The 111,794-nt window shown below is 68.1% G+C and carries 109 protein-coding genes, 4 tRNA genes and 1 pseudogene (2 of these 114 running past the window's edge); 51 read left to right on the top strand and 63 right to left on the bottom strand.

Annotated features, from left to right (window positions below; all coding sequences use genetic code 11):
• The 3 genes from eda to AC4GY7_RS01010 form a co-directional block, all read left to right on the top strand.
• A protein-coding gene (gene eda / locus AC4GY7_RS01020; RefSeq protein ID WP_491111547.1) for a bifunctional 4-hydroxy-2-oxoglutarate aldolase/2-dehydro-3-deoxy-phosphogluconate aldolase crosses the window boundary here: on the top strand, positions 1–89 show its 3' portion. Its footprint begins 541 nt before the window's first position; the window shows 89 of its 630 coding nt (coding positions 542–630); the start codon falls outside the window, past its left edge; the stop codon is at positions 87–89.
• A 343-nt stretch (positions 90–432) separates the two neighbouring features.
• Positions 433–816 (top strand): hypothetical protein, encoded by a 384-nt coding sequence (locus AC4GY7_RS01015; protein WP_491111546.1) that lies wholly within the window; start codon positions 433–435, stop codon positions 814–816.
• 55 nt (positions 817–871) lie between these two features.
• A complete protein-coding gene (locus AC4GY7_RS01010; RefSeq protein WP_491111545.1) occupies positions 872–1,267 on the top strand; it encodes a hypothetical protein in 396 nt (131 codons plus the stop codon).
• 4 nt (positions 1,268–1,271) lie between these two features.
• Here AC4GY7_RS01010 and mltG read toward each other — a convergent pair whose 3' ends face one another.
• The 7 genes from mltG to fabD form a co-directional block, all read right to left on the bottom strand.
• Complete coding sequence (gene mltG / locus AC4GY7_RS01005; RefSeq protein WP_491111544.1) at positions 1,272–2,240, bottom strand: endolytic transglycosylase MltG; 969 nt, start codon at positions 2,238–2,240, stop codon at positions 1,272–1,274.
• A gap of 7 nt (positions 2,241–2,247) precedes the next feature.
• Positions 2,248–3,507, bottom strand: a complete 1,260-nt coding sequence (fabF, locus tag AC4GY7_RS01000) for a beta-ketoacyl-ACP synthase II (RefSeq protein WP_491111543.1) — start codon at positions 3,505–3,507, stop codon at positions 2,248–2,250.
• A 153-nt stretch (positions 3,508–3,660) separates the two neighbouring features.
• Positions 3,661–3,897: an acyl carrier protein gene (locus AC4GY7_RS00995; RefSeq protein ID WP_017979028.1), complete on the bottom strand. Its 237-nt coding sequence runs from the start codon at positions 3,895–3,897 to the stop codon at positions 3,661–3,663.
• Positions 3,898–4,057: 160 nt separating this feature from the next.
• Entirely contained in the window at positions 4,058–4,453 is a 396-nt protein-coding gene (locus AC4GY7_RS00990) for a hypothetical protein (protein ID WP_491111542.1), read from the bottom strand.
• A gap of 100 nt (positions 4,454–4,553) precedes the next feature.
• Positions 4,554–5,294, bottom strand: a complete 741-nt coding sequence (fabG, locus tag AC4GY7_RS00985) for a 3-oxoacyl-[acyl-carrier-protein] reductase (protein WP_491111541.1) — start codon at positions 5,292–5,294, stop codon at positions 4,554–4,556.
• On the bottom strand, positions 5,295–5,726 hold the full coding sequence (locus tag AC4GY7_RS00980; protein WP_491111540.1) for a GxxExxY protein: 432 nt from the start codon (positions 5,724–5,726) through the stop codon (positions 5,295–5,297).
• A gap of 34 nt (positions 5,727–5,760) precedes the next feature.
• Positions 5,761–6,720 (bottom strand): ACP S-malonyltransferase, encoded by a 960-nt coding sequence (gene fabD / locus AC4GY7_RS00975; RefSeq protein ID WP_491111539.1) that lies wholly within the window; start codon positions 6,718–6,720, stop codon positions 5,761–5,763.
• A gap of 194 nt (positions 6,721–6,914) precedes the next feature.
• On the opposite strand from fabD, the gene AC4GY7_RS00970 reads away from it, so the two are divergent.
• The 4 genes from AC4GY7_RS00970 (at position 6,915) to rplI (ending at position 8,704) form a co-directional block, all read left to right on the top strand.
• Positions 6,915–7,274, top strand: a complete 360-nt coding sequence (locus tag AC4GY7_RS00970; protein ID WP_491111538.1) for an RcnB family protein — start codon at positions 6,915–6,917, stop codon at positions 7,272–7,274.
• A 159-nt stretch (positions 7,275–7,433) separates the two neighbouring features.
• A complete protein-coding gene (rpsF, locus tag AC4GY7_RS00965) occupies positions 7,434–7,874 on the top strand; it encodes a 30S ribosomal protein S6 (RefSeq protein ID WP_491111536.1) in 441 nt (146 codons plus the stop codon).
• On the top strand, positions 7,874–8,098 hold the full coding sequence (gene rpsR / locus AC4GY7_RS00960) for a 30S ribosomal protein S18 (RefSeq protein WP_007403456.1): 225 nt from the start codon (positions 7,874–7,876) through the stop codon (positions 8,096–8,098). Before rpsF ends, rpsR begins: the two co-directional genes overlap by 1 nt.
• 12 nt (positions 8,099–8,110) lie before the next feature.
• Positions 8,111–8,704 carry a 50S ribosomal protein L9 gene (gene rplI, locus AC4GY7_RS00955; protein WP_491111532.1) on the top strand — a complete coding sequence of 198 codons (594 nt, stop codon included), beginning with the start codon at positions 8,111–8,113 and terminating at the stop codon, positions 8,702–8,704.
• Positions 8,705–9,072: 368 nt separating this feature from the next.
• Here the strand turns inward: rplI and AC4GY7_RS00950 are convergent, their stop codons facing one another.
• Positions 9,073–9,480 carry a hypothetical protein gene (locus AC4GY7_RS00950; RefSeq protein ID WP_491111530.1) on the bottom strand — a complete coding sequence of 136 codons (408 nt, stop codon included), beginning with the start codon at positions 9,478–9,480 and terminating at the stop codon, positions 9,073–9,075.
• Positions 9,446–11,218, bottom strand: a complete 1,773-nt coding sequence (gene mutL, locus AC4GY7_RS00945) for a DNA mismatch repair endonuclease MutL (RefSeq protein ID WP_491111528.1) — start codon at positions 11,216–11,218, stop codon at positions 9,446–9,448. The genes AC4GY7_RS00950 and mutL overlap by 35 nt, the downstream gene beginning before the upstream one ends.
• Before the next feature lie 130 nt (positions 11,219–11,348).
• Here mutL and AC4GY7_RS00940 point away from each other — a divergent pair, with 130 nt between their 5' ends.
• The 6 genes from AC4GY7_RS00940 to AC4GY7_RS00915 all read left to right on the top strand — a co-directional run bounded on the left by AC4GY7_RS00940 (position 11,349) and on the right by AC4GY7_RS00915 (position 17,278).
• Entirely contained in the window at positions 11,349–12,389 is a 1,041-nt protein-coding gene (locus AC4GY7_RS00940) for a rod shape-determining protein (protein ID WP_491111526.1), read from the top strand.
• Positions 12,390–12,450: 61 nt separating this feature from the next.
• Positions 12,451–13,338, top strand: a complete 888-nt coding sequence (locus tag AC4GY7_RS00935; protein WP_491111524.1) for a rod shape-determining protein MreC — start codon at positions 12,451–12,453, stop codon at positions 13,336–13,338.
• 18 nt (positions 13,339–13,356) lie between these two features.
• Positions 13,357–13,881: a rod shape-determining protein MreD gene (mreD, locus tag AC4GY7_RS00930; RefSeq protein ID WP_491111522.1), complete on the top strand. Its 525-nt coding sequence runs from the start codon at positions 13,357–13,359 to the stop codon at positions 13,879–13,881.
• A 7-nt stretch (positions 13,882–13,888) separates the two neighbouring features.
• A complete protein-coding gene (gene mrdA, locus AC4GY7_RS00925; protein ID WP_491111520.1) occupies positions 13,889–15,979 on the top strand; it encodes a penicillin-binding protein 2 in 2,091 nt (696 codons plus the stop codon).
• Positions 15,976–17,085, top strand: coding sequence for a rod shape-determining protein RodA (rodA, locus tag AC4GY7_RS00920; RefSeq protein WP_491111518.1), 1,110 nt, complete (start codon positions 15,976–15,978; stop codon positions 17,083–17,085). Before mrdA ends, rodA begins: the two co-directional genes overlap by 4 nt.
• Positions 17,086–17,202: 117 nt before the next feature.
• Positions 17,203–17,278: transfer RNA gene (locus tag AC4GY7_RS00915), tRNA-Lys, on the top strand.
• Between the two features lie 245 nt (positions 17,279–17,523).
• Here AC4GY7_RS00915 and AC4GY7_RS00910 read toward each other — a convergent pair.
• The 5 genes from AC4GY7_RS00910 to AC4GY7_RS00890 all read right to left on the bottom strand — a co-directional run bounded on the left by AC4GY7_RS00910 (position 17,524) and on the right by AC4GY7_RS00890 (position 23,671).
• Complete coding sequence (locus tag AC4GY7_RS00910; protein ID WP_491111516.1) at positions 17,524–17,709, bottom strand: hypothetical protein; 186 nt, start codon at positions 17,707–17,709, stop codon at positions 17,524–17,526.
• A 344-nt stretch (positions 17,710–18,053) separates the two neighbouring features.
• A complete protein-coding gene (locus tag AC4GY7_RS00905; protein WP_491111514.1) occupies positions 18,054–20,072 on the bottom strand; it encodes a TonB-dependent receptor in 2,019 nt (672 codons plus the stop codon).
• Positions 20,073–20,136: 64 nt separating this feature from the next.
• On the bottom strand, positions 20,137–20,493 hold the full coding sequence (locus AC4GY7_RS00900; protein ID WP_491111512.1) for a DUF2946 family protein: 357 nt from the start codon (positions 20,491–20,493) through the stop codon (positions 20,137–20,139).
• A gap of 43 nt (positions 20,494–20,536) precedes the next feature.
• Positions 20,537–22,255 carry an aspartyl protease family protein gene (locus AC4GY7_RS00895; protein WP_491111510.1) on the bottom strand — a complete coding sequence of 573 codons (1,719 nt, stop codon included), beginning with the start codon at positions 22,253–22,255 and terminating at the stop codon, positions 20,537–20,539.
• Positions 22,256–22,774: 519 nt separating this feature from the next.
• Positions 22,775–23,671 (bottom strand): aldo/keto reductase, encoded by an 897-nt coding sequence (locus AC4GY7_RS00890; protein WP_491111508.1) that lies wholly within the window; start codon positions 23,669–23,671, stop codon positions 22,775–22,777.
• Positions 23,672–23,732: 61 nt separating this feature from the next.
• Between AC4GY7_RS00890 and AC4GY7_RS00885 the strand changes: the two genes are divergently transcribed.
• On the top strand, positions 23,733–25,091 hold the full coding sequence (locus AC4GY7_RS00885; protein ID WP_491111506.1) for an FAD/NAD(P)-binding protein: 1,359 nt from the start codon (positions 23,733–23,735) through the stop codon (positions 25,089–25,091).
• A 6-nt stretch (positions 25,092–25,097) separates the two neighbouring features.
• On the opposite strand, the gene cyoD is transcribed toward AC4GY7_RS00885, so the two are convergent.
• The 14 genes from cyoD to AC4GY7_RS00815 all read right to left on the bottom strand — a co-directional run bounded on the left by cyoD (position 25,098) and on the right by AC4GY7_RS00815 (position 40,540).
• Positions 25,098–25,478 (bottom strand): cytochrome o ubiquinol oxidase subunit IV, encoded by a 381-nt coding sequence (cyoD, locus tag AC4GY7_RS00880; protein WP_491111504.1) that lies wholly within the window; start codon positions 25,476–25,478, stop codon positions 25,098–25,100.
• Positions 25,475–26,098 carry a cytochrome o ubiquinol oxidase subunit III gene (gene cyoC, locus AC4GY7_RS00875; RefSeq protein WP_491111502.1) on the bottom strand — a complete coding sequence of 208 codons (624 nt, stop codon included), beginning with the start codon at positions 26,096–26,098 and terminating at the stop codon, positions 25,475–25,477. The genes cyoD and cyoC overlap by 4 nt, the downstream gene beginning before the upstream one ends.
• On the bottom strand, positions 26,095–28,101 hold the full coding sequence (gene cyoB, locus AC4GY7_RS00870; RefSeq protein ID WP_491111500.1) for a cytochrome o ubiquinol oxidase subunit I: 2,007 nt from the start codon (positions 28,099–28,101) through the stop codon (positions 26,095–26,097). Before cyoB ends, cyoC begins: the two co-directional genes overlap by 4 nt.
• A 5-nt stretch (positions 28,102–28,106) precedes the next feature.
• Complete coding sequence (gene cyoA / locus AC4GY7_RS00865; protein ID WP_491111498.1) at positions 28,107–28,964, bottom strand: ubiquinol oxidase subunit II; 858 nt, start codon at positions 28,962–28,964, stop codon at positions 28,107–28,109.
• A gap of 130 nt (positions 28,965–29,094) precedes the next feature.
• Positions 29,095–29,415, bottom strand: coding sequence for a GCN5-related N-acetyltransferase (locus AC4GY7_RS00860; protein WP_491111497.1), 321 nt, complete (start codon positions 29,413–29,415; stop codon positions 29,095–29,097).
• A complete protein-coding gene (gene lpdA / locus AC4GY7_RS00855) occupies positions 29,415–30,809 on the bottom strand; it encodes a dihydrolipoyl dehydrogenase (RefSeq protein WP_491111495.1) in 1,395 nt (464 codons plus the stop codon). Before lpdA ends, AC4GY7_RS00860 begins: the two co-directional genes overlap by 1 nt.
• Before the next feature lie 118 nt (positions 30,810–30,927).
• Complete coding sequence (gene odhB / locus AC4GY7_RS00850) at positions 30,928–32,166, bottom strand: 2-oxoglutarate dehydrogenase complex dihydrolipoyllysine-residue succinyltransferase (RefSeq protein WP_491111493.1); 1,239 nt, start codon at positions 32,164–32,166, stop codon at positions 30,928–30,930.
• A gap of 51 nt (positions 32,167–32,217) precedes the next feature.
• A complete protein-coding gene (locus tag AC4GY7_RS00845; protein ID WP_491111491.1) occupies positions 32,218–35,193 on the bottom strand; it encodes a 2-oxoglutarate dehydrogenase E1 component in 2,976 nt (991 codons plus the stop codon).
• Between the two features lie 155 nt (positions 35,194–35,348).
• On the bottom strand, positions 35,349–36,233 hold the full coding sequence (sucD, locus tag AC4GY7_RS00840; RefSeq protein ID WP_491111489.1) for a succinate--CoA ligase subunit alpha: 885 nt from the start codon (positions 36,231–36,233) through the stop codon (positions 35,349–35,351).
• Between the two features lie 87 nt (positions 36,234–36,320).
• Entirely contained in the window at positions 36,321–37,283 is a 963-nt protein-coding gene (gene mdh / locus AC4GY7_RS00835) for a malate dehydrogenase (protein ID WP_491111487.1), read from the bottom strand.
• A gap of 127 nt (positions 37,284–37,410) precedes the next feature.
• A complete protein-coding gene (gene zapE, locus AC4GY7_RS00830; RefSeq protein ID WP_491111485.1) occupies positions 37,411–38,511 on the bottom strand; it encodes a cell division protein ZapE in 1,101 nt (366 codons plus the stop codon).
• 90 nt (positions 38,512–38,601) lie between these two features.
• On the bottom strand, positions 38,602–39,081 hold the full coding sequence (locus tag AC4GY7_RS00825) for a PaaI family thioesterase (RefSeq protein ID WP_491111484.1): 480 nt from the start codon (positions 39,079–39,081) through the stop codon (positions 38,602–38,604).
• Between the two features lie 2 nt (positions 39,082–39,083).
• A complete protein-coding gene (locus AC4GY7_RS00820) occupies positions 39,084–39,869 on the bottom strand; it encodes a succinate dehydrogenase iron-sulfur subunit (RefSeq protein ID WP_491111482.1) in 786 nt (261 codons plus the stop codon).
• Between the two features lie 86 nt (positions 39,870–39,955).
• Entirely contained in the window at positions 39,956–40,540 is a 585-nt protein-coding gene (locus AC4GY7_RS00815) for an ATP-dependent Clp protease proteolytic subunit (RefSeq protein WP_491111480.1), read from the bottom strand.
• 111 nt (positions 40,541–40,651) lie between these two features.
• On the opposite strand from AC4GY7_RS00815, the gene AC4GY7_RS00810 reads away from it, so the two are divergent.
• Together AC4GY7_RS00810 and AC4GY7_RS00805 are read left to right on the top strand one after the other, a co-directional pair.
• The gene (locus AC4GY7_RS00810; RefSeq protein ID WP_491111479.1) at positions 40,652–41,662 is read left to right on the top strand and encodes an SDR family oxidoreductase; all 1,011 of its coding nucleotides are present in this window, start codon (positions 40,652–40,654) and stop codon (positions 41,660–41,662) included.
• Between the two features lie 24 nt (positions 41,663–41,686).
• Positions 41,687–41,956 carry a DUF1488 family protein gene (locus AC4GY7_RS00805; RefSeq protein ID WP_491111478.1) on the top strand — a complete coding sequence of 90 codons (270 nt, stop codon included), beginning with the start codon at positions 41,687–41,689 and terminating at the stop codon, positions 41,954–41,956.
• A gap of 14 nt (positions 41,957–41,970) precedes the next feature.
• On the opposite strand, the gene thiE is transcribed toward AC4GY7_RS00805, so the two are convergent.
• From thiE to AC4GY7_RS00785, 4 genes are all read right to left on the bottom strand, one after another.
• On the bottom strand, positions 41,971–42,654 hold the full coding sequence (gene thiE / locus AC4GY7_RS00800) for a thiamine phosphate synthase (RefSeq protein WP_491111476.1): 684 nt from the start codon (positions 42,652–42,654) through the stop codon (positions 41,971–41,973).
• A 140-nt stretch (positions 42,655–42,794) separates the two neighbouring features.
• Positions 42,795–43,718, bottom strand: coding sequence for a class I fructose-bisphosphate aldolase (locus tag AC4GY7_RS00795; RefSeq protein ID WP_491111474.1), 924 nt, complete (start codon positions 43,716–43,718; stop codon positions 42,795–42,797).
• Positions 43,719–43,745: 27 nt separating this feature from the next.
• Entirely contained in the window at positions 43,746–44,072 is a 327-nt protein-coding gene (locus AC4GY7_RS00790) for a type II toxin-antitoxin system PemK/MazF family toxin (protein WP_491111472.1), read from the bottom strand.
• Complete coding sequence (locus AC4GY7_RS00785) at positions 44,063–44,287, bottom strand: ribbon-helix-helix protein, CopG family (protein WP_491111471.1); 225 nt, start codon at positions 44,285–44,287, stop codon at positions 44,063–44,065. Before AC4GY7_RS00785 ends, AC4GY7_RS00790 begins: the two co-directional genes overlap by 10 nt.
• Before the next feature lie 123 nt (positions 44,288–44,410).
• Between AC4GY7_RS00785 and AC4GY7_RS00780 the strand changes: the two genes are divergently transcribed.
• Positions 44,411–44,935, top strand: coding sequence for a TlpA family protein disulfide reductase (locus AC4GY7_RS00780; protein ID WP_491111469.1), 525 nt, complete (start codon positions 44,411–44,413; stop codon positions 44,933–44,935).
• A 3-nt stretch (positions 44,936–44,938) separates the two neighbouring features.
• Here the strand turns inward: AC4GY7_RS00780 and AC4GY7_RS00775 are convergent, their stop codons facing one another.
• From AC4GY7_RS00775 to gap, 3 genes are read right to left on the bottom strand one after another with little or no spacing between them, the layout of a single operon-like run.
• Positions 44,939–46,129, bottom strand: a complete 1,191-nt coding sequence (locus AC4GY7_RS00775; RefSeq protein WP_491111468.1) for a phosphoglycerate kinase — start codon at positions 46,127–46,129, stop codon at positions 44,939–44,941.
• Positions 46,130–46,140: 11 nt separating this feature from the next.
• Complete coding sequence (locus tag AC4GY7_RS00770) at positions 46,141–46,599, bottom strand: MOSC domain-containing protein (RefSeq protein WP_491111466.1); 459 nt, start codon at positions 46,597–46,599, stop codon at positions 46,141–46,143.
• A 3-nt stretch (positions 46,600–46,602) separates the two neighbouring features.
• The gene (gap, locus tag AC4GY7_RS00765; RefSeq protein ID WP_491111464.1) at positions 46,603–47,613 is read right to left on the bottom strand and encodes a type I glyceraldehyde-3-phosphate dehydrogenase; all 1,011 of its coding nucleotides are present in this window, start codon (positions 47,611–47,613) and stop codon (positions 46,603–46,605) included.
• Positions 47,614–47,799: 186 nt separating this feature from the next.
• Here gap and AC4GY7_RS00760 point away from each other — a divergent pair, with 186 nt between their 5' ends.
• The 4 genes from AC4GY7_RS00760 (at position 47,800) to AC4GY7_RS00745 (ending at position 49,286) form a co-directional block, all read left to right on the top strand.
• Positions 47,800–47,982, top strand: a complete 183-nt coding sequence (locus tag AC4GY7_RS00760; RefSeq protein WP_491111462.1) for a hypothetical protein — start codon at positions 47,800–47,802, stop codon at positions 47,980–47,982.
• Positions 47,982–48,290 carry a cell division protein ZapA gene (locus tag AC4GY7_RS00755; protein ID WP_491111461.1) on the top strand — a complete coding sequence of 103 codons (309 nt, stop codon included), beginning with the start codon at positions 47,982–47,984 and terminating at the stop codon, positions 48,288–48,290. The genes AC4GY7_RS00760 and AC4GY7_RS00755 overlap by 1 nt, the downstream gene beginning before the upstream one ends.
• A 262-nt stretch (positions 48,291–48,552) precedes the next feature.
• The gene (locus AC4GY7_RS00750; RefSeq protein WP_491111459.1) at positions 48,553–49,083 is read left to right on the top strand and encodes a 5-formyltetrahydrofolate cyclo-ligase; all 531 of its coding nucleotides are present in this window, start codon (positions 48,553–48,555) and stop codon (positions 49,081–49,083) included.
• Positions 49,080–49,286 carry a DUF2842 domain-containing protein gene (locus tag AC4GY7_RS00745; RefSeq protein WP_491111457.1) on the top strand — a complete coding sequence of 69 codons (207 nt, stop codon included), beginning with the start codon at positions 49,080–49,082 and terminating at the stop codon, positions 49,284–49,286. The genes AC4GY7_RS00750 and AC4GY7_RS00745 overlap by 4 nt, the downstream gene beginning before the upstream one ends.
• Before the next feature lie 151 nt (positions 49,287–49,437).
• On the opposite strand, the gene AC4GY7_RS00740 is transcribed toward AC4GY7_RS00745, so the two are convergent.
• The 4 genes from AC4GY7_RS00740 to AC4GY7_RS00725 form a co-directional block, all read right to left on the bottom strand.
• Positions 49,438–49,514 (bottom strand) — tRNA-Asp (locus tag AC4GY7_RS00740).
• Positions 49,515–49,595: 81 nt separating this feature from the next.
• Positions 49,596–49,672 (bottom strand) — tRNA-Asp (locus AC4GY7_RS00735).
• A gap of 52 nt (positions 49,673–49,724) precedes the next feature.
• Positions 49,725–50,954, bottom strand: coding sequence for an AI-2E family transporter (locus tag AC4GY7_RS00730; RefSeq protein ID WP_491111456.1), 1,230 nt, complete (start codon positions 50,952–50,954; stop codon positions 49,725–49,727).
• 77 nt (positions 50,955–51,031) lie between these two features.
• Positions 51,032–52,783 carry a class I adenylate-forming enzyme family protein gene (locus tag AC4GY7_RS00725; protein ID WP_491111454.1) on the bottom strand — a complete coding sequence of 584 codons (1,752 nt, stop codon included), beginning with the start codon at positions 52,781–52,783 and terminating at the stop codon, positions 51,032–51,034.
• A 129-nt stretch (positions 52,784–52,912) separates the two neighbouring features.
• Between AC4GY7_RS00725 and AC4GY7_RS00720 the strand changes: the two genes are divergently transcribed.
• The 5 genes from AC4GY7_RS00720 to AC4GY7_RS00700 all read left to right on the top strand — a co-directional run bounded on the left by AC4GY7_RS00720 (position 52,913) and on the right by AC4GY7_RS00700 (position 59,624).
• Positions 52,913–54,133: a serine hydrolase domain-containing protein gene (locus AC4GY7_RS00720; RefSeq protein ID WP_491111452.1), complete on the top strand. Its 1,221-nt coding sequence runs from the start codon at positions 52,913–52,915 to the stop codon at positions 54,131–54,133.
• A gap of 89 nt (positions 54,134–54,222) precedes the next feature.
• Positions 54,223–56,235 (top strand): 3-hydroxyacyl-CoA dehydrogenase NAD-binding domain-containing protein, encoded by a 2,013-nt coding sequence (locus AC4GY7_RS00715; protein ID WP_491111451.1) that lies wholly within the window; start codon positions 54,223–54,225, stop codon positions 56,233–56,235.
• Positions 56,236–56,318: 83 nt separating this feature from the next.
• Entirely contained in the window at positions 56,319–57,506 is a 1,188-nt protein-coding gene (locus AC4GY7_RS00710) for an acyl-CoA dehydrogenase family protein (protein WP_491111449.1), read from the top strand.
• A gap of 97 nt (positions 57,507–57,603) precedes the next feature.
• Positions 57,604–58,731 carry an acyl-CoA dehydrogenase family protein gene (locus AC4GY7_RS00705; RefSeq protein WP_491111448.1) on the top strand — a complete coding sequence of 376 codons (1,128 nt, stop codon included), beginning with the start codon at positions 57,604–57,606 and terminating at the stop codon, positions 58,729–58,731.
• On the top strand, positions 58,731–59,624 hold the full coding sequence (locus AC4GY7_RS00700; RefSeq protein ID WP_491111446.1) for an acyl-CoA thioesterase: 894 nt from the start codon (positions 58,731–58,733) through the stop codon (positions 59,622–59,624). The genes AC4GY7_RS00705 and AC4GY7_RS00700 overlap by 1 nt, the downstream gene beginning before the upstream one ends.
• 118 nt (positions 59,625–59,742) lie before the next feature.
• On the opposite strand, the gene AC4GY7_RS00695 is transcribed toward AC4GY7_RS00700, so the two are convergent.
• From AC4GY7_RS00695 to AC4GY7_RS00675, 5 genes are all read right to left on the bottom strand, one after another.
• The gene (locus AC4GY7_RS00695; protein WP_491111444.1) at positions 59,743–60,543 is read right to left on the bottom strand and encodes an SDR family NAD(P)-dependent oxidoreductase; all 801 of its coding nucleotides are present in this window, start codon (positions 60,541–60,543) and stop codon (positions 59,743–59,745) included.
• Positions 60,543–61,307 (bottom strand): SDR family NAD(P)-dependent oxidoreductase, encoded by a 765-nt coding sequence (locus tag AC4GY7_RS00690; RefSeq protein ID WP_491111443.1) that lies wholly within the window; start codon positions 61,305–61,307, stop codon positions 60,543–60,545. Before AC4GY7_RS00690 ends, AC4GY7_RS00695 begins: the two co-directional genes overlap by 1 nt.
• A 100-nt stretch (positions 61,308–61,407) precedes the next feature.
• Entirely contained in the window at positions 61,408–62,460 is a 1,053-nt protein-coding gene (locus AC4GY7_RS00685; RefSeq protein WP_491111441.1) for a phosphotransferase family protein, read from the bottom strand.
• 181 nt (positions 62,461–62,641) lie between these two features.
• Complete coding sequence (locus AC4GY7_RS00680; protein WP_491111440.1) at positions 62,642–63,724, bottom strand: Zn-dependent alcohol dehydrogenase; 1,083 nt, start codon at positions 63,722–63,724, stop codon at positions 62,642–62,644.
• 150 nt (positions 63,725–63,874) lie between these two features.
• Positions 63,875–65,137, bottom strand: coding sequence for an acyl-CoA dehydrogenase family protein (locus AC4GY7_RS00675; protein WP_491111438.1), 1,263 nt, complete (start codon positions 65,135–65,137; stop codon positions 63,875–63,877).
• Between the two features lie 154 nt (positions 65,138–65,291).
• Between AC4GY7_RS00675 and AC4GY7_RS00670 the strand changes: the two genes are divergently transcribed.
• Entirely contained in the window at positions 65,292–66,545 is a 1,254-nt protein-coding gene (locus tag AC4GY7_RS00670; protein ID WP_491111437.1) for a TetR/AcrR family transcriptional regulator, read from the top strand.
• A gap of 265 nt (positions 66,546–66,810) precedes the next feature.
• Here the strand turns inward: AC4GY7_RS00670 and AC4GY7_RS00665 are convergent, their stop codons facing one another.
• Together AC4GY7_RS00665 and AC4GY7_RS00660 are read right to left on the bottom strand one after the other, a co-directional pair.
• Complete coding sequence (locus AC4GY7_RS00665; protein WP_491111435.1) at positions 66,811–67,875, bottom strand: acyl-CoA dehydrogenase family protein; 1,065 nt, start codon at positions 67,873–67,875, stop codon at positions 66,811–66,813.
• A 15-nt stretch (positions 67,876–67,890) separates the two neighbouring features.
• On the bottom strand, positions 67,891–69,078 hold the full coding sequence (locus tag AC4GY7_RS00660; RefSeq protein ID WP_491111433.1) for an acyl-CoA dehydrogenase family protein: 1,188 nt from the start codon (positions 69,076–69,078) through the stop codon (positions 67,891–67,893).
• A 140-nt stretch (positions 69,079–69,218) separates the two neighbouring features.
• Between AC4GY7_RS00660 and AC4GY7_RS00655 the strand changes: the two genes are divergently transcribed.
• From AC4GY7_RS00655 to AC4GY7_RS00630, 6 genes are all read left to right on the top strand, one after another.
• Complete coding sequence (locus AC4GY7_RS00655; protein WP_491111431.1) at positions 69,219–70,436, top strand: MFS transporter; 1,218 nt, start codon at positions 69,219–69,221, stop codon at positions 70,434–70,436.
• Between the two features lie 51 nt (positions 70,437–70,487).
• The gene (locus AC4GY7_RS00650) at positions 70,488–72,020 is read left to right on the top strand and encodes a class I adenylate-forming enzyme family protein (protein ID WP_491111430.1); all 1,533 of its coding nucleotides are present in this window, start codon (positions 70,488–70,490) and stop codon (positions 72,018–72,020) included.
• Positions 72,017–72,787 carry an acyl-CoA thioesterase gene (locus AC4GY7_RS00645; protein WP_491111428.1) on the top strand — a complete coding sequence of 257 codons (771 nt, stop codon included), beginning with the start codon at positions 72,017–72,019 and terminating at the stop codon, positions 72,785–72,787. The genes AC4GY7_RS00650 and AC4GY7_RS00645 overlap by 4 nt, the downstream gene beginning before the upstream one ends.
• Before the next feature lie 116 nt (positions 72,788–72,903).
• Positions 72,904–73,407: an EF-hand domain-containing protein gene (locus AC4GY7_RS00640; RefSeq protein ID WP_491111426.1), complete on the top strand. Its 504-nt coding sequence runs from the start codon at positions 72,904–72,906 to the stop codon at positions 73,405–73,407.
• Between the two features lie 83 nt (positions 73,408–73,490).
• Positions 73,491–74,210, top strand: a complete 720-nt coding sequence (locus tag AC4GY7_RS00635; protein ID WP_491112067.1) for a response regulator — start codon at positions 73,491–73,493, stop codon at positions 74,208–74,210.
• Between the two features lie 10 nt (positions 74,211–74,220).
• On the top strand, positions 74,221–75,573 hold the full coding sequence (locus tag AC4GY7_RS00630) for a sensor histidine kinase (protein WP_491111424.1): 1,353 nt from the start codon (positions 74,221–74,223) through the stop codon (positions 75,571–75,573).
• Here AC4GY7_RS00630 and AC4GY7_RS00625 read toward each other — a convergent pair.
• The 10 genes and pseudogenes from AC4GY7_RS00625 to AC4GY7_RS00580 all read right to left on the bottom strand — a co-directional run bounded on the left by AC4GY7_RS00625 (position 75,570) and on the right by AC4GY7_RS00580 (position 85,584).
• Entirely contained in the window at positions 75,570–76,847 is a 1,278-nt protein-coding gene (locus AC4GY7_RS00625) for an MFS transporter (RefSeq protein WP_491111423.1), read from the bottom strand. The two genes, AC4GY7_RS00630 and AC4GY7_RS00625, sit on opposite strands and share 4 nt — an antisense overlap.
• 52 nt (positions 76,848–76,899) lie before the next feature.
• Complete coding sequence (locus tag AC4GY7_RS00620) at positions 76,900–77,058, bottom strand: hypothetical protein (RefSeq protein WP_491111421.1); 159 nt, start codon at positions 77,056–77,058, stop codon at positions 76,900–76,902.
• 29 nt (positions 77,059–77,087) lie between these two features.
• Positions 77,088–77,867 carry a Crp/Fnr family transcriptional regulator gene (locus tag AC4GY7_RS00615; protein ID WP_491111419.1) on the bottom strand — a complete coding sequence of 260 codons (780 nt, stop codon included), beginning with the start codon at positions 77,865–77,867 and terminating at the stop codon, positions 77,088–77,090.
• A gap of 44 nt (positions 77,868–77,911) precedes the next feature.
• Positions 77,912–78,913, bottom strand: coding sequence for a UDP-glucuronic acid decarboxylase family protein (locus tag AC4GY7_RS00610; protein ID WP_491112066.1), 1,002 nt, complete (start codon positions 78,911–78,913; stop codon positions 77,912–77,914).
• Positions 78,914–78,949: 36 nt separating this feature from the next.
• A pseudogene (locus tag AC4GY7_RS00605) lies at positions 78,950–79,960 on the bottom strand (CgeB family protein); the annotation flags it as partial.
• Positions 79,957–81,039 (bottom strand): CgeB family protein, encoded by a 1,083-nt coding sequence (locus AC4GY7_RS00600; RefSeq protein ID WP_491111418.1) that lies wholly within the window; start codon positions 81,037–81,039, stop codon positions 79,957–79,959. The gene AC4GY7_RS00600 and the pseudogene AC4GY7_RS00605, both read right to left, overlap by 4 nt.
• On the bottom strand, positions 81,036–82,157 hold the full coding sequence (locus AC4GY7_RS00595; protein WP_491111416.1) for a CgeB family protein: 1,122 nt from the start codon (positions 82,155–82,157) through the stop codon (positions 81,036–81,038). The genes AC4GY7_RS00600 and AC4GY7_RS00595 overlap by 4 nt, the downstream gene beginning before the upstream one ends.
• Positions 82,154–83,248, bottom strand: coding sequence for a glycosyltransferase family 4 protein (locus AC4GY7_RS00590; RefSeq protein WP_491111414.1), 1,095 nt, complete (start codon positions 83,246–83,248; stop codon positions 82,154–82,156). Before AC4GY7_RS00590 ends, AC4GY7_RS00595 begins: the two co-directional genes overlap by 4 nt.
• Entirely contained in the window at positions 83,245–84,312 is a 1,068-nt protein-coding gene (locus AC4GY7_RS00585; RefSeq protein WP_491111412.1) for an SDR family NAD(P)-dependent oxidoreductase, read from the bottom strand. The genes AC4GY7_RS00590 and AC4GY7_RS00585 overlap by 4 nt, the downstream gene beginning before the upstream one ends.
• Before the next feature lie 141 nt (positions 84,313–84,453).
• On the bottom strand, positions 84,454–85,584 hold the full coding sequence (locus AC4GY7_RS00580) for an NAD-dependent epimerase/dehydratase family protein (RefSeq protein WP_491111410.1): 1,131 nt from the start codon (positions 85,582–85,584) through the stop codon (positions 84,454–84,456).
• A gap of 207 nt (positions 85,585–85,791) precedes the next feature.
• Here AC4GY7_RS00580 and AC4GY7_RS00575 point away from each other — a divergent pair, with 207 nt between their 5' ends.
• The 3 genes from AC4GY7_RS00575 to AC4GY7_RS00565 are packed head-to-tail and all read left to right on the top strand — an operon-like array spanning position 85,792 to position 88,090.
• Positions 85,792–86,391 carry a histidine phosphatase family protein gene (locus AC4GY7_RS00575; RefSeq protein WP_491111409.1) on the top strand — a complete coding sequence of 200 codons (600 nt, stop codon included), beginning with the start codon at positions 85,792–85,794 and terminating at the stop codon, positions 86,389–86,391.
• Entirely contained in the window at positions 86,388–87,173 is a 786-nt protein-coding gene (locus AC4GY7_RS00570; RefSeq protein WP_491111407.1) for a TIGR04290 family methyltransferase, read from the top strand. Before AC4GY7_RS00575 ends, AC4GY7_RS00570 begins: the two co-directional genes overlap by 4 nt.
• Entirely contained in the window at positions 87,170–88,090 is a 921-nt protein-coding gene (locus tag AC4GY7_RS00565) for a beta-xylosidase (RefSeq protein WP_491111406.1), read from the top strand. The genes AC4GY7_RS00570 and AC4GY7_RS00565 overlap by 4 nt, the downstream gene beginning before the upstream one ends.
• Before the next feature lie 2 nt (positions 88,091–88,092).
• Here the strand turns inward: AC4GY7_RS00565 and AC4GY7_RS00560 are convergent, their stop codons facing one another.
• Complete coding sequence (locus AC4GY7_RS00560) at positions 88,093–88,590, bottom strand: DUF1003 domain-containing protein (protein WP_491111404.1); 498 nt, start codon at positions 88,588–88,590, stop codon at positions 88,093–88,095.
• A 27-nt stretch (positions 88,591–88,617) separates the two neighbouring features.
• Here AC4GY7_RS00560 and AC4GY7_RS00555 point away from each other — a divergent pair, with 27 nt between their 5' ends.
• The 4 genes from AC4GY7_RS00555 (at position 88,618) to AC4GY7_RS00540 (ending at position 94,673) form a co-directional block, all read left to right on the top strand.
• Positions 88,618–89,610, top strand: a complete 993-nt coding sequence (locus AC4GY7_RS00555) for an MDR/zinc-dependent alcohol dehydrogenase-like family protein (RefSeq protein ID WP_491111402.1) — start codon at positions 88,618–88,620, stop codon at positions 89,608–89,610.
• Positions 89,597–90,601 (top strand): Gfo/Idh/MocA family protein, encoded by a 1,005-nt coding sequence (locus AC4GY7_RS00550; protein WP_491111401.1) that lies wholly within the window; start codon positions 89,597–89,599, stop codon positions 90,599–90,601. Before AC4GY7_RS00555 ends, AC4GY7_RS00550 begins: the two co-directional genes overlap by 14 nt.
• Positions 90,602–90,621: 20 nt before the next feature.
• Positions 90,622–92,064 carry a phospholipase D-like domain-containing protein gene (locus tag AC4GY7_RS00545; protein ID WP_491111399.1) on the top strand — a complete coding sequence of 481 codons (1,443 nt, stop codon included), beginning with the start codon at positions 90,622–90,624 and terminating at the stop codon, positions 92,062–92,064.
• A 131-nt stretch (positions 92,065–92,195) separates the two neighbouring features.
• Positions 92,196–94,673 carry a TonB-dependent receptor gene (locus tag AC4GY7_RS00540; RefSeq protein ID WP_491111397.1) on the top strand — a complete coding sequence of 826 codons (2,478 nt, stop codon included), beginning with the start codon at positions 92,196–92,198 and terminating at the stop codon, positions 94,671–94,673.
• On the opposite strand, the gene AC4GY7_RS00535 is transcribed toward AC4GY7_RS00540, so the two are convergent.
• Genes AC4GY7_RS00535 through AC4GY7_RS00520 form a run of 4 tightly spaced genes read right to left on the bottom strand, consistent with a single transcriptional unit; the run spans position 94,670 to position 98,716 of the window.
• Positions 94,670–95,992 (bottom strand): HAMP domain-containing sensor histidine kinase, encoded by a 1,323-nt coding sequence (locus tag AC4GY7_RS00535; RefSeq protein WP_491111396.1) that lies wholly within the window; start codon positions 95,990–95,992, stop codon positions 94,670–94,672. The two genes, AC4GY7_RS00540 and AC4GY7_RS00535, sit on opposite strands and share 4 nt — an antisense overlap.
• Complete coding sequence (locus tag AC4GY7_RS00530; protein ID WP_491111395.1) at positions 95,989–96,669, bottom strand: response regulator transcription factor; 681 nt, start codon at positions 96,667–96,669, stop codon at positions 95,989–95,991. Before AC4GY7_RS00530 ends, AC4GY7_RS00535 begins: the two co-directional genes overlap by 4 nt.
• A 56-nt stretch (positions 96,670–96,725) precedes the next feature.
• Positions 96,726–98,045 carry a sensor histidine kinase gene (locus AC4GY7_RS00525; RefSeq protein WP_491111394.1) on the bottom strand — a complete coding sequence of 440 codons (1,320 nt, stop codon included), beginning with the start codon at positions 98,043–98,045 and terminating at the stop codon, positions 96,726–96,728.
• Positions 98,042–98,716 carry a response regulator gene (locus AC4GY7_RS00520; protein WP_491111392.1) on the bottom strand — a complete coding sequence of 225 codons (675 nt, stop codon included), beginning with the start codon at positions 98,714–98,716 and terminating at the stop codon, positions 98,042–98,044. The genes AC4GY7_RS00525 and AC4GY7_RS00520 overlap by 4 nt, the downstream gene beginning before the upstream one ends.
• Before the next feature lie 86 nt (positions 98,717–98,802).
• Between AC4GY7_RS00520 and AC4GY7_RS00515 the strand changes: the two genes are divergently transcribed.
• The 3 genes from AC4GY7_RS00515 to AC4GY7_RS00505 are packed head-to-tail and all read left to right on the top strand — an operon-like array spanning position 98,803 to position 104,674.
• Positions 98,803–100,065: an efflux RND transporter periplasmic adaptor subunit gene (locus tag AC4GY7_RS00515; RefSeq protein WP_491111391.1), complete on the top strand. Its 1,263-nt coding sequence runs from the start codon at positions 98,803–98,805 to the stop codon at positions 100,063–100,065.
• Entirely contained in the window at positions 100,062–103,253 is a 3,192-nt protein-coding gene (locus AC4GY7_RS00510) for an efflux RND transporter permease subunit (RefSeq protein WP_491111389.1), read from the top strand. The genes AC4GY7_RS00515 and AC4GY7_RS00510 overlap by 4 nt, the downstream gene beginning before the upstream one ends.
• Positions 103,250–104,674, top strand: a complete 1,425-nt coding sequence (locus AC4GY7_RS00505; protein ID WP_491111388.1) for an efflux transporter outer membrane subunit — start codon at positions 103,250–103,252, stop codon at positions 104,672–104,674. Before AC4GY7_RS00510 ends, AC4GY7_RS00505 begins: the two co-directional genes overlap by 4 nt.
• A 17-nt stretch (positions 104,675–104,691) precedes the next feature.
• Here the strand turns inward: AC4GY7_RS00505 and AC4GY7_RS00500 are convergent.
• Positions 104,692–104,776 (bottom strand) — tRNA-Leu (locus AC4GY7_RS00500).
• Between the two features lie 149 nt (positions 104,777–104,925).
• On the opposite strand from AC4GY7_RS00500, the gene AC4GY7_RS00495 reads away from it, so the two are divergent.
• On the top strand, positions 104,926–105,087 hold the full coding sequence (locus AC4GY7_RS00495) for a hypothetical protein (RefSeq protein ID WP_491111386.1): 162 nt from the start codon (positions 104,926–104,928) through the stop codon (positions 105,085–105,087).
• A gap of 61 nt (positions 105,088–105,148) precedes the next feature.
• On the opposite strand, the gene AC4GY7_RS00490 is transcribed toward AC4GY7_RS00495, so the two are convergent.
• The gene (locus AC4GY7_RS00490; RefSeq protein WP_491111385.1) at positions 105,149–106,657 is read right to left on the bottom strand and encodes a YifB family Mg chelatase-like AAA ATPase; all 1,509 of its coding nucleotides are present in this window, start codon (positions 106,655–106,657) and stop codon (positions 105,149–105,151) included.
• A 220-nt stretch (positions 106,658–106,877) separates the two neighbouring features.
• Here AC4GY7_RS00490 and rpmH point away from each other — a divergent pair, with 220 nt between their 5' ends.
• The 7 genes from rpmH to dapE form a co-directional block, all read left to right on the top strand.
• Complete coding sequence (rpmH, locus tag AC4GY7_RS00485) at positions 106,878–107,012, top strand: 50S ribosomal protein L34 (protein WP_017978410.1); 135 nt, start codon at positions 106,878–106,880, stop codon at positions 107,010–107,012.
• A 5-nt stretch (positions 107,013–107,017) separates the two neighbouring features.
• Entirely contained in the window at positions 107,018–107,479 is a 462-nt protein-coding gene (gene rnpA, locus AC4GY7_RS00480) for a ribonuclease P protein component (protein ID WP_491111383.1), read from the top strand.
• Entirely contained in the window at positions 107,476–107,688 is a 213-nt protein-coding gene (gene yidD, locus AC4GY7_RS00475; protein ID WP_491111381.1) for a membrane protein insertion efficiency factor YidD, read from the top strand. Before rnpA ends, yidD begins: the two co-directional genes overlap by 4 nt.
• Before the next feature lie 16 nt (positions 107,689–107,704).
• The gene (yidC, locus tag AC4GY7_RS00470) at positions 107,705–109,411 is read left to right on the top strand and encodes a membrane protein insertase YidC (RefSeq protein WP_491111380.1); all 1,707 of its coding nucleotides are present in this window, start codon (positions 107,705–107,707) and stop codon (positions 109,409–109,411) included.
• A 62-nt stretch (positions 109,412–109,473) separates the two neighbouring features.
• Entirely contained in the window at positions 109,474–110,070 is a 597-nt protein-coding gene (gene yihA, locus AC4GY7_RS00465; protein ID WP_491112065.1) for a ribosome biogenesis GTP-binding protein YihA/YsxC, read from the top strand.
• A gap of 71 nt (positions 110,071–110,141) precedes the next feature.
• Positions 110,142–110,804 (top strand): glutathione S-transferase family protein, encoded by a 663-nt coding sequence (locus AC4GY7_RS00460; RefSeq protein WP_491111379.1) that lies wholly within the window; start codon positions 110,142–110,144, stop codon positions 110,802–110,804.
• Positions 110,801–111,794: the 5' portion of a succinyl-diaminopimelate desuccinylase gene (gene dapE, locus AC4GY7_RS00455; protein WP_491111378.1), read on the top strand. 119 nt of this gene lie beyond the right edge of the window; the window shows 994 of its 1,113 coding nt (coding positions 1–994); the start codon lies at positions 110,801–110,803; its stop codon lies off the right edge, out of view. The genes AC4GY7_RS00460 and dapE overlap by 4 nt, the downstream gene beginning before the upstream one ends.

The following is a 111,794-nucleotide window of genomic DNA, read 5'->3' as shown; positions in this document are numbered from 1 at the left end:
TGTGCGTCGGCGGCAGTTGGGTGACCGGCGGCACGATGGCCGAGGTGGAGGCGAAGGCCCGCGCCGCCAGCGGGCTGCGCACCCGCTAAGGCGGGGCGGCATCAAGCCGTCGGGCCTGTCACTTTCGTCACCCCGGACTCGTTCCGGGGTCCACGGCCCGGCAAGCATCGAAGGCTTGGTGATGGTAGCACGGTGGACCCCGGAACAAGTCCGGGGTGGCGGAGACATTTGGAAACGTGTGCTAGACCCATACGGTCATCAAGGCTCGGCACGGTTGCGACAGTATCGCTGCACTGCTTCGGTGGATCGAAATCGATCCATTATCGCGCCCACGCCCGGCTAAGCGCCTGATTCTCTTCGCTGCCTTCCACCACCTCCTCCTAAGTTCGTTTTTGACTTTCCCCAGCGCTGCGGGGGCGATACGCTGACGGTATGAACATCGAGCGGGCGGTCACGGCGGGGGGCAGCGGCTATACGGCGCGTCTTCGCCCCGATGGCATCCTCGATCTCGCGATCAGCGGCGTCTGGACCGTCAGCGACGTCGACACCTTCTTCGCCGAACTCGCTCCGCTGCATGACGCGGCGCGGCGCCGGCATGGATCCGTGCGCATGTTGATCGTCGTGGAGGCGGTGCAGCCGCTCGCCGTAGCGATGCGGGTTCGCCACCATGCGATCGTAATCAAGCAGGTCGGTGACCGTCGCGCCTTCATCTGGCTCACCGCTCTCGCCAAGTTGCAGATCAAGCGTCTGCGCACCAGCGAGACGATCGGCGTCTTCACCGATCGCGGTGCGGCAGAGGGGTGGCTGCTGTCATGACGGGGCAGCCACCGCCCCGTCGTCGCGCGATCAGGAAACGCCACGGGAGGGCGCCATGACGGAATACCGTTTCGACCTCGGGTTCGACGAGGAACGCTATTGGCAGATGATCCGGATCTACGGCCTATGGGACATGCCGCAGATCGAACGTTTCCAGGTCGCTGTCGCAACCCAGGTGATGGCACTGGCGCAACGCGGCCGGGCTTGGGACCTGCTGATCGACGCGCGGGACTTCGCGGTCCAGCCACCGGCGGTGGCCGACCGCTTCGAGGCGCTGCTGGTCGCCGGTCGCCAGTTCAACACCGGCTACACCGCGATCCTCGTCGCCTCCATGTTGAGCAAGATGCAGGTCGAACGGGTGCTACGCCACGAGCGCCTTCGTGCCTTTCTGGACGAGGCGAGCGCCGCGGCGTGGCTGGTCGAGCGACGCGCCTCGCACGACGCGCGCTGAGGCGCTACATCTCGCCGCGCTGGCGGCGGATGGCATACCATTTGCGCACGTTCGCATTGTGCTGGTCGAGCGTGTCGGCGAACACGTGCCCGCCCGTCCCGTCGGCGACGAAATACAGTGCGTTCGACTGTGCGGGATCGAGCACCGCGTCGATCGACGCACGCCCCGGATTGGCGATCGGGCCGGCCGGCAGGCCGGTTTCGGCATAGGTGTTGTAGCCGTTCTTCGCCTGGAGCTCCGAGCGCAGGATACGGCGGCCGAGCGGCCGGCCCTTGGTGATCGGATAAATGACGGTCGGGTCGGCCTGCAACGGCATGCCGCGCTTCAACCGATTGCTGTACACCGCAGCCACCGTCCGGCGTTCCGCGGGCTTGCCGGTTTCCTTTTCGACGATCGAGGCGAGGATCACCGCCTGTTCGGGCGTGGTCACCGCGATGCCGGGTTTGCGCTTCGACCAGGCAGCAGCGAGGTAATCGCGCATCGTCTTCTGCATCCGCGCGACGACGCTCGCCCGCGTATCGCCACGCTGGAAGGCGTAGCTGTCGGGCAGGACCGATCCTTCCGCCGGCACGGGCACGCTGCCGGTCAGGCCGTCGGCCTTGACGAGCGCGTCGTGGACAAGCACGGATGGATAACCCTCCGGCACCACGACCATGCGCTGCAACACCTTGCCGCCCTGGAGCATCTTCAGGATATCGGCCTGGCTGGTATGCGCCGGGATACGATATTCACCCGCCTTGATCGGCTCGCCCGACCCGAACACGCGGGCCAGCATGCGGAAGCGCCCGGCGGAGCGGATCGCCCCCGCTGTCTCCAGCGCGCGCGCGGCGGAGGCGAGGCTGCTCCCCTCCGCGACCTGTACGGTCAGCGTGCGCGGCGCCGGCCCGCTGCCGCCCCAGCCCTGCACCACGAAGAACGCCGCGACGATCGCGACGAGGGCGAGCAACAGGCCGAGGCAGCCGATCTTGCGCATGGCGGGATCAGATCGCCTTCATCACCAGCGACGCGTTGGTACCGCCGAAGCCGAACGAATTGTTCAGCACCGCCTTCACCTGCCGCTTCTTGGCGACATGGGGGACGAGATCGACGCCGACGCAATTGTCGCTCGGATTGTCGAGGTTGAGCGTCGGCGGCACGATGCCGTCTCGCATCGCAAGGATGCAGAAGATCGATTCGACCGCACCCGCGCCGCCGAGCAGATGGCCGATCGCCGACTTGGTCGACGACATCGACACGCCGTCCAGCGCGCTGCCGAACAGCCGCCGCACCGCGCCCAGCTCCAGTTCGTCGCCCAGCGGCGTCGAGGTGCCGTGCGCGTTGATATAGTCGATGTCTTCGAGCCGCAGGCCCGACTTGCGCATCGCCATCTCCATCGACCGGAACGCGCCCGACCCTTCCGGATGCGGGGCGGTGACGTGATAGGCATCGCCCGACAGGCCATAGCCGATGACCTCGGCATAGATCTTGGCACCGCGAGCCTTGGCGTGCTCATATTCCTCGAGGCAGACGACGCCCGCGCCTTCGCCCATCACGAAGCCGTCGCGATCCTTGTCATAGGGGCGGCTCGCCCGCCACGGCTCGTCGCGGAAGCCGGTCGACAGTGCGCGCGCCTGGCCGAAGCCGGCGATGCCGATCGGGCAGATCGCGCTTTCCGCGCCACCCGCCAGCATCACGTCGGCATCATCCATCGCGATCATCCGTGCGGCATCGCCGATCGAATGCGCGCCGGTCGAGCAGGCGGTGACCACCGCATGGTTCGGCCCCATCAACCCGTATTTGATGCTGACCTGACCCGAGATCAGGTTGATGAGCCGGCCATGGACGAAGTGCGGCGAAACACGCTTCGGCCCCTTGGCGGCCAGCACCAGCGATTCGCTCTCGATGCCCGGCAGGCCGCCGATGCCCGATCCGATCGAGCAGCCGGCGCGGAATCGTTCCGCCTCGCTCATCTCGGTCAGGCCGGCATCCTCCAGCGCCTGGCCGGCGGCATCGATGCCGTAGACGATGAACGGATCGACCTGCCGCTGGATCTTGTGGTCGACGCGCCTGCCGGCGTCGAAGCCATATTCGTGATCGGCCGGTTTGACTTCGCAGGCATAATTCGACTGGAAGTCGGTCGCATCGAAGCGCTGGATCGTGCCTGCGCCCGACTTGCTTGCGATGATATTGGCCCAGGCGGTCTCCACGTCCGCGCCGAGCGGCGTCACGAGACCCAAACCGGTTACGACGACGCGCCGCATACCCTTCACTCCATCCAGTCCATACATGTCGCCCCCCGAGCGATCGGGCGGCTCCTACGAAAAACGGCCCCCCGCCCTCTCAGCGGGGACGGGAAGCCGTTCGAATCCGGCCCTTAGCGGGCGCGGGCGAGCTTGAGGCTCAGCCCCAGGCGATTACGCCTTGTGCTCGTCGATATAGGTGATCGCATCCTTGACGGTCGTGATCTTCTCGGCGGCATCGTCGGGGATCTCGACCCCGAACTCTTCCTCGAACGCCATGACGAGCTCGACGATGTCGAGGCTGTCGGCACCGAGATCGTCGATGAAGCTCGCGTCCTCGGTCACCTTGTCGGCTTCGACGCCGAGATGCTCGACGACGATCTTCTTCACGCGGTCGGCGGTCTCGCTCATAACTTTCCCTCTTTCAAATTGGGGGTGTAGGTTTCGATTTCCTGAACGCAGGTAGAGCCCGTCGACGCGCCTGACAAGTCCGCGCGTGCGGCAATGATGACCGGCCAACCGCATAGGCCCCACGCCCGGACGGCCATCGGGGCGGCCGGTGATACGGGCACTATACCGCCGGGGCGCCCCCACGGCCCCATGGACAGCAGGACCTACGCGACAGCAACATCACGGTCAGCGGCGGCAGCACCAGTGGCGCCCCGAGGAACAAGATGGCCGGATCTAGCGAACCGACGTAGAAGATGAAGGCAGCCAGCGGCGCCAATAGTGTACTGATGACGTACAACGCCCGTGATATGCGTGATCCATCGACCGGGCGCACCAGCAACGATGCGACCACCAGCAGCAAGGCTGCGGATGCCGTGACGCTCGTCGCCACGTCGAGCCAATCCGGTGATGCGATGTGATGCACCACGTCGTTGGTCAGCATCAGCAGCCCCATGACGGCCGCGGGTACGGCTACCAATAGTCCGATCCCACGAACAACGGCGACCCAGCGCGGCATCGGCCATCTCCCTATCGACCAAAAAGACCGATACGGACGTACCACGAGGACCTCTGCAGCGCCACGAGGGAATGCTACCCACCGCGCGGTGATCGACGCCTCAGATCATCGCCATGCCGCCGTTGACGTGCAAGGTCTGTCCGGTGACGTAGCCTGCCTCCCGGCTGGCAAGATAGACCACCGCCGCACCGATATCCTCGCCGGTGCCGAGGTTGCCGGCCGGGATGCGGCCGAGCAGGGCACTCTTCTGCGCCTCGGGCAGCACGTCGGTCATCGCCGAGCGGATGAAGCCCGGTGCGACGCAGTTGACCGTGATGTTGCGGCTGGCGAGCTCCTGCGCGAGCGCCTTGGACATGCCGACGAGACCCGCCTTGGACGCGGCATAGTTCGCCTGCCCCGGATTGCCGGTTTGCCCGACCACCGAGGTGATCGAGACGACGCGGCCGAAGCGCTGCTTCATCATCGGCTTGGCGGCGGCGCGGATCAGGCGGAATGCGGCTTCCAGGTTGACGCGGATCACCTGATCCCATTCGTCGTCCTTCATCCGCATGGCCAGATTGTCCCGCGTCACACCCGCGTTGTTGACCAGGATGTCGATGCGCCCGCCCAACGCCTCCACCGCCTGCGGCACCAACGCATCCACCGCGCCCGCATCCGACAGGTTGCACGGCACGGCGACATGGTCTCCGCCGAGGCCGGCACGAAACGTCTCCAGCTTCTCCGCATTGGAGCCCGATACCGCCAGCCGGGCCCCCTGCCCCGCCAGCGCCTTGGCAATCGCGGACCCGATCCCGCCCGAAGCGCCGGTCACCAGCGCGGTCATGCCTGTAAGGTCGAACATCTATCCTCCAGAAGTTGTATTCACGCGGAGGCGCGGAGGCGCGGAGGAAGAAGAATAGTCGTTGACCACCCGCTTCACACCCTCCTTCAGCGTTTCGCCTCCGAAGTTGATGAGCAGCCCTACGGGCTGATGTAGCAATCTGAGGTACGTCAGCAGTTGCTTGGCATGAGCGGCGGTCAGCCGCTCGATCGATTTAACTTCGACGACGAGCCGTTGATCGACCAGCAGGTCGACCCGGAACGCCCCGATGAAGCGTTGCCCATCGAACACAATGTCGACCGGACGCTGTCGTACTACGGCGTAACCCATCGCAGCGAGCCTACCGGCCGATACCGTCTCGTACACGCTTTCGAGCATCCCGGGACCAAGCTCCCGGTGAATGCGCAGAGATAGATCGAGGACATCGCCACTGATGGCATCAATCTCTCTCACTTCTTCTCCGCGCCTCGGCGCCTCCGCGTGAACATCACACCTTTTTAAGCAAATCCTCCACGTCGTCCATGGTCACCACGCTGATCGCATCGGCTTCGGGTGCGATGCGCTTGACCATGGGAGCGAGAACCTTGCCGCCGAATTCGACGAACTGGGTGACGCCCGCATCGACCATCGCCAGCACCGATTCGCGCCAGCGGACTATGCCGGTCACCTGCTGCACCAGCGCCACCCGGATCGCGCCGGGATCGGCGATCGCCGCTGCGTCGACATTGGCGAACACCGGCACCAGCGGCGCGGCGATGCGGGCATCGGCGAGGGCGGCATCCATCGCATCGGCGGCCGGCTGCATCAGCGGGCAGTGGAACGGTGCCGACACCGGCAGCAGCAGCGCGCGCTTGGCGCCCAGTTCCTTCGCCAGCGCAACGGCGCGCTCGATCGCCGGACGGTGGCCGGAGATCACGACCTGCGACGGATCATTGTCGTTGGCGACGGTGCAGACCAGCTCCGGCCCGCCTTCCGCCAGGATCGCGTCGACCGCGGCGCCGGCGATCGTCTGCGCCTTGTCGAGGTCGGCCCCGAGCAAGGCCGCCATCGCGCCCTCCCCCACGGGGACCGCCGCCTGCATCGCCTGGCCGCGCAGCCGGAGCAGCCGCGCCGTCGTCGCCAGGTCGAATGCCTCGGCCGCGCACAAGGCGCTATATTCGCCGAGCGAATGGCCGGCGACGTAGTCCGCCTTGTCCGCCAGCCGAACGCCGCCCTCGCGCTCCAGCACGCGCAGGGTGGCGATGGCATTGGCCATGATCGCCGGCTGGGCATTTTCCGTCAGCGTCAGGGCATCGGCTGGACCCTCGGCCATCAGCCGGAACAGGTTCTGGCCCAGCGCCTCGTCCACCTCGCCGAACACCTCGCGGGCATGCGGGCTGGCTTCGGTCAGCGCCTTGCCCATGCCGACCGCCTGGCTGCCCTGCCCGGGAAAGATGAATGCCCGCATCGTCGCGTCTCCTTGATTGCAGGAGCGCGCCAGTAGGGCCGCAGCGGTCCCCACGCAACCTGAACGAACCTCTTGGAGTTGCGACACCTTGCGACCGTTTACCGGCTTCGGTGTGAGAGGTGTGCGACATGTCGCCCCCATCTTTCTATTCGACGCCGGACACGGCGCCGGTACCAAGAATGGGAGTAGTCACGATGAAGAAGCTGATCCTGAGCGCGATCGCAGCGACGCTGGTTGCAAGCCCGATGGCGATCGCCGCCGCCGATGCCGCACCGGTCCAGCGCGAGCGCACGGTCACCACCGTCAAGCACCGCCCGAACGGCCGCACCGTCGTCACGCAGCGTACCACCGTCCGCAACACGCCGTACGGCTGGCGCGCCGGCCAGCGCTTCGATCGCCGTCGCGCGACCAACTACCGGGTCGTTCGCGACTATCGCAGCTATCGCCTCGCGGCGCCGGGCCGCGGCCAGTATTGGGCACGTTCGGGCAACGATGCCGTCCTGGTGCGTGACAACGGCACCGTCGTCCGCGTGATCCAGCGCTCGTTCCGCTGATCCGGCGGTGAGACCTTGCCTTTTGCGGCAAGGTCGGTAAGGGAACCCACATCCGGGGCGGAGGGCCAGTCTCTCCGCCTCGGTTCGTATTGCACGAGAAGACAGCCGGAGGGGCGTCGCATGGGGCGGCGTCAGCGATCGGCCAACGAAGGACAAGGCATGGCTCTGTACGAGCACACGTTCCTTGCGCGCCAGGATCTGGCACAGGCGCAGGTGGACGCGCTGGCGGAAACCGCCACCAAGATCATCCAGGACAATGGCGGCCGCGTGGTCAAGACGGAAACGTGGGGCCTGCGCAGCCTCGCCTATCGCATCGCCAAGAACCGCAAGGCGCACTACGTCATGCTCGAGATCGACGCACCGGGTGCGGTCGTCGCCGAGCTGGAGCGCCAGACGCAGATCAACGAGGACGTGATCCGCTACATGACCGTCAAGGTCGATGCGCTGGAAGACGGCCCGACCGTGATGATGCGCAAGCAGGAGCGCGACCGTGAGCGCCGCAGCGACCGCGAGGGTGGCCGTGACGGCGCACCGCGTGGCGACCGTGGTGACCGCCCGGATCGTGGCCCCCGTCGTGACCGTGAAGAGGAGGCCGCATAATGGCTCGTCCGTTTTTCCGCCGCCGCAAGTCGTGCCCGTTCAGCGCCAAGGATGCGCCGCGGATCGATTATAAGGACGTCCGCCTGCTGCAGGGCTTCGTGTCCGAGCGTGGCAAGATCGTGCCGTCGCGCATCACCTCGGTGAGCGCCAAGAAGCAGCGCGAACTCGCCCAGGCGATCAAGCGCGCCCGTCACCTGGGCCTGCTGCCCTACGTCGTGAAGTAAGGAGTCCTCCACATGGACGTTATTCTGCTTGAGCGCGTCGAGAAGCTCGGCGTCATCGGCGACGTGGTGAAGGTGAAGGACGGTTTCGCCCGTAACTTCCTGCTGCCGAACAAGAAGGCGCTGCGCGCCAACGAAGCCAACCGCAAGGTGTTCGAGGCGAACCGCGCCCGCATCGAGTCCGAGAACGCGAACCGTCGCGGCGAGGCCGAGAAGGAAGCGCAGACCTTCAACGACGTGTCGGTGACGCTGATCCGTCAGGCATCGAACACCGGCCAGCTCTATGGTTCGGTCGCCGTGCGTGACCTGATCGAGGCGCTGGTGGCCGATGGCCACAAGGTGACCAAGAGCCAGGTGGTGCTGGACAAGCCGATCAAGTCGATCGGCCTGTACGACGTTCGCGTCGCGCTGCACCCGGAAGTGTCGGTGACCGTCAAGGTCAACGTCGCCCGCTCGCCGGAAGAGGCCGAAATGCAGGCAACCGGCGTCGACGTCATGGCGTCGATGTTCGAGCGCGACGAGGCCGGCTTCACCGAGGATTACGATCCCAACGCCGAGCCCGGTGCGACCGCCGAGGCGCAGCCGGAAACGGAGCAGGCGCAGGACTGACGCTCCGCGCCGCTACCGCGGTAATATAAAAAGGGCCGTTCGGAGGATGCTCCGAACGGCCCTTTTTCTTGCGTGGCGATGCCCGTCCTATCGCGCGGGCCGGCGCAGCGCCGTCAGGGGCAGCTGACGCAGGCGCCGACAACCGCCGCCAGCGGGATCAGGGCAAGGACGATCGGAAAAATCTGCTTCATGGCAGCAAGGCCTTCATCGGTTGTTTCCGCTTCAATGCGCCGACGAGCCGAAGGTTTCCAAAGGATGAATGGAACGGCGACGGCTTGCCATGATTCGATGTGCCCGCGTCTATCCAAACACGGTCTGTCACACATTAACTCCCACGCAAGGACTTGGCCGTAATGGACTGATCCATGTTACCCATCTTCAGCATCGACGCCGATCCGGGTCGCCAGTTGCTCATGGTGACCGTCGGTGGCTTCTTCACCATGGAAGCCCTGCACCGCTTCGACACGGCCTATCGTGACGCTCGCGCGCGGCTCTCCTGCCCTGTGAACCAGCATCTGACCTTGGTCGACACCTCGGCGATGCAGATCCAGAGCCAGGATGTCGTTGCCGCCTTCACCGCCATCGTGCGCGATCCTGCCATACAAGCGCGGCGCCTCGCCTTCGTCGTCGGGGCATCGCTCGCCCGCCAGCAGACGCGGCGGCTGATCGCGCCGGACCGCCAGGGTGTCGGCTTTTTCCGCGATCGCGCTGCCGCTGAGGAATGGCTGTTCGCGGAGGCGCTCAGCGACGACCGAACAGCTTCTCGATATCGCCATGCGCCAGCTTCACCCAGGTCGGGCGGCCATGATTGCACTGACCGGAGTGCGGCGTAGCCTCCATCTCGCGGAGCAGCGCGTTCATCTCGGCGACGCCCAGCACCCGCCCGGCCCGTACCGAGCCATGGCACGCCATTGTGCCCGCCACCGCATCCAGCCGCTCGCGTAGCGACAACGCCTGGTCGAATGCGGCGAGTTCGTCTGCCAGGTCGGCGACGAGCCCCTTCGGGTCCGCCTGCCCGAGCAATGCCGGCGTTGCGCGCACCAGCATCGCGGTCGGGCCGAACCGCTCCAGATCGAGACCGAGTTCGGCCAGTTCCGCCGCCCGTGCCTCCAACCGGTCACACGCCGGCTCTTCCAGTTCCACCACTTCCGGGATCAGCAGCGCCTGCGCCGCGATCCGCCCACCCGCCAGTGCCGCACGCATCCGCTCCAGCACCAGCCGCTCGTGGGCGGCATGCTGATCGACCAGCACCAATCCATCCTCCGCCTCGGCGACGATATAGGTCTTGGCGACCTGGCCACGCGCTACCCCGAGCGGATGCGCCGTGGTGACCGGTGGGGGCGCCCAGGCAGGTTCGGCGCGCGCGGCAGGCGGCGCGGTGAAGAAGGTCGGCCGACGATCGAACACACGCGAAAGCGCCTCCCCGCCCGGATTGGAATAGGGGGCCGGCGCCGCCTGGTAGGAGAGATTCGCGACCGGTTCCGGCCGCCACATCGCCAGCGCATCCTCGCTCACCCGCTGGACGCTGCGATGCCCCGCCGCATCCAATGCCCGCCGGAGGCCGGAGACGATCATGCCGCGTACCAGCGCGGGATCGCGGAAGCGCACCTCCGTCTTGGCGGGATGGACGTTCACGTCCACCTCGCTCGCCGGCACGTCGAGGAACAGCGCCACCACCGCATGACGATCGCGCGGCAGCATCTCGGCATAAGCGCCGCGGATCGCGCCCATCAGCAGCCGGTCACGGACCGGCCGCCCGTTGACGAACAGATATTGATGGTCCGCCACCCCGCGATTGTAGGTCGGGATGCTCGCCACGCCGCCGAGCACCAGCCCGTCCCGCTCCAGATCGACCGGCACCGCATTGTCGGCGAGCGCACGGTCGGTCAGCCCGGCGACACGCGCCGGCCGATCCTCCGCCTGGGTCGCGGCCAGCGCGCGGCGGCCGTCATGCTCCAGCGTGAAGGCGATGTCCGGTCGCGCCATCGCCAGGCGCCGTACCGAATCAAGGCAGGCGGCATATTCCGCCCGTGCCGATCGCAGGAACTTGCGCCGCGCCGGCACCCGCCCGAACAGATCCTCGACGATCACCCGCGTGCCCGGCGGCAGCGCGGCCGGCGCCTCTCTCACGACGGCGCCATTGTCGACCACCCGCGCCCACCCCTCAGCGCCGCTCACGCGGCTTTCGATCGTCAGCCGCGCGACGCTGGCGATGGACGGCAGGGCCTCGCCCCGAAACCCCAGGGTCGCCACCTGATCGATCGCCTCGTCGGGCAGCTTGGAGGTTGCATGCCGCTCCAGCGCCAGCGCCATGTCGGCCGGCGTCATCCCGCAGCCGTCGTCCGTCACCTCGATCCGGGCGAGGCCGCCCTCGGACAGGCTGACCGCGATCCGCGTCGCGCCGGCATCGACGGCATTCTCGACCAGCTCCTTCAACGCGCTGGCGGGCCTTTCCACCACTTCACCGGCGGCGATACGGTTGACGAGATGTTCGGGCAGACGGCGTATTGACACCGCGCAAGCTCTATACCAAGCGAAGCCATCCCGCGAGCCCTCCGCAAGCCCCCACGTGACGACCGATCGCGACGGTCTGCGGCGGACAGCGTGGAACCCTGTGCGTCCCTGACACGGAACCTTGCCCCCGATGGCCCTGCCCCGCTTCTTCAAATTCATGAGCCATGACATGGCGATCGACCTCGGCACCGCGAACACGCTCGTCTACGTGCGCGGCCGCGGCATCGTGCTCAACGAACCCTCGGTGGTCGCCGTCGAGACGCTGAACGGCGTCAAGCGGGTGAAGGCGGTCGGCGACGACGCCAAGCTGATGATGGGCAAGACCCCCGGCTCGATCGAGGCGATCCGCCCGTTGCGCGACGGCGTCATCGCCGACATCGACGTGGCCGAAGAGATGATCAAGCATTTCATCCGCAAGGTGCACGGCCCCCGCAAATTCGCGCGCTGGCCCGAGATCGTGATCTGCGTGCCGTCGGGATCGACCAAGGTCGAACGCCGCGCGATCCGCGATGCCGCCTCGAACGCCGGCGCGAGCCAGGTCTTCCTGATCGAGGAGCCGATGGCCGCCGCGATCGGCGCCGACATGCCCGTGACCGAGCCGATCGGCAGCATGGTCGTCGATATCGGCGGCGGCACCACCGAAGTCGCGGTGCTCTCCTTGCGCGGCCTCGCCTACACCACTTCGGTCCGCGTCGGTGGTGACAAGATGGACGAGGCGATTGTCAGCTACGTCCGTCGCAACCACAACCTGCTGATCGGCGAAGCCACGGCCGAGCGGATCAAGCAGGAAGTCGGCATCGCTCGCCCGCCGGTCGACGGCATCGGCAAGATCATCCACATCAAGGGTCGCGATCTCGTCAACGGCGTGCCCAAGGAGATCCAGATCAACCAGGGCCAAATCGCCGAGGCCCTGTCCGAGCCGGTGGCGACGATCGTCGAGGGCGTGCGCGTCGCGCTGGAGAATACCGCGCCCGAACTCGCCGCCGATATCGTCGATCAGGGTATCGTGCTGACCGGCGGCGGCGCGCTGCTCGAGGGGCTGGACGAGGTGTTGCGCGACGAGACCGGCCTGCCGGTCACCGTCGCCGAGGACCCGCTGACTTGCGTCGCGCTCGGCACCGGCCGCGCGCTGGAGGATCCCATGTTCCGCGGCGTGCTCCAGAACGGCTGAACCGGGACCCTAGCTTTACGACCAGACGGGCTTTCACACGGGACAAGGGGGATTTCGGCGCATGGCGCCTGCCCGCGACCGTCGCACCGGTTTTTCGCGGCGGCGGCAATATTCGGCATTCCTCGGCTACGTGCTCGCGGTGGCGGGCGCGATAGTGGGGGCCGTGCTGCTCGTCGTCTCCACCTTCAACCCGCCGGCCTTTGCGGCACTGCGGATGAGCGTCGCCAGCCTCACCGCGCCGATCGCCTCGGGGCTGGGCACGGCGGCGGATGTGGTCGCATCGGTACCGCGCGCGATCGGCACGTGGATCGACGTGCATGGCCAGAATGCCGAACTGCGCGCCGAGGTGAAGCGCAGCCGCGCCCTGCTCACCCGTGCGCGCACCATCGCCTATGACAATCGGCGGCTGCGCGCGCTGCTGGCGGTGCGCGATCGCACGCCGGATGCGGTGATCACGGCGCGACTGGTCGGCTCCACCGCATCGAGCGGCCGCCGCTTCGCCCTGCTCAACGCCGGACGGATCCAGGGGGTGCTGCCCGGCATGCCGGTGCGTGGGCCGAACGGCCTCGTCGGGCGCGTGCTGGAGTCGGGGCCGATCGCCGCCCGCGTGTTGCTCATCACAGATCCCGACAGCCTCGTACCCGTACGTCGCACCCGCGACGGCCTGCCCGCCATCGCCGCGGGCCGCGGTGACGGCCGGGTCGACATCCGTTCGGTCAACGCCACCAACGTCCGCTTCGCGCCGGGCGACATGTTCATCACCTCGGGCACCGGCGGCCTCTATCCGCCCGGCGTTCCGGTGGCGCGGGTGGACACGCGCGGCTCCGACAGCGTCGTCGCCATCCCTTATTCCGCGCCCGATGCGCTCGATTTCGCTCTGGTGGAGCGGCCGTTCATGCCTATGCCGCCCCCCGTGCGCCCGACCGCACCGCCGCCGGCCGTGCCCTGAACCGGCGGAGCGCGAGCGGTGGCCCCCAACACGATCGATTTCCGCCCCTTCGAGCCGCCGTTGCCTCCCGGTCGCGCGCGGGCGCTGCCGTGGATCACGGTGCTCGCCGCCTCGGCATTGACGGCGGTGCTGCCGGTCGTCGCCAGCCTGCCGCTGATGCCGCCGCTCGGGCTCATCATGCTGTTGACTTGGCGCCTGCTCGCCCGCTTCGCGCTGCGCCCTTGGGCGGCGGCCCCGCTCGGCCTGTTCGACGATCTCGTCAGCGGCCAGCCGCTGGGATCGGCGGTGCTGCTATGGTCGCTCTGCTTCATCGCCATCGACCTGATCGAACAGCGTTTGGTCTTCCGCGACTTCTGGCAGGATTGGCTGATCGCCAGCGGGGCCATCGCCTTTTGCCTGGCGATGGGTCGCTGGATCGCATTGCCGTTCGGCGCGCACGTCGATGCCATGCTATTAGCACAGATCATGATTGCCGTGATGCTCTTCCCGTTATCGGCGCGACTCGTCGCCTGGATCGACCGCAAGCGCGGCCCGGCGGCGTGAGGCAGCCATGCTGAGGCGTTCTCCCCGCATCGTCACCGAGGCGATGCAGACCTACAGCTTCTCGCGCCGCGCCTGGCTGCTCGGCACCGCGCAGGCCGGCGTCGGCGTGCTGCTTGCCGGCCGGATGGGCTGGCTGGCGATCGCGCAGAACGAGAAGTACAATCTTCTCGCCGAGAGCAATCGCGTCAACCTCACCATGATCCCGCCGCGGCGGGGCTGGATCGTCGATCGCCACGGCGCGCCGATCGCCAACAATCGCACCGACTTCCGCGTCGACATCATCCCAGATCGATTGCAGGATGCCGAGCGGGTGCTGGCGCTGCTCGCCCAATTGCTCGCGCTGCCACCGGACGAGGTCGAGCGCATCCGCATCGACCTCAAGGGCGCAGCAGGCTTCCAGCCGGTGCAGGTCGCAGAGAACATCAGCTGGGATCGCTATGCCGCGGTCAGCCTGCGCCAGCCCGAACTGCCCGGCGTCGCGCCGACGCGCGGCTTTGCCCGTGCCTATCCTGCGGGTGCCGCCGTCGCTCATCTTACCGGCTATGTCGGTGCAGCGACCGCCGAACAATTCAAGGCGACACGCGACCAGTTGCTGGTCACCCCCGGCTTCAAGCTCGGCAAGGACGGCCTCGAAAAGCAGCTGGAACAGCAGTTGCGCGGTACCGCAGGCGCCAAGCGGGTGGAGGTCACCGCCCGCGGCAAGGTCGTCGCCGAGCTGCCGACCCGTGCCGACGTGCCGGGCAAGACGCAGCGCCTGACCATCGATGCCGGCTTGCAGGAATATGCCGCGCGGCGGATCGGCACCAATTCGGGTTCGGCGGTGGTGATCGATTGCCGGACGGGTGAGATGCTGGCCATGGTGTCGATGCCGGCCTACGATCCCAACAGCTTCTCCGACGGCATCAGCCATCTGGAATGGAAGATGCTGTCCGACGACGACCACGTGCCGCTGATGAACAAGGTGACGCAGGGTCTGTATCCGCCGGGCTCCACGGTGAAGCCGATGAACGGTCTGGCGCTGCTCCAGGCCGGCGTCGGCGCGCATGATCGCATCGTCTGTTCCGGCGCGATGCGGGTCGGTACCGGCATCTTCCACTGCCACAAGCGCGGCGGCCACGGTCCGCTCGATCTCAAGGGCGCCATCGAGCAGAGCTGCGACATCTACTTCTACGAAATGATCCGGCGCATGGGCTACGACACGATCGCGCCGGTCGCCAAGCTGATGGGCCTGGGGCAGAAATTCGAGCTGCCACTCGCCACGCAGCGCTACGGCACCGTGCCTGATTCGGCGTGGAAGCTGCACAAGTACAAGACCAGATGGACGGTGGCCGACGGACTCAATGCCTCGATCGGCCAGGGCTATGTGCTCGCCAACCCGCTCCAGTTGGCCGTGATGGCGGCGCGGATCGCGTCCGGCCGGGCGCTCCAGCCGAGCCTGCTCGCCAGCCACGTCCACCTCGACGCACCCGCCCTGCCGCTCGCCTCCGAACATCTCGCGATCGTCCGCGACGCCATGTACGGGGTCGTCAACCAGGGCGGCACCGGTGGCGCGGCGCGCCTGCTCGTGCCGGGCGTCTCGCTGGCGGCCAAGACCGGCACCGCGCAGGTCCGCCGCATCACCATGGCCGAACGGCGCAGCACCGGCGTGCTGAAGAACGGACAACTGCCCTTCAAGCTGCGCGACCACGCCCTGTTCGTCGGCTTCGCGCCTGCGGACAATCCGCGTTACGCCATTGCCGTGGTGCTGGAACATAATGGCCATACCGTCCGCAATCTCGATACGCCGATGATCGGCCGCGACATCATGACCTGGCTGTTCGACCGCGACCGCGCAATGAAGAGCCTTGCCGACGTCGAGCCGACCTGGGGCGGCGACATCAGGACCCGCATGGATGCGCAAGCGGCCGCCTATCGCGCCGAACACGCCCCGCCGCCCGCCGCCAATGCCACCAAGACCGACGCCATCGTGCCGAGCGATTCGGATGCGGTGGAGGCGGCGACCGATCTCGCCAACCAGACCCAGGCCGCGCTCGGCCCGGCGGCCGCCGACGGCGACGATACGGCGGAAGGCGGCAGCCCCGACCGGACCGAACAATGAGCCGCAACCACCTGATCCCCGAACCGATCGCCCGCCTGCCCTGGCGGGTCATCCTGCTGATCGTCGCGATCGGTACCTTCGGCCAGGTCGTGCTCTACTCGGCCGCCGGTGGCGCGCTGCAGCCATGGGCACTGTCGCAGGGCATCCGGTTCTTCGTGCTGCTGGGGGCGGCGCTGGCGATCTCCTATGTGCCCGAACGGGTGTGGAAATCGGCGGCGCTGCCCGCCTATGGCGCGATCGTCGTCGCATTGGTGCTGGTCGAGCTCGTCGGTGCGGTGCGCGGCGGCAGCCAGCGCTGGCTGGACGTCGGCATCCGCCTGCAACCGTCCGAGTTCATGAAACCCGCGATCGTACTCGCCTGCGCGCGCTTCTACGACATGCTGCCCCCGGGGGAGACGCGGCGCTTCGGCGCAATCTGGCCGGCCTGCCTGCTGATCGGCGTGCCGGCTGCACTCATCATGAAACAGCCCGATCTCGGCACCGCGCTGATGGTCTGCGGGGGCGGTGTCGTCGTGATGTTCCTGGCGGGCGTGCCGATGCGGCTGTTCGTCGGTGGAGCCCTCAGCCTCGCCATCGCCGCACCGCTCGCAGTCAATTTCCTGCTGCACGACTATCAGCGCAATCGCGTGCTGATCTTTCTCGACCCCGAAAGCGATCCCCTCGGCACCGGCTACCACATCAGCCAGTCCAAGATCGCGATCGGCTCGGGGGGATTGTGGGGGAAGGGCTTCCTCAACGGCACACAGAGCCATCTCGACTATTTGCCCGAGGGGCATACCGACTTCGTCTTCGCCACCATGGCAGAGGAATGGGGCCTGATCGGCGGCTGCCTGCTGATCCTCGCCTTCCTGCTCGTTATTCGCTGGGGCATCAACGTCGGCCAGCAGGCGACCAGCCGCTTCGCCCGCCTCACCGCCGCGGGGCTTGCGACAACGATCTTCTTCTACGTCGCGATCAACCTTTCCATGGTCATGGGCCTTGCGCCCGTCGTTGGCATCCCCCTTCCCCTCGTGAGCTTCGGCAGTTCCGCGCAGATGACCGTCCTGTTCTGCCTCGGCATCCTGATGTCGATCGACCGACAAAATCGTCGCGCAGTGCGCTGGTAAGACGAAAATTCTGCCGCGATGCAAAAAAGGGTTTGCATCATCGGAATCCACTGCTAATTGGCCGCCTCCCGACGGGGCCGGCGCCTCTCCAAAGCGCTATCAAACAGGCCAGGTCATGGACGCATAGCTCAGTTGGTAGAGCAGCTGACTCTTAATCAGCGGGTCCTTGGTTCGAGCCCAAGTGCGTCCACCACCCTCCACCGCAGAAAACAGTCAGGCCGATTACGGTGGAGCTGCGCCTTCCGACGTGTTCCGGCGCCTCTTCCGGCATCGCTGAGGCAGACGTAGCGTCGCACACCCGACCATCGAACGTCCGCTAGTCGCCCGATCAGAACAGCCCGATAGCGGATCCGATCGCCCAGATCATGCCGCCGAACCCTGCGACGAACACGACCAGCGTCAGCCAGGCGGCGCGGCCATCGGACACCCTCTCACGTCTCATAGTTTGGGCACCGTCTGGCCGGCGGCATGCACCTCCTCCAGCGTCTCCAGGATGACGTGAAGATCGCCCGCGGTCAGCGCGCTGGCCTCGTCGACGTAATCGGTTGCCGCGAACCGCGCTGCGAACGCGTGCAGATGGTTGAGCGCGGCGCCCAGCCGGTGAGCCTGATCATGGTCTTCCATCCGGCGAACCTATGCCGCGGCATAGATCGGGTCGAGCGATAAGCGAGCATCATCAAGGCGCTAACGCCCGGTTCACTTTCATGCCTATACACTCGTGGCATGGACCCGCTTATCATCGTCCTCGTGGTGTTGGTCGTTCTGTTGGGCGTATCGATCAGAATGGCCGGGGCGGAAAAGCGTCGACGGCGACGTGCCTGGGCTGCCTATTTCCAGAAATCCGATGACGATCGGCGGAAGCGATGATCGTTCCGGGCACGAACGGTGCAACGCCCTTGCGCCCGTAAAGCACGACTTCGGCCGGAGCGGGCGCTGGGCGCACCACGCCCCGGCCGCCATTCTACCGCCTAGTGGGTCGCGAGCTTCAGCGTCACCATCAAGCGACGTCCGGGCATCACCACCTGATCCTTGTTGAGCGCGGTGGATAGGCGCTGCACGTCGTCGGTCAGGTTCTGTCCGACCAGCGCCAATTCCATATTCGGATAACGTGTGAACGGCCGCACGGCGACCTGGCCATCGAGCGACACATAGCTGGGTGTAGGCGTATCGAACACGCCCGGCTTGTCCTGCCGGCCGGCGTAAAGAAGATTGAAGCCGGCATCCAAGCGGTCGCCGGACCAGTTCAGGCCGCCGCCGACGCGATACGGCGGGATACGCGGCACGTTGTTGCCGTCGTCCAGCGTCGCGCGGGTGTAATCCGCAAGCAGGTTGAAGCGGTAGACGCCGTGCGAGTTGCGGACGAGATCGTAGCTCGCCTCCCCTTCCGCGCCGCGGAAATGCGCACCCTGCTGGCGATAGTCGAGCTGGCGCAGATCGTGGTCGTCGTCCCGAACCGCCTGGCACCCCCCGTCGTCGCTGCAATATGCTCCGGTGAGATCGCCGTAGATGTAGTTCCTGAACCAGCTGCTGTAGATGCTGCCGTCGAAGCGGAAACCGCCCGAACGGACGCGCAGCGTGCCCTCCAACGAATTGGACCGTTCGATCCGGAGATCGGGATCACCCGTTTCGAACGTATTGGGCCCGTCATGGCCACCACGCGCGAACAGTTCGGTGAGCGCCGGCGCGCGGCCGGTGCTGGAGAAGGTGGCGCCGATCCTGATCGCCGGGCTGACCGTATAGAGCGCCCCGATCGCACCGCTGAGCGGGGTATAGTCCGGCCTGACCAGCATATTCGACGCCGGCGTGCCTTGCAGGCGGACGTTCTCCACCCGGCCGCTCGCCTCGATATGAAAGCGGTCGGCAAGCCGGGTATCGGTGAACAGGTAGCCGGCGACGCTCTCCATCGTCGCGGGGAAGAGGTAGGAGCTGTCCTCGCCCACGGCCGAGAAATCGCGATGCTGGTATTCGACCCCCAGCGCCGAATTGTCGATGAAGCCGATGCGGTTGAGCAGCAGCTCGGCACGGCCATTATATTCCTTGTTGCGGAAGGTGGTGTCGATCGTGCCGTCAGGCTCCTTCTCGTCATGCGCATAGTCAGCGTAGCTGCCGTCGAGGCTGAGCGATTTCAGCAGGCCTGACTCGAGCGAGAACAGCGAGCGCGTCATCACCTTGGTCTGGCGCATGTCGATGTAGGTGGTGTCGCTGGGTATGCCGTATTGCGCGTCATATTGCGTCACCGCGACGCCGACATGGCTGTCGTGGTTGCCCCCGAAGAAATAGGACCCGCCGAGCGACCCGCCGTAGCCCTCGAAGAACGAGTTCTGTTGCACGCCCAGCGGCGTGTCATAGTCCCCCGCGTGGCGGCCGAAACCATCGGCGTGGAGCGCGAAATCCCCGACCGTCGCGTCGACCAGCGCCGCCCCCTGGTACAGGTCCGCGACCGTCCCGTAGGTGCCGTCCAGTTCGCCGCTGACGGGGGTGTCCGACAGGTGCGTGGGGACGCGGTTGTTGAGCACGTTGACCACGCCGCCGATCGCCTGGCTGCCATAGCGCAGGGTGCCGGCGCCCCGCACCACCTCGATGCTGCGCGCGGCGAGCGGGTCGATCGGGATGCCGTGATCCGGGCCGATATCGGACACGTCGGAGGAGCTGGTGCCATCCTCCAGGATGCGCACCCGGGTCGCGTCCATGCCGCGGATGATCGGACGGCTGGCCCCGGTGGCGAAGCCGGTCGCGGCGATGCCGGGCACGCGCGCCAGCGAATCGGCGATGCTGGCGCCGCCCTGGTGCAGGATGTCCTCCGCATCGACCTTGGCGGAGATCGCGGGGGTGTCGTCGCGATCGTGCTGGATCGGCGAGGCGGTGACGATGATGTCGCGGCCATTGTCGTTGCGCGCGGGAACGGGGGCGGGAGCGGTTTGCTGCGCAAACGCGCAGGCGGGCAGGAGCGCGGCGATGGCCGCGCCGACGAGGAAGGTCGAACGCATGGGGAAACTCCTGGAGCAGCACTGATGGCGACGGCCGGCACAGGACGGCAGCCGCCGGAAGGGATCAGATCGGCGCCAGGAGCGGCGGCGCGCGGCTACGCCAGCCATGGGTGTGGGCGCGCCGATCGGCGCCGGTGCGCAGGAGAACGGCTGCCGGGGTCCGCCCTCCGATCGGCGGGACCAAAGCCGGCGCGGGCGGCGGCATCAACGGCTCGGCAAGCGCCTGCGCATCGCACAGCGCACAATGCGTGTCGGCCGCAAGGTCCCCCGCCACCTCCGCGCCGACCGAATAGGCGAGGCGTTGCAGCGGATGGCGATGGGTCTGGACGATCAGCCCGTTGCCGGCGAGCGCCAGCAGCCCGAGTATGGCAAGAAGCCATGCGCGGAGCCCGGCACCGTCGATCGGACGATGATGCGTCACCGGCAGGCTTTCCCGCCGAGCGTGTGGGACCAGTCGGCGGCGTTCACATCAGCCCATAGCGCTTGGCGCGATCGGGCAGTCGCTTGTCGATCGACAGCGTTGCGGCGAGATCGCGCGCGCTTTCCGCCCCCTGCCCCAGCCGCTTTTCGGCAAGGCTGCGGCCATATAGCGACCAGGCGAGACGTGGATTGATCGCGAGCGCCGCGGTGAAGTCGGCGATCGCGCCGGCATTGTCGCCCTGCCGCAGCGCGACGAGGCCGCGGCTGTCGAGGAACGCCGGGTTGCTGCGCACCGCACGAACCGCCGCGTCGCAATCGCTGCGGGCCTTGTCGAGATCCTTGCCGGCGAGCGCCCGCGCCCAGCAGCGGCCGTTCTGCGCGCTGCTGCGATGGGCATCGTCGTGGTGGGCCGCCAGCCACAGATCGTATTGCCCGATCGCCTGGTCGAACGCATCCGCTCCCGAATACAGCTGGGCGACCTGCATGCGCTTGGCATCCTCGCGCGGCAGACGACCGGCCACGTCGTCGAGGTCGGCGATCGTGCCCGGCGCGTTGCCTGCACGCAGGCGCAGCTCCGCACGGATCAGCCGCGCCTCCACGTCCGCCGGATCCGCCGCCAAGGTCGCATCGAGGTCGTCCATCGCCAGCACGGGGCGATGCTGGGCCAGATAGGCCAACGCGCGCTGGCGGGTATAGCGCGGATCCCTGGGCGCGAGCGCGACCGCATGGCTGAAGGCGTCGATCGCCTGCGGCAGATCGCCCTGCGTCTGGAACATCGCGCCGCGGCGGCTGTAGCCGTCGGCATCGGTCGGCTGGGCAGGATCGGCCGCCCCCTGTGCGACGATCTGCGCCGCGGCATCGATATGGGTCTTCGTGTCGAACAGCTTGCCGCCGGTGTAGGTAAAGTAGATGCGGTTCTGCGTATTCGAGACGTACAGGCGATGCGAAATGAAATAGTCGGCGCCGAGCAGCATGTCGACATCCGCCCCGCCGAGGTCGGCGATGCGGAGGCGAACGTTCTGCAATTCCTCGTTGCCGATCTTCAGTGATCTGAAATGCGCGATCCAGCCGCGGGTCACATGGCTGCCGATGCCGGTGGCCCAGCCATCGGGGTCGACGCCCGGATCGCCCGGCTTCACGCCGGCCCGCGCCGCGGCACGCAAGGATATGACGGTGCTTCCCGCCCCAGTGTCGAACGCCGCGCGAAGCGGCGTGCCGTTGAGCTGGAGCGTGGCGACGGTATGTTTGACCACGGTAGCCTTGGGCTCGATCGGTACTTCGAAGAAGGGCTTGCCGTTCGTCCAATAGGCCATCGCCATCTTGCCGCAGCCTTGCGCACGGAACAATCGCACGGCGCCACCGGGCAGATCATATTCGACATCGCCGAGGCCGAGGACGTTCTGCCCCAACAATCCCGTCTGGCCGAAATCCGTACCGCCCACGATGAACTCGACGTTGGACAGATCCTGTCCGGCGAGCGTCAGGTGGCGCACCGTCGTAGCCCAGGGATTGGCGTCGCCGCCGATGCCGCTGACCCGATACCAGACCGGCAGCGACTGTTCGGGAAGCTTCATCGCCTTGGCGACGGGCGGCGCGATCATGCTGTAGAAGGCGCCGCTGTCGACGATGAATGGCGCGGGCTGACCGTTGATCTTGGTATCCACGATCGGCCGCAGGCCGTGCATGGTCACGGCGAGTTCGGCGATCTGGCCGACCTTGCAGGCCGCCGCCGCCGGTTGGGCGGCCCCGGCCGCGACGATCAAAGCTGCGATCGAACACCCGCTCCTGCGCATATGCCTGCTCCGTCCGAACGGCGCCGCCAGCGAGCCTGCCGCCGGACACCCGATCCAGTCGGTAATGGATCATCCTGACGGTAAGCTTACACGAAACGTCGGTCATGAAACAATGTCACATGACGAAATGGTTGTCGCGGACGCTTGGGACCAATCGACATTCAATCCTCCACTGCCGGGGCAGGGCTATCGCATATGGGCTGTCTAATCCGGGGTGGTGTTCCTTAATCCTCGGTCATGCCGGACTTGGTCCCGCATCCACCGTACCGCATACCCATACGCTCTTGATTTTGCGGCACGGTGGACCCCGGAACGAGTCCGGGGTGACGAAGGGTATTGGGGTAGCATGCCCCTTCACCCGAGCCCAGCAGCCGTCCTGGCGATATGCGATAGCCCTGCCTGCCAGGGGGAGGATGAAGAGGGTCCTTCATTCTGAATGTCGATCAGCCGTAAGGCGGCAGTCGCTCGGGCGGGCGGGTCGCCGGCCGATCAGGGCAGCCGGCTGCCCATGCCCGCCTCCAGCACCGCATACCATTGCGTGCGCGTCCATGTGACGCGCAATGCCCCGGCTGCGGCGGCGATCCGTTCCGCCGTTTGCGATCCGACGATCGGCACGATCCCGGCAGGATGAGCCATCGCCCAGGCCAGCGCGGCCGTGGCGGCATCGATCCCGAATGCGGCGCCATGCTCGGCGAGCAGCCGTGCGGCAGGATGCTGGCCGCTCGCCAGCCGCCCGCCACCCAGCGGCGACCAGGCGAGCACCGCGACAGCGTGGCGCATGGCATGGTCCAGCACGCCGTCGAACAGCGGCGCGGTATGGAGCGGGGAAAACTCCGGCTGGGTGCTGACGATCGGCACGTCCAGAAACGCCTGCAGCGTCTCGAACTCCGCCACGCTGTAGTTGGACACCCCGATCGCGCGCACCTTGCCGCTGTCGACCATGGCCGCGAGCGCCCCCGCCACCTCGTGCGGATGGGTGAGGACATCGCGCCGGTGAACCTGGTACAGATCGACATGGTCGATCCCCATGCGGGCAAGCGAATTGTCGAGCGCGCTCGCGAGATAGTCGGCGCCCGAATTGTAGGGGATGCCGGGGCGGATGCCGCCCTTGGTCGCGATCACCATCCGGTCGCGCAGACCGCGATCCTCGGCCAGCGCGCGGCCGAACAGCGTTTCGGCCGAGCCGAAGCCGCCCGGCGAATCGAAGCCGTAGATGTCGGCGGTATCGAACGTCGTGATCCCCGCACCGAGTGCCGCGTCGATCAGCGCGCGGGTGTGGGGCACGTCGTCGCCGGCGAGGCGCCACATGCCCCAGGCGATCGGTGAAATGGTGAGGCCGCTCTTGCCGAGGGCACGCGGTTGGTCGGATAGGCGGATCGTCGTCATTCCGGCGGCATGGCACAGGGGCGCAGCGGATGACAGGCGGCATCGGCATGGAGACGGACGCATGACGGGTGACGAGCATGTCGCGATCGTCGGCGGCGGCTTTTCGGGCACCCTGCTGGCGATCAACCTGATGCGCCACCAGGGGCCGCGCGCGACGCTGATCGAGCGCCGCGAGGGCCAGATCGCGCGCGGCGTCGCCTATGGTACCGCGCACGCCGAACATCTGCTGAACGTGCGGGCCGGCAACATGAGCGCGATTCCCGACGACCCCGGCCATTTCGTCCGCTGGCTGGAGCGGCACGATCTGGGCGGCCCCCGTACCTTCGTGCCGCGGCGGGTCTATGGCGCCTATCTTGGCGAGATGCTGGAGGAGGCGCGGGCGGCGCACGGCCCCCGGCTGACGTTGGTGGAGGGCGAGGCGGTGGCGCTGGAACGGGACGCGGGCGGATATGCGCTGCGGCTGGCGGACGGGCAGCGGATCGCCGCGACGACGGCGGTCCTGGCGCTCGGCAACCTGCCGCCGCATACGCCGGGCGGGCTCGACCCCGATGCATTGCCGGCCGACATCTATGCCGCCGACCCATGGGCGGGGGACGTTGCGGCGGGGCTGGGCGCGGACGACACGGTCGTGCTGGTCGGCAGCGGCCTCACCGCGATCGACGTCGCGCTGACGCTGGATAGCGCGGGCTTTCGCGGGCGGATGCTGGCGATCTCCCGCCGGGGGCTGTCGCCGCGCCGGCACGCGGACGGCGCGGCGCCGGCGGGGTTGCGCGAGAAGCCGGCGGGCAGCCTGTCGGCGCTCGTCGCGCATACCCGTACGCGCGCCGACGCGATCGGCTGGCGCGGCGCGGTGGACGAGCTGCGACCGGTGACGCAGATGCTGTGGGGCGGCGCGGATCAGGCGACGCGGGCCCGCTTCCTCCGGCATCTTCGCCCGTATTGGGACGTGCATCGTCACCGGCTGGCGACCGCGGTCGCCGACCGGATCGCGGCGCTAGTCGATGCAGGGCGGTTGCATTTCGCGGCAGGCAAGCTGGTGGAGGCGCAGGTGGCGCAAGGCGGCGTCGACCTGTGCTGGCGACCGCGTGGCGGCGCGGCGCAGGTCGTCACGCATGCGGCGCGGATCGTCAATTGCACGGGGCCGCAGGGCGACCTGCTGCGCTCGTCGGAGCCGCTGATCCGCCAGCTGCTCGCCGACGGCACGATCCGGCCGGACGGTTTGCGTATCGGGCTCGATGTCGACCAGCAATCGCGGGTGATCGGCGCCGACGGGACGAGCGACGACCATCTCTATTGCATCGGGCCGATGACCCGCGGCGACCTGTGGGAGGTGGTGGCGGTGCCCGATATCCGCCAGCAGAACTGGACGCTCGCCCGCCGCCTCAGCCACGCGCAATGGGTGGCGGGCGAAGGGCTGTAGCGCGCCTCACATCGGCGGCATGCCGGCGGGCATCAGGTTATGGTCGAGGTGCGCCATGATCCAGATCGAGCCGACCAGCACGAGCCCGACGATCAGCACGCCGAACGCGAGCGCCAGCACGTTGTTGGTATTGTCCGGCCCGCTGGTGACGTGGAGGAAGAAGACGAGGTGGACGCCCATCTGCGCGATCGCCAGCGCCACCAGCGCGACGGGGATCGCCGGGCCGTAGATTGCGCCGCTGCCGACCACCACGAACGAGGCGACCGTCAGGATCGCGGCGAGGACGAACCCCGCGACATAGGTGAGCACCTGGCTGCGGATGTCCTGCGCCTTGCCACCGCCTTCGCCGGGGGCGCGATCGTCGTCGAGTTCGGTATCGTCGCTCATCCTGCGACCCCCAGCAGATAGACGGTGGTGAACAGCGCCACCCAGATGATGTCGAGCGCGTGCCAGAACAGGCTGAAGCAGGCGATGCGGCGGACGATCTCCTCGCGGAAGCCTTTGGCCTGGACCTGCGCCATCATCGTCGTCAGCCACAACAGGCCGAGCGTGACGTGGACGCCGTGGCAGCCGACCAGCGCGAAGAACGCCGAGAGGAAGGCGCTGCGCTGCGGCCCATGCCCCTCGCCGATCAGCGTCAGGAACTCGTAGGCCTCCAGCGCGAGGAAGCCGGCACCGAGCAAGGCGGTGACCGCCATCGCGACCTGGAACCATCGGCGGTTCTTGGCCGCGGTGGCGATGCCGGCCATGCCGCAGGCGAAGCTGGAGGCGAGCAGCAGCGCCGTCTCGGCTCCGACCAGCGGCAATTCGACGATGTCGCGCGCCGCCGGGCCGCCTGCGGTCGCCTTCGCAAGCACGGCGTACGCGGCGAAGAAGCCCGAGAACATGATGAAATCGGTGAGCAGGAAGATCCAGAAGCCATAGGCGACGACGATCCGCTTGGGCGCAGGGCCGCGCTCGCTGGGGGCGACCTCGCCGCGGCCGAGCCGGTGGGGATCGCCGCTCATGCCGGCTGGTCCGCCGGGATGCCGAGCAGCGCCGCCTTGGCGTCGCGGCGCGCGCGGTCGAGCCTTTCCGCTTCGGCGGCGGTCACCTCGATCTCGTTCTCGTCACGCCACGCAAACACGACGAAGGTCGCCCAGGCGCCCAAGAAGCCGAGCACGAACAGCCACCAGATATGCCACACGGCGGCAAAGCCCAGTGCGGTGGTGAAGAAGGCGGTGACGAAACCCGTGGGCGAGTTGCGCGGCATGTGGAACGCCTCGTACTTCGGCTTTTCCGACAGCTCGTTGTTCTCCCGCGCTTGCCCCTTGATGCCCCAATAGGCTTCCTCGCCGGTGACGTTGGGCAGTGCCGCGAAGTTGAACGGCGGCGGCGGCGAGGTGGTGATCCATTCGAGACTGCGCCCGTCCCACGGATCGCCGCTGGTATCGGCAAGGTCCTTGCGCCGCCGGATCGAGACGTAGAGCTGCATCGCCTGTGCCGCGATCCCGCCGGCGATCAGCACCGCACCGACGGCGGCGAGGATCAGCCAGGGGTGCCAGCCGGGCACGTCGTAGTGCTGCATCCGCCGCGTCATGCCCATCAGCCCGAGAACGTAGAGCGGCATGAATGCGACGTAGAAGCCGACCACCCACAGCCAGAACGCCACCCTTCCCCACCATTCGTCGAGGCAGAAGCCGAACGCCTTGGGGAACCAGTAATTGTACGCCGCGAACGATCCGAACAGCACGCCACCGATGATGACATTGTGAAAATGCGCGACGAGGAACAGCGAATTGTGCAGCACGAAATCGGCAGGCGGCACCGCGAGCAGCACGCCGGTCATGCCGCCGATGACGAAGGTCATCATGAACGCCACCGCCCACATCATCGGCACGTGGAAGCGGATGCGGCCGCCGTACATGGTGAACAGCCAGTTGAAGACCTTCACGCCGGTCGGCACCGCGATAATCATCGTCGTGACGCCGAAGAAGCCGTTGACGTCGGCGCCAGCCCCCATGGTGAAGAAATGATGCAGCCAGACCATGAAGGAAAGGATGCAGATGACCATCGTCGCGACGATCATCGACCGGTAGCCGAACAGCGGCTTGCCCGAGAAGGTCGACACCACTTCGCTGAAGATGCCGAACGCCGGGAGGATCAGGATGTAGACCTCCGGATGCCCCCACGCCCAGATGAGGTTGACGAACATCATCTGGTTGCCGCCCGCATCGTTGGTGAAGAAGTGGAAGCCGAGATAGCGATCGAGCAGCAGCATCGCGAAGGTCGCGGTGAGAATCGGAAACGCCGCGACGATCAGCAGGTTGGAGGCGAGCGCCGTCCAGCAGAACATCGGCATCCGCGTATATCCCATCCCCGGTGCCCGCATCTTGAGGATGGTGGTGACGAGATTGACGCCGGCGAGCAGCGTGCCGACGCCGGATATCTGCAGCGCCCAGAGATAGTAATCGACGCCGACGCCCGGTGAGAAGCGCAGCTCCGACAGCGGCGGATAGGCCAGCCAGCCGGTCTTCGCGAATTCGCCGACGACCAGGCTGACGTTGACGAGCAGCGCCCCGCTCGCGGTCAGCCAGAAACTGACGTTGTTGAGCGTCGGGAAGGCGACATCGCGCACGCCCAGTTGCAGCGGCACGACGAAGTTCATGATGCCGATGACGAACGGCATCGCCACGAAGAAGATCATGATCGTGCCGTGCGCGGAAAAGATCTGATCGTAATGTTCAGGCGGCAGATAGCCGCCATTGCCGTAGGCGATCGCCTGCTGGCTGCGCATCATCGCGGCATCGACGAAGCCGCGGACCAGCATCACGAGCGCGAAGATGCAATACATCACGCCGATGCGCTTGTGATCGACCGAGGTGATCCATTCCCGCCACAGATAGGGGATGTGCCCCGCACGCCACGTCCAGATCAGCACCGCCAGCAGGGCGGTGCCGACGATGCCGGCGGCGATCAGCGGTATCGGTTGATCCCAGGGGATGGAATGGAGGGTGAGCTTGCCGAACATCCGTATCAGCCCTCCCGCCCGCCGTTGTCGACCTCATGCACCGGTGCGCCCGCCTGCCGGACGGCGGCGGCGAAGAAGCCGGGCGGCACGCTGCCATAGGTGAAGGGGGCGAGATTGCCCTTCTGCCTGGCCAGCGCGAGATAGGTCTGCCCGTTCAGCGCGGGCCCCTGCCCACGAGTGTCGGCCACCCAGGTCTGGAAGCGCTGCGGCGGCACGGCATCGACCACGAAGTCCATGTCGGAAAATCCCTCGCCACTGTAATGGGCGGACAGGCCGTGGAAGCGGCCTGGCCGGTCGGCCATCAGGTGAAGCTTCGCCTCCATCCCCGCCATGGCGTAGATCTGGCTGCCCAGTTGCGGCACGAAGAAGCTGTTCATGACGGTGGCCGACGTGATGTGGAATTCGACCGGCGTACCCGCCGGGATGACGAGGCGATTGACGCTGGCGATCCCCTGCTCCGGGTAGACGAAGAGCCATTTCCAATCGAGCGCGATGACCTGGATGGTGATCGGGCGCTGCCTGGAGGCGATCGGGCGTTGCGGATCGAGCTGATGACTGGCGATCCACCCCATGCCGCCGAGGAAGATGATGACCAGCAACGGCACTGACCAGACGAGCAGTTCGAGCTTTCCCGAATAGGACCATTCGGGCAGGTGCCTGGCCCTGCGGTTCGATGCGCGGAACCACCAGGCGAATACGGCGGTCGCGACGATCACCGGCACCACGATACCGAGCATCACCGCCAGCGAGTTGATAAGCAGCGTCTTTTCCCCGGCCGCGACGGGGCCGGCGGGGTCGAGCAGCGCCGGCGCACATCCTGCGCAGGCAAGCACCGCTGCAACGCAGGCGGCGGGTTTCAACATGGCAACGGCTTCAGGCAGGTCATCGATCCCTTTCGGGAGCCGCGGTGACGGTTCTCCCTTACCCCCCGCAACGTGTGGATGGGGCAGAGGCTCCAGCTATGTTACGGAATATTGCGGCGTTCCCGACCGTTCACGCCCGCTTCCGCGCCCATCGCCATGCAAGCGACCGACGGTTCAGCGCGACCAGATCGGCGTCGCCCGCGGCCACTGCCCGGCCCAGCGTCACTGCCCGTTCCAGCACATCGAGCGCGATGAAGCGATAGGCCGGGCGCTCCGCCACGGCATCATACCAGACGCCTCCTGCCGCGGCGTCGAAAAGAATCCGCTGGAAGCAATGATCCGCATGCACCGGCCACGAACGAAGACCCGCAAGACCGGGCAAGGTCTCGCGGGTCAGCATCAGCCATTCGGCCTCCAGCGCGGCGCGATCGGGGATCGCGCGCGCCGTCATCAGATGTGGATCGGCTTGCCCGTCACCGCCATCGCGGCTTCCTTGATCGCCTCCGAATGGGTCGGATGGGCGTGGCAGGTGTAGGCGATATCCTCGCTGGTCGCGCCGAACTCCATCGCCTGCGCCGCCTGCGCGATCATCGTGCCGGCGACGCTGGCGATCGCCCACACGCCGAGCACGCGGTCGGTCTTGGCATCCGCGATGATCTTCACGAAGCCGTCGGGCTCGTGGTTGGTCTTGGCGCGGCTGTTCGCCATCATCGGGAACTTGCCGACCTTCACCTCACCCCTGGCCTTCGCGGCCTCTTCGGTCAGGCCGACACCGGCGAATTCGGGCATGGTGTAGACGACGCTTGGAATGATGTCGTGGTTCACGATGCCGGTGAGGCCGGCGATGTTCTCGGCGACCGCGATGCCTTCGTCCTCGGCCTTGTGCGCGAGCATCAGGCCGGGCGCGACGTCGCCGATCGCCCAGATACCGGGCACGCCGGTGGCGAAGTCGTGATCGATATCCACCTGCCCGCGGGCATTGACCGACAGGCCGGCCGCTTCGAGATTGAGGCCGTCGGTATTGGGCTTGCGGCCGATGGCGAGCAGCACGACATCCGCCTCGATCGTCTCGGCCGCGCCACCGGCGGCGGGCTCGACCGTCAGCGTCGCCGCATCGCCCTTGACGGCGACGCCGGTGACCTTGGTCGACAGCTTGAAGTCGATACCCTGCTTCTTGAAGATCTTCTGCGCTTCCTTGCGCACGTCACCATCGAAGCCGGGCAGGATCTGATCGAGATATTCGACCACCGTCACCTTGGCGCCCAGGCGCCGCCAGACGCTGCCGAGTTCCAGCCCGATGACGCCGCCGCCGATGACCACCAGATGCTGCGGCACCTTCGCCAGTTCGAGCGCACCGGTGCTGTCGACGACGACCTTCTGGTCGACCTCGACACCCGGCAACGGCGTGACCGACGAACCCGTGGCGATGACGATGTTCTTGGCGCGAACCGTCTGGCCGGCAACCTCGACACTGTCCTTGCCGGTGAAGCTGGCGCGGCCCTTCAGCCAGGTGACCTTGTTCTTCTTGAACAGATATTCGATGCCGCCGGTCAGCTGCTTCACCGCGTCGCGGCGCTGGCCGTGCATCGCCTCGAGATCGAGCTCGACGCCGGTCGCCTTGATGCCCAGCTTCGCGAAGGCACCGCCCGCGACGCCTTCGAAATATTCCGACGCGTGCAGCATCGCCTTGGATGGAATGCAGCCGACGTTGAGGCAGGTGCCGCCCAGCGTCTCGCGGCTTTCCGCACAGGCGGTCTTGAGGCCAAGCTGCGCTGCGCGGATGGCCGCGACATAGCCGCCGGGGCCGGCCCCGATCACGAGGACATCATAGTCGTAGTCTGCCATCACCAACTCCGTTCGCCCTGAGCCTGTCGAAGGGCCGTTCTTCTTTCAACAACCGTTCAAGAAGACAGGGCTTCGACAGGCTCGGCCCGAACGGAAGATAGGTGCAGCGTGCGCGCGGTTACAGGTCGATCAGGATGCGCGTCGGGTCCTCGATTGCATTCTTGAGCGCGACGAGGAAGGTCACCGCCTCGCGGCCGTCGATCAGGCGGTGATCGTAGGAGAGCGCGAGGTACATCATCGGACGCACCACGACCTGGCCGTTCACCACCACCGGGCGATCCTCGATGCGGTGAAGACCGAGCACCGCGGACTGCGGCGGGTTGATGATCGGGGTCGACATCAGGCTGCCGAACACGCCGCCGTTGGAGATGGTGAAGGTGCCGCCCTTCATCTCGTCCATCTTCAGCGTGCCGTCCTTGGCGCGACGACCGAAATCGCCGATCGTCTTTTCGATGCCGGCGACCGACAGGTCCTGCGCGTCGCGGATAACGGGGACGACCAGCCCGTTGGGCGCGCTGACCGCGACCGAGATGTCGGCGTAATCGTGGTAGACGATCTCGTCGCCCTCGATCGAGGCATTGACCGACGGGATGTCCTTCAGCGCCATGGTCGCGGCCTTCACGAAGAAGCCCATGAAGCCGAGGCGGACGCCGTGCTTCTTCTCGAACAGGTCCTTGTACTTGGCGCGCGCCTCGATCACCGCGGTCATGTCGACGTCGTTGAACGTCGTCAGCATCGCGGCGGTGTTCTGCGCTTCCTTGAGGCGCTTGGCGATCGTCTGGCGCAGGCGCGTCATCTTGACGCGCTCTTCCTTGCGGCCGGCGGCAGGCGCCGTCGCTGCCGCAGGGGCAGCCGTCGGTGCCTGCGCGCTCGCGGCCGGCTTGGCGGCGGCAGCGGCGGCGACGTCTTCCTTGGTGATGCGGCCGTCCTTGCCGGTGCCGGTGATCGACGCCGGATCGAGGCCGTATTCCAGCACCGCGCGGCGCACCGACGGAGAGAGCGCGGCGGGCGAATCGCTGTTCGCGTCCGGCTGCGGCGCCGGAGCGGGGGCTGGGGCAGGCGCAGGAGTGGCCGCGGGAGCCGGCGTCGGCGTCGGCGTGGGGGCGGCGGCCGATCCGTCACCCGCCTCGATCGTCGCGAGCATCGCGCCGACCTGCACCGTATCGCCGACCTGCACGGCATATTGGCCCATCACGCCGGCCACCGGCGACGGCACCTCGACCGACACCTTGTCGGTTTCGAGGCTGGCGATCGGCTCATCCGCCTTCACCGCGTCGCCCGGCTTCTTCAGCCATTCGCCGACGGTGGCTTCGGTGATCGATTCGCCCAGAACGGGAACGGTGACTTCGGTTGCCATCTCTTGCATCCTTCTCCCCGGGGAGGCGGGGTCTTCGACGGGGAAAGTGGGTTAGCTGCTCGGGGCCTGGGTCGGCCGCGCGGTGGTGGTGGAGCCTTCGCTGCGGGTGCGGCGGATCTCCTCGCGGACATTGTGACCGAGCGCGTCGGCGACCAGCGCACCCTGTTCGGCGGTGTGCCGCTTCATCAGGCCGGTGGCAGGCGAAGCGGCGGCGGCACGGCCGGCATAGCGCGCCCGTTTGACCGCGCAGTTCGCCGCATCGAGCGATTCCTCGATCAGCGGCTCGACGAAGAACCAATAGCCGTTGTTCTTCGGCTCTTCCTGCGCCCACACCACGTCGGTGAGGTTGGGCATGCGTGCGATCCGGCGGGCGAGTGCATCGCCGGGGAACGGATAGAGCTGCTCGATCCGCACGATCTGCGTATCGGTGTCGCCTGCCGCGTTGCGCGCCTCGATCAGGTCGTAGGCGACCTTGCCGGTGCACAGCACCAGCCGCCTAGTGTCCGCATCCGCCGCGCCGTTGGTGTCGGAGAGGATGCGCTTGAAGTGGCTATCGCCCTGGAAATCCGCCGCGGCCGACACCGCCAGCTTATGGCGGAGCAGCGACTTGGGCGTCATCACGATCAGGGGTTTACGGAAGTTGCGGTGCATCTGCCGGCGCAGCAGGTGGAAATAGTTCGCCGGCGTCGTGCAGTTCGCGACCTGGATATTGTCCTGCGCGCACAGTTGCAGGAAGCGCTCGGGGCGCGCCGAGCTATGCTCGGGCCCCTGCCCTTCGTAGCCGTGCGGCAGCAGCATCACCAGGCCATTGGCGCGCAGCCACTTGGCCTCGCCGCTGGCGATGAACTGGTCGATCATGATCTGCGCGCCGTTGACGAAATCGCCGAACTGCGCCTCCCACATCACCAGCGTCTTGGGGTCGGCGAGCGCATAGCCATATTCGAAGCCGAGCACGCCATATTCCGACAGCGGGCTGTCGAGCACCTCGAACCGGCCATGTTCGACCGTGGTCAGCGGCACGTACTTGTGCTCGTCGGTCTGGTCGACCCACACGGCATGGCGCTGGCTGAACGTGCCGCGCCCGGAATCCTGCCCCGACAGGCGGACGCCATAGCCCTCCGACAGCAGCGAACCGAAGGCCAGCGCCTCGCCGGTCGCCCAGTCGAAATTTGCACCCGACTTGAACATCTGGCGCTTGGCATCGAGCACGCGGGCGAGCGTCTTGTGGATCTGGATGCCCTCCGGCACCGTCGTCAGCGTCCGGCCGAGTGCGTCGAACAGCTTGAGTTCGATGCCGGTCTCGACATTGCGGCGCTCGCTGCCGCCATCGGTCGGCGCGGACAGGCCGGTCCAGCGGCCGGCGAACCAATCCGCCTTGTTGGGCTTGTAGCCCGCCCCCGCCTCGAACTCGCCTTCGAGCAGCGTCGTGAACTGATGCACCTTTTCATCGATCCACGCCTGGTCGACGACGCCTTCCTGGATCAGGCGCTTGCCGTAGATTTCGCTGACACCGGGGTGCTGGCGGATCTTGTTGTACATCAGCGGCTGGGTGAAGCCCGGCTCGTCGCCCTCATTGTGGCCGAAGCGGCGATAGCACCACATGTCGATCACGATGTCGCGATGGAACTTCTGGCGGAACTCGATCGCCATCTTGGTGGCGAAGGTCACCGCCTCGGGATCGTCACCGTTGACGTGGAAGACGGGCGCCTGCACCCCCTTCGCCACATCCGAGGGATAGGGCGAGGAACGGGCGAACTGCGGGCTGGTGGTGAAGCCCACCTGGTTGTTGATAATAAAGTGGACGCAGCCGCCGGTATTGTAGCCGCGGATGCCGGAGAAACCGAGGCATTCCCACACGATCCCCTGCCCCGCGAACGCCGCGTCGCCGTGGATCAGCACGGGCAGCGCGCCGGTGTGTTCCTTGAGGTCGTTGGCGATGGTCTGGATCGCGCGCGTCTTGCCGAGCACCACCGGGTCGGCGGCCTCGAGGTGTGACGGATTGGCGACCAGGCTCATGTGCACCTTGTGCCCGTCGAACTCGCGGTCGGTGGAGGTGCCGAGGTGATACTTCACGTCGCCCGAGCCGCCGATCTCGTCGGGCTGCGCCGAGCCGCCGGCGAATTCGTGGAAGATAACGCGCAGCGGCTTCGCCATGACGTTGGCGAGCACGTTCAGCCGGCCGCGGTGTGCCATGCCGTACACGATCTCGCGCACGCCGGCCTGACCGCCGTACTTGATGACGCTTTCGAGCGCCGGGATCATGCTCTCGCCGCCGTCGAGGCCGAAGCGCTTCGTCCCGACGTATTTCTTGCCGAGGAACTTCTCCCACTGCTCGGCCTCGATGACCTTGCTGAGGATCGCGCGCTTGCCGTCGGTGCTGAACTCGATCGCCTTGTCCTTGCCCTCCATGCGGTCCTGCAGGAAGCGGCGCTCCTCGACATCGACGATGTGCATGTATTCGAGGCCGACATTGCCGCAATAGTTGCGACGCAGCGTGTCGACGAGCTCGCGCACGGTCGCCCATTCGAAGCCCAGCGTACCGCCGAGGTAGACCGGACGATCGATATCGGCGTCGGTGAAGCCATGATATTCGGTGCGCAGATCCTCGGGCATGTCGCGGTGCGACAGGCCGAGCGGATCGAGATTGGCGGCGAGGTGGCCGCGGACGCGATAGGTGCGGACCAGCAGCTGCGCGCGGATCGCGTCGCCCGCCGCCTTGATGATATCCTCCTTGGACGGTGCGGCGCCGGCTGCGGGCGCGGGCTTGCCGCCACCCTTGGCAGGCTTGGGCGCGGGCTCCATCTGGGTCGGATCAAGCCCGGCAGTCAGGTCGTCGGTCGTCGTTAGCGGCCAGCGCTTGTTGGTCCAGCTCGGGCCACCCGTGCCGGCCTCAAGGCCTTCGAAGAAGCTGCGCCAGCCGAGGTCGACCGACGACTGGTCAGCCTGGTATCTGGCGTAGAGCGCTTCGATGAACGCCGGGCTGACGCCTGCGGCGATGTCGCTGAAATCCTGACCTTCGTAGCCCATGGTCTTTGTCCTATACCCTTCTCCCATCGGGAGACGGAGGGGCCCGCCCGCGTCAGCGGGTGGGAGGATGAGGGTGAGCGTGGCGCGACACCCTCACCCTTCCGCCGTCCTGCGGACGGCTTCCTCCCTCTCCCGGTGGGAGAGGGAGATATGCGTTAGCCGTTCAGCACCTGGAGCAGGGTCGAACCCAGCTCCGAAGGGCTGGCTGCAACCTTGATGCCGGCGGCTTCCATCGCCGCGATCTTGCTCTCGGCATCGCCCTTGCCGCCCGACACGATCGCGCCGGCGTGGCCCATGCGGCGTCCGGGAGGCGCGGTACGGCCGGCGATGAAGCCCGCCATCGGCTTCTTGCGACCGCGCTTCGCCTCGTCGATCAGGAATTGCGCCGCCTGCTCTTCCGCATCGCCGCCGATTTCGCCGATCATGATGATCGACTGGGTTTCGTCGTCGGCGAGGAACAGTTCCAGCACGTCGATGAAGTTGGTGCCGTTGACCGGATCGCCGCCGATGCCGACCGCGGTGGTCTGGCCGAGCCCTGCGCTCGAAGTCTGGAACACCGCCTCATAGGTCAGCGTACCCGAGCGCGACACGACGCCGACGGAGCCCTTCTTGAAGATCGAGCCCGGCATGATGCCGATCTTGCACTCGCCCGGCGTCAGCACGCCCGGGCAGTTCGGCCCGATCAGACGCGACTTCGAACCCGAGAGGGCGCGCTTCACCCTGACCATGTCGAGCACCGGAATGCCTTCGGTGATCGCGACGATCAGCGGGATCTCGGCGTCGATCGCTTCCAGGATCGAATCCGCGGCGAAGGGGGGCGGCACGTAGATCACCGAGGCATCGGCGCCGGTCTTCGACTTGGCTTCGGCAACCGTGTTGAACACCGGCAGGCCGAGGTGCTCGCTGCCGCCCTTGCCCGGCGTCACGCCGCCGACCATCTGCGTGCCGTAATCCAGCGCCGCCTTGGTGTGGAAGCTGCCGGTTTCACCGGTCATGCCCTGGGTGATGACCTTGGTGTTCTTGTTGACGAGGATGCTCATGCGGGCTCCTGAAATGGAAACACCCTCGCCGCAGGCGAGGGGCAAAACGAGGCACGGACGGTCCGATGCCGCCCGTGCCGAAAGTCCTTAGTTCAGCGTGCTGTCGATGCCCTTGCAGGCGACCAGCAGTTCCTTGACCGCGTCGACCGACACCTGCAGGTTCGCCTTCGCCTCGTCGGACAGCTTGACCTCGACGATCTTCTCGACGCCGTTGGCGCCGATCACGACCGGCACGCCGACGTACAGGTTGTCGATGCCATACTCACCCGACAGGTGCGCGGCGGCCGGCAGGATGCGCTTCTGGTCGTACAGATAGGCTTCGGCCATCGCGATGCCGCTGGTGGCGGGCGCGTAATAGGCCGAGCCGGTCTTGAGCAGCGCGACGATCTCGCCGCCGCCACCACGGGTGCGCTTGATGATCTCGTCGACCTTCTCCTGCGTGGAGAAGCCCATCTCGATCAGGTCGCTGACCGGGATGCCGCTGACCGTCGAATATTCCAGCACCGGCACCATCGTGTCGCCGTGGCCGCCGAGCACGAAGGTGTTCACGTCCTTCACCGACACGCCGAACTCCTCGGCCAGGAAGTGGCTGAAGCGCGCGCTGTCGAGCACGCCCGCCATGCCGACGACCTTGTTGTGCGGCAGGCCGGAGAATTCACGCAGCGCCCAGACCATGGCATCGAGCGGGTTGGTGATGCAGATGACGAATGCGTCGGGGGCGTTGGCGGCGATCCCCTCGCCGACCGCCTTCATCACCTTGAGGTTGATGCCGAGCAGGTCGTCGCGGCTCATGCCGGGCTTGCGCGCGACACCGGCGGTGACGATGATGACGTCCGCACCCGCGATATCGGCATAGTCGTTGGAGCCCTTGATGTTCGCATCGAAGCCCTCGACCGGTCCGCACTGCGACAGATCCAGCGCCTTGCCCTGCGGCACGCCCTCGACCACGTCGAACAGCACGATGTCGCCGAGGCCCTTCAACGCCGCGAGGTGCGCGAGCGTGCCGCCGATGTTGCCGGCGCCGATCAGCGCGATCTTCTTGCGAGCCATCCAATCCTTCTCCGTAAGGCCCCATCGGGGGCGGAATTGGTCACGCCGACTACGCCCCTTTTCCGCGTCCGGCAACCGCTAAACGCTCCCTCGACCGGCTTTCTTTGATAATGGTTCGCAGGTGCAATTAGCCCGTGCCATGCCCTTCGCCGAGGTACCTGTCGGAGCGCATCTCCTCAAGCCGGCTGACGGTGCGCTGGAACTCGAAGCGGCCGTCGCCGTCGGGATAGAGCGCGTCCGGCTCGGCATCGGCGGCGGCGAGCAGCTTCACCTTGTGTTCGTACAAGGCATCGATCAGCGCGACGAACCGGGCGGCCTCGTTGCGGTTTTCCGGCCCGAGCTGCGGGATGCCGACGAGGATCACGGTGTGGAAGCGCCGGGCGACGGCGAGATAGTCGGCCGCCCCCCGCGCCTCGCCGCACAGCTTCTTGAACGAGAAGACAGCGACGCCCTTCAGCGCCTTGGGGACGTGCAGCGTGCGGCCCTGCACGATGAGGTCTTCCGACGGGATCGGCTCGGTCACCTCATGGTCGGTGAGGCGGAAGAAGGCGGCCGACAGGTTCGCGGTCGCCTCCGGCCCATTGGGCACCAGCCAAGTGTTCTGCTGGCCGAGCCGGTCACGACGATAGTCGATCGGGCCGTTCAGCGTGACCACATCCAGCCGCGCCTCGATCAGCGCGATGAAGGGCAGAAAATGCTCGCGGTTGAGGCCGTTGCGATACAGATCGGCAGGCGCGCGGTTGGAGGTGGTGACGACGGTGACGCCGGCCTCCAGCAGCGCGGTGAACAGCCGGCTGAGGATCATCGCATCGGGGGAGTTGGTGACCATCATTTCGTCGAAGGCCAGCAGGCGCGTTTCCTCGGCGAGCGCGGCGGCGACGGGGGCGATCGGGTCGCCTGCCTCCTTGCGGCGTTCGATGGCGATGCGGCCGTGGACCTCCAGCATGAACTCCGAGAAATGGACACGCCGCTTCCTCCCGACCGCGACGTTGGCGAAGAAGAGGTCCATCAGCATCGACTTGCCTCGGCCGACGTCGCCGAACATGTAGACGCCGCGCGCAACCGGTGCGCCGCGGCCGGTCAGGCGAGCGATGAGGCCTTTCCTCACCGGGGCCTCCAGCGTGACGGCGAGCGCATCGAGGCGGATCGCGGCGGCGCGTTGCTCCGCATCGGGGCGCAGTTCGCCCGCGGCGATCAACGCGTCATAGGCTGCGAGGACTTGGGACATCACGATGCTCCTGCGAACGCCAGAGCCCGGGATCACGGGCAGCGGCGTTCGTGGGTCTGGGTTCCTGCATGCGCAGGACCACGGGATAGATCAGTGCGGCGCCGGCGGCGTCGATTTCCGCAGCGTAGCGGTGAAGCTGGCGATCGTCGGCGCACCGTCCTGTACCACCAAGCCGCGCAGGAAGAGCAGGCGCCCGGTTTCGCGGAGCAGCTCGATCCGCGCCTCCAGCGGCTCGCCGATCGTGCCGCCGCCGATGAATTGCGCCGACAGGTCGAGCGTCACCGCGCCCCCTGCCCCCAACACGTCGAGCCCCCGCGCTGCGGCGAACAGCGCCACGTCCATGAAGCCGAGCAAGGCACCGCCATGGACATGGTCGCGCATATTGGAATGCCGGCGCTGCGGCAGCATACGGACGCGGGCGATATCGCCCTCGACCCGGACATGCAGCGGTTCAAGGAAGGCGTTATACCGCGTCGCGTCGCGGAACTGCCACCGGCTCCAGCCGGGCAGGTCGGGATCGTCCGCGTAGACGAAGGCGGGCGCGGTGGCCGGGGCGTCCTGCTCGCTCACGCTTACAGGATGCGCTCGGCTTCCATCTTCTTGATCTCGGCGATCGCTTTGGCCGGGTTCAGACCCTTGGGGCAGGTGTTCGCGCAGTTCATGATCGTGTGGCAACGATACAGGCGGAACGGATCCTCCAGCTGGTCAAGCCGCTCGCCGGTCATCTCGTCGCGGCTGTCGGCCAGCCACCGATAGGCCTGGAGCAGGATCGCCGGCCCCAGGAACTTGTCGGCATTCCACCAATAGCTGGGGCAGGAGGTCGAGCAGCAGGCGCACAGGATGCACTCGTACAGGCCGTCGAGCTTGGCGCGATCCTCGGGCGACTGGAGCCGCTCCTTGCCCGAGGGCGGCGGGCTGACCGTCTGCATCCACGGCTTGATCGAGCTGTATTGCGCATAGAAGTGCGTGAAATCGGGGACGAGGTCCTTGATGACGTCCATCGCCGGCAGCGGCGTGATCTTCACCTCGCCCTTCACGTCCTCGATCGCCGTCGTGCAGGCAAGGCCGTTGCGGCCGTCGATGTTCATCGAGCACGACCCGCAGATGCCCTCGCGGCACGAGCGGCGGAAGGTCAGCGAGCTGTCCTGCTCCGCCTTCATCTTGATGAGCGCGTCGAGCACCATCGGACCGCATTCGTCGAGGTTGATCTCGAACGTGTCGTAACGCGGGTTTTCGGCGGTGTCGGGATCGTAGCGATAGACCTTGAAGGTCTTGATCCGCTTGGCGTCCCCGGTCGCTTTGTGGACCTTGCCCTTTGCCTTGACCTTGCTGTTCTTGGGCAGGGTGAACTCGGCCATTGCCGCAACGCTCCTTCAAATGCTGCGCCTGCGGTTATGCCTGTCGGACCGTGGACGCAACCCCCCGTAGCGCTTGGAACCCGCGCCTAGATGACGTCGAGCACCAGTCCGCGGGCGCGCGCCTCGTCGGCTTCGATATACCAGTTGGACGGAGCCTTGGCCTGCAACTCGTCGAACGTGACCGACGAGCCGCGGACGATGTCGCGGAAGCCCTCTTCCTGGATGCGGATCGATTCCTCGATCTCGTGCAGCTTGGCCTTCAGCAAGGCCGGCAGCGTGGTGAGCGGGCCGGAGAGGTTGACCGTGGAGGTCATGGCGCGCTCGTGCAGCATCAGCCGGGTGCCACGGGTGAGGAAACGCTTTTCGACCGGGAAGGCAGACATGAAGGTCGCGCCGGCGGAATAGACCGCGACCTTGCCGAGGAACAGCGCCTCCCGCCCCGTATAATCGCGCAGCAGGCGGATATCGTCGCCCATCGCCCGCCCCATCTCCGGGTCGCCGCCGAGCGTGGTGATCGATACGACGAGCGGCCCGTCGCGTGGCGCATCGGCCAGCTGCGTCTTGAAGCGGGCGTACATCATGTCGTCCACCGTGCCGTGGAGCTGGATGTGCGGAAACGACAGCAGCGGATATTTGCTGGCGGCGGTGGCGATGGCTTCGGGATCGGTCATGGCGCGGCGAACCGCCGCGCTGCGACAAAGTTCCGAACCGGGCGGGCTTCACCCGGCTGGAACCGCAGCGGCGCTGAAGCGCTTGGGGAGCCGCGCTTCGGAGATTATCCCATGAAACCCGTGCTCAAGCCGCTGTCCGAACAGGTGATCGCCATCACCGGTGCCAGTTCGGGGATCGGCCTCGCCACCGCACGCATGGCGGCGGAGCGCGGCGCGAGGGTGCTGCTGATCGCCCGCGACGAGACGAGCCTGCGCAAGATCGTCGCCGGGATCACCGCAGCGGGCGGGATCGCCGATGCGTTCGCCGCCGACGTCGGCGATGCCGAGGCCGTGCGCGCGGCCGCGGCACACGCCCGCCAGCGGTTCGGCCGGATCGATACCTGGGTCAACGACGCCGGCACGGCCATTTATGGCAAGCTGGTCGACGTGCCCGACGACGAACACCGGCAGCTGTTCCAGACTAACTATTTCGGGACCGTCCACGGCTGCCTGGCGGCGGTGCCGCATCTGCGGGAGGCGGGCGGCGCGCTCATCACCGTCGCCTCGATCGCGTCCGACATGCCGAGCCCGTTGATGGGTGCCTATGCCGCCAGCAAGCATGCCGTGAAGGCCTATGTCGAGGCGCTGCGCATGGAATTGGCGCAGGAGGGTGCGCCGATTGCCGTCACGCTCATCAAGCCATCGGGGATCGATACGCCGATTGCGCAGCACGCCGCCAACCATGCCGGCGGCGAGGCGCAGGTGCCGCCCCCCGTCTACGATCCGGCGCTGGTCGCGGAAGCGATCCTGTTCTGCGCCACGCACCCCAAGCGCGACCTGACCGTCGGCGGTGCCGGGCGTGCGCAGGCATTGTTCGCGGCGCACTTCCCCGCCCTGTTCGAACGCCTCGCGCCGAAGGCCGCGGCGAGCTTCGTCGATCCGGCCAAAGAACAGCCGCAACCGAGCAACCTGTTCGAAAGCGTCGGCACCGGCCGCGTCCATTCGGGCGAGCACCCGGCGCGCCGGCGTACCAGCCTCTATGCGGCGGCGTCCAGGCACCCCGGCGTCACCGCCGCGTGTGCGGCGGCACTGACCGCCGGCATCGGTGCCTTTCTGTACGGACGGGCCGACACCCGCGCCTGATCCACCCTAACGGAGTTGACCTGCATGGCCGAAGACCGCGTCACCATCGATACCGCCACCGTGTTCGACAATGTCGCCGACCGACAAATCGAGTTCACTGGCGAAGCGAGCGGCGAACGATATCAGTTCGCGCTCCGTTACGATGTGCTGGAGGCACTGAGCGGCAGCGAGCCGACCGCGCCAGTGCAGCTCTTCCAGCACAATCGCGCCCGCATACAGACGCTGGCCGCCGATGCGCTGGCGCGCGATCCGGATCAGGAAACGATCGTCATCAGCGAGAATGATCTCAGCTGACGGAAAGTCGCGACCTACCGACCCAGCACAGCCTCGAAAGCACGCACGACAGCGGCCTCGTCACCGTTCCAGACGGCGCCGCTGACCGCAAGGAAATCGGCCCCCGACGCCACCAAGGCAGCGGCATTTTCCGGCGTGATGCCGCCGATCGCTACGCTGGGCAGTTCGAACATCGAGGCCCACCACGACAGGATCGACGGGTCGGGCCGATGCTGCACGACCTTCGTGCCGGTCGGGAAGAACGCGCCGAACGCCACGTAATCGGCGCCGGCCTCCCCGGCCTCCATCGCCAGATGGCGGCTGTCGTGGCAGGTCACGCCGACCTGCGCCGTGGGGCCGAGCGCGTCGCGCGCCTCGCGCGGGTCGCCGTCGTCCTGCCCCAGGTGGACACCGTCCGCACCCAGGCGCTTGGCGAGCGCGATGCTGTCGTTGACGATGAAGGCGACGTCGCGATCCGCGCAGATCCGCTGCAACGGTTCGGCGAGCCTCGCCGCGCCATGCTGGTCGACATCCTTGACGCGGAACTGGAAGGCGGCGACCGGTCCGGCATCGAGCGCACGGGTCAGCCGTTCGGCAAAGCCGCCGCTCACGTCGAGGGGCGAGATCAGGTATAACTGGCACGGCGGCCGCCGATCGTCGCGGCGGAACTGCGCAGCGAATTGCGGATCAAGGGGGCCAAGCGGATCGTCTTCGGTCATGCGATGCCGCCTAGCCGCTCCGGCGCGGCAGCGAAAGCGGCAGGATCATCGCCGTGCTGCCGATGATGACCGCACCTCGCATCGGCAGCCGCCGACGCGGCGCCGGGATCATTACCCCCAGCGCCGCGTCGGGCAGGCGATCAGGCCTCTTCACCCTTGTAGATGGCGATCAGCTTGGCGAGCATGGCGAGAGCGTCCTCGCGGCTGCGCTGGAAGGTGTTGCGGCCGATGATCGAGCCGTTGCCGCCGCCCGCCAGGATGTCGCGCGCATCCTGATACACCGCGTCGCTGCCCTTCGCCGCGCCGCCCGAAAAGACGACGATGCGGCGCCCGGCGAAGCTCGACTGCACGACGTGGCGGACGCGATCGGCCTGGTTCGACCAGTCGGTGCCCTCATAGGCCTTTTGCGCCTCCGCCTGTTCGATATGCGCGGTCGGCAGCTTCACCTTGATGATATGCGCCCCGAGCAGCGCCGCCATGTGCGCGGCATAGGCGCCGACGTCGAGCGCGAGTTCGCCGTCCTTGCTGAGCTTGCCGCCCCGCGGATAGCTCCAGATGACGGTGGCGATGCCGACCGACTTGGCCTCTTCGCTGAGTTCGCGGATCTCTTCCATCTGCTCGAAGATCTGATCGGATCCGGGATAGATGGTGAACCCGATCGCCGCGCAGCCGAGGCGCAGCGCGTCGGAGACGCTGCCGGTCACCGCCTGATCGATGCTGGTCGCCCAGCTGTTGGAGCTGTTGACCTTGAGGATCGTCGGAATCTGGCCGGCGAAGGTATCGGCACCCGCCTCCAGCGGCCCGAGCGGCGCGGCATAGGCCGACAGGCCGGCATCCACGGCCATCTGGTAATGGTAATGCGGATCGTAGGCCGCCGGGTTGATCGCGAACGAGCGCGCCGGACCGTGTTCGAAACCTTGGTCGACCGGCAGGATCACCAGCTTGCCGGTGCCGCCCAGCTTGCCCTGCATCAGGATGCGGGCGAGGTTCGCCTTCACCGCGGGGCTGGTCGCTTCATATTTGTCGAGGATCGCCTTGACGGCGGGGGTGACGGTGGTGGTCATCGGTCGGCTCCTTGGGATACGTCGGGATCAGAGCATCAGCCAGCGCCTGAGCGCCTGGTCGATCTGTTCCATGCGGGTGGGACTGGCGTGGCCGATCACGGCGGTGATCCGCTCGCGCGCCACGCTGGTGATACGGTCGACCTGGACCTCGCATTCCGCGGTCAGGCCGTTGTGGTCGCGGGGCGACATCGCGACGCGGAACAAGGCCTCGCCGCCCATTACGCCGGTCATTGGGCAGACGGTGATCGTCGCGTGCGTCGCGTTGAACAGGTCGGACTGGACGACGACGCAGGGCCGCGGCGCGGCGCCGTCAGGGCCGTCGACCAATACGATGCCGCCGTGGCTCACTTCCACGCGGCGGCATCCTGCCAAAAGGCGATTTCCGTCGTGGAGGCGCGGGCGGAGGCACGGGTCGACTGGCGGCGCGCTTCACGCCGATAGGCCTCGTCATGCAGATCGACGTAACGACGAACAGCTTCGCGCGCGATGTCGCTCTTGCTGCGCCCCTGGGTGCGCGCGACGGTTGCGAGCCGTTCTTCCAGTTCGGTGTCGAGTCGCACTCCGAGCATGCCGGCTCCACTTGTTTAACGCGTTTAACATACCCGCGCACCCGAAGTGGATCAAGCGGTTCGACACCGGCGATTGACGCAGGCGGCCGCGCGCGCTTCTGTGCGTCTCGGGGGAAAACGACCATGTCCATGATCCGCGCGGCAGTCGTCGCGACATTGCTGGCGGCGTCGCCATCAGCGGCGACGCAAACGGGGTCGGCGCCGTCCAGGCTGATCGGCAAACCGGCACCGGAATTCGAACTGACGCTGCTCGACGGCAGCAAGGTCAAGCTGTCCGCCCTGCGGGGACAGGTGGTCGTGCTGAACTTCTGGGCGACGTGGTGCGTGCCGTGCCGCGCGGAACTGCCGCTGCTCGACGCTTATTATCGCCGCACGAAGCAGCACGGCCTGCAAGTCGTCGCGGTGACAACCGAGGACTCGGTGCCGCTGTTCAAGATGAAGCCCCTGTTCGCGGCGCTGGCGATCACGCCGGTGAAGCGCATCAAGGGGCGTTACGACCTGATCGGCAGCGCGGTGCCGACCAACTATATCATCGATCGCAACGGCGTGATCCGCTACGCCAAGGCCGCAGCGCTCGACCTCGACGATCTCAACCGCGAACTCGTGCCGCTGCTGAAGGAAGCGCCACCGCCGGCGGCGCCGTCCTGATCCTCAGCCGATCAGCGCCGCGACGCCCGGCAGGTCCTTGCCTTCCATCCATTCGAGGAAGGCACCGCCCGCGGTCGAGACGAAGGTGAAGCGATCGGCGACTCCGGCCTGGTTCAGCGCCGCCACGGTGTCGCCGCCGCCGGCCACCGACACCAGGCTGCCATCCTGCGTCAGCGCTGCGGCGGTGCGCGCGAGGCTGACCGTCGCGACGTCGAACGGCGGCGTCTCGAACGCTCCCATGGGGCCGTTCCAGACCAGGGTACGGCAATTCTTGAGCACGTCGCCCAGCGCCTCCACCGCGCTCGGCCCGACGTCGAGGATCATCTCGTCCTCGGCGACTTCGTGCACGTTGACGGTGCGCACCGGCGGATTGGCACGAAATTCCTTTGCCACCACCACGTCGTACGGCAGGTGCACCGTGCAGTTCGCCCGGTCGGCCGCGTCGAGGATTTCCTCGGCGGTTCCGGTTAGGTCATGCTCGCATAGCGATTTGCCGACATTCACGCCGCGCGCGGCGAGGAAGGTGTTGGCCATGCCGCCGCCAATGATGAGGTGGTCCACGCGGGTGACGAGGTGCTTCAACACGTCGAGCTTGGTCGACACCTTGGCGCCGCCGACCACGGCGGCAACGGGGTGCTCGGGGTTGCCCAGCGCCTTCTCCAGCGCGTCGAGTTCCGCCTCCATCGCCCGCCCCGCATAGGCGGGCAGCACGCGGGCCAGCCCTTCGGTCGAGGCATGGGCACGGTGAGCGGCGGAGAAGGCATCGTTGACGTAGATGTCGCCGAGGCGGGCGAAGCGTTCGGCCAGGGCGGGCTCGTTCTTTTCCTCGCCGGCGAAGAAGCGCGTGTTCTCGAGGATCGCGATGTCGCCCGGTCGAAGCGTGGCGACCGCGTCCTCGGCGCCATCCCAATCGATGAAGCGCACCTCGCGGCCGAGCACATGACCATAAGGCCGGGCCAGCATGGCGAGCGACATGTCGGGGTTCGGCATGCCCTTGGGCCGCCCGAAATGCGCGAGGATCAGCACGATGGCACCGCGATCGGCGAGTTCGGTGACGGTCGGCAGGGTCGCACGCAGGCGGGTGTCGTCGGCGACCGCGCCGTCGGCCATGGGGACGTTGAGGTCCTCGCGCACCAGCACGCGCTTGCCGGTGATCTCACCCAGGTCGTCCAGCGTCTTGAAGGCCTTGGTCACATCATCTTCCTTCATTGAGGGTCGATCACCGTCACCGGGTCGCCGATCGCGATACGGCCGGGCACCTTCACCCGCGAACAGGCGCCGCCGCGCCAATCGGGGGTCAACGCCGCCTTCAGTCCAGCCGCGATCGTTTCCATGCGGCTGCACGGATCGCATTCCACGGTGATCTCCAGCTCGACCGAACCGATCCGCACGCGGGTGCCCGGCACCTGCGGGATGTCGACGCCATCGAGCAGCAGGTTGACGCGGCGTTCCTGCCACGGGATCGCGTGGCCGAGTTCCGCCATCGCCGCATCCCAGTCGCGCCGCTCCATCATCGTCACCTGGCGCTTGCCACGGCCGCCCGGCTTCACCGCGCCGCGAAAGTCACCCTGCAGGCCGCCGTCGACGGTCACCTCGACCGCGTCGACGACCTCCATCGGCGCCTTCGGAAAGGCGTGCCGGGCAATGCCGACCAGCACGCCCATCCCTTAAAGGAACTTCGCCATGGCGGTCGCGGTGTCGACCATGCGGTTGGAGAAGCCCCATTCATTGTCGTACCAGCTGACGACACGCACCAGTTTGCCGTCGATCACCGCGGTTTCGAGGCTGTCGACGGTCGAGGATTGCGGCGAGTGCATCAGGTCGATCGAGACGAGCGGCTCGTCCGAATAGACCAGCACGCCCTTTAGCGGACCATCCTCTGCCGCGGCCTTGAGGATCGCATTGACCTCGTCCTTGCTGGTGTCGCGAGCGGGGGTGAAGGTGAGATCGACGAGGCTGACGTCGGGCACCGGCACGCGGATCGCCGAACCGTCGAGCTTGCCCTTCAGTTCGGGCAGCACCTCGCCCACGGCACGCGCGGCGCCGGTGGTGGTCGGGATCATCGACATGGCGGCGGCACGGGCACGGCGCAGATCCGGGTGGATCTGGTCGAGGATCTTCTGGTCGTTGGTATAGGCGTGGACGGTGGTCATCAGCCCGCGTTCGATGCCGATCGCATCGTTCAGCACCTTGGCGACCGGCGCCAAGCAGTTAGTGGTGCACGAGGCGTTGGAGACGATGGTGTGGTCCGCGGTCAGCTTGTCGTGGTTGACGCCGTAGACGACGGTGAGATCGACACCCTTGCCCGGCGCCGAGATCAGCACCTTCCTGGCGCCGGCATCGAGATGCTTCTGGCAGGAGGCCTTGTCGGTGAAGAAGCCGGTGCATTCGAGCACCAGGTCGACGCCCAAATCCTTGTGCGGCAGGTTGGCGGGATCGCGCTCGGCGGTGACGCGGATGCGCTTGCCGTCGATGACGAGGTCGTTGCCCTCCGCGGTCACGGTGCCGGGATATTTGCCGTGGACGCTGTCGCGGCTGAACAGCCAGGCATTGGACTTGGCATCGGCGAGGTCGTTGATCGCGACCAGCTCCAGGTCGGCCGAATTGCGCTCGATGATCGCGCGCGCCACCAGGCGGCCGATGCGTCCAAAGCCGTTGATCGCAACCTTCACCGTCATAGGGGCTCTCCTCCGCGTCAGAATGCGTGCGCGACGATCGTGGATGGCCGTGGGGGCCGCGCCGGGCGGGCACGCCTTTGCGGGGGGGCGGCCCCTCCTGTCAACCGCGCTCGGCACGCGCCAGTCCGTTGCCGTGGCGGAGATTGACATATTGCCCGGCGCGGGCAGCGGGCCTACGTCGCTGACATGCCCGACCTGCCCACCGCCGTCGACCGTATCGACGCCGCCATCGCCCGCATCGAAACCGCCATCGACGCCCGCGCCAAGGCCGGCGATGCGCTTGCCCGGCGCCATGCGGCGCTGAAGGCGCGGATGGCCGAGGCGGTGAGCGCGCTGGACGAGGTCATCGCACGCGGCTCGGCCGCCTGATGGCCAATGTCACGCTCCAGATCGGCGACCGTCCGTTCACCGTCGCCTGCCGCGACGGCGAAGAGGCGCGACTGCAACAGCTTGGCCGGATGCTGGCCGAACGCTGGCCCGCGGCGCTGCGGGCCGCCGCCAACGTGCCGGGCGAGCGCGCCATGCTGTTCGTCGCGCTGATGCTGGCCGACGATCTCGACGAGATCCGCCAGCGGCCGCCGCAGGGCGCCGCGGTGAGCGAACCGGCGCTCGCGCGGATCGCGGACCGGCTGGAGGCGTTGGCCGACGCGCTGGAGCGCGACTCGGGCGCGGCGTGAAACCTGCCGATGCGCGGTCATTCAGCGCATCTGCCCATTGCCACCGCGCGCGCCGCACCCTAAATCGGTCGGCGGCGGGTTCTGCCCGGTACGAGCCTTAACTTATCCCTGAGGCTATTCATCATCCACGGGGACTGTCCCTGCCCAGGCCCTGGCCTGACGTACATGGTCCCCACCTGACGTACTAGGCGTCGGTGGATATTTCGGCACACGGCCACGGCGGTCCCGCCACCCGCCCCCTTCCCTCTCGCGACGCGGAGCGATGACCGACAAGCTCGTCCTTCGTGCCCACCTGCGGGCTGCCCGTGACAGCTTTGCCCGCAGCGGTGCGGTCGGCGTGCCGGCCGCTTTCGCGGCGCGACTGGCGCCGGGCATCGTCGTCGCAAGCTATGTGCCGCTCGGCAGCGAGGCCGATCCGGCGCCGTTCGAGGCGGCGGCGCGGCGGGTCGGCTGCACCATCGCCCTCCCTCACGTCGTCAGCCGTGCCGCACCGTTGCGATTCCTCCGGGCCGACGGTGCCCTGGAAACCGGCCCGTTCAACCTGCGCCAGCCGCCGGCCGATGCGCCGGAAGTGCGGCCGAACGTCATCCTGACGCCACTGCTCGGCTTCGATCGTGCCGGCAACCGGCTGGGCCAGGGGGCCGGGCATTACGATCGCGCCTTCGCCGCGCATCCCGATGCCTGGCGGATCGGCATCGCCTGGTCGGTGCAGCAGGTGGATGCGTTACAGCCCGATCCGTGGGATGTGCCGCTGCACGCCATCGCTACCGAATCGGAGTGGATCGTTCCATGACGCCATCCTGGCGCAAGCCTGCCGGCATGCTCATCATCCTGACGCTCATCACCGTCTGGTGCATGGCGATCGTCAGCGCGTCGACGTTCGTCGGGACGTGGCCGTGGTGGGTGCAGGCGCCGTTCTACCTGATCGCAGGGATCGTGTGGATCGCACCGCTGAAGCCGCTGTTGCTGTGGATGGAGACGGGGCGGTGGCGGTAAGGCGAGGATGTGGCCGCCGCTGATCGGGATTGGAGCAAGGGCTGACCGGCTGGCGATCAGCGCCGCGGCAAAGCCGCGTCGTCGGACGGGGCATGGCCCCGCCGGCCGCGCTTGCGGGAAAATCGCTACGCGATTTTCCTCCGCTGCGCGGTGGCGCGAGTGACGGGGCTCGAACCCGCGACCTCCGGCGTGACAGGCCGGCGCTCTAACCAACTGAGCTACACCCGCGTGATGCGCTGCCCGCCCGGTCGGCGGACCCGCTGGTCCCGCATGTTTCGAGATGATCTTTCCCACGCCCCTGACGGGGAATGGCGCGAGTGACGGGGCTCGAACCCGCGACCTCCGGCGTGACAGGCCGGCGCTCTAACCAACTGAGCTACACCCGCTGAAAGCGTCGAGGCGCGCCCACTAGGCCAGCCACCGGGGGGTGTCAACGGCCTAATCGCCGTCTTCTTCGCTTCGCTTGCGCCGTGCCCGCTCCTGCTGCACCAACGTGCCGTGTTCGAACAGGAATCCGGCGATGTCCGGCTTGCCCGCGGCGCCCAGCACGGTCTGGATGATGATGAGCAGCGGCACCGCCAGCAGCGCGCCCGCCGTGCCCCACACCCAGCCCCAGAAGCTGATCGAGACGAGGATCATCAGCGGATTGATCGTCAGCCGATGGCCGACGATCAGCGGCGTGATCGCATTGGCTTCGACCAGGTGGCAGCCGATCATCACCGCCGGCGGCAGCATCGCCACCCAGATGTCGGTAAAGGTCATCATGCCGCCGATCGCCAGCAGGAAGGCGGCGATGATCGGCCCGAAATAGGGGATGTAGTTGAGCAGCGCGACGATGCCGCCCCACATTAGAGGGGAAGGCATGCCGATGAACCAGAGCGTCCCCGCCACCACCGCGCCCAGCGTCAGGTTGATGATCGTGATGGTGCCGAGATAAGCCGACACGTCGTCAACGACGTCCTGGATCACCCGCGCGGTCGCCATCGCGCCGTCGAAGCTCGAGCGCTGGGTGATCGTCTTCTTGCGCATGCCTGTCCAGCCGGAGAGGAAGAAGAAGACGATGAGGATACCGAAGAAGAACTGCACGATCACCGTCGGTGCCGAGGTCGCGGCGAGTTCGAGGATCGAGCTGGGCGGCGCGACCGCCGCGGTCTGCGCCTGGCGCACCGGCGTCGAAGCGATCTGCCGGAACAGCTTGTTCACCGATTTTTCCAGGGTCGAATACAGGTCCAGCAGCGGTGAGAGGTTGTGCTGGATGCGGCTGATCCGGCTGGGCAGGAGCTGGAAGAAATCGGTCGCCGGCACCACGATCGCGGCGATGGCGATGTTGGCGATGATGAGGAAGACGAGAACGCACAGCAATGCCGCCAGCGCCGAGGGAAGGCGCCGTCGCTCCAGCCATTCCAGCACCGGCACCAGCGCGATGGCGATAACCAGCGCGGCGGTGAGCGGCATGAAGAATTCCGCCCCGGATTTCAGGGCGAAGGGCGTGCCGAGGACCAGGCCGATGCCGGCGATCAGCGTCAGTGCGGCGAGCAGCCGGTCGCGCCGCTGGGCGATGCGACCGATCTCCGTGCGGCTGCCCGGCAGCAGGGGTGCGCCGAGCGCGACCTGCTCCTCCGGCGTGATCGATGCGGGGGACACAGCGGGAGCAGGATCATCGGCCATGACCATGCTCTAGCGCATTTTCGTGCGCCGCCATCCTGCTTCTTGCGAAGTATTGCTGCGTGTCGGTGCCTCCGGAGTCAGGCGGCGACCGCCTCGCGATCGGCGAACAGCGCCTTCAACTCGCCCTTCAGGATCTTGCCGTTGGCGTTGCGCGGCAGGGGCTCGGGCAGGAAACGGATCGCCACCGGCACCTTGAAGCCGGCGAGCCGTTCGCGGACGAACGCTTGCAATTCCGCCTCGCTCGCCTCGCAACCCGGACAGAGGTGGACGACGGCGGCCGGTTCTTCGCCCAGCGTCCGGTGCGGCAGGCCGACCAATGCCGCGTCGGTGACCGAGGGGTGCGCGTAGAGGACGTTCTCGACCTCGATTGAATAGATGTTCTCGCCGCCGCGAATGACGATGTCCTTGGCGCGATCAGCGATGAACAGGAACCCCTCATCGTCGATCCGGGCAAGGTCGCCGGTGCGCACCCAGCCGCCGACGAAGGTCGCCGCGCTCGCCTCCGGCTTGTTCCAATAGCCCTTCACCACCATCGGTCCGCGCGCCCAGAGTTCGCCGATGGAGCCGCGCGGCAGCACGGTGACGCCGTCTTCCCCGCGAATCTCGATATCGGCGACGCCGACCGGCGCACCGGCGCTGTCGGGGCGGTTAAGATAATCCTCGCCGCCGTGCTGCGTCACGGTTGCCGTGGTTTCGGTCATCCCCCAGCCGTTGCCGGGCAAGGCGCCGAATTCCTGGTGGATGCGCCGCACCAGTTCGGGTGCCGAGGGCGCGCCGCCATAGGCGATCGTGTCGAGCGAGGAGAGGTCGTAGCGCGCCCGATCGGGATGTTCGAGCAGCTGCCAGGCGATCGTCGGCACGCCGCCGGTCATGTTGACGCGCTCGCGCTCGATCACCTCGAGCGCGCGGGTCGCGTCCCATTTGCGCATGAAGACCATCGTCGATCCGCTGGCGATCGAACCCATCATCCCCGCCGAACAGGCGGTGACGTGGAACATCGGGATCACGGTCAGCGATACGCGCGGGGTCGGCTCCGGCGGCATCTCGCCACGGCGCAGATAGGCGCGCGCCGCGGTATAGCCGCTCGACAGGATGTTGGTCATGAAGTTGCGGTGACTGCCCAGCGCCCCCTTCGGCGCGCCGGTGGTGCCGCTGGTGTAGAAGATCGTCGCCGCGTCGTCGGGCGCCACTTCCGCCGCGGGAAGCGCGATGTCTGGCAGCGTCGGCCAATCGTGCGGCGTGCCGATCACGTCCTCCAGCCGGGCGATACCCTCGGCGAGCGGGGTGGTGGCGCGTGCGACGATCACCGCCTCCAGCGCCGGCAGCCCGGCATAGCTTTCCGCCAAGCGCGCGTGGCGTTCGCCATCGACGATCAGCACCCGCGCCCCCGAGTCGCGTAGGCCGTATTCCAGCTCCGCTCCGGTCCACCACGCGTTGAGCGGCACCATGATCGCGCCGATCGCCACCGCGGCGAAGAAGGCGACGGGCCATTCGGGCAGGTTGCGCATGGCCAGCGCGACGCGATCCCCCTGCCCCACCCCCAGCGTGACGAGGTGCGCGGCGAGTCCGGCGGCGGCGCGGTAATGCGCCTCGTAGGAAACGCGCTCGTCCTCATGGATGACGAACAGCCGCTCGCCGTGCGCGCGGCTCGCCTCCAGCAGAAAACGCATCGTCGCCGGCGCGTTCTTCCAGACGCGCGTCGGCACGCCGTCGATCACCGCCTCTGCCATCTCGAACTTGGCGCCGGGTGCGGTCAGCAGCCGGTGTACCTCGTCGAGCGACATCGCCGGCCAGGACGGCGGCAGGTCTACGATCGGCTGGCTTGCCATTTCCTTGTCCTCTCTCGGGCCGTCGTACGGCAACCACGATTCTTCGCGTTTCGATGAAAGGTTATAGTTGATTCCCGCTCCGCTCAAGGCAATAGAACGGATAAGTTAGAAGCTGGGGTATGGCAGAGGATGAGCGACATGGATGCGCGGAGCCAGGGTTTCGACGGCCGGCGCCTGGCCGCGGTCGATGCCTTTCTGAAGGCGCGCTACCTCGACACGGGGCTGCTGCCCAACGCGCAGCTGCTGATCGCGCGCGATGGGGAGATCGTTCATTTCTCGCACCAGGGTGCGGCGCGGGAGAATGGCGCCAGCGTCGACGAGGGATCGCTGTTCCGCATCGCTTCGATGACCAAGCCGATCACCAGCCTCGCCTTCATGATGCTGGTGGAGGAAGGGCGCGTCGCGGTGGACACGCCGGTCCACCACGTGCTGCCCGAGTTCAAGGGGCTGGGCGTCTACAACGGCGGCGGCGGCGGCGTGCCGTTCGTCACGCGGCCGACCAACGAGCCGATGCGGATGCTCGACCTGCTGCGGCATACGTCGGGCCTCACCTATGGCTTCCAGAACCGGTCCAACGTCGATGCCGCCTATCGCGAATCGAAGATGGAGAGCTGGCACGGCAACCTCGACCTCGACGGCTTCGTCGCCGCGCTCGGCACGCTGCCGCTGGAATTCTCGCCCGGTGAGGGCTGGAACTACTCGGTCGCCACCGATGTGCTCGGCGCGGTGGTGGAGCGGGTGTCGGGGCAGACGCTCGATGTCTTCTTCCACGAGCGGATCTTCTCCCCGCTGGGAATGCACGACACCTTCTTCCAGGTGCCCGAGGACAAGATCGAGCGGCTGACCGACTGCTATGCGCTGATCGAGGGCAAGGGGCGCGTGATCTACGACGCGGGCGCGGCGAGCGCCTGGAGCCGGCGACCCAAGCTGCTGTCGGGCGGCGGCGGGCTCGTCTCGACCGCGCTCGACTATCACCGCTTCTGCCGGATGTGCGAGAATGGCGGCACGCTGGACGGCGCGCGCCTCGTCGGCCGCAAGACGCTCGAACTGATGACGATGAACCACCTGCCCGGTGGCGCCGACCTGTCCAGCCTGTCGCGCTCGCTGTTCAGCGAGACGCAGAATGCCGGCACCGGCTTCGGCCTCGGCTTTGCGGTTACGCAGGACGTGGCGAAGACGATGATGCCGGGGTCGAAGGGCGAATATTATTGGGGCGGGATGTTCTCCACCGCGTTCTTCATCGATCCGGTCGAGCGGCTGCACATGGTATTCATGACGCAGCTGAGCCCGTCCGGCCTTTATCCGATCCGCCGCGAGTTGAAGACGATGATCTACGCCGCGCTGGACTGAGAATCTTACCGTCGCCCCGGCGAAGGCCGGGGTCTTTGCCGCATGAGACCCCAGCCTTCGCCGGGCTGACGATTTTGGAGAATATTCCGATGACTTCGCCGATCCGTACCGAACGCCATGGCGACGTGCTCGTCATCATTTCCGACAATCCGCCGGTCAACGCGCTCGGCGCGGCGGTGCGGCAAGGGCTCGCCGCCGCGGTGGCCGAGGGCGTCGCGGACGATTCGATCGCGGCGATGGTGATCCGCTGCGACGGCCGCACCTTCTTCGCCGGCGCCGACATCACCGAATTTGGCAAAGCCATGCAGGAGCCCGGGCTGCCGACCGTCGTCGACATGATCGAAGCCTCGACCAAGCCCGTCGTCGCGGCGATCCACGGCACGGCGCTGGGCGGCGGCTGCGAGGTGGCACTGGGCTGCCACTACCGGGTGGCGGTCCCCTCGGCGAAGCTCGGCACGCCCGAGGTGAAGCTCGGCCTGCTGCCCGGCGCGGGCGGCACGCAGCGGCTGCCGCGCATCGCCGGCGTCGCGCTGGCGCTCGAGCTGACCGCCAAGGGCGATCCGATCTCCGCCAAGAAGGCGCAGGAGGCCGGCCTGATCGACAAGATCGTCGGCGAAGACAGCCTGGCGGCGGATGCCATCGCCTTTGCCGGCGAGGTGAAGGCGAAGCGGCCGATCCCGCGCGCCTCGGAGAAGGAGGCCAAGGCCGACCCGCAGGCGGTCGAGGCCTTCCAAAAGGCGAACGGTCGCCGTTTCCGCGGGTTCGAGGCACCGGCCGCCAACATCGCCTGCGTCGTCAAGGCGACCGAGGTGCCGTTCAACCAAGGCATCGCCTTCGAGCGGCAGGAGTTCATGAAGCTGATGATGGGGACGCAGTCCGCCGCGCAGCGCCACATCTTCTTCGCCGAGCGGCAGGCCGCCAAGATCGACGACGTGCCGGCCGACACGCCGCTCCGCCCGATCAGGCGCGTCGGCGTGATCGGCGCCGGTACGATGGGCGGCGGCATTGCGATGAACTTCCTGTCGGCGGGCATCCCGGTGACGATCGTCGAGATGGCGCAGGAGGCGCTTGATCGCGGCACCGGCGTGATCCGCAAGAATTACGAGGCGACCGCGGCCAAGGGGCGGATGAAGCCCGAGCAGGTCGACGCGGCGATGGGTGCGCTGACCCCGACGCTCAACTTTGACGACCTGGCCGACTGCGACCTGGTGATCGAGGCGGTGTATGAGACGATGGAGGTGAAGAAGGAAATCTTCTCCCGTCTCGACGGCATCGCCAAGGCGGGGGCGATCCTCGCCTCCAACACGTCCTACCTCGATATCGATGAGATCGCCGCCTGCACCAAGCGGCCCGAAGACGTGCTGGGCATGCACTTCTTCTCGCCCGCCAACGTCATGAAGCTGCTGGAGGTGGTGCGCGGCGCCAAGACGGCGCCCGACGTGCTCGCCACCGTCATGGCACTCGCGAAAAGGATCAAGAAGGTCGCGGTGGTCGCCGGCGTCACCTATGGCTTCATCGGCAACCGCATGCTGATGCCGCGCCAGGTGGAGGCGAACAAGCTGCTGCTGGAAGGCGCGACGCCGGAACAGATCGATCGCGTCCACGTCGCCTTCGGCATGCCGATGGGGCCGTTCCAGATGGCCGACCTCGCCGGCGTCGACATCGGCTGGCACCGCGACCCCAACCGCATCGAGAACGTCCGCGACGCGCTCGCTGCCGAAGGGCGCTGGGGGCAGAAGCGGCAGGCGGGCTTCTACGACTATGACGAGAAGCGCAATCCGACGCCCTCCCCGCGGGTCGCCGAGATCATCGCCGAATGGCGCGAGAAGACCGGCACGCCGCAGCATGAGGTCACCGACGAGGAGATCGTCGAACGCACGCTCTACCCGATGGTCAACGAAGGTGCGCTGATCCTGGAGGAGGGCAAGGCGCAGCGCGCGTCCGATGTCGATGTGGTGTGGATCTACGGCTACGGCTGGCCGGTCTATCGCGGCGGCCCGATGTTCTGGGCGAAGAGCGAAGGCTACGACAAGGTCGTCGCGGGGCTGGAGAAGCATGGCTTCGCCGTCGCCAAGAGCCTGAAGAGCGGCAGCATCAAATAGCATATTGTTCGCCCTGAGCCTGTCGAAGGGCAGGTGAGTCTCATGTGCTTCGACAAGCTCAGCACGAACGGAGGGAGAGTAGCATGACCGACCTCGATACCTTCCGCAGCGACACCCGCGTGTGGCTGGCGGAGAATTGCCCGCCCGAAATGCGCGAGCCGGTGCGATCCGACGCCGACGTCTGCTGGGGCGGGCGGCATTACGATCGGGCGGCCAATCCGGCACAGGCGCGCTGGCTGGACGCGATGGCGACGCGCGGCTGGACCGTGCCCGACTGGCCGACGGCCTATGGCGGCGGCGGCCTGTCGCCGGCGGAGACCAAGGTGCTGCGCGAGGAGATGGCGGCGATCCGCGCGCGCAATCCGCTCAACAGCTTCGGCATCTCGATGCTCGGGCCGGCGCTGCTGAAATACGGCACGGAGGAGCAGAAGCTGGAGCATCTGCCCCGGATCGCGCGTGGCGAGATCCGCTGGTGCCAGGGTTATTCCGAACCCAATGCCGGGTCCGACCTCGCCGGCCTTGCCGCCAGCGCCGAGGATGCGGGCGATCACTATATCGTCAACGGGCAGAAGGTGTGGACCAGCTATGCCGACAAGGCGGACTGGATCTTCTGCCTCGTCCGCACCAGCAAGGCCTCCAAGCAGGGCGGCATCAGCTTCGTGCTGTTCGACATGGAGTCACCCGGCGTCTCGACCAAGCCGATCCTGCTCATCAGCGGCTATTCGCCGTTCTGCGAAACCTTCATGGACGATGTGAAGGTGCCCAAGGCGAACCGCATTCACGACGAAAACAAGGGCTGGGACGTCGCCAAATATCTGCTCGGTCACGAGCGGGAGATGATCTCCGGCATGGGACTCGCCGCGGGCGGGCGCAATCCGCTGATCGAGGGCGCGATCGCGACGATCGGGCTGGACCATGACGGCCGCCTCGCCGACCCGGTGCTGCGCAGCCAGATCGCGCTGTTCGAGGTGCGGGCGAAGGCGTTCGCGGCGATGAGCGAGCGGTTCATCGACGAATTGAAGGCGGGCCGCGCCCATCCGGCGCAGCCGAGCATGATGAAATATGTCGGCACCGAGCTGAACAAGGATCGCCACGAGCTGATGATGGCGGCGGGCGGTTCGGACGCGCTGGAATGGGAGAGCGAGCGGTCCAACACGGGCGCTGCGCCGCGGGCGTGGCTGCGCACCAAGGCCAATTCGATCGAGGGCGGGACGAGCGAGATCCAGCTTAACATCATCGCCAAGCGCATCCTAGAGCTGCCGGGAGCGTGACCCCATCGTCACCCCGGCGAAAGCCGGGGTCTTCTTCCACACGGCACGCCCCCGCGGCGCAAGACCCCAGCCTGCGCCGGGGTGACGGAGTATAGACATGCCCCTGTACCTCAATGACGAACAGACGATGCTGCGCGACACGGCGAAGGACTTCGTCGCCGAACATGCGCCCGTGGCGCACCTGCGCGGCCTGCGCGACGCGAACGACCCGACCGGCTTTTCGCGCGACCTGTGGAAGCAGTTCGCCGAGATGGGCCTCAACGGCGTGCTGGTGCCGGAGAATCAGGGTGGCCTCGGCCTCGGCCATGTCGAGGCGGGGGTGGTGCTGGAGGAGATCGGACGCAATCTCGCCCCCTCCCCGTTCCTCGCCACCGCCGTGGCCGCGGTCGAAGCGCTGAAGGGCAGCGCGCAGGCGGCGCGCTGGTTTCCGGGCATCGTCGCCGGCGAGACGGTGGCGGCGCTGGCGATCGACGAGGGCGCCAAGCATCGTGATGCCGTCGGCATGACCGCGGTACGATCTGGCAACGGCTTCCGCCTGACCGGCGCCAAGCGCTTCGTGACGCACGGCCATGTCGCCGACCTGCTTATCGTCGCCGCGCGCACCGCCGGATCCGCGGACGATGCCGAGGGCGTGACGCTGTTCGCGGTGCCGAAGGATGCCGCCGGGTTGGCCGCCGCTCCGGAGCGGCTCGCCGATGCGAGCCTTGCCGCGCGTCTGGAGTTCGATGGCGTCGAGGTGGATGCCGACGCCGTCATCGGCGAGGTCGACCATGGCCGCGATCCCCTCGGCCGGCTGCTGCGCGCAGGCCGTACCGGTGCGGCGGCGGAGCTGCTCGGCGTGGGCGGCGGTGCGATGGACATGACGGTCGGCTACCTCAAGGAACGCAAGCAGTTCGGCGTGCCGATCGGCAGCTTTCAGGCGCTCCAGCACCGCGCCGCGCACCTGTATAGCGAGATGGAGGTCGCGCGTGCCGCGGTGCTGAAGGCGCAGCAGCTGCTGGATGCCGGTGCGGACGGCGCCGACGATGCGGTGTCGGTGGCCAAGGCGATGACCGGCATGGCGACGACGCTGGCGGTGCAGGAGGGCGTGCAGATGCACGGCGGCATCGGTATGACCGACGAATATGACATCGGGTTCTTCATGAAGCGCGCGCGCGTCCTTGCCGAGATGTTCGGCGATATCGGCTTCCATGCCGACCGGCTGGCGCGGGTGGCGGGCTATTGATGGCGGAGTACGTCCCCCTCACCGATGCCGAGCTGGCGGCGATGCTGGTCACGCTGCTCGACGTCGAGGAACTGGATACCGACCTCTACCGCGGCTCGCGCCAGCCCGGCGGGCGCGGGCGCGTGTTCGGGGGGCAGGTGATCGCCCAGGCGCTGCAGGCGGCGCAGCGCTCGGTCGAGGGCAGGCAAGCGCATTCGCTACACGCCTATTTCATGCGGCCGGGGGACGAGAACTTCCCGATCGTCTATCAGGTGACGCGCGACTTTGACGGCAGGAGCTTCGCCACCCGCCGGGTCGTCGCCTCGCAGCAGGGGCAGCCGATCCTGACCATGACGGCGTCCTTCCAGACGCCGGAGGACGGCCTGCACCATCAGGATGCGATGCCCGAGGTGCCGCCGCCCGACACGCTGAAGTCCGAGCGCGAGCTGCGCCAGGCTATCGCGCATCAGGTGCCGGAGAAGTTCCGCAACTTCTTCACGCGGCGCCAGAATGCGATCGAGATGCGGCCGCTCTACCCGCGCAGCTGGTTCGCGCCTGAGAAGCGCGAGCCCAACAACGCCGCCTGGTTTCGCGTGGCGGCGCCGATCGGCGACGATCCGGCGCTGCACCGGGCGGCGCTCGCCTATGCCAGCGACATGGCGCTGCTCGCGACATCGATGATGCCGCATGGCGTCAACTGGCTGATGCCGGAGATGCAGACGGCGAGCCTCGACCATGCGCTGTGGATCCACGAGCCGTTCCGCGCGGACGAATGGCTGCTCTACACCACCGACAGCCCGTGGGCGGGGCATGCGCGGGGCATGAACCGGGGCAGCATCTTCGCGAGCGACGGGCGGCTGGTGGCAAGCGTCGCGCAGGAGGGGCTGATCCGGCGGCGGGCGCCGAAGGGCTGAGCCCGGCGACGGGGCTCGGCACTCACGGCAGCCTCAACCCTAAAGCTAATCGACATCCAAGATGAGGGATCCTCTTCAATCCTCCCCCGCCAGGGGGAGGGTTGAAGGTCGATTGGTCCTAGACCGCCGTCTTGCCGTAATCCTGCCGGGTCACCGGGTGGCTCGACGACAGGCCGCCGTCGACGGCGAGCGCCTGACCGTTGACGTAGCTCGCATCGTCGGAGGCGAGGAAGAGGGCGGCCCTGGCGAGCTCCTCCGCCTGCGCGCCCCGCCGCAGGGGATTGAGGCGGCCGATGCGGTCGAGCTTGTCGGCGTCGCGGGCGTAGTCGAACACGGGCTTGGTCATGCCCGTCTCGGTGAGGCCGGGGCACAGCGCGTTAACCCGGACGTTGCTGCCCGACAGCTGCTGCGCGGCGACGGCGGCGAGGTTGATGACCCCCGCCTTGGACGCGGAATAGGCCGGCGATCCTGCGCCGGAGCGGATGCCGGCGACGCTGGCGGTGAGCACGATGGCGCCGCCACCTCGCTCTGCGATCCGCGGCGCGGCGTGCTTGATGGCGAGGAACGGGCCGATCAGGTTGACGCGCAACACCTCGGTGATGAGCGCCACGTCGGTGTCGAAGATATTGGCCATGCCGCCCGAGATGCCGGCATTGGCGAACATCACGTCGAGGCCGCCGTACCGCTCGCAGGCGAGCGCCACCGCGCGGGCGACGTCCGCTTCCGATCCGGCATCGATGCGGATCGCCGCCGCCGTGCCGCCGGCCTCCGCGATCAAGGCGGCGGTTTCATCGGCGCCTTCCGTCAGGTCGGCGGCGACGACGCTGGCGCCCTCTGCCGCGAAGAGGCGCGCGGCGGCCCGGCCGATGCCGCTACCTGCGCCGGTGACGATGACCGATTTGCCGGTGAAGCGCGCCATCAGATCGTCACCCCGCCATCGACGACGATCCCCTGCCCCGTCATGTAGCGGCTGGCGTCGGCGGCGAGATAGACGATCGTGCCGGCGATATCGATCGGATCGCCCAGCCGGCGCAGCGGGGTGTGGCGGCTGGATCGCTCCTCCGCCTCCGGCGTGTCCCACAGGGCGCGGGCGAAGTCCGTCTTGATGAGGCCGGGGGCCACGCAGTTCACCCGGACGTTGTCCGGCCCGTATTCGACCGCATAGTTGCGGGCGAGCTGGAAGTCCGCCGCCTTGGAAACGTTATAGGCGCCGATCACGTCCGATCCACGCAGGCCGCCGATCGACGAGACGATGACGATCGAGCCTTCGCGCCGCGCCCGCATCTCCGGCGCCACCATCTGGATCAGCCAGTGATTGGAGAGGATGTTGTTATCGAGGATCTTGCGGAACTGATCGTCGGCGATCCCCGCCAGCGGGCCGTAATAAGGATTGGAGGCGGCGTTGCAGACCAGCACGTCGATGCGGCCCCAGGCGGCGCGGGTGGCATCGACCAGCGCCTGCAACGCGTCCTTAGACGAGATGCTGGCGGCGACGGCGATCGCCCTTCCGTCACCGAACTCGGCATCGATCTCGGCCGCGACCGCGTCGCAGGCGTCCTGCTTGCGACTGGAGATGACGACGCGGGCGCCGGCACGGGCAAGCTCGATGGCGCTCGCCCGGCCGATGCCGCGGCTGGAGCCGGTGACGATGGCGACTTTGCCGGTAAGGTCGAAGAGCGACATGGAGGCCCTTTCAAAGGTCAGTGAAAGTCACACGAACGCAGGGGGTGACGGCTCATATTTCAACTGAATTGTCTGATGCATCTCATTGATAAAGCTATCTTTATGCCCCGGCGAGTTGCGCGAAGTGCCAGCTGGCCGCGGCAAGCCGATGCACCTGTGCCGCGGAACGTTCCGCCTGCGCGCTCGATGCGGTGCCGTCGACGATCCGCTTCTTGATGCCCTGAACGATGCCGGTGAGGCGGAAGAGGTTGTAGGCGAAATACCAGTTGAGGTCGGGCACGCCTTCGCGCCCCGTGCGGGCACAATAGCGCTGCACCATGTCCTCGATCGTCGGGATGCCCGTGGCGGTGCCGGTCTGTCCCTTCACCCCCGAGCGCCCTTCGGGTTCGGTGACCCAGCTCATCAGGAAATAGGAAAAGTCGGCGAGCGGATCGCCCAACGTCGACAATTCCCAATCGAGCACCGCGACGACGCGCGGTTCGGTGGAGTGGAAGATCATGTTGTCGATGCGATAGTCGCCATGGACGATCGATGTGCGCGTCTGTTCGGGCACGGTGCGCGGCAGGAAGTCGATCAGGCGCTCGACCTCGGGCATGGGCTCGGTTTCACTGGCGCGATATTGCCGGGTCCAGCGCTCGACCTGGCGCGCGAAATAATTGCCGGGCTTGCCATAGTCGCCGAGGCCGGCGGCGGCGTGATCGGTGTTGTGGAGGTCGGCAAGCGTATCAACCATCGCGTTGTAGAGACCGGTGCGCTGATCGGGCGAGTAGCCGGGAAGCGTCCCGTCCCACAGGTTGCGCCCGTCGACCAGCGCCATGACGTAGAACATCGCGCCGATCACCCCGTCGTCGGTGCACAGGCCATAGGGCCTGGCGACCGGGAAGCCGGTGGGGTGCAGGCCGGCGATCAGCCGGTATTCGCGATCGACCGCATGTGCCGACGGGAGCAGCGGCCCGAACGGCTTGCGGCGCAGGACATAGGCGCCGGACGGGCTGTCGATGCGATAGGTCGGGTTGGATTGGCCGCCGGCGAATTTGGCGTAGGTGAGCGGGCCGGTAAAGCCGGCGACGTTCGCCTCCATCCAGCGGGTGAGGTTCGCCTCGTCGAGCCGGTCCTTGTCGGTGACGGGGATGGTGCCTGTGGGTGTGGTCATGCGGCTGCCCCTTGGGACGTGCTACGGGTTGCCATCACTCCTCCGTCACCCCGGACTCGTTGCGGGGTCCACTCTGCGGCGAGGTGTCGGACTGGAGGCTCTAGTCTTACGCTTGCGGCCCGGTGGACCCCGGAACGAGTCCGGGTTGACGAGGAGGATGTGGCACGGGTCATCGCACCCCTCACCCGAAGGTAATCACGCTGCGCGTGGCATCGCCCTTGCGCAGTTCGTCGAAGGCGTGGTTGATCCGTTCCAGCGGCAGGCGCTCGGCGATGATCGTGTCGAGGTCGAGCTGCCCGCGCATGTAGAAATCGACCAGCCGCGGGATGTCGACGGGGAAGCGGTTGCTGCCCATCAGCCCGCCTTGCAGCCGCTTGCCCGAAAGGAGGTCGATCGCCGACAGGCCGACGCTCTCCGTCGGCGGCAGCATGCCGAGGATCGTCGCGGTGCCGCCACGGCGCAGCACCTTGACCGCGGTGGCGGCGCTCTGCGGACGGCCGACCGCCTCGATCGCATGGTGGACGCCGCCGCGGGTGATCTCCACCACCTCGTCCGCCGCGGTCGGCGACAGCGCGTCGATCGTGTGGGTGGCGCCGAGCTTCTCGGCGACGGCGCGCTTCTCCGCCACGGGATCGAGCGCGATGATCTTGCCCGCGCCGGCGATCCTGGCGGCGTTGACCGCGGCGAGGCCGATACCGCCACAGCCGACGACGCACACCGTCTCGCCCGGCGTCACATCGGTGGTGTTGAACACCGCGCCTGCGCCGGTCGTCACCGCACAGCCGATCAGCGCGGCGCGGTCCATCGGCATCTCGGGGTCGATCGCGACGCAGGCATGTTCGTGGACCAGCATCATCTCGGCGTAGGCAGAGAGGTTGAGCATCTGCGCCACCGGTCGGCCATCCAGCGTCAACCGCGGGGGCGCGCCCTTGGGCCTGCGCACGCCCGCGTCGATGCACAGGAACATGCGGCCGGTGACGCAGAATTCGCACTGGCCGCAGAAGGCGCTGAGGCAGGTGACGACATGGTCGCCGACCTTGACGGTGCGCACCTCGCTGCCGACCGCCTCCACCACGCCCGCCGCCTCATGGCCGGGGATGGTCGGCAGCGCATGCGGGTAGATGCCGTCGACGAAATGAAGGTCGGAGCGGCAGACGCCGACCGCGACGGTGCGGATCAGCACCTCGTGGGGCGCAGGATCGGCGACCGCGACGTCCGCGATCTCCAGCGGCTGGCGGGGTTCGAAGAGGACGGCGGCTTTCATGGGGTGCCTTTTCGTTCGATCATGTCTGTTGGTCCGTCATCCCGGCGAACGCCGGGACCCATGGATTCATGCGGCCGATGGCGCGCGCTGTCGGGAGTTCAGCCGGTCCATGGATCCCGGCGTTCGCCGGGATGACGGGGTGTGCCACATTCACCGCACCGGACGTTCGGCGGCGTATTCGCCGTATTTGCCGAATTCGGCACGCGCGATGGCGCGGTTGTGGACCTCGTCCGGGCCGTCGGCGAAGCGCAGCGTCCGCATCGCCGCCCAGGCATGGGCGAGGTGGAAATCCTGGCTGACGCCGCCGCCACCATGTGCCTGGATCGCATCGTCGAGAATCTGCAGAGCCATGTTGGGCGCCTGCACCTTGATCATCGCGATCTCCAGCTGCGCCGACTTGTTGCCCGCCTTGTCCATCATGTCGGCGGCCTTGAGGCAGAGCAGCCGCGTCATCTCGATATCGATGCGGGCGCGGGCGATGCGCTGTTCCCACACCGAATGATCGGCGATGCGCTTGCCGAAGGCGACGCGGCCGAGCAGCCGCTTGGCCATCGCCTCGATCCCCGTTTCGGCGACGCCGATGGTGCGCATGCAATGGTGGATGCGGCCCGGCCCCAGGCGACCCTGCGCGATCTCGAACCCGCGGCCTTCGCCGAGCAGCACGTTCTCCACGGGCACGCGCACGTCCTTCATCACCACCTCGCCATGGCCGTGCGGTGCATGGTCGTAGCCGTAGACGGTCAGCATCCGCTCGATGGTGACGCCGGGTGCGTCCATCGGCATCAGGATCATGCTCTGCTGCGCGTGACGCTTGGCGGAGGTATCGGTCTTGCCCATCACGATCGCGACCTGGCAGCGCGGATCGCCGACGCCCGACGACCACCACTTGCGGCCGTTGATGACGTAGTGATCGCCGTCGCGGACCATCGAGGTCTCGATGTTGGTCGCATCCGACGAGGCGACGGCAGGCTCGGTCATCAGGAAGGCGGAGCGGATCTCCCCCTCCATCAGCGGGCGCAGCCAGCGGTCCTTGTGTTCGCGGGTGCCGTAGCGGTGCAGCACCTCCATGTTGCCGGTATCGGGCGCGGAGCAGTTGAACACCTCCGACGCCCAGCCGATCTTGCCCATCTCCTCGGCGCAGAGCGCATATTCGAGGTTGGTGAGCTGCGTGCCTTCGAACTCGAACGTGTCGTCGACGGGCGGCATGCCGGAATGCGGCGGCATGAAGAAATTCCACAGGCCGGCGGTCTTCGCCTTGGCCTTGCACTCCTCGATGACCGGAATGACCTTCCACCGCTCGCCCTCATGCTCCTGCGCGTCATGCTCGGCCTGGCGGGGGCGGATCTCGCTATCGATGAAGCTGCGCACCCGATCGCGGAAATAGGTCTCGCGCTCGCTCAAGGTGAAGTCCATGGGCCTCTCTCCGATCGTCTTTCTTCGCGGTCTAGGCCATACCGGATATTCGGTAAAGTGGCTGTGCGCGGCCGAGCGGTGGATTTTCACGCCTGATTTGGCGTGAGCGCAAAAAACACTGTTTCTTCGAAAGCGCGATGGCTAGAACGGTCCGATGGAGCAGACGGGGGCGACGGCCGGCGCGGTCGAGGGCGCGGAAGAACAGGGCACGAAGCGTTTCCGCGCGAAGCGCGACGCGATCCTGTCCGCCGCCGCAGAGGCGATCAACGAGCAGAGCGCCAAGGGCATGACCTTTGCCGACGTGGCCCGCCGCGTAGGCCTGAACACGACCAGCGTCACCTATTATTTCAAGCGCAAGGAGGACCTGGCCGCCGCCGCGTTCGAACATACGCTCGACCAGCTGCTCGCCATGCTGGACGAGGCGATGGGGGAAGCGACGCCGCCGCTGCGGGTGCGGCGGTATCTGGCGCTCAACATGGAGCGGCAGGCGCGCGTGCAACGCGGCGAGGACCGGGCGATGGCGGTGCTGTCCGACCTGCGCGCGACCGAGGAGCCCAACCGTACCCGATTGATGAATCGGTGGCGCGAGGTGTTTCGGCGCACGCGTGGATTGTGGGGCATGCCGGCCAACCGCGGCGAAACCGACCTGTTCGGCGCGCGAGCGCACGTGCTGCTCGAAAACACCTTCTGGTTGCCGGCGTGGCTGATCCGTTACGAGATCGATCAATATCCGCGGGTCGAGGCGCGGCTGATGAACGTGTTCGAACATGGCGTCGCCGGGCCGGACGCGCGCTGGGCGCCCCGGCCGATCGACCTCAGCCATGAAGAGACGGAGCCGGGCCGTGCCGCCTTTCTGCTGGCGGCGACGCGGCTCATCAACGAACTCGGCTATCGCGGCGCGTCGGTACAGCGGATCGCGGCGGAGCTGAACGTCACCAAGGGCAGCTTCTACCACCATCTCGACGCCAAGGACGATCTGGTCATCGCGTGCTACCGGCGCAGCTTCGATACGATCAGCGATGCGCAGCGGCTGGCGGACGCGGCGGGCGGCAGCCACTGGCAGCGCCTGTCGAGCACGATCGCGACATTGCTCGACGTGCAGTTCGCCGAGCGCGCGCCGCTGCTGCGGACCACCGCGCTGTCGGGCCTGCCGGGCGTGGTGCGGACGGCGATGGTCGACCGGTCGAACCGTATCGCGCGCCGTTTCGCCGGCACGATGATGGACGGCATCGCCGAAGGATCGATCCGCGCGGTCGACGCGCTGGTCGCGGCACAGGCGCTGATGGCGTTGCAGAATGCGGCGTTCGACATGCGCAAATGGGCCGCCGCCATGCCTCGCGAGCGGGCGGTGGCGATGTACGCCTCGACACTGCTGTTCGGTTTGTTCGACGATCGGGCTTTGGTTTAGTTCACGCAAAGACGCGAAGACGCGAAGGGGTCATTGCCCGAGGCGCCGCAGGCTGCCTCTCATCATGAGATGATCCCGACATCTGCGTCAGGCGCGCTCTCTTCGCGCCTTCGCGTCTTTGCGCGAACAAAGAAGCCTCATCCGGTGGGAGAGCGGATTTGGTTCACGCGGAGGCGCAGAGGCGCGGAGGTGTCGCGTTTCTGGGCGTTGCTCTCGCCCAGTCACTCGTTGATGATGATCAGCCTGCGGCGCCCCCGCGTGATCCTCAATAGCCGTTGAGGCGGGCGAAGCGTTCGCGGTGGTAGGCGGCGTTGCCCCACATAGCCTCCAGCACTGCGGCGCGCTTCATGAAGAAGCCGGCGTCGTGTTCGTCGGTCATGCCGATGCCGCCGTGCAGCTGGATCATCTCGCGCGTCACCAGCTTCGCGGTGTCGCCGGCGACCGCCTTGGCGAGGCTGACCGCCTGGTCGACATCGGAGCGGCCGGCATCGATGGCCTCCAGCGCGCCCTCGACCACCGACCGCATCAGTTCGAGTTCGGTGAACATCTTTGCCATGCGATGTTGCAGCGCCTGGAAGGTGCTGAGCGGCTGGCCGAACTGCACGCGCGTCTTGAGGTAATCGTTGGTGATCGCGAAGGCCTGTTCGGCGAGGCCGAGCATCTCGGCGGTGACGAGCGCGGTCGCGCGGTCGACCATCCGGGCGGTGAGATCGGGACCGCCGAGACGGATCGCGGGCGCGCCCTCGAACCGGACGGCGGCATGGCTGCGGGCATCCGTCATGCGGCGTGGCGCGCGGGTGACGCCATCGTCGCCGGTGACGAGGTAGAGGCCGTCCTGCGCGGCGACCACGAAGGCGGCGGCGCTGTCGCCTTCCGCGACGAACGCCTTGTCCCCGGACAGGCGGCCGCCCTCGACGCGGGTGGCGATCGGGCCGCCGTGCACGGGGCCTTCGTCGACGGCCAGCGTCGCGACCACCTCTCCGGTGGCGATGCGCGGCAGCCAGTCGCGCTTGGCCTCTTCGCTTTCACCCAGCGCGATCGCGCTGGAGGCGGGACCGGTCGAGGCGAGTGGGTGCGCCGCGAGATTGCGGCCGAGCTGCTCCACCACCATGCCGAGCGATAGATAGCCGAGCGCCGAGCCGCCATGCTCCTCGAGCACGACGATGCCGCCCCAGCCCATCTGCCCGATCTCCGCCCAGGCGGCCGGATCGTAGCCCCCGGCAGGAGCGGCATCGCGGAGGCGGCGAAAGGCGGTGACGGGCGATTCATTGTCCGCCCATTCGCGCGCCATGTCGCGCAGCATTGTCTGTTCTTCGGTAAGCACGGCCATGTCTGTGGATCCTGTTTACTGGTGGTCGAGCATGCCGAGGATGCGCTTGGCGACGATGTTGTTCTGGATCTCCGAGCTGCCGCCGTAGATCGACACCGCCTTGCCCCACAGCCAGGTGCGGGTCTGGGCGAGTTCGGCGTCGGTGAAGCCTTCGCCTTCCCAGCCGAGCCCATTCATGCCCATGATCTCGACGCCCAATTCGGCGCGATCCTGGGTGATACGGGCGCCGACGTTCTTCATGATCGAAGTGGCGGCGGACGGCCCCTGGTTGGACTTCGCCTCCAGCGCCGCGCGGCGCAGCGTCAGCATGAAAGCGCGCGTATCCATCTCGTGCCGGACGAGGCGCATGCGCAGGTCGGCATCCGCCAGCCGGCCCTCCGCATCGGTGCCGCGATAGGTCTTGGCGACCTCGCTCAACGGCTTGCCCGCCAGCAGGCGCCCGGCCGAGCCGCCGCCGCCCGACAGGCTGGAGCGTTCGTGCTGGAGCAGGCGCTTGCCGATCGTCCAGCCTTCGCCCTCGCGGCCGACGAGGTTCGCCTTGGGCACTTTCACGTCGGTGAAGAAGGTTTCGCAGAAGGGCGAGGCGCCGGAGATCAGGCGGATCGGCTTCACCTCGACGCCGGGCGCGTCCATGTCGATGAGCAGGAAGCTGATGCCTTCGTGCTTCTTCGTCTTGTTGGTGCGGACGAGCGCAAAGCATTTGTCGGCCCATTGGCCGCCGCTGGTCCAGGTCTTCTGACCGTTGACGACATAATGGTCGTCGCGATCTTCGGCGAAGGTCTGGAGCGCGGCGAGATCGGAGCCGGCGCCGGGTTCGGAATAGCCCTGGCACCAGCGCACCTCGCCGCGCGCGATGGCGGGGATATGCTCCTGCTTCTGCGCCTCGGTGCCATATTCGAGCAACGTCGGGCCGAACATCATCACGCCCATGCCGCCGATCGGGTTCCAGGCGCCGATCCGTGCCATCTCCTCCTGCAAGATGCGCGCTTCGGCCCGCGTCAGGCCGCCGCCGCCATAGTCGCGCGGCCAGGTGGGGACACCCCAGCCCTTGTCGCCCATCGCCTTCGTCCAGGCGGCCTCGTCGGCGGAGGGCTCGTGCGGCCCTTCCAGCGCCGACAGGCCGGCATCCTTGTGCGCGAGGCCGGGCGGGAAGTGCGCCGCCAGCCAGCTGCGGGCCTCTTCGCGGAAGTCGGGGGCGGCCATGGCAATCTCCTCGATCCCGAATCTGAAGATCGGGTATGGTTGATGGAGCCATGCCACGAAAGCGGGCGACTGCAAAGGCCTGCCATTGGCTTGTGCGCGACGATGCGGCACAAGGCGCCGGTACCGGGGGGACGAACAGGATGCGCTTCGAACACGGGTTCGAACACGGGTTCGAACACAGGGCTGTGCCGATGGCGCTGGCGGCGGTGCTGATCGACACGATCGGCTTCGGCATCGTCGCACCCGTCTTCCCGGCGCTGCTGCGCAGCCTGGGCGAGACGGATCTGGATCATGCGACGCGGATCGCAGGGTGGATGCTGGTCGTCTATGCCGCGGCGCAGTTCGTCGCCGGGCCGGTGCTCGGCAGCCTCTCCGACCGGTTCGGACGGCGGCCGGTGCTGATCGCCTCCATGCTGAGCTTCGGCGTGGATTATGCGGTGATGGCGCTGGCGCCGAATGTCGCCTGGCTGTTCCTCGGTCGTGCCGTGGCCGGCGTCGCAGGCGCCGTCTATGGCCCGGCGGGGTCGGTGATCGCCGACGTCACCCCGCCCGCGAAGCGCGGCGGCACCTTTGCGCTGATCGGCGCGGCGTTCGGCCTGGGCTTCATCATCGGGCCGGCGCTGGGGGGCCTCTTTTCCTTATGGGGACCGCGCGCGCCCTTCGTGGCGGCGGCGGTGCTGGCGCTGGCTAATGCCGCGATCATGCTGGTGGCGATGCCGGAAACGCTGGCGCATGAACACCGGCGCCCGTTCCGGTGGCGGGATGCGCATGTCGTCGGCGCCTTCCGGCCGCTGTTCCATGCCGGCAACGCCGCGCCGCTGCTGCTGGTGACCTTCCTCTGGCAATTGGCGCACATGGTCTATCCGGCGACCTGGAGCTTCTGGGCGACGGCGCGATTCGGCTGGGATGCCAAGGCGATCGGCTGGAGCCTCGCTTTCGTCGGGCTCGTCTCGACCATCGTGCAGGGCGGGCTGACCGGGCGGGCGATCGCGCGGCTGGGCGAGCGGCGGGCGCTGCTGATCGGGCTGCTCGCCGGCGCGCTCTCGTTCATCGCCTTCGCCGGCGTGACGGCGAGTTGGCAGGTTTACCTGCTGTTCTGCACCAGTGCCTTTTCCGGATTCGCCATGCCGGCGTTGCAGGGCCTGATGTCGCGGATGGTCGATGCGACGCGGCAGGGACAGTTGCAGGGCGGGCTCGGCTCGATGGGCAGCGTGTCGGCGATCATCGCGCCATTGCTGCTGACCCAGGCACTGGCCTGGGGGATCGACCATGGCTTCCCGGGCGCGGCGTTCGTGATCGCCGGGCTGCTCGGCCTGATCGCCGCCGCCATCGTCGTGCTGCGGGTCCGCACTGCCTGATTTAGAAGATTGCGTATGGTGCTTGGCGGGAAGCTCGCCTAGCCTTGCCGCATGCAGACCGCCGCCGACATGCTCGCGTCCGACTTCGCGACGCTTCCCGACCTGATCGCCGCCCATGCTCGTGAGCGCGGCGACCGCATCGCCTTGGCGGATGAGCAGGCGACGGTCGACTATGCGGGGCTCGACGGGATGATGGATCGGGTCGCGGCGGCCTTGCAGCGCGATGGCGTGCCACCCGGCCGCGCGGTGGCGATCGTCGCGCAGGCGAGCGGCGCTTATGCCGCGGTGTTCCTCGGCACGCTGCGGGCGGGATGCGTGGCGACGCCGCTGGCGCCGTCCGCGACTGCCGCCGCCATCGCCGCGATGATCGCCGATTGCGGCGCGCCGATCGTCTTCGTCGATGCCGCCAATGCCGCAGCGCTGGCCGGTCAGGACCTAGCCGCCCGGGTCGTGACGTTCGGCCGGGCGTTCGACGAGTGGCTGGCGCCGCCGGGTGCGGCGCCCGAAGCGGTCGCGATCCGCCCGGGCGACCCGTTCAACATCATCTATTCCTCCGGCACCACCGGCACGCCCAAGGGCATCGTGCAGAGCCACGCGATGCGCTGGGCGCATATCGCACGCAACGCCACCGCCGGGTTTGGCGATGCGGTGACGATGGTGGCGACGCCGCTCTATTCCAACACGACGCTCGTCAGCTTCCTGCCGACGCTCGGCTGGGGCGGAACGGCAGTGCTGATGGGCAAGTTCGATGCGCGCGGATATCTGGAACTCGCCGAGCGGCATCGCGCGACGCATACGATGCTGGTGCCGGTGCAATATGAGCGGATCATGGCACTCGCCGATTTCGACCGGTTCGACCTCGCGAGCTTCCGCTTCAAGACGAGCACCAGTGCGCCGTTCGCCCCGGCGCTGAAGGCGGACGTGCTGGCGCGCTGGCCGGGCCTGCTGGTCGAATATTACGGCATGACCGAGGGCGGTGCCTCCTGCGGGCTCAACGCCACGGCGCATCCCGACAAGCTGCACACGGTAGGCCAGCCGCTGCCCGGTCATGCGATCCGGCTGATCGACGAGGAAGGGCGCGAAGTGGCGCCGGGCGAGACGGGCGAAGTGGTCGGCCGATCGCCGACGATGATGACCGGCTATCACGGCCGCGATGCCGCCACCCGCGAGGCGGAATGGCACGATGCCGAGGGCAACCGCTACATCCGCCACGGCGATCTCGGCCGGTTCGACGCGGACGGCTTCCTGATCCTGATGGACCGCAAGAAGGACCTCATCATCTCGGGCGGTTTCAACATCTATCCCTCCGACCTTGAGGCGGTGCTGGCGCAGCACCCGGCGGTGGCGGAGGCGAGCGTGATCGGCGTGCCGTCGGAGGCGTGGGGCGAGACGCCGGTCGGCATCTATGTCGCCCGCCCCGGTTTCGAAGAGGAGGATGCCGCGGCGATCCTGGCCTGGACGAACGCGCAGCTCGGCCGGACGCAGCGGCTCGCCGCGCTCCACCGCACCGACGAACTGCCGCGCAGCGCGATCGGCAAGGTGTTGAAGCGGGAGTTGCGCGATCGCGTGGAGGCGGTGGCATGACGTCGCTGGCTACGATCATCGCCGGCCTCACGCCCATCGACGGCGGCTGGCGCGGAACGATTCCCGAAGGCTGGCTGCAGGGTCGCACGGCCTATGGCGGCCTGTCCGCGGCGCTCGCCCTGCATGCGGCGATGCGATCGGATGCCGAACTGCCGCCGCTGCGGTCGGCGCTGGTCGCCTTCATCGGGCCGTTGAGCGGGACGGTAGAAATCCGCGCCCAGCGGCTGCGGCGCGGGCGCAACGCAGCCTTCGTGCAGGCGGACGTGACGAGCGAGGCGGGCCTGGGGCTGCGCGCGACGTTCGTCTTCATGGGGCCGGTCGATTCCTCGCTCGATCATCGGATCGGCCGGGCGCCGTCAGTGCCGCTGCCCGGCCCCGACGATCGGATCCTGCGCGGCCACCCCGCCGTCGCCTTTTCGCAAAATTTCGAGCTGGTCGAGGGACAGGACGCCGGTGCGGCGGAATGGCTGCGCTGGGTGCGGTTGAAGGATCGCGAAGGGATCGACCCCGCCGTGGCGATGATGGCGGTTGCCGACTGCCTGCCGCCCGCCGCCCTGAAGCTGCTCGGCAGGCCTGCGCCGGTCAGTTCGATGACGTGGCAGCTCAACCTGCTGGGCGACATTCCGGCGACGGACGATGGCTGGTGGCTACTCCGGGCGACGAGCGACTATGCGCGTGCCGGCATCTCCAGCCAGCGGATGGGCATCTGGGCGGCGGACGGCAGCCCGGTCGCCGAACAGATGCAGAGCGTGGCGGTGTTCGCCTGAGGCACGCGACAGATTGCGACACTTTGCGCGCCGCCGGACATACCGCAGCGACAGGCGCGTCCGATAAGCCGATCCTGCGGTGCGGGATCGGCCCCATCGCCGGAGGCTTCGATGCGATGCGTATTCCCCTGACTTTCGTGCTGGCGGCGAGCGGTTTCCTCGCCACGGGTGCCCTGGCGCAGACCGACGCCCCCCCTGCCCCGCCGCCCGGCGGGGGCGGCTGGATGCGCGCGGATACGAACGGCGACGGCGCCGTCACCCGCGCCGAGGTCGTGGCGGAAGCCGAGGCGCGCTTCGCCGCGATGGACACCAACAAGGACGGCAAGGTGACGCCGGACGAGCGCGACGCGGCGCGCGCGGCCATGCGCGCCGGCGGCGGGCAACGACGCGGCGGCGGCGGCGGCTTCGGCATGCGCGGCGGCGGTGGCGGCGACGGCGTGCTGACCCGTGACGAGGCGGTGCAGCGCGCCGGCGCCCGGTTCGACCGGATGGACGCCAATCACGACGGCAAGCTCGACGCCACCGAACTCGCCGCGGCGCGGCCGATGCGGCGCCAGGGTCGCGGTGGCGACATGCTGCCCCCGCCGCCTGCCCCGCCCGCCGACGCGCCGGCGCAATGATCGTCGGTCAGTGAGCGCATCCGGGTGGGCCGCGCGCCCGCCCGGCTTTGCAGGAAGGGGCACCGATGGCTAATGGCGACGGCATGGGAGACATGCCGCACCTGCTGCTCGTCGACGACGAGCGTTCGATCCGCGAACCGCTGGCGCAATATCTGACGCGGCAAGGGTTTCGCGTCACCCAGGCGGCCGATGCGGAAAGCGCGCGCACGCGCCTGGCGGCCTATGCGATCGACCTCGTCATCCTCGACGTGATGATGCCTGGCGAGGACGGCCTGTCGCTGTGCCGCCATATCGCGGCGACCAGCGACACCCCCGTCATCCTGCTCACCGCCAAGGCGGAGGAGACGGACCGGATCGTAGGGCTGGAGATGGGCGCGGACGATTATGTCGTGAAGCCCTTTTCGCCGCGCGAACTGGCGACGCGGGTGAAGGTGGTCCTGCGCCGGCTGACCGCGGGCGGTGCACGCCAGCACCCGCCGGAAAGCGGCTCCTATGCCTTTGCCGGATGGGTGCTGAAGACGGGCGAGCGCGCGCTGGTCGACCGCGAGGGCGTGTCCGTGCCGCTATCGACGGGGGAGTACAACCTGCTGCTGGCGCTGGTGACGCGGCCGCGACAGGTCTTGACGCGCGACCAGCTGCTCGACCTGACGCAAGGGCGCGAGGCGGCGGCGTTCGACCGCGCGGTCGACAACCAGGTCAGCCGCCTGCGCCGCAAGATCGAGGCGGATGCCAAGGCGCCGGAGATCATCAAGACGGTGTGGGGCGGTGGCTATACGCTGGCGGCGGAGGTGACGCGCCTGTGAGGAGCGACACGTGAGCGGCGGGAGCCTGCGGCGCCTCCTGCCGGGCAGCCTCGCCGGGCAGCTGGCGCTGCTGGTGGCGGTGGCGCTGTTCGTCGCGCAGGCGATCAATTTCGCCCTCCTGCTGCGTGAGCGGCGCAGTTTCCGGCTGGAGCAGGTGACCGGGCCGGTCGTCGCGCGGCTGATCGACGCCACCGAGCGGCCGCGGCCCGGCGGCGAACAGCGCGGGCGCGTCCGCCGCGAAGCCAGCAACCCGATCCCGCCGAACGCCAGGACGCTGCCCGAGGTAGAGGATGCGCTGCGCAGCGCGCTGGCGGAGGCGGGGCTGGCCAGCGGCCGGATCGTCACCGGGCTGACGCCGCTCGATCCGCACGACCGCATGGTGCGGCGCCTGCCGCCCAAGCGGATGCGGCGGGTGATGGAGATGGGCGCCGAGTTGCAGATCGCGGTGGAACGGCCGGGCAAGGGCTGGCTGGTGCTGAGCACCCTGTGGGTGCGCGACGACAGCGATCTCGTGTGGCGGCTCGCCGGGCAGACGGCGGTGCTCTACATCATCGTGCTGCTGCCCGTGCTGCTCGCCGGGCGGCGCATCTCGCGACCGCTGCGCGACCTGACGCAGGCGGCGGAACGCTATACCCCCGGCGAAGGTGGCGTCGCGCTGGTACCGGCTGGCCCCGACGACGTGGCGCAGCTGGTCGCGGCGTTCAATGCGCTGCGGCTGCGCGTGACGGCGATGCTGGACGAGAAGGACCGGATGCTGGGGGCGATCGGGCACGACCTGCGAACTCCACTCGCCGCGCTGCGCGTCCGCGTCGAATCGGTCGAGGACGATATCGATCGCGCGCGGATGGTGGAAACCATTGCCGACATGAACCGGACGCTGGACGACATCCTGTCCCTCGCCCGGCTGGGGCGGCCGAGCGAGGCACCCACCGAGGTCGACCTGGCGGCGCTGGTCGACGCGGTGGTGGAGGATTTCCGGGACCTCGACCAGGATGTGGCGTTCGAGGAGGCGGCCCGGCTGCGCATGCGGCTGCGCCCGTCGCTAATGCGGCGCGCGATCCGCAACTTGATCGAGAATGCGGTGAAATATGCCGGCGGTGCCGAAGTCCGTCTGGTCGCGGGCACGGCATCGGTGCTGATCGAGGTGGCGGATCGCGGGCCGGGCATCCCGGACGCGCGCCTTGCCGACGTGTTCGACGCCTTCACCCGCCTCGAAACCTCGCGCAACCGCGATACGGGCGGCATCGGGCTGGGACTGGCGCTGGCGCGGACGATCGTCCGCGAGGCCGGCGGCGACGTCCGCTTGGCCAACCGCGAGGGCGGCGGGCTGACCGCGACGATCGAGCTGCCGCGGGCGGCCTAATCCTCCGCGATGGCGCTGTGCGCCCGGGTGTCGCGCATCCGCCAATAGGTGACGAGCGAGACGGCGATCATCGCGGTGACGTACCAGTAGAAGGCATCCTCCATCCGCCACGTCTTGAGCTGCAGGGCGACCCATTCGGCGGTGCCGCCGAACGCCGTGTTGGCGAGCGCATAGGGCAAAGCGACGCCGAGCGCGCGGACATGGGCGGGAAACAGCTCGGCCTTCACCACCGCGTTGATCGAGGTGTAGCCGGTGACGATCACCAGTGCGGCCATCACCAGCGCCCAGGCGGCAAGCGGGCTGCGCACGCTTTCCAATGCCGTGAAGATCGGCACGGTGGCGAGCACGCCGGCGATACCGAAGCCGATCATCAGCGGCCGACGCCCGATCCGATCGGACAGCGCGCCCGCCAGCGGCTGGAGCGCGGCATAGAGCAGCAGCGCGACCGTCATGATCCCGGTCGCGGTTTCGCGACCGAAGCCCGCTGTATTCACCAGGAATTTCTGCATGTAGGTGGTGTAGGCGTAGAAGGCGAGCGTGCCGCCGGCGGTGAGCAGAATGACGGTCGCCGCCTCGCGCGGGTGGCGGCTGAAGAGCAGCCAGCCGCTCGATTTCGGCGCGCCGCGCGCCTTTTCGAAGGATTCGGTCTCGGCGAGCCCGCGGCGGATGCGGAAGACGGCGATGGCGAGCAGGCCGCCGAGCGCGAACGGCAGGCGCCAGCCCCAATCCTCCAGCTGCGCTTCGCTGAGGACGCCCTGCAGCAGCAGCAGCGTGAACAGCGCCAGCAGCTGGCCGGCGATGAGCGTGACATATTGGAAGGACGAGAAGAAGCCGCGCCGGTTCCGCCCCGCCATTTCCGACAGATACACCGCGCTGGCGCCATATTCGCCGCCGACCGACAGCCCCTGCATCAGCCGTGCGAACACCAGCAGTGCCGGCGCCCGCCAGCCGATGCTGGCATAGCCGGGGCAGATGGCGATCAGGAACGCACCCGCACACATCAGCGTCACCGACAGCGTCAGGCCGGCCTTGCGCCCGTGTCGGTCGGCATAGATGCCCATGATCCAGGCGCCGATCGGCCGCATGACGAAGCCGACCGCGAACACCGCGGCCGTGTTGAGCAATTGCGCGGTCGGATCACCCTTCGGGAAGAAGTGCGGCGCGAAATACAGGCCGAACGCCGAATAGACGTACCAGTCGAACCATTCGACGAGGTTGCCGGCCGATCCGCCGAGGATCGACTTGAGGCGGCCGGGCGGGGATGAAGGGGGCAAGGCGAACTCCGGATCAGGGCTGGCGCTCAGCATAGCCGCTGATCCGGTTTCGTCACTCCGTGCGATCCCTTTCCGCCGCCTCCGCCCCGGCGATCAGGCGGCGACCGGTTTCCGCCGCCGCACGCGGCGTCATCGCGACGGCGACACCGTCGGGGCCATCCAGCATCACCTGGCCGCTTTCGGTGGTCACCCGGCCTGCGTCGTCGTGCACTTGCGCGCTATGTCCTGCGCCGTCTCGTGTCATGGCAGCTTCCACGCTCCACATTCGGAATAAAGGTAGTCCGGGTCGAACTCCGCAACCGCGGCGAGGCCCGCACGATCGAGGATCTCCACCTGCCCGTTGCGGAAGGTGAGGAGTCCCTGCTCGCGCAAGGTGCGCAGCGTGCGGTTGACGTGGACGCCGGTGAGGCCGCACGCCTCGGCAAGGTCGGGCTGGGTCAGCGGCAGGTCGAACCGCCCATCGCCGGCCAGCCCGACCATCTCCAGCCGCGCGTTGAGTTCGCAGAAGAAGTGGGCAAGCCGCCCCTCCGCGCCCAACCGGCCCAGGCGGAAGATCCATTCGCGATGCATGGCGGCATCGATCAGGGTCGCGAACCAGAGGAAGCGCGTCAGCCGCGGATGCCGTTCGGTGATGCCGACCAGTGTTTCATGGTCGAACAGCGCCATCCTGACCGGCCCCAGCGTACCGACGTCATGGTCCAGCCGGCCGGTCGGAAAGCCGTGCAGGTCGACGAAGTCGCCGGGGATATGCACCGACACCAGCTGCCGATACCCCTCCCGATCGTCCATGTACCGCGAGACATAGCCCTCGATCAGCATCATGCTCTGCGACACCGGTTCGCCGCGGCGGACCAAGGTGTGGCGGGCAGGATAATCCTTTACCGCAGACGCCGCGTCCTCAAGGACCTGCAATTCCTCCGCCGTCATCCGCGCCCGACCGCGCCCGAGCAGGAAGCGGCTGGTATGGGGATAACGCGCCGGATCTGGGGCGTCGCTGCAAACGGTCATCGTGTCGCTCATCGCGGGTTCCAACCGAAACGAAGCAGCAACGTTCCCTGATCGGCCTATTCGGCCGCGCAGGCGAGCGGATCGGCGCAGGTCGCGACGCCGATCTCGGCGGCGAACCATGCGCAGGTCCGCGCCAGCCCCTCCTCCAGCGCGACCTGCGGCTCCCAGTCGAGCAGCGCCTTGGCGCGCGCGATATCCGGGCGGCGGCGGCGCGGATCGTCGACCGGCAGCGGGCGCTGCACGACCTCGGCATCGGTGCCGGTGAGCGCGACGACGTGGCCGAGCAGCTCGTTGATCGTCATCTCGTTGGGATTACCGAGGTTGACCGGTGCCAGCCCGTCGAACGCCGCGTCCATCAGCGCGATCAGTCCGGCGACGAGGTCCGAGACGTAGCAGAAGCTGCGCGTCTGGCTGCCGTCGCCGTAGATGGTGATCGGATCGCCCGACAGCGCCTGGACAATGAGGTTGGAGACGACGCGGCCGTCATCGGGGTTCATGTGCGGGCCGTAGGTGTTGAAGATGCGGGCGACGCGCACGTCCGCTCGCCCCATGCGGGCGAAATCGAAGGTCAGCGCCTCGGCGGCGCGCTTGCCCTCGTCATAGCAGGCCCTGGGGCCGGTGCAGCTGACGAAACCGCGGTAGCTTTCCTGCTGCGGGTGATGTTCGGGATCGCCGTACACCTCGCTCGTCGAGGTGAGGAGGAAGCGTGCCCCGTTCGCCTCGGCAAGGCGCAGCAGCCGGTCGGTGCCGACGACGTTGGTCAGCATCGTATGTTCGGGATCGGCCTGATATTGCGGCGGCGATGCCGCGCAGGCGAGATTGTAGATGCGGGCGTAACGACGATCGGTCACCGCGGGCGGCAGCGCCTCGACCACGTCGGCCTCGACGAAGGTGAAGTGCGGATGCCCCTCCAGCGCGGCGAGGTTCGACGGGCGCGAGGTCTGGAGATTGTCGACGCAGACGACATGCTCGCCACGGTCGAGCAGCGCCCGGCACAGGTGCGAGCCGATGAAGCCGGCGCCGCCGGCGACGAGTGTCGAGAGGGGGCGATCGGTCACGGCACGGCTTTCGGTCAGATAGGCTTCGAGTTCGGCGGCGCGGGTGTCGGCGCCATGCGCGGCGAGAACCCGCGCGCGGGCGGCTTCGCCCAGTGCGGCGGCGTCGCGGTCGAGCGCGGCGATGACGTCCTGCGTGGTGTCGGCAAGGATGATCTCGGTCCCCGCGGCGAAGATCGTGTCGAGCCCGGCCCAGCGATCCGAGATGATCGGCGTGCCGCACGCTGCCGCTTCGAACAGGCGGACGGAGGGCGACCAGCCGGCGGCGATCATGTCAGCGCGCGTCACGTTGAGCGTGAAACGCGAGGCCGAGTAGAAGGCGGCATGGTCGGCGGGCGGCAGGTGTTCGATCCGCTCGACGTTGGCGGGCCAGTCTATGTCGGCGGGATATTGCGGGCCGGCGACGGCGAAGCGGCGATGCGGCTGCGCGCGCGCGACGTCGATCAGCAGGCGGGTGAGCGTCGGCTGGCGATCGTCGCTATAGGTGCCGAGATAGGTGAGGTCCCAGCGCTTGGGCACGTCGAGCGGGCGATAGGCGGCGGTATCTACCGAGCAATAGAGCGCGCGGGCGGCGGGCGAGCCGAAGTCGCGCTCCAGCCGGTCGAGCGTCGGGCCGCCGGTGAAGCTGAGGTAGATGTCGTAGCCGGGGATCACCTCCGGCGCGAGATATTCGAAGTCGCCGCGGGCGAGCTTGGCGAGGGTGACGGGGGTATCGATATCGTAGAAGGCGGTGACGCCCCCTGCCCATCCCTGCACCAGCCGTGCGACGGCGACGCCATCGGGCACATAGGATCCGACGATCACCGCGTCCGCGTCTGCGATGCGCGCCCGCCAGTGGGCGAGATCGTCGAGATCGCGGTAATAGGCGAGTTCGCAGAAATCCGGGTTGGGCAGATCGCGATGCGCGCCGGCGTACCAGGGCACTTCGCGTTCGAGGAACAGCACGTCGTGTCCCCTCGCCGCGAATGCCTTCAGCAGCGCGCGGAAGGTGGTGGCATGGCCATTGCCCCAGGACGATCCGAGGCTGAGGCCGAGAACGACGAGCTTCATGCCGCCTCCCTCACCCGCTGCGTCTGGAACAGCGCGTCGACCTGTTCGCCGCGAAGATCATAGGTGTGTTCGGCGAGCACGCGGGCGAGCGCGGCGCGGCCGATCGCCTCCGCCTTGTCGGGGGTGAGCGCCGCGAGGTGATCGGCGACGTCCTGCCCGTCGCGGGCGACCAGCACCTCGCGATCGGGGATCAGGAACTGTTCGATCCCCTCCCAGGCATCGGTGATGAGGCAGGCCGCCGCGCCCGCCGCCTCGAACACGCGCGTCGCCGGCGAGAAGCCGATATGGGCCATGCTGTCGCGCGCCACGTTGAGCACGGCGCGGGGCGTGCAGTTGAAGGCATTGTGTTCGGCGGTGTAGACATGACCGCGGTGACGGACGTTGCCCGGCATCGCCTTGCTGTCCCAGCCGTTGCCGCCGATCAGAAAGCTCTGCTCGGGCAGCAGCGCAGCCGGCCGCAGGAAGAATTCCTCCACCCGCGCCTCGCGGTCGGGCAAACGGTTACCGAGGAAGGCGAGGTCGCAGGCGAAGCGTTCGTCGCGCGGCACGGGGTGATGCGTCTCGGGGTCGAGCGCGTTGTAGACAGGGACGCATTGCGCGGCACCGAAGCCGGTGTAAGCGTTCACCACCGGCGGACCACCGCCATAGGTCAGCACCATATCGAGGTCGGGCAGCACCGCGCGCACCGGATGCGACGGATCGCCGCGCATCTCGTCCAGCGTCGCCGCGGCGTCCACATCCCAGAAGATCTTGAGCGCATCGCCGCGCGCGTGGCGGACGATGCCTTGCAGCAACTCGGCGTCGAACACGCCCACGCCGTTCGCCTTGACAATGATGTCGGCGTCCGCCGCCTCGGCGAGCACCGCGTTCAGTGCGTCGGTGGTCGCGGGATAGACGACCGACTTCGCGTAGGGCGGCGGATCGATATCGCGATGCTGCTGGCGATCGAAGGCGTCGGGTTCGTAGAAGGTGATGTCATACCCGCGGGCATGCAGGGCCTTCAGGATGCCGCGATAATAGGTCGCGGCGCCGTTCCAGTAGCTGGAGACGAGGCTGGAGCCGTAAAAGGCGATCTTCATGCGGCGTTCCTGTGGAGCGGGGTCTGGAGGCGACCCTGGAGATTGGCGACGATGGCGAGCAGTTCGTCGACGCGGTGCGCGCAGGTATGGCGCGCGCGGATGGTGGCGAGGCCGGAGGCGACGAGCGAGGCGCGCAGGTCTGCGTCGTCGCGCAAGGTCCTGAGCGCGCGGGTCATCGCCTCGCCGCCGTCGACCATCAGAAAGTCGCTGCCGACCGTGAACAGGCCCTCGCTGTCCTGCCAGGGTGCGGACACCAGCGGGATGCCGCAGGCGAGCGCCTCGAACACCCGGATCGTCGGGATGCCGGGCAGGATCGTCGCATAATAGCGACGTGGCACGTGGACGGTCGCGAGCGCGCGGGCGAACAGGCCGGGAGCGGCAGCATTGGGCGCCCAGCCGTGATAGCCGATGCCATAGCGGGCGAGCGTGTCGCGCGCCGCCTGCGGATAGCGGACGCCGTAGATGTCGAGCGGCAGGCCGGCCTCCTGCGCCGGCCGGAACAGGAAGCGTTCCAGTTCCTCCGTGCGCTCCCCGTCGCCCCAGTTGCCGATCCAGACGAGGCCGTCGCGCTCGCCCTCCACCTCGGGCGGGTGGAAGCGGCGGATGTCGGCGGCCTCGTGCCACGTCCAGACGCGCCCGCCCCAGCCCCAGCCCCGGTACACCTCGCTCAGCGTTTCGCCGAACGCGAGGACCCCATCGTAGCCCGACAGGTCGTAGGCGCGCATCTGATCGGGTTCGCTGACCGCGCGGTGATGCGTGTCGTGGAACAGCAGCGTCCAGGGCGCGCCGCGCTTGCGCAGCATGCCGAGGTCGGCGACCAGACGATGGTCGTTCCATTCGTGGACGAGGACCAGATCGGCACCGTCGACCATCCCGGCGACATCGGCGCCATCGGGGTAGCTGACCGAACCCAGCTCCGGATAGGCCGTGCGATAGGCATCGAGCCCGTCCGGACCATGATCGGCGACGAGGTTGGCGAGGCTCCAGGCGTTCTCGGGTGCGAAGACGCGGACATCGTGGCCGCGTGCGATCAGCTCGCTGAGCACGCCGCGCAGAAAATGCGCGTTGCCGTGGTTCCAGCAGGAGGCCAGGCTGTGGGTGAAATAGACGATTCTCATGCGGCGGCTTTCCGGGGCGTCGGGTGCGCGGCGATGGTGTCGCGATAGAGCGACACCATGCGCGCGGCAGTGGCATCGGGCGTGTAGCGGGCGGCGCGGGCGCGTGCGGCGCCGCCGAGGCGGGAGCGGGCAGCGGTGTCGAGCACCAGCGCCTCGATCGCCTCGCACCAGGCGCCGTCGAGCGGGACGAACCGGGCGGCGCCGTCCCACAGTTCGCGGAACGTCGGGATGTCGGAAAGGACGAGGGCGCAGCCGGCCTGCGCCGCCTCCAGCACGGCAAGGCCGAACGGTTCGAAGCTCGCGGCGGAGACGAAGATCGGCCGCTTGGCGAGATGCGCGGCGATCTGTTCGCCGGACAGGTGGCCGAGTTCGCGCAGGTGATCGAGCCGGATCGTCTCGCCATGCGGACCGCGCGATGCGCCGGCGGCGAGGAAGGGGATCGGCAGCCGGGCGGCGGCGCGATCGAGCAAGGCGGCGTTCTTCACCCCGTCCCACAACCGGCCGACCGTCAACGCGACATCGGCGATCGGCGCTGCCGGGTCGTAACCGGGCGCAGGCGTCCGGCCATTGTGGACGGCGAGCGGCGCCCGATCGAGCCGGTAGTGGCGGGCGACGATCGCGGCATAGGCGGCAGTCGGCGCGACCACGGCATTGACGGCGCGAAGACCATCCGCAGTGAGCGCGCGGTGCCAGCGATAGTCGCGCCCCAGTGGCGTACCCTTGGCCGCTTCCCACCAGGTGGAGACGCAGCCGTGCGCGACCGCGATCGACGGCACGGGCAGCGGCCCGAACGCCGCCAGCGTCGGCATGTTGTAGTGGATGAGGTCGACGCCGCGCGCCACCGCCAGCGCTGCGATCGCCTCACCCGCTGCGAGCACCGGCGCCGCATCCGCGCACATCCAGTCGAGCGGCAGGCCGGTTTCCACCAGCGTGCAGGCACCGTGCTGCAACAGGGCGCGCTGATCGGCGCTCGGCGACGGACCCAGCACCGCGACGATGCACTCGACGCCCTCCTTACCCAATGCGTTGGCGAGTTCGGCGGTATATTGCCAGACGCCGCCGACCGCATCGGTGGTGACGAGAACCCTCATTCCGCGGCCACGGACAGGCCCATGCCGATCGGCTGGTTGAAGCCGCGCTCCGCGGCCAGCCAGCGCGCCAATCCAGCGACGCCGTCGCGCCACGGCACCTTCGCCGACAGGCCGAGCGCCGCGTCCGCAGCCCGCGTATCGGCGACGAAATAGCGCTGGTCGCCGGCGCGCCAGTCGGAGAAGGACACGTCCACCTCGCGTCCGATCAGCGCGCCGATGTGTGCGAGCAGCACGCGCAGCGACACGGCATTGGCGGGGCCGCCACCGAGGTTGAACGCCCTGCCCTTTACCCTGTCGATCCGTTGCCAGGCATGGAGATAGGCTTCGACGGCGTTCGACACGTCGAGGATGTCGCGGACCTGATAGCCATCGCCGTACAGCGTGATCGGCCGGCCTTCGAGCGCACGGATCAGGAAATGGGCGACCCAGCCCTGATCCTCCGTCCCCATCTGGCGCTGGCCATAGATGCAGCTCATCCGCAGCACCGCCGCGGGCACGCCGAAGCTGCGCGCGTAATCGAGGACATATTGGTCGGCCGCCCCCTTCGACACGCCATAGGGCGTGTGGAAGTCGAGCGGCCGATCCTCCCCTATGCCATGGGCGCGGACTCCGGCATCGACGGGAACGTAGGTGTCGCCGTCGCGTGCGAAATCGAGGTCGGCGAGATCGCCGTACACCTTGTTGGTCGAGGCGAAGACGACGGGCGTGCCCGGCTTGCGACGCAGCGCCTCCAGCAGGTTGAACGTGCCGAGGATATTGATCTCGAGATCGGCCCGCGGGTCCTCCATGCTGGTGGTGACCGCGACCTGCGCCGCCATGTGGAACACCGCCTGCGCCTCGGCGACCGCACGGCCGAGTTCGTCGGCGTTGCGGACATCGGCGCGGATGGCGGTGATGCGCGATCCGTGCCGATCCTGGAGCCACGCAAGGTTGCGCTCCACCCCGGGGCGCGAGAGCGCGTCGTAGATCAGGACGTCGTGGCCCTCGGCAGCGAGACGATCGGCGATGTTGGAGCCGATGAAGCCAGCGCCTCCGGTGACGAGGATGGGGGCGTCACCGGACATGGAATGCTCCGCCCTTCTCGGCGTCATCCCGGCGAACGCCGGGATCCATGGGGTCGATGCCGTCGATGGAACGGAGCAACATCGGCCGATCGTATCGATGGGTCCCGGCGTTCGCCGGGATGACGGTGGGACACCCGTCGCTCACGCCACCAGCCCCCGCTTCTCCAGTTCCGCCCGCGCCGTCGCGACATTGTCCTCGGCGGTCTGTTCGCCGACCCATTCGGCGAGTTCGGCGAGTCCTTCGATGAAGTCGGCCCGCGCTTCGAAGCCGATACGTTCCTTTGCAAGGCTGGTGTCGCAGAAGCAGTGGCGGATGTCGCCGATCCGCGCCTTGCCGACGATCTCCGGCCGGAGATCGTTCTTGCCCATCGCCCTGGCGAGCGCCTCGGCCACCTCGGTCACCGACCGGTCGTGGCCGGACCCGATGTTGAAGGTCTGGTCCACTGCCTGCGGCAGCACCAGCGCATCGGCGAAGGCGTGGGCTACGTCGGATACGTGGACGAAGTCGCGGCGCTGTTCGCCATCTTCGTAGATCATCGGCTTTTGGCCGTTGAGGAGCCGGGATGCGAAGATCGCGAGCACGCCGGTGTAGGGGTTGGAAAGCGCCTGACCCGGGCCATAGACGTTGAACAGGCGCAGGCACACGCCCTCGATGCCATAGGGCCGCGCCATGATATGGGTGGTGCGTTCCTGCACATATTTGTTGAGCGCGTAGATCGAGGCGAGGCTGGGCCGCTTCCACTCGGGCGTCGCCACCGGGGTCAGCGTGCGCCCCTGCGCGTCGACCGGATCCCAGTTCGCCATGCCGTCGCGCACCTGGCCGCGCTCCGCATTCTCGACGAGCTGCCCGTCGGCGTCGCGGTACAGCCCCTCGCCGTAGATCGACATGGACGAGGCGGTGACGACGCGGCGGACCGGCTGGTCGATCAGCCGTTCGAACAGCACCGCGGTGCCGACGTCGTTGGTCGAGGTATAGCGCTCCACCTCATACATCGACTGGCCGACGCCGACCTCTGCCGCGAGATGGACGACGCTGTCGACGCCCTGCAACGCGCGTGCGACGGCATCGCCATCGCGCACGTCGCCCCTGATGAGCTCGACCTCGTCGCTCAACAGCGGCGGGCGGCCTTCGCCGGCATGCAGGGCCTGCCCGTGGACTTGCGGGATCAGGCTGTCGAGCACCCGCACGCGGTTGCCGCGGCGGAGCAGTTCGTCGGCGACGAAGCGGCCGATGAAGCCGGCGCCGCCCGTGATGAGGACCGTTTCGCTCACGGCCTGTTGATCCAGATCAACGACACTCCGGGTCCCATGGTGTCAGTTCGATGCATTCAGCCCCCGCCCCCTCGTATTCGGATAATCGCTACGAGGGTGGAACGAACCTTCTTCTTCTTTGTTCCTACTGGCTTGTACCACATTTCTCTTGATCGATGTTAAGTGCAACGTCGAATCACCGGGGATGCATTTGACGAAGCCACAGCCTTGACGACGACGTTTCTGTTGATCCGCCATGCGGCGCACGTGCATCTCGATCGCTATTTGTCCGGCCGCATGCCCGGTGTGGCGCTCAGCGACACCGGGCGGGCGCAGGCCGCCGCGCTGGGACAGGCGCTGGCGAGCGAGCGGATCGACCGGATCGCGTGCAGTCCGCTGGAGCGGACGCGCGACACCGCACAGGCGATCGCCGATGCGGCCGGCCTGCCGCCGCCGGAGGCGGTCGAGGCGCTGATCGAGATCGACATGGGCGATTGGACGGGTGCCGCCTTCGATACCCTCCGAGGACCGGCGTGGGACGCGTGGAACACGCAGCGCGGCACCGCGCGCATCCCCGGCGGCGAGACGATGGCGGAGGCGCAGGCGCGGATCACCGGCTACATGCGGGGAGTCGCCGCCGCGGCGGATGGCGCGACGGTGGCGCTGGTCAGCCATTCCGACATGATCCGCGGCGCGGTCGCCCATGCCATCGGCCTGCCGCTCGACCATCTGCTGCGCTTCGACATCGGCCCCGCCTCGGTCACTCGGGTGGTGATGGGCGATTGGGGCGCGCGGCTGGTCAGTCTCAACGAAAGGATCGCGGCATGACGCCCGACGTGTTGCGCAGCGAAGTGGAGCGGCTGGCGCCGTGGTTCCACAACATCGATCTCGGCCACGGCATCCATACCGCGCCCGACCATTTCCTGGGCGATTATCCGCGCTTCAAGTTCGCCCGCTTCGCCGATGCCTTGCCCGCCGACCTGACCGGAAAGTCGGTGCTGGATATCGGCTGCAACGCCGGCTTCTATGCCGTCGAGATGAAGCGGCGCGGGGCGAGCCGCGTGCTCGGCATCGACAGCGACGAACGCTATCTGGCGCAGGCGCGGCTGGCGGCAGAGGCGCTGGGGTTCGACGGCATCGAGTTCCGCAACTGTTCGGTCTACGACGTGGGGGCGCTGGGCGAGCGGTTCGACCTCGTGATCTTCATGGGCGTGCTCTACCATCTGCGCCATCCGTTGCTGGCGCTGGACCTGATCCGCGAGCATGTCGCAGGCGACCTGATGCTGTTCCAGACGATGCAGCAGGGCAGCCGCGAGGTGTATCCGGTGCCGGAGGATCATCCCTTCCACGTCCCCGGCACGCATACGCCGCCAGCCTATTTCGACGAGCCGGGCTACCCCAAGATGCATTTCATCGAGCGCGAGTTCGCGCACGACTGGACCAATTGGTGGGCGCCGAATGCGGCATGCAGCGCGGCGATGCTGCGCGCGGCGGGGTTCACGATCGAGGCGCAGCCTGAGGCTGAGGTGTTCCTCTGCCGCGTCGCGCCGGTGCCGTATGGCGAATATGGGCCGGCAGCGGTCTATCCAGACAGGGGGGACAAGGCATGATCGAAGCGGCGATGATCTGGAACGAACCCAACAACAAATCGCATTGGGACCCGGAGATCGACCCCGACTGGTCGCTGTTCGCCGATACGGTGATCCGCGCCGGCAATGCGATCCACGCGATCAACCCGGCGGTGACGCGCGTGCTGGGCGGCATGAGCCCGATCGATCCCGACTGGGTCAATCGGATGCGCGGCCACGGCGCGCTCGATGCGGTGGACGTGGTCGCGGTGCACGGCTTCCCGCTCGACTGGAACCTGTGGCCGATCCACGCCTGGCCGGACAAGATCGCCGAGATCGAGGCGGTGTGCCCCGACAAGCCGATCTGGGCGACGGAGGTCGGCGTCGGCAGCTTCGGCGCCGAAGAGGTGCAGGTGTTCGGCGTCCGCAAGACCGCCGAGCTGCTGCTCGACCGCGTGCCGCGCGTCTTCTGGTATTCGCTGTACGACCTGCCGCACAGCTGGGGCGCGACGACGCGCCACCGCGAGGCGGAGGGATCGAGCTATTACCGCCATTTCTACATGGGCCTGATCCGCGAGGATGGAAGCGCCAAGCCGAGCCTGGACGATTATGCCGCGGTGGCGGATCGGATGGGCCTGATGCAATGGTTCCATTATCAGGACCCGCGGCTGGACGATGCGGTCGCCTGGATGAAGCGGCTGGGGACGCGGCGGTTGCGCACCGGATTGAGCTGGGCGGACAGCTTCCGGCCCGATGCGATCGACTGGTTCGACCGGCAGATGGAGGCGCTCGCCGATTTCGAGGTCACCGTCACCTTCTGCTTCACGCCCGAGCATCTGGGGGTGCAGCCGCACCATACCAGCCCGCCGCGCGATCCGCAGCAATTCGCCGATTTCTGCGCCTGGATGATCGATCGCTACGCACCCGCCGCGGTGGAACCCAGCATCGCGGCGGCATGAGGTCAGGCATCGCGCTGGGCGTCGAGCGCATCGAGGACGCGCGCGGGCTCGACGTCGCGTTCGATCTCGCGGTCGGTGACTGGCACGTCGAGCCGTTCGGCGATGCGGCCGACCAGCGCGGCGAGCCGGGTCAGCTCGTGCTCGGCAAGCAGATTGGTATGGAGGTCGAGGTCGGCGCGCCGATCGGCAGCGGCGGCCATCCGGTTCTGGCTGATGAGCACGAAGGTGGAGAGGAAGATCGCCTCCACCGACGCCTCGGACGCCAGGATGACGAAGGTGGGGTCGAACCGCGGCACGCCCGGCAACCACCCGATATTGGCGAGGATCCACAGGCCGTAGACCACCAGATGGAGGACGACGAAGGTCATCGATCCGGTGAAGCGGGTGATGGCATCGGCGATGCGCGCGGCGAGCGGCGCGTTGCGCCGTTCGTGCCGGGCTCGCTCGGCCAGGGCGGCGATGTTGTCCCGCAAGGCGGACTGCATGCCAGTGTCGGTCATGGAATTGGTAAAGCTATGGAAGATCATATGGTTGCAGAAACGATGCAGGCAGCGACACTCGCCGCGCCCGGCCGGATCGAGGTGACGTCGGCGACGCGCCCCGAACCGGGTCCGGGCGAAGTGCGGCTGAAGCTGGAAGGGTGCGGCGTCTGCGCGTCGAACCTCGAACCCTGGGCGGGGCTGCCGTGGATGACCTATCCCGGCGTGGCCGGCGGCCTCGGTCACGAAGGCTGGGGGCGGATCGACGCGCTGGGGGCCGGCGTGGAGGGGATCGCGATCGGCGACCGCGTCGCCGCGCTCTCCTACCGGTCGTTTGCGGATTACGACGTGGCCGAGGCCGACCGGGTGGCGCTGCTGCCGGCCGCGCTGGATGGCCAGCCCTTCCCCGGCGAACCGCTCGGCTGCGCCTTCAACATCTTCCGGCGCAGCGACATCCGCGCCGGCCAGACGGTGGCGATCGTCGGCATCGGATTCCTGGGCGCGGTGCTGACCAAGCTTGCGAGCGACGCCGGCGCACGGGTCATCGCGATCTCGCGCCGGCCCGAAAGCCTCGACCTCGCCCGGCATTACGGCGCGGCCGAGACGATCCCGATGGACGATCACTGGGCGATCATCGAACAGGTCAAGGCGCTGACCGGCGAAGGCTTGTGCGAGCGGGTGATCGAGGCGGTCGGCAAGCAATGGCCGCTTGATCTCGCCACGGCGCTAATCGGCTTCGGCGGGCGGCTGGTGGTGGCGGGTTACCACCAGGACGGGCCGCGGCAGGTCAACATGCAGGAATGGAACTGGAAGGGGATCGACGTCGTCAACGCGCACGAGCGCGATCCCGGCGTGCAGATGCTGGGCCTGCGCGAGGCGATCGATGCCGTGGCCAGCGGGCGGTTCGATCCGGCGCCGCTCTACACCCATCGCTATCCGCTGGAGCGGCTGGGTGAGGCGCTGGATGCGACGCGCGACAAGCCGGCGGGGTTCGTCAAGGCGCTGATCGACTATCCCGCCGACCGCCGTGGCCGGGATTGATGGAGAGAATGACGTGTCGCTACCACGCGTAGGATTCCTGGGGACGGGCTGGATCGGGCGGCATCGCATGGAGGCAATGGTCGCCACGGGCGCGATCACCGTCGCCGCGATCTGCGATCCGTCGGCCGAGTGCCTTGCGGATGCGCAGGCGCTCGCCCCGCAGGCCGCCATCGTCGAGTCGCTCGACGCGATGCTGGCGCTCGGCCTCGATGGAGTGGTGATCGCCACGCCGTCGGCGCTCCATGCCGCGCAGTCGATCGCCGCGCTGGACGCCGGGGCGGCGGTGTTCTGCCAGAAGCCGCTCGGCCGGTCGGCACCTGAGACGCAGGCGGTGATCGATGCGGCACGCGCCGCGGACCGGCTGCTGGGCGTCGACCTGTCGTACCGACATACCGAGGGGATGCGCCAGATCGCCGCGCTGATCCGCGACGGTGGGCTGGGCGAGGTCTTCGCAGTCGATCTCACCTTCCACAACGCCTACGGACCGGGCAAGCCGTGGTTCTTCGATCCCGCGCAATCGGGGGGGGGCTGCGTCATCGACCTCGGCGTCCACCTCGTCGATCTCGCCCTCTGGGTGCTGGGCTTTCCGCCGGTCGGCGACGTGCAGGCGACGCTGCTTGCCGCCGGCGCCCCGCTCACGCCCGGCCAGGTCGAGGATTTCGCCACGGCGCGCTTCACCGCGGGCACGGCCGATATCCGCCTCGCCTGTTCGTGGAACCTGCATGCCGGGCAGGATGCGGTGATCGACGCATCCTTCTACGGCACCCGCGGCGGCGCGGCGCTGCGCAACGTCGCAGGCTCCTTCTATGACTTCACGGCGGAGCATTTCACCGGTACGCAGCGCCGGACGCTGGCCACGCCGCCCGATGCCTGGGGCGCGCGGTCCGCGTCCGTCTGGGCGGAGCGGCTTGCCGCCTCGCCCCGCTTCGATCCCGCGACCGAACAGTTCGTTCGCAGCGCCGAGGTGCTCGATCGTATCTATCGCCGCTAGCCAGGAGCCGTTCCCCCGTCATGCTGGACCCATCGCGTAACGTCTGGCGTGTCGAACGCGCCGATCGCCTGTCGGTGATCGTCGATGCTGACCGGTATTTCGGCGTCGCGCGCGAGGCGTTCGCGCTGGCCAGGAAACGGATCATGCTGGTCGGCTGGGACTTCGATGCCCGCATCCGCCTCGCGGGCAGCAGCGGCATCGGCGAAGGGCCGGAAAGCGTCGGCGATTTCCTCTACTGGCTGGTGGAGCGCAATCCCGCACTGGAGCTGTACCTGCTGCGCTGGGACGTCGGCGCGCTGAAGGCGATCTTTCGCGGCAAGACCGCCTTCACCGTCCTCAAGTGGATGCGGCATCCGCGCATCCACGTGAAGCTCGACAGTCATCATCCGACGGCCTCGTCGCACCACCAGAAGATCGTCTCGATCGACGACTGCCTCGCCTTTTGCGGCGGGATCGACATGACGGCGGAGCGCTGGGATACGCGCGCGCACCGCGACGACGACCCCGGACGCCAATTGCCGAGCGGCAAGCCCTACAAGCCGTGGCACGATGCGACGACCGCGATCACCGGTCCCGCGGCGGCGGCGCTTGGCGAACTGTGCCGCGAGCGCTGGCACCTCGCCTCGGGGCACCGCCTGGCGCCGGTGACGGGTGAATCATCGTGCTGGCCCGCCTCGCTGGAGCCGATGTTCGAGGGGATCGACCTCGGCATCGCGCGGAGCCAGCCCGAGATGCCGGGCGAAGCGGCGATCACCGAGGTGGAGGCCTTGTTCCTCGACCAGATCCGCGCCGCCCGCCGCCACATCTATTGCGAAAGCCAGTATTTCGCCTCCCGCCGCATCGCCGAGGCGATCGCCGCCCGGCTCGACGAGGCGGACGGGCCGGAGATCGTCATCGTCAACCCGCTGACCGCGCAAGGGTGGCTGGAGCCGCTGGCGATGGACACGGCACGCGCGCGGCTGGTCGAGACGCTGCGCCGGCGCGACCGGCACGGGCGGCTGCGGCTGTACCATCCCTTCACCCGCGGCGGCACGCCGATCTATTGCCATGCCAAGATCACGATCATCGACGATACCCAGCTGCGGGTCGGATCGGCGAACATCAACAACCGCTCGCTGCGGCTCGACACCGAATGCGACGTGGTGATCGACGCCGCACGCCACCCGGGGGCCGGGCTGGAGGCGGTGATCGCCGCGCAGCGGGCCGACCTGCTGGCCGAACATCTCGACGTGGCGGTCGAACGCGTCGCGCAGCTCATCGAGCAGACGGGATCGCTGATCGACACCATCGAGCGGCTGCGCGGGCCGGGCCGTTCGCTGCGGCCGTACGAGGTGCCCGATCTCGACAGCGTCCAGACCTGGCTCGCCGACAACGAGGTGCTCGATCCCGAAGGGCCGGGCGAGATGTTCGAGGCGACGACGCACCGCGGCCTGTTCCGGGGCCGGCTGCGGCGGCGGGGATAGCGCCGGCCGCCGCCAACATGACACCAGGATGAAGCAAGCCGCCGCCGGCCGTCTCCGAACGGTCACGGCGGCTACGCATGCCGCTTCTAACGGCCGCCCTCGACACATCGTCTCGTTGAGGGGGAAATTCCTTGTCCGTTCGTTCCTGCGCCCGCCCGTATCTGCTCGCCGGTGCCGCGCTGTCCATCCTGGCCGGTAGCGCCGCCGCCCACGCCCAGACCGCGCCCGCCCCTATCCCCGCCCCTGCCCCCGCCGCGGCGGCCGCGACCGCTCCGACCAGCGACGGCGGCCAGCTGACCGATATCGTGGTTACCGCGACACGGCGGGAAACCAACCTCCAGAAGACGCCGATCGCGATCTCGGTCATCGACCCGCAGGTCATCAAGGATCGGCATATCCAGAGCCTGATCGACATCGCCGACGGCACCATCCCGAGCCTGCGCGTCGCGACGTTCGAGGCGCGGCAATCCGCGCTGACCGTCGGCATCCGCGGCATCGTGCCGTTCGACCAGAACCAGACGGCGCGCGATTCGGGCGTCGGCGTCTACATCGACGGCGTCTATATCGGGCGGTCGCAGGGCCTCAACGCCGCGCTGTTCGACGTGCAGCGGCTGGAGGTGCTGCGCGGGCCGCAGGGCACGTTGTTCGGCCGCAACACGGAAGGGGGCGCCGTCAGCATCATCACCGCCGCGCCCACGGGGGAATTCGGCGGCCGAGTGAGTGCGGGCATCGGCAACTACGGCCAGCATACCGGGGAAATCCACCTCAACCTGCCGGAAACCTACAATATCGCGGTCAAGGTCGACGGCGTGATCCAGCACCAGGATGCGACCACGACCAACCCGCTGCCGGGCAATTACGGCTGGAACTATTACAATCGCTACGGCGGGCATGTCAGCGCGCTGTGGAAGCCGGTCACCGGCCTGTCGGTGCAGCTGAGCTACGACCAGTCGCGCGACGAGAACACGCCCTTCTACAGCCAGCTCATCAGCTACAATCCCAGTGGCCTGCCGGTCGGCACGTACAGCGGCACGACCCTGGTGTGCCCGGCCGGCGTGGCCGCGAAGGCGTGCATCGCGCCGCTTTCGCCGCTGGTGAAGGTGAGCGGCGACCATCGCCAGTCGTCGGCGGATATCGGCGTGCCGCAGCAGCTCAGCATCGACAAGACGCACGGCTTTGCCTCCACGATCAAATATCAGGCGACGCCGAACGTCGAGCTGCGGTCGATCAGCGCCTGGCGCGGCGTGTCGACCGGGCAGTGGGACAATTCGGGCGGCGCGCACCGCACGGTCTTCTCGCCTAACGGCAAGTTCAGCCGCTACAGCCTGTCGGACCTCGACCAGCACCAGTTCAGCCAGGAATTCCAGGCGGTCGGCAGCATCGCGAACCTCGATTACGCGGCCGGCCTCTATTATTTCACCGAGCGCGCGGAGGAGACGGCGGCCACTCCGTCGAGCAACCTGTGGAATGCCGACGGCAGCGGCTACACCACCCTCAGCCCGGTGGTGATCGGCCCGGTCACCTCGGCCAACCAGGGCTGGGCCTATGGCTCGCGCTTCCTCGCGCGCGGCAGCTGGGCGAAGGCGCACAGCTATGCCGCGTTCGCGCAGGCGACCTATACCCCCGCCGGCTTCGACGCGCTGCACCTGACGGTCGGCGGCCGCTACACCAAGGACAAGCGCGACGGCGTGCTGTACCTGGTGCAAAACAAGGCGACCAACTTCCTCTTCACCTTCGACCAGGGGCGGTTCGACCCGATGGTGACGCTCGCCTACGATGCCACCGACACCGTCCATCTCTATGCCAAATATTCGACCGGCTATCGCGCCGGAGGCGCCAACGACCGGTCGCAGACCTTCACCGCCTTCGGCCCCGAATCGGTCAAGGCCTATGAGGTCGGTGCCAAGATGGACTTCCTCGATCGTCGTGCCCGCCTGAACCTTGCCGGCTATGTCATGGACCGCCAGGGCACGCAGACCGACTTCGACAATGTCGACACCAACCCCGCCAGCCCGACCTACAATCTGCATACCGAGGAAACGCGCAATGCCCCCGGCGTGTCGAAGATCCGCGGGCTGGAGGCGGACCTGACGCTGCGGCCGACCGATGCGGTCACGCTGGGCGCGAGCTATGCCTATACCTATACGCATGTGCCGGCGACGCCGAACCCGTTTCTGAACAACATCCCCTATCAGGTGTATGTCGTCTACACGCCGCGCAACGCGGCATCGGGCTATGCGGATTACGAGGTGCCGGTGGGTGTGGGCGACACCCGCCTGCGCTTCCACCTGGATGCGAATTACGCGAGCAGCGCCTACAGCTTCCAGAACGAACCGGTGAAGGCGGACCCGAGCTTCATCGTCAACGGTCGCATCGCGCTGGCGGACATCCGGCTGAACGATCACGGGCAGACGCTGACCCTGGGGCTGTGGAGCCGCAACCTGCTCGACGAAAGCCATATCTACCGCCGGTCGGCGGCCAATTCGTCGCCGACGCCCAATTACACCAACGGCGTGCTGACCAGCTACAGCTACGGCGGGGTGCTGGGCGATTACGGCAACTTCAACCCGCCGCGCACCTTCGGAGCGGAAGCGTCGGTGAAGTTCTAGGCCGGAAAGGCGAGCCTCAGCCGGAGGCCGGGCTCGTTATCCTCCAGCGCCAGCTCGCCGCCGTGCAACCGCATCACGGCGGCGATCAGCGGCAGGCCGAGGCCATGACCCGGCCGGTGGCGGCTCGCCTCCAGCCGGCCGAACCGGCGCAGGGCCTGCGTGCGCTGGTCTACCGGGATGCCGGGTCCATCGTCGGCGATGGTGATCGTCGCCCGGTCTGGTGTAGAGGCGAGTACGAGCGTGATCGTGGTGCCCTCCGGCGTATGCCGCAGCGCGTTTTCGACCGCGTTGACCAGCGCTTGCTCGATGAGCCGGGCGTCGCCGGTGATGGTCGTGGGCGCGACCGAGGCGACGGACAGGCGGTGCCCGCTTTCGTCGGCGACCGGCTCCAGCGCCTCGCCCGTCTCGATCAACAATGCGGCAAGATCGACCGGCGCAAAGGCGGCGGTGCGGCGGCCGGCCTCCACCTCGGCGATGCGCAGCATGGCGGCGAACATCGCGAGCAGTTCGTCGCAATCGGCGATCGCCGCCTCCACGGCCTCGGCCTGCGGGCCATTGCCTTCGCGCGCCGCGATCGCCGCCAGCCGGCTGCGCAGGCGGGCGAGCGGCATGCGCAGGTCGTGCGCCACGTCGCTCGACACGTTGCGCAGCCCGTCCATCAGTTCGGCGATGCGATCGAGCATGCGGTTGAAGGCGCGCGCCTGCCGGTCGAATTCATCGGCCGACCCGATGACGGCGACCCGCCGCTGCATGTCGCCGGCGATGATCGCGTCCACCGTCCGGCGGGTTTCGGCGAAGCGCCGTGCGATGGTGACCGCAAAGGCGACGAGGCCGCCCAGCACGATCAGCACGATCGATCCGAACCCGAGCAGATAGATGCGCAGCCGCGCGGTGCGATAGCCGTCGAACGGCTCCGTTTCCGCCATGGTGGTGAGGCGCAGGTCGCTGCCGATCGCGCGGGTATAGGCGCGCCCGGCGGACAGGCCGAGGATGCCGTCGCGGCTGCGCAAGTCGGCATAGCCGAGCGGGAAGCGGCGCGCGATATCGACATTGCCGCCGATCCGTCGTCCGGCCGCATCGGTCAGGAGGAAACCGATGTCGCCCGTGTCGCGCCGCCGCGCGAGTGTCTCGATGCGGGCCAGCACCGCAGGGGCCGGCCCCGCGCCAACGATGGCGCTGACATTCTCGATCCGCCGGTCGACCAGGGTGACGACCGCGCCGAGCGACGCTGCGTAGATCGCCGCCCCGGTGCCCGCGGTCGCGACCAGGAAGGCCGCGAGGAACCCGACGGTCAGCGTGCGCAGGCCGGGCCTTCTCACCCCCGCAGCATGTAGCCGAGGCCGCGGACGGTACGGATCGGGTCCTCCAGACCGCCTTGGGTCAGTTTCACGCGTAATCGACGGATGTGGACGTCGACCAGGTTGGTGTCGGGCATGAAGTCGTAGCCCCAGACGCGTTCGATCAGCATCGAGCGGGTCAGCACCGAATCCACGTTGCGGACGAGTTCGACCAGCAGTTTGAGTTCGAGCTTGGCGAGGTCGATCGGCTTGCCGGCGCGCCAGGCGCGGAAGGTGGTGGGGCTGACCACGATATCGCCCGCCTGCAACGTATCGGTGCTGCCCGCCGTCCAGCCGCGCCCGCGCAGGATCGCCGACAATCGCGCGTGCAGTTCCGCCGCCGCGGCCGGCTTCACGACGTAATCGTCCGCACCGGCCTCCAGCCCATCGACCTTGTCGGACGAGGAGGACAAGGCGGTCAGCATGATGACCGGCAGCGTCATGCCGCCCTCGCGCAGCGCCTGGAGCACCGACATGCCGTCGAGCCGCGGCATCATGCGATCGAGGATCACCGCATCGAAGGCCGATTCGGCTATCGCCGCCAACGCCGCCCGGCCATCGCCGACGATATGGGTGGCATAGCCGATTCCACCCAGTTCCTCGGCCAGCGCCTGGGCGTAGGCGGCATCATCCTCGACAAGAAGCAGGCTGAGGGGCATCGGGCATTCCGGCACGGGGTCGTTTCGGCCCTAACGCACCCGGCGACCGCCCGAGGTCAAGTCTTTTCCGGCGCGGCGAAAACCAGCGTGGCGCAGAGCCCCTGCCCGCCGGGTGCGGAATCGAGATGCAGCGCGCCGCCATGCGCGGCAGCGACCCGCGCGACGATCGACAGGCCGAGCCCCGACCCTTCCGCCGCGGTGCCGCCGCGCCAGAAGCGTTCGGCCATGCGGGCGCGATGCGCCGGCGCGACGGGCGGTCCGTCGTCGCACACGCTCAGCCGCGCGCCGGGGCCGACCGCGACGGTGATGCGCGTGCCGGACGGGGTATGGCGCACCGCATTGTCGATCAGGTTTTCGGCAGCGAGCGCGAGGGCGCCGGCGAAACCGGCGACGCGCGGCGCGCCATGATCGTCGAGGGCGATCGAGCGGCCGGAGGCGAGCACCGCCGGCGCCCGCTCCGCGACGACCCGCTCGGCGAGCATCGCCAGGTCGACGGGTTCGCATGCCTCGTCCAGCGGCCGTTCGAGATCGGCGAGCCCCAGCAATTGCGCGACGACCCGGGCGGCGCGGTCGACCTCGGCCAGCAGCGCCGCCCGCGCCGCAGGATCGGCGACGGCATCGGCGCGCAGCCGAATCGTCGCCAGCGGGGTGCGCAGCTCGTGCGCGACATCGGCGGCGAAGGCGGCCTGCGCGGCGAAGCTCTGCTCCAGCCGGTCGAGCGCGGCGTTGGTGGCGACGGCGAGCGGCTCGACCTCCGCCGGCAGCGTGCCGCGCGGCAGCCGGCGATCGAGCGTGCGCGGCCCGATCGCGGCAGCGATCGCCGCCGCCGCCGCCATCCGGCGGGTCAGCCGGCGGGTGAGCCACAGGCCGGCGAGCGGGATCAGCAGGGTGAGCGGCAGCAACAGCAGCGCGAACCGTTTGAGGAAGGTGCGCACGATATCGTCGGTCACCACTTCGGGTGCGGCATCGTCCTGCGAGACGACGACCCAGCGGCCAGGGCCGGCGGGCCAGCTGGCCGCGACCAACGGCCCGCGCCGCACGATCCGGGGCTGCGTGGCGAGCGGCACGATGCGGAGCATCGCCGGCCGGGACGGCCCGCGTTCGGCGAGCGGGCGGCAGGCGGCATCCACCACGTCCAGGGTCAGCCCGCCGGCGATGATGTCGACCGCGCCGACCGCCTGCGCGGGATCGCGGCCCGGCAATCGCGCGGCCACGGCCTGCGCCTGCTGGCGCAGCACGTTGCGCTGATAGTGATGCGCCACCCGGTGCAGCAGGATGGCGACGCCGAACGGCAGGGTCGCCGCCGCGACCAGCGCGACCAGGATGTGGAGCAGCGCGAACTGGCCGATCAGCGACCGGGACGCGCCGATCCTCATGCCGCGCTGCGCAGCATGTAGCCGACGCCGCGCACGGTATCGATCCGCGTGCCGGTCGCCGCCTCGTCCAGCCGCTTGCGCAGGCGATGGACATAGACCTCGACCGCATTGGAGCCGAGGTCGCCGCCCGCCCCGAACAATTGATCCTCGACCACCCGCTTGGGCACGACGTTGCCCGCCCGGCGCAGCAGCAATTCGAGCAGTTCCGTCTCCCGTACCGACAGGGTGAGCAGGGCATCGCCGACCCGCGCGACGCGGCTCTCGACGTCGAAGATCAGCCGCGCACAGGTGAGCGACACGCCCAGATAGCCGCCCTGACGGCGCAACACGGCGAGCAGGCGGGCGTGGAGCTCGTCGGGATCGAACGGCTTGACGATATAATCGTCCGCGCCGCCGTGCAGGCCGCGGATGCGCGCATCGACGCTGCCGCGCGCGGTCAGCACCAGCACCGGCCGGGTGTTGCCGTTGCTGCGCAGCCGGCGCAGCAGGGCGAGCCCGTCCTCGTCCGGCAGGCCCAGATCGAGCAGGATGGCGGCATGGTCGACGGCGGCGAGGTAGGCCTCCGCCTCCTCGGCGCTGCCGGCACGATCCACCGTCAGGCCGCGCTGCAACAGCGCCGCACAGAGCGCCTCGGCCAAGGCGTCGTCATCCTCCACCAGCAGAATCCGCAAAAACCCTCCCGCACCGCAACATCCGTCAGCCAGCTGTAAGCCAGCCCCCCTATCGGCTCCAAGCTTCATCGCATGCAGGGCCGACAATGCACGCCATCGACGAACACGAACCGCTTGCCCCCGCCACCACGCTGTCGCGGGCGGCGCAATGGCGCTGGCTGGGGATCGCCGCGGCGGTGCTGGTCGGCGTGGCGCTGCTGTTCGCGCTGCTCGGCCGGCTGACGCATCACGAGGAGACGCCGCCGCCCGCCTCGCCCGCCGGCACCTTCCGGCCCAGCCCTGAGCAGATGGAATCGCTGAAGACCATGCAGGTCGGCATGGGATCGTCCGCTACCCGCACGCTGGCGACCGGGGCGATCACCGTGGACGGCGACCAGAGCACGCCGGTGGTGATGCCCTATGCCGGGCAGATCGTGCGCGTGCTGGTGGATGCGGGCCAGCGGGTGACGCGCGGCCAGCCGCTGCTGCTGGTCCGCACCAGCGACTTCGTCGATGCGCGCAGCGGCCTGTTCGCGGCGCGCGCCGCCTATCAGAACGCGCAGGCGCAGCTCGCCACTGCCGCGCGGACCGCCGACCGCCAGAAGCAGATCTACCAGACCGCCGGTGGTGCGCTGAAGGATTACCAGCAGGCGCAGGCGGACCTCGCCGCCGCACAGGCGAGCGCGCGGACCGCCGCCGCATCGCTGGGTGCGGCGCGCGACAAGCTGGCGGTGCTCGGCAAATCGCCGGCCGAGATCAACCGGCTGGAGGGCGCAGGCGAGGTCAGCGGCATCCACGACGTGACGACGCTGCATGCGCCGATCAGCGGCCTCATCGCCTCCCGCGACGTGTCGGCGGGCCAGTATCTCGGCCAGGGTGGCGACAAGCCGGTGATGACGATCACCGACCCGTCGCGCGTATGGCTGGTCGCGCAGGTGGCGGAAGGCGATGCCGCCGCGATCCACGTCGGCGATCCGGTGACGGTGACCACGCCCGCCCTGCCCGGCCGCACCTTCAGCGCGCGCATCGACCTGGTCGGCGCGGCGCTCGATCCGCAGACGCGGCGCCTGCCGGTGCGCGCGACGATCGCCAATCCCGACGGCGCGCTGAAGCCGCAGATGTTCGCGAGCTTCGCGATCCGCCAGGCGCATGCCGGCAGCGCCCTGCGGGTGCCCGCCGCCGCGGTGATCCATGAAGGCGAGAGCGCGCGGGTTTGGGTGGTGCGCCCCGGCGGCCTGCTCGTCTCGCGCGATGTGACGGCGGGCGATGAACAGGACGGCATGGTGACGATCCTCAAAGGACTGGAGCCCGGCGAGCGTATCGTGACGGCGGGTGCCCTGTTCGTGAACGAGGCGGGGATCGGCGAATGAACCGCCTCGTCGCCTTTGCCCTGCGCCAGCGGCTGCTGATCGTCGGCGTCTTCGTCGCGATGCTGCTCGCCGGCGTGATCGGCTTCATGAACCTCAATATCGAGGCCTATCCCGACCCGGTGCCGCCGATGGTGGAGGTCATCACCCAGACGCAGGGGCTGTCGGCCGAGGAGATGGAGCGCAACGTCACCATCCCGATCGAGGTCGGCATGGCAGGCATCCCGCACCTCACCGCGATCCGCGCGATCAGCCTGTTCGGCCTGTCCGACATCAAGATCCAGTTCAGCTACGATTACACCAACGAACAGGCCAAGCAGCAGGTCATCAACCGCCTGTCGCAGCTGCCCCCGCTCGCCGGTGGCGCGCAGCCGACGCTGTCGCCGACCAGCCCGGTGGGCGAGATCTACCGCTACAAGATCACCGCGCCCAAGGGCTATTCGGTGATGGACCTCAAGACGTTGCAGGATTGGGTGCTGCAACGCCGCTTCAAGCGCATCCCCGGCGTGATCGACGTCACCGGCTGGGGTGGCAAGCTGCGCGCCTATGACGTGGTGATCGACAACCAGCGGCTTGCCGCCCACAACGTCACGGTCAGCCAGGTGCTCGCCGCGATCGCCAAGAGCGACGGCAACGTCGGCGGCCAGACGATCAACTTCGGATCGCAGGCCGCGATCGTCCGCGGCATCGGCCTGATCCAGTCGGTCGGCGGCATCGAGAACGTGCTCGTCGGCAGCGCCGCGGGCCAGCCGGTGCTGCTGAAGGACGTGGCGCACGTCACCATCGGCAACGCGCCGCGGCTCGGCATCGCCGGCTACAACGACCAGGACGACATCGTGCAGGGCATCGTGCTGATGCAGCGCGGCGCCCAGTCGATGCCGACGATCGAGCGCGTGCAGAAGGAGGTCGCCGACATCAACGCATCGGGGGTGCTGCCGCCGGGCGTGCAGCTCCAGCGCATCTACGACCGGTCGGACCTCATCCACCTGACCATCCACACCGTGCTCGAGAACATGGTGGTCGGCATCCTGCTGATCTTCGCGCTGCAATGGCTGTTCCTCGGCAACCTCAGGAGCGCGATCATCGTCGCGGCGACGATCCCGTTCGCGCTGGCCTTCGCGATCCTGATCCTCGTGTTGCAGGGGGAAAGCGCCAATCTGCTGTCCGTGGGCGCGCTCGACTTCGGCCTCGTCGTCGATGCCAGCGTCATCATGGTCGAGAACATCTTCCGCCACATGGTGGAGCGATCCGCGCATGTCGAAAGTGGGCGCGGGCACTACACCATCGCCAACCGCTTCTCGGCCGTGCTGGGCGCATCGAGCGAGGTCAGCCGGGGGATCTTCTTCGCCGCGGCGATCATCATCGCCAGCTTCCTGCCGCTGTTCACCCTGACCGGCGTCGAGGGCCACATCTTCGGGCCGATGGCGAAGACCTATGCCTATGCGATCACCGGCGGCCTGATCGCGACCTTCACCGTCGCGCCGGTGCTGGCGACGCTGCTGCTGCCGGACCGGTTGTCGGAGGTGGAGACGTGGATCGTCGGCAAGCTGCGCCGCGCCTACGAACCCGCCGCCGCCTTTGCGCTCGGCAACCGGGTGCTGGCGATCGGCGGCGCGGTGCTGATGCTGGGCCTTGCCGTGGCCGGCGTGCGCTCGCTCGGCATCGAATTCCTGCCGCATCTGGAGGAGGGCAACATGTACATCCGCGCCACCCTTCCCGGATCGATCAGCCTGGAGGCGGGGCAGCCGGTGGTGAACGGCGTCCGCCGGATCATCGCAGGTTATCCCGAGGTGACGGCGGTGCTCTCCGCCCACGGGCGGCCCGACGACGGCACCGATGCCACCGGATTCTTCAACGCCGAATTCTTCGTGCCGCTGAAGCCGTTCGACGACTGGCCGCATGGCGTCACCAAGGAAACGCTGATCGCCGAACTCTCCAAGAAACTCACCGCCCGCTATCCGGGGGTCGATTTCTCCTTCTCGCAGATCATCGAGGACAATGTGGAGGAGGCCGCCTCGGGCGTGAAGGGTGCCAATTCGATCAAGCTGTTCGGCCCCGACCTGCCGACGCTGGAAAAATATGCGGACCAGATCAAGAACCAGATGGCGAGGGTGCCGGGCATCGCCGACCTCGGCGTCTTCCAGTCGCTCGGCCAGCCGACGGTGCGCGTCGATGTCGACCGCGCCAGGGCCGCGCGCTACGGCCTGACGCCCGACGACATCAACCAGACGGTCGCCGCGGCGGTCGGCGGCAGCTCCAGCGCCGATCTGTACGAGGCGGGGACCGACCGCCACTTCCCGATCGTCGTCCGGCTGCAACCGCAGCAGCGCGATTCGATCGAGGCGATCCGCAACATCACGGTCGGCGCCCCCGCCACCGACGGCAGCGGCGGGACGATCCAGGTGCCGCTGTCGGAAGTCGCCGACGTGCGGCTGACCAGCGGTGCCTCGTTCATCTACCGCGAGCATCAGGAGCGCTACATCCCGATCAAATTTTCGGTGCGCGGCCGCGACCTGGGCGGCGCCGTGGACGAGGCGCGGGCACGGATCACCCGCAACGTGCATCTGCCCGCCGGCTATCACCTGGAATGGGCGGGCGAGCTCGACAACCTCAACAACGCCATCGCCCGGCTGGAGATCGTGGTGCCGATCAGCCTGCTGCTGATGCTGCTGCTGCTCTATGCCAATTTCGGCTCGATCCGCGACAGCCTACTCGCCTTCGCGGCGATCCCGATGGCGATCGTCGGCGGCGTGCTGGCGCTGGCGCTGACCGGTACGGCGTTCAGCATCTCGGCGGCGATCGGCTTCGTGGCGCTGTTCGGGATCGCGGTGATGGACGGGATCCTGGTGGTGACGACCTACAACAATGCGGTCGACGAGGGCGCGGACCGCGCCCGCGCGCTGGCGACGACGGTGCGGCACAGCCTGCGGCCGGTGGTGATGACCTGCCTGGTCGCGGCGATCGGCCTGCTGCCCGCGGCGCTGTCGCACGGCATCGGCAGCCAGGTGCAAAAGCCGCTGGCGCTGGTGGTGGTCGGCGGCATGGCGCTCGCCCCGGTGCTGATCCTGCTGGTGCTGCCGGTGCTGATCGACCGCTTCTCGAAGCGGGTGCCGCCCGAGGATCGCGGCGCGCACGGGCGCGACGTCGGGCATCACGCCCGCCCCGGCGGCGACGGGGAGGCACTGGCATGACCCGCACGCTCGCCCTGCTGCTCGCCTGCACCACCGCCGCCTGTGCCGCGGGGCCGCACGACCTCGACGCGCACGCGCCCCTGCCGCCGGTCGCAGCCCCGGCGGCGATCGCCCCCGCCACCGGCCCGGAGCAGGTCTTTGCCGCCACGCCGGCCCGCGCCGACTGGTGGAGCGCCTTCGCCAGCCCGCCACTCGATGCGCTGGTGGCGGAGGCGCTGGCCCACAATAACGACGTCGCCAGCGCCGATGCGTCGCTGCGCCAGGCGCGCGAGCTGGCCGGCAGCGCGGCGGGCGCGTTGCTGCCGCAGGTCGATGCGAGCTATCAGGCGGAGCGGACGCGCGTGTCCAACGCCCTCTCCCCCGCGGTCGCCGATCAGGACCAGCAACTCTATACGCTGCATACCGCGCAGGTGACCGTGAGCTATGCGCCCGACCTGTTCGGCGGCACCCGCTCGCGCCTCCGCTCGGCCCGTGCCGCGGCGGCGGTGCAGCGCTACCGGCGGGATGCGGCGCGGACCAGCGTGGTCGCCAACCTCGTCCAGGCGGTGATCCAGCGTGCGGCGCTCGCCGATCAGGTCGAGGCGACGAAGGTCAGCGTGGCCGTGAACCGCGACATCCTCGCCAGCCTGCAAAGGCGCCAGCAACTGGGCGCGGTCGGCCTGGCGGACGTCGCGACGCAGCAGACCGCGCTCGCCACCGCCGAAGGCGCGCTGCCGCCGCTGGTGCGGCAGGAGGCGCATCAGCGCGTGGTGATCGCAGCGCTGCTCGGCCGTCCGGCCGGCGCGCCGCTACCGATGCTGCCGACGCTGGCGTCGCTCGCGCTGCCGACGCAGCTGCCCGCGACGCTGCCGTCCGACCTCGTCGCGCGGCGGCCGGACGTGCTGGCGGCGCGCGCGCAGCTGGAGGGCGCCGGCGCCGACGTGCGCACCGCCATCGCCGCGCGCCTGCCGGCGATCACGCTCAGCGCCAATGCCGGCGGCGCCGCGCAGCGCTTCGGCGACATGTTCAGGAGCGGGAATCCGTTCTGGACGCTGGTCGGCGGCATCACCCAGCCGCTGTTCCACGCCGGCCAGCTGCGCCACCAGCAGCACGCCGCCGAGGCCGCGCTCGACGGCGCCAAGGCGCAATATCGCACCGCCGTGCTGACCGCGTTCGGCGACGTGGCCGATGCCCTGACCGGGTTGCACACCGATGCCGAGGCGCTGGACGCGGCGACGCGCGCCAGCGACGCCTCCGGCCGCGCGCTCGCCTTCGCCCGCCGGCAGCTGGCGCTCGGCGATGTCGGCACGCTGGCGCTGCTCAATGCCACGGCGGCGGACGCGCAGGCACGCGCGCAACTGGTGCAGGCGCGCGCCGCCCGGCTGACGGATACCGTCGCCCTGTTCCAGGCGAGCGGTGGCCCGATCGCGGTCCTGCCGTGACGGCGGATGATGGACGGTGGTGCCCCTGGCCGGACTCGAACCAGCATGCCTTGCGGCGTTCGATTTTGAGTCGAATGCGTCTACCAATTTCGCCACAGGGGCAGCGAGGTGCCGTCCGGTAGCCGCTCGATGGCGAGACTGCAAGCGGCGAGCGACGGGGAACCGGCGCAAGAAAGCTTAATCCATGTCGTTGCGACGAGGTGCCCAGCGTGGTTGGGTGGCCCATTCACAAATTTGGTGTTGCGGCTGGCATGATCGTCGAGCGGGATATCATGATCGTCGAGCGGGACAGGCTGCGCGAGCAGGTCGTTCGCACGCTGGAACTGGCCGATCGGTCGGGCGACTTCCTGATCGCCGCGCTGCTCAGCCAGTGCCTTGCACTGCTCGATGAACGGGACCTCGCTACGCACTGATAGAGTCTTGCGTGTGCTGCGACGGGCTCGGCCGGACGTTGCCGGGTGATGCCGCCCATCCCTAGTTCGCAGGCGTCCGGCGGCGGTAGCTCAGGGCCTCTGCGATGTGGACGCGGGTGACGGGGTCGCTGCCGGCGAGGTCCGCGATCGTGCGGGCGACGCGCAGGACCCGCGTGTAGCTGCGCGCCGACATGCGCATCGCCTCCGCCGCCTGGGCGAGGAGGGCGCGGCCGCCTTCCTCCGGTGTCGCCACCGCTTCGAGGACGGCTCCCTCCGCTTCGGCATTGGTACGCGCCGCGACGGTGCCATAGCGTGCCGTCTGGATCGCCCGCGCCGCGGCGACCCGCGCCGCCACCTCCGCCGATCCTTCGGCGGGCGGCGGCAGGACAAGATCGGCGGCGCTGACCGCGGCGACCTCGACATGGAGGTCGATGCGGTCGAGCAGTGGCCCGGACACCTTGGCCTGGTAGTCGGCGGCGCAGCGCGGCGCGCGGGCGCAGGCGAGGCTGGCGTCGCCGAGGTGGCCGCAGCGGCAGGGGTTCATGGCGGCGATCAGCTGCACGCGTGCCGGGAAGGTGACGTGCGCATTGGCGCGGGCGACGCTGACGGTGCCGGTTTCGAGCGGCTGGCGCAGCGAATCGAGGACGGCGCGCTGGAATTCGGGCAGTTCGTCGAGGAACAGCACACCCAGATGCGCGAGGCTGACCTCGCCCGGCTTCACCTTCAACCCGCCGCCGGTCAGCGCCGCCATCGAGGCGCTGTGATGCGGGCTGCGGAATGGCCGATTGCGGGTCAGGCGGCCGCCGGCAAGCGTGCCGGCCACCGACTGGACCATCGACACCTCCAGCGCCTCGGCGGCATCGAGCGGCGGCAGGATGCCGGGCAGGCAGGACGCCATCAGCGATTTGCCCGCGCCGGGCGGACCGACCATCAACAGGTTGTGGCCACCGGCGGCCGCGATCTCCAGCGCGCGCTTGGCGACCTCCTGCCCCTTCACCTGGCGCAGGTCGGGGCCGTGCAGCGCCGCCTCGACATCGCCCGGTTGCGGCGCGGAAAGCAGGCCATGGCCCTTGAAGTGGTTGATGAGCGCGAGAAGATCGGGCGCGGCAAGCACCTCGACCGAACCGGCCCAGGCCGCTTCCGATCCTTGCGCGGCGGGGCAGACGAGGCCCCTCCCCTCCGCGCCGGCATGCAGAGCGGCGAGCAGCACGCCGGGCGACGGCGCGATCCGTCCGTCGAGGCCGAGTTCGCCGACGACGACATAATCGGCGAGCGATTCGACATCGATGACGCCCATCGCACCGAGCAGCGCCAGCGCGATGGGAAGGTCGAAGTGCGACCCTTCTTTGGGCAGGTCGGCGGGCGACAGGTTGACGACGATGCGTTTGGGCGGGAGGGCGAGGCCGAGCGCCGATACCGCACCACGCACCCGCTCGCGGCTTTCGGCCACCGCCTTGTCGCCGAGGCCGACGAGGTTGAAGGCGGGAACGCCGGGGATGAGCTGCACCTGCACCTCCACCCCCCGCGCCTCCAGCCCGAGATACGCCACCGTCTGGACGATCGCCGCCATGTCACTCCCCCGCCTGATGCCGCCATAGCGGCTTTCCCGGTGCGGGGAATGGACCGAAACGAACTTTCTTTTGGTGCCTTGCAGATGCAATACACTACCACCATCTGCCGGGGCATGCGTGCGCTCGCGTTGACTTCCCCCCGTGGTGCCGGTAAGCGCGCCCCAGCAAGGCCGTCCTGCGTGGCGGCCGTTTTCTATTCAGACGATCAGGGAATGAATCATGAAGCGGACCTTTCAGCCGAGCAATCTGGTGCGTGCGCGTCGCCACGGTTTCCGCTCGCGGATGGCGACGGTGGGCGGTCGCGCGGTGATCCGCGCCCGTCGTGCGCGCGGCCGCAAGAAGCTGTCGGCGTAACCGGCATGACGGATGCCGGGGCGCCCGGCATCCGCATACCCGTCGGCGGAGCCGACATTCAGACGATGTCGCAGCGCCGCGATTTCCTCGCGGCCAATGCGGGACGGCGCGCGCCGATGCCGGGCTTCGTCCTGCTGGTGCGTGATCGCGCAGACGGCGACCCGACCATGCGCGTCGGCTTCACCGTCACCAAGAAAATCGGCAACGCCGTCGTCCGGAACCGCATGAAACGGCGCTTCCGGGCGCTGGCGCGCGAGCTGTTTCCGGCGAGCGGGATCCGCGGTGCCGATCATGTGCTGATCGGGCGCGACGGCGGCATCGAACGCGACCATGCGCTGCTGAAGAGCGAATTGGCGAAGGCGCTGGCGAAGATCGCCCGCGGCGAGGATTCGCCGGCGCGGCCGCGCGGGCCGCGCAACGCCAAGGGCAAGGACAAGGCGCCTGCCCAGGCACGGCCGGCGCGATGATCGCGCGGCTGATGATCCTGCTGGTGCGCGGCTGGCAACTCGGCCCGTCGGCGGTGATGCCGCCGACCTGCCGCTACCAGCCGTCGTGTTCGGCCTATGCAATCACCGCCATTCGCCGCTATGGCGCGGCCAAAGGGGGCTGGCTGGCGGTGAAGCGGATAGCGCGCTGCCATCCTTGGGGCGGGTACGGACCCGATCCCGTCCCTTGAGCTACGGGGCAAGACCTTGAACAAAGAACGTCAGAATTTCCTCATGTTCGCGGTGATCGCGGCGGTGATCCTGTTCGCCTGGCCGCTGATCCAGGGCAAGTTCTTCCCCGTGGCGAACCCGCCGGTGACCAAGATCGTCAACGGCAAGTCGCAGCCGATCCAGACCCGTAACACCGCCGATCCGACCGCCGACAATCCGGCCGCGATCCGCGACCGGCGCGTGGTGCTGGGCGAGACGCCGCGGGTGCGCATCCAGACGCCGACGCTGCAGGGTTCGATCAACCTGCGCGGCGCACGCATCGATGACCTGGTGCTGGTCAAGTACAAGGAAACGATCGCCAAGGATTCGCCGCCGATCCGCCTGCTGTCGCCCGCCGGTGCGCCCGATGCCTATTTCGCCGGCTTCGGCTGGCGCGACGACGGGCTGAAGCCGCCTGCCGCGGATGCGGTGTGGACCGCCTCGTCGACGCTGCTCGCGCCCGGCAAGCCGGTGACGCTGACCGCCGCCAACGCCACCGGCCAGCGCTTCGCGATCGAGCTGTCGGTCGATGACCAATATATGTTCACGGTGCGCCAGACCGTGCAGAACGGCGGCGGTGCGCCGGTGCCGGTCGCTCCTTATGGCTACGTCAACCGGGTCGGCGTGTCGAAGGATCCGGGCACTTGGCAGATCCATACCGGTCCGATGTCCGTCCATGACGGCGGCGCCGACTATGGCGTGAAGTTCAAGGACCTCGACAAGGCGCCGGAAAAGTTCACCACCACCGGCGGCTGGCTGGGCTTCACGGACAAATACTGGCTGACCGCGCTGGTGCCCGACCAGCAGGCGCAGTTCGACGGCCAGTTCCGTGCCGGCGCCAACACCGCCTACCAGGCCGATTACGCCTTCGCGCCCAAGCTGCTCCCGTCCGGTCGCGCGATCACCCAGGTGAGCCGCTTCTTCGCGGGCGCCAAGGAAGTGAAGGCGCTGCAGCATTACGAGAACGACCAAGGCGTCACCAAGCTCGACAAGGCGATCGACTGGGGCTGGTTCGAGATCGTCGAGAAGCCGATCTTCACCTACCTCGACTGGCTGTTCCGGATGATCGGCAACTTCGGCGTGGCGATCATCCTGCTGACCGTGACCATCCGCGGCCTGATGTTCCCGATTGCCCAGCGCCAATTCGCCAGCATGGCCAAGATGCGCGCGATCCAGCCCAAGATGAAGGCGATCCAGGAGCGCTACAAGGACGACAAGCCGCGGATGCAGCAAGAGGTGATGCAGCTGTACAAGACGGAGAAGGTCAATCCCGTCGCCGGCTGTCTGCCCACGCTTCTGCAGATCCCGATCTTCTATGCGCTCTACAAGGTGCTGATGCTGACGATCGAAATGCGGCACCAGCCGTTCGTCGCCTGGATCAAGGATCTCAGCGCGCCCGATCCGCTGACGCCGCTCAATCTGTTCGGCTTCCTGCACTTCACGCCGCCGCACATGATCGCGATCGGCGTGGTTCCCATCATCCTCGGCATTTCGATGTACTTCCAGTTCAAGATGAACCCGGCACCGATGGACGATACCCAGAAGCAGGTGTTCGCGGTGATCCCCTGGGTGCTGATGTTCGTGATGGCGAGCTATCCGGTGGGCCTGCAGGTCTACTGGATCGCGTCCAACTTCCTGGCGATCCTGCAGCAGCGCGTGCTCTATGCGCGGCACCCTGACCTCAAGACGGCGCCGGCGAAGTGAGCGAGGACGATCTGGCGGGTGAGGACGGCCTCACCCCGGAGTTGATCGAGGCGGCACGCAAGATGTTCGCGGGCCCGGTCGGCTTCCTCAAGTCTGCGCCGAGCCTCGAACACCTGCCGGCGCCGGTGGTGCCGGAGGTGGCGTTCGCCGGGCGATCCAATGTCGGCAAGTCGTCGCTGCTGAACGCGCTCACTGGGCGCAACGGGCTGGCGCGCACGTCGAACACGCCGGGGCGGACGCAGGAGCTGAACTTCTTCGACGTGGGTGCCCCCCTCGCCTTCCGGCTCGTCGACATGCCCGGCTATGGCTTCGCCAAGGCACCCAAGGACGTCGTCAGGAAGTGGCGCTTCCTGGTCAACGACTTCCTGCGCGGGCGCGACACGTTGAAGCGCGCGCTGGTGCTGATCGATTCGCGCCACGGCATCAAGGACGTGGATCGCGAGATCCTGGAAATGCTCGACAAGGCGGCGGTAAGCTACCGCCTGGTGCTCACCAAGGCGGACAAGGTGAAGGCGACGGACCTCGCCGCAGTGACGCAGGCGACCGCCGACGAGGCGCGCAAGCGCCCTGCCGCGCATCCCGACATCCTGGCGACGTCGAGCGAGGGCGGCATGGGCATCGCCGAACTGCGCGCCGCGGTGATCGAGGCGGTCGGCTGAACGACCTGCCACGGCGCGCATACAGTGGTCGGTCCTAGACCTCCCGCCCCCGCCCCGCTAACCCGGGGGCCATGAAGCTCATCATCGGCAACAAGGCCTATTCCAGCTGGAGCTTGCGCGGCTGGCTGGCGGCCAAGCAATCCGGCCTCCCGTTCGAGGAGGTGGTGGTGCCGCTCTACGATGCCGAATGGGACCGGCGGCGCGAGGGCGCCGAGTTCGCGCCGTCGAGCGGCAAGGTGCCGATCCTGTGGGACGGCGAAGCGGTGGTGTGGGACAGCCTAGCCATCGTCGACTATCTTGCGGACAAGGTCGGGCGCGACCGCTTCTGGCCGGCGGACGAGCCGGCGCGGGCGATGGCGCGATCGATGGCGGCGGAGATGCATTCAAGCTTTACCGCCTTGCGGCGCAAGCACCCGATGAACATCCGCCAGGTCTTTGCGGCCAAGCGGCCAGATGACGACGTGCTGGTCGATCTTGGCCGGATCATGGAATTGTGGGCACAGGCGCGCGCGCGTTGGGGCGGCGACGGGGCCTATCTGTTCGGCGATTTCGGCGCGGCGGACATCATGTTCGCGCCGGTCGTCACCCGCATCATCTCCTATCAACTGCCGATCGCGCGCTTCGCCGCCGCCTATATCGATGCGGTCATCCAGCATCCGTGGATGCAGGATTGGATCGCCGGCGCGCAGGAAGAGGATTGGGTGATCCAGCAATACGAGCAGCCGCCGGCGTGATCGACACGCTCGCGCTCGCGCAAGCCCTGCTGCGTGCCGACAGTGTGACGCCGGCGCGCGGCGCGGTGTTTGACGTGCTCGAATCCGCGCTAGTGCCGATCGGCTTCGCGGTCGATCGCTTCGTTACCGGCGAGGCGCCCGACGGGCCGGTCGAGAACATGATCGCGATCCGCGCGGGCGGCGAACGCCATCTCGCCTTCGCCGGCCATGTCGACGTGGTGCCGCCGGGCGAGGGCTGGACGGGCTCCCCCTGGTCGGGCGAGGTGCGTGGCGACCTGTTGTACGGTCGCGGCGCGGTCGACATGAAGGGTGCCGTCGCCGCCTTCGCCGCCGCCGCGTCGCGGTCGGCAGGGCCGACGCTGAGCCTGCTGATCACCGGCGACGAGGAAGGCCCGGCGACCTACGGCACGCCGGCATTGATCGCGCGCATGGCGGAACGCGGCATCGCGCCCGACCTGTGCCTGGTCGGCGAGCCGACCTCCGTCCACCGCCTGGGCGATATGGTGAAGATCGGCCGCCGCGGATCGGTGAACATCTGGATCGCGGTGCCGGGGCGGCAGGGGCATGTCGCCTATCCGCACCTCGCCGACAACCCGGCGGGCAAGCTCGCCAAGGCGCTCGCCGCGCTGGAGGATATGGCGCTGGATGCCGGCAATGCCTGGTTCCAGCCGTCCAATCTGGAGATCACCGATATCGCGATCGGCAATCCCGCGCACAACGTCATTCCCGCGCGCGCCGAGGCGCGGATCAACATCCGCTTCAACGACGAGCAGCAGGGGGATGCCTTGGCCGAGCGCGTCGCGGCGATCGTCCGCGACCATGCGCCCGGTGCCATCGTGACCGCCAAGGTATCCGGCGAGGCGTTCCTGACCGAACCGGGCGCCTTCACGGCGCTGGTCAGTGCGGCGATCGAGGCGGAAACCGGGCTGGTCCCCGAACTTTCGACCTCGGGCGGCACGTCCGATGCACGTTTCCTGTCAAAGCTTTGTC

This window comes from Sphingomonas sp. SP5 (assembly GCF_058313455.1).
This window is presented reverse-complemented; position numbering and strand designations above follow the sequence as displayed.

Excerpts from the sequence above, each read along its gene's own strand:
- AC4GY7_RS01015 (WP_491111546.1), top strand. The coding sequence starts at position 433 with ATGAACATCGAGCGGGCGGTCACGGCGGGGGGCAGCGGCTATACGGCG.
- AC4GY7_RS01010 (WP_491111545.1), top strand. The coding sequence starts at position 872 with ATGACGGAATACCGTTTCGACCTCGGGTTCGACGAGGAACGCTATTGG.
- mltG (WP_491111544.1), bottom strand. The coding sequence starts at position 2,240 with ATGCGCAAGATCGGCTGCCTCGGCCTGTTGCTCGCCCTCGTCGCGATC.
- fabF (WP_491111543.1), bottom strand. The coding sequence starts at position 3,507 with ATGCGGCGCGTCGTCGTAACCGGTTTGGGTCTCGTGACGCCGCTCGGC.
- AC4GY7_RS00995 (WP_017979028.1), bottom strand. The coding sequence starts at position 3,897 with ATGAGCGAGACCGCCGACCGCGTGAAGAAGATCGTCGTCGAGCATCTC.
- AC4GY7_RS00990 (WP_491111542.1), bottom strand. The coding sequence starts at position 4,453 with ATGCCGCGCTGGGTCGCCGTTGTTCGTGGGATCGGACTATTGGTAGCC.
- fabG (WP_491111541.1), bottom strand. The coding sequence starts at position 5,294 with ATGTTCGACCTTACAGGCATGACCGCGCTGGTGACCGGCGCTTCGGGC.
- fabD (WP_491111539.1), bottom strand. The coding sequence starts at position 6,720 with ATGCGGGCATTCATCTTTCCCGGGCAGGGCAGCCAGGCGGTCGGCATG.
- AC4GY7_RS00970 (WP_491111538.1), top strand. The coding sequence starts at position 6,915 with ATGAAGAAGCTGATCCTGAGCGCGATCGCAGCGACGCTGGTTGCAAGC.
- rpsF (WP_491111536.1), top strand. The coding sequence starts at position 7,434 with ATGGCTCTGTACGAGCACACGTTCCTTGCGCGCCAGGATCTGGCACAG.
- rpsR (WP_007403456.1), top strand. The coding sequence starts at position 7,874 with ATGGCTCGTCCGTTTTTCCGCCGCCGCAAGTCGTGCCCGTTCAGCGCC.
- rplI (WP_491111532.1), top strand. The coding sequence starts at position 8,111 with ATGGACGTTATTCTGCTTGAGCGCGTCGAGAAGCTCGGCGTCATCGGC.
- AC4GY7_RS00950 (WP_491111530.1), bottom strand. The coding sequence starts at position 9,480 with ATGGCGATATCGAGAAGCTGTTCGGTCGTCGCTGAGCGCCTCCGCGAA.
- AC4GY7_RS00940 (WP_491111526.1), top strand. The coding sequence starts at position 11,349 with ATGGCCCTGCCCCGCTTCTTCAAATTCATGAGCCATGACATGGCGATC.
- AC4GY7_RS00935 (WP_491111524.1), top strand. The coding sequence starts at position 12,451 with ATGGCGCCTGCCCGCGACCGTCGCACCGGTTTTTCGCGGCGGCGGCAA.
- mrdA (WP_491111520.1), top strand. The coding sequence starts at position 13,889 with ATGCTGAGGCGTTCTCCCCGCATCGTCACCGAGGCGATGCAGACCTAC.
- rodA (WP_491111518.1), top strand. The coding sequence starts at position 15,976 with ATGAGCCGCAACCACCTGATCCCCGAACCGATCGCCCGCCTGCCCTGG.
- AC4GY7_RS00910 (WP_491111516.1), bottom strand. The coding sequence starts at position 17,709 with ATGGAAGACCATGATCAGGCTCACCGGCTGGGCGCCGCGCTCAACCAT.
- AC4GY7_RS00905 (WP_491111514.1), bottom strand. The coding sequence starts at position 20,072 with ATGCGTTCGACCTTCCTCGTCGGCGCGGCCATCGCCGCGCTCCTGCCC.
- AC4GY7_RS00890 (WP_491111508.1), bottom strand. The coding sequence starts at position 23,671 with ATGACGACGATCCGCCTATCCGACCAACCGCGTGCCCTCGGCAAGAGC.
- AC4GY7_RS00885 (WP_491111506.1), top strand. The coding sequence starts at position 23,733 with ATGACGGGTGACGAGCATGTCGCGATCGTCGGCGGCGGCTTTTCGGGC.
- cyoD (WP_491111504.1), bottom strand. The coding sequence starts at position 25,478 with ATGAGCGACGATACCGAACTCGACGACGATCGCGCCCCCGGCGAAGGC.
- cyoC (WP_491111502.1), bottom strand. The coding sequence starts at position 26,098 with ATGAGCGGCGATCCCCACCGGCTCGGCCGCGGCGAGGTCGCCCCCAGC.
- cyoB (WP_491111500.1), bottom strand. The coding sequence starts at position 28,101 with ATGTTCGGCAAGCTCACCCTCCATTCCATCCCCTGGGATCAACCGATA.
- cyoA (WP_491111498.1), bottom strand. The coding sequence starts at position 28,964 with ATGTTGAAACCCGCCGCCTGCGTTGCAGCGGTGCTTGCCTGCGCAGGA.
- AC4GY7_RS00860 (WP_491111497.1), bottom strand. The coding sequence starts at position 29,415 with ATGACGGCGCGCGCGATCCCCGATCGCGCCGCGCTGGAGGCCGAATGG.
- lpdA (WP_491111495.1), bottom strand. The coding sequence starts at position 30,809 with ATGGCAGACTACGACTATGATGTCCTCGTGATCGGGGCCGGCCCCGGC.
- odhB (WP_491111493.1), bottom strand. The coding sequence starts at position 32,166 with ATGGCAACCGAAGTCACCGTTCCCGTTCTGGGCGAATCGATCACCGAA.
- AC4GY7_RS00845 (WP_491111491.1), bottom strand. The coding sequence starts at position 35,193 with ATGGGCTACGAAGGTCAGGATTTCAGCGACATCGCCGCAGGCGTCAGC.
- sucD (WP_491111489.1), bottom strand. The coding sequence starts at position 36,233 with ATGAGCATCCTCGTCAACAAGAACACCAAGGTCATCACCCAGGGCATG.
- mdh (WP_491111487.1), bottom strand. The coding sequence starts at position 37,283 with ATGGCTCGCAAGAAGATCGCGCTGATCGGCGCCGGCAACATCGGCGGC.
- zapE (WP_491111485.1), bottom strand. The coding sequence starts at position 38,511 with ATGTCCCAAGTCCTCGCAGCCTATGACGCGTTGATCGCCGCGGGCGAA.
- AC4GY7_RS00820 (WP_491111482.1), bottom strand. The coding sequence starts at position 39,869 with ATGGCCGAGTTCACCCTGCCCAAGAACAGCAAGGTCAAGGCAAAGGGC.
- AC4GY7_RS00815 (WP_491111480.1), bottom strand. The coding sequence starts at position 40,540 with ATGACCGATCCCGAAGCCATCGCCACCGCCGCCAGCAAATATCCGCTG.
- AC4GY7_RS00810 (WP_491111479.1), top strand. The coding sequence starts at position 40,652 with ATGAAACCCGTGCTCAAGCCGCTGTCCGAACAGGTGATCGCCATCACC.
- AC4GY7_RS00805 (WP_491111478.1), top strand. The coding sequence starts at position 41,687 with ATGGCCGAAGACCGCGTCACCATCGATACCGCCACCGTGTTCGACAAT.
- thiE (WP_491111476.1), bottom strand. The coding sequence starts at position 42,654 with ATGACCGAAGACGATCCGCTTGGCCCCCTTGATCCGCAATTCGCTGCG.
- AC4GY7_RS00795 (WP_491111474.1), bottom strand. The coding sequence starts at position 43,718 with ATGACCACCACCGTCACCCCCGCCGTCAAGGCGATCCTCGACAAATAT.
- AC4GY7_RS00785 (WP_491111471.1), bottom strand. The coding sequence starts at position 44,287 with ATGCTCGGAGTGCGACTCGACACCGAACTGGAAGAACGGCTCGCAACC.
- AC4GY7_RS00780 (WP_491111469.1), top strand. The coding sequence starts at position 44,411 with ATGTCCATGATCCGCGCGGCAGTCGTCGCGACATTGCTGGCGGCGTCG.
- AC4GY7_RS00770 (WP_491111466.1), bottom strand. The coding sequence starts at position 46,599 with ATGGGCGTGCTGGTCGGCATTGCCCGGCACGCCTTTCCGAAGGCGCCG.
- gap (WP_491111464.1), bottom strand. The coding sequence starts at position 47,613 with ATGACGGTGAAGGTTGCGATCAACGGCTTTGGACGCATCGGCCGCCTG.
- AC4GY7_RS00760 (WP_491111462.1), top strand. The coding sequence starts at position 47,800 with ATGCCCGACCTGCCCACCGCCGTCGACCGTATCGACGCCGCCATCGCC.
- AC4GY7_RS00755 (WP_491111461.1), top strand. The coding sequence starts at position 47,982 with ATGGCCAATGTCACGCTCCAGATCGGCGACCGTCCGTTCACCGTCGCC.
- AC4GY7_RS00750 (WP_491111459.1), top strand. The coding sequence starts at position 48,553 with ATGACCGACAAGCTCGTCCTTCGTGCCCACCTGCGGGCTGCCCGTGAC.
- AC4GY7_RS00745 (WP_491111457.1), top strand. The coding sequence starts at position 49,080 with ATGACGCCATCCTGGCGCAAGCCTGCCGGCATGCTCATCATCCTGACG.
- AC4GY7_RS00730 (WP_491111456.1), bottom strand. The coding sequence starts at position 50,954 with ATGGCCGATGATCCTGCTCCCGCTGTGTCCCCCGCATCGATCACGCCG.
- AC4GY7_RS00725 (WP_491111454.1), bottom strand. The coding sequence starts at position 52,783 with ATGGCAAGCCAGCCGATCGTAGACCTGCCGCCGTCCTGGCCGGCGATG.
- AC4GY7_RS00720 (WP_491111452.1), top strand. The coding sequence starts at position 52,913 with ATGAGCGACATGGATGCGCGGAGCCAGGGTTTCGACGGCCGGCGCCTG.
- AC4GY7_RS00715 (WP_491111451.1), top strand. The coding sequence starts at position 54,223 with ATGACTTCGCCGATCCGTACCGAACGCCATGGCGACGTGCTCGTCATC.
- AC4GY7_RS00710 (WP_491111449.1), top strand. The coding sequence starts at position 56,319 with ATGACCGACCTCGATACCTTCCGCAGCGACACCCGCGTGTGGCTGGCG.
- AC4GY7_RS00705 (WP_491111448.1), top strand. The coding sequence starts at position 57,604 with ATGCCCCTGTACCTCAATGACGAACAGACGATGCTGCGCGACACGGCG.
- AC4GY7_RS00700 (WP_491111446.1), top strand. The coding sequence starts at position 58,731 with ATGGCGGAGTACGTCCCCCTCACCGATGCCGAGCTGGCGGCGATGCTG.
- AC4GY7_RS00695 (WP_491111444.1), bottom strand. The coding sequence starts at position 60,543 with ATGGCGCGCTTCACCGGCAAATCGGTCATCGTCACCGGCGCAGGTAGC.
- AC4GY7_RS00690 (WP_491111443.1), bottom strand. The coding sequence starts at position 61,307 with ATGTCGCTCTTCGACCTTACCGGCAAAGTCGCCATCGTCACCGGCTCC.
- AC4GY7_RS00685 (WP_491111441.1), bottom strand. The coding sequence starts at position 62,460 with ATGACCACACCCACAGGCACCATCCCCGTCACCGACAAGGACCGGCTC.
- AC4GY7_RS00680 (WP_491111440.1), bottom strand. The coding sequence starts at position 63,724 with ATGAAAGCCGCCGTCCTCTTCGAACCCCGCCAGCCGCTGGAGATCGCG.
- AC4GY7_RS00675 (WP_491111438.1), bottom strand. The coding sequence starts at position 65,137 with ATGGACTTCACCTTGAGCGAGCGCGAGACCTATTTCCGCGATCGGGTG.
- AC4GY7_RS00670 (WP_491111437.1), top strand. The coding sequence starts at position 65,292 with ATGGAGCAGACGGGGGCGACGGCCGGCGCGGTCGAGGGCGCGGAAGAA.
- AC4GY7_RS00665 (WP_491111435.1), bottom strand. The coding sequence starts at position 67,875 with ATGGCCGTGCTTACCGAAGAACAGACAATGCTGCGCGACATGGCGCGC.
- AC4GY7_RS00660 (WP_491111433.1), bottom strand. The coding sequence starts at position 69,078 with ATGGCCGCCCCCGACTTCCGCGAAGAGGCCCGCAGCTGGCTGGCGGCG.
- AC4GY7_RS00655 (WP_491111431.1), top strand. The coding sequence starts at position 69,219 with ATGCGCTTCGAACACGGGTTCGAACACGGGTTCGAACACAGGGCTGTG.
- AC4GY7_RS00650 (WP_491111430.1), top strand. The coding sequence starts at position 70,488 with ATGCAGACCGCCGCCGACATGCTCGCGTCCGACTTCGCGACGCTTCCC.
- AC4GY7_RS00645 (WP_491111428.1), top strand. The coding sequence starts at position 72,017 with ATGACGTCGCTGGCTACGATCATCGCCGGCCTCACGCCCATCGACGGC.
- AC4GY7_RS00640 (WP_491111426.1), top strand. The coding sequence starts at position 72,904 with ATGCGTATTCCCCTGACTTTCGTGCTGGCGGCGAGCGGTTTCCTCGCC.
- AC4GY7_RS00635 (WP_491112067.1), top strand. The coding sequence starts at position 73,491 with ATGGGAGACATGCCGCACCTGCTGCTCGTCGACGACGAGCGTTCGATC.
- AC4GY7_RS00615 (WP_491111419.1), bottom strand. The coding sequence starts at position 77,867 with ATGAGCGACACGATGACCGTTTGCAGCGACGCCCCAGATCCGGCGCGT.
- AC4GY7_RS00600 (WP_491111418.1), bottom strand. The coding sequence starts at position 81,039 with ATGAAGATCGCCTTTTACGGCTCCAGCCTCGTCTCCAGCTACTGGAAC.
- AC4GY7_RS00595 (WP_491111416.1), bottom strand. The coding sequence starts at position 82,157 with ATGAGAATCGTCTATTTCACCCACAGCCTGGCCTCCTGCTGGAACCAC.
- AC4GY7_RS00590 (WP_491111414.1), bottom strand. The coding sequence starts at position 83,248 with ATGAGGGTTCTCGTCACCACCGATGCGGTCGGCGGCGTCTGGCAATAT.
- AC4GY7_RS00585 (WP_491111412.1), bottom strand. The coding sequence starts at position 84,312 with ATGTCCGGTGACGCCCCCATCCTCGTCACCGGAGGCGCTGGCTTCATC.
- AC4GY7_RS00570 (WP_491111407.1), top strand. The coding sequence starts at position 86,388 with ATGACGCCCGACGTGTTGCGCAGCGAAGTGGAGCGGCTGGCGCCGTGG.
- AC4GY7_RS00565 (WP_491111406.1), top strand. The coding sequence starts at position 87,170 with ATGATCGAAGCGGCGATGATCTGGAACGAACCCAACAACAAATCGCAT.
- AC4GY7_RS00560 (WP_491111404.1), bottom strand. The coding sequence starts at position 88,590 with ATGACCGACACTGGCATGCAGTCCGCCTTGCGGGACAACATCGCCGCC.
- AC4GY7_RS00555 (WP_491111402.1), top strand. The coding sequence starts at position 88,618 with ATGGTTGCAGAAACGATGCAGGCAGCGACACTCGCCGCGCCCGGCCGG.
- AC4GY7_RS00545 (WP_491111399.1), top strand. The coding sequence starts at position 90,622 with ATGCTGGACCCATCGCGTAACGTCTGGCGTGTCGAACGCGCCGATCGC.
- AC4GY7_RS00530 (WP_491111395.1), bottom strand. The coding sequence starts at position 96,669 with ATGCCCCTCAGCCTGCTTCTTGTCGAGGATGATGCCGCCTACGCCCAG.
- AC4GY7_RS00525 (WP_491111394.1), bottom strand. The coding sequence starts at position 98,045 with ATGAGGATCGGCGCGTCCCGGTCGCTGATCGGCCAGTTCGCGCTGCTC.
- AC4GY7_RS00515 (WP_491111391.1), top strand. The coding sequence starts at position 98,803 with ATGCACGCCATCGACGAACACGAACCGCTTGCCCCCGCCACCACGCTG.
- AC4GY7_RS00510 (WP_491111389.1), top strand. The coding sequence starts at position 100,062 with ATGAACCGCCTCGTCGCCTTTGCCCTGCGCCAGCGGCTGCTGATCGTC.
- AC4GY7_RS00505 (WP_491111388.1), top strand. The coding sequence starts at position 103,250 with ATGACCCGCACGCTCGCCCTGCTGCTCGCCTGCACCACCGCCGCCTGT.
- AC4GY7_RS00495 (WP_491111386.1), top strand. The coding sequence starts at position 104,926 with ATGATCGTCGAGCGGGATATCATGATCGTCGAGCGGGACAGGCTGCGC.
- AC4GY7_RS00490 (WP_491111385.1), bottom strand. The coding sequence starts at position 106,657 with ATGGCGGCGATCGTCCAGACGGTGGCGTATCTCGGGCTGGAGGCGCGG.
- rpmH (WP_017978410.1), top strand. The coding sequence starts at position 106,878 with ATGAAGCGGACCTTTCAGCCGAGCAATCTGGTGCGTGCGCGTCGCCAC.
- rnpA (WP_491111383.1), top strand. The coding sequence starts at position 107,018 with ATGACGGATGCCGGGGCGCCCGGCATCCGCATACCCGTCGGCGGAGCC.
- yidD (WP_491111381.1), top strand. The coding sequence starts at position 107,476 with ATGATCGCGCGGCTGATGATCCTGCTGGTGCGCGGCTGGCAACTCGGC.
- yihA (WP_491112065.1), top strand. The coding sequence starts at position 109,474 with ATGTTCGCGGGCCCGGTCGGCTTCCTCAAGTCTGCGCCGAGCCTCGAA.
- AC4GY7_RS00460 (WP_491111379.1), top strand. The coding sequence starts at position 110,142 with ATGAAGCTCATCATCGGCAACAAGGCCTATTCCAGCTGGAGCTTGCGC.